Origin of the sequence: Zongyangia acetica (assembly GCF_038739695.1) — a bacterium.
In the GTDB taxonomy this organism is placed as follows: Bacteria; Bacillota; Clostridia; order Oscillospirales; family Ruminococcaceae; genus Zongyangia; species Zongyangia gallinarum.
Genome location: NZ_JBBEWN010000010.1, coordinates 1 through 115,343, shown reverse-complemented (window position 1 = coordinate 115,343; position 115,343 = coordinate 1). Strand labels below are relative to the sequence as shown.

102 protein-coding genes, 3 tRNA genes and 1 pseudogene (1 of these 106 running past the window's edge) are annotated in these 115,343 nt (G+C 52.4%); 43 read left to right on the top strand and 63 right to left on the bottom strand.

All coding sequences use genetic code 11. The features are described from left to right. The 7 genes and pseudogenes from WGC32_RS10520 to WGC32_RS10490 form a co-directional block, all read left to right on the top strand. Positions 1–4,139: the 3' portion of a CehA/McbA family metallohydrolase gene (locus WGC32_RS10520; protein WP_342681826.1), read on the top strand. It extends 1,243 nt beyond the left edge of the window; 4,139 of the gene's 5,382 nt are visible here — the last part of the coding sequence; the start codon falls outside the window, past its left edge; the stop codon is at positions 4,137–4,139. 320 nt (positions 4,140–4,459) lie between these two features. Beyond that, a complete protein-coding gene (locus WGC32_RS10515; RefSeq protein WP_342681825.1) occupies positions 4,460–5,185 on the top strand; it encodes a sigma-70 family RNA polymerase sigma factor in 726 nt (241 codons plus the stop codon). Continuing rightward, a complete protein-coding gene (locus WGC32_RS10510) occupies positions 5,182–6,057 on the top strand; it encodes an anti-sigma-I factor RsgI family protein (RefSeq protein ID WP_342681823.1) in 876 nt (291 codons plus the stop codon). The genes WGC32_RS10515 and WGC32_RS10510 overlap by 4 nt, the downstream gene beginning before the upstream one ends. Positions 6,058–6,163: 106 nt before the next feature. Continuing rightward, on the top strand, positions 6,164–7,336 hold the full coding sequence (locus WGC32_RS10505; protein ID WP_342681822.1) for a PepSY domain-containing protein: 1,173 nt from the start codon (positions 6,164–6,166) through the stop codon (positions 7,334–7,336). Further along, positions 7,269–8,024 carry a polyphosphate polymerase domain-containing protein gene (locus WGC32_RS10500; protein ID WP_342681821.1) on the top strand — a complete coding sequence of 252 codons (756 nt, stop codon included), beginning with the start codon at positions 7,269–7,271 and terminating at the stop codon, positions 8,022–8,024. The genes WGC32_RS10505 and WGC32_RS10500 overlap by 68 nt, the downstream gene beginning before the upstream one ends. A 27-nt stretch (positions 8,025–8,051) precedes the next feature. Continuing rightward, complete coding sequence (locus tag WGC32_RS10495) at positions 8,052–8,723, top strand: DUF4956 domain-containing protein (protein ID WP_342681819.1); 672 nt, start codon at positions 8,052–8,054, stop codon at positions 8,721–8,723. After that, positions 8,653–9,981, top strand: a pseudogene (locus WGC32_RS10490) (CotH kinase family protein); the annotation flags it as partial. The gene WGC32_RS10495 and the pseudogene WGC32_RS10490, both read left to right, overlap by 71 nt. Before the next feature lie 264 nt (positions 9,982–10,245). On the opposite strand, the gene WGC32_RS10485 reads toward WGC32_RS10490, so the two are convergent. From WGC32_RS10485 to WGC32_RS10420, 14 genes are all read right to left on the bottom strand, one after another. Beyond that, positions 10,246–10,941: a carboxymuconolactone decarboxylase family protein gene (locus WGC32_RS10485; protein ID WP_342681818.1), complete on the bottom strand. Its 696-nt coding sequence runs from the start codon at positions 10,939–10,941 to the stop codon at positions 10,246–10,248. 16 nt (positions 10,942–10,957) lie between these two features. Further along, a complete protein-coding gene (locus WGC32_RS10480) occupies positions 10,958–12,001 on the bottom strand; it encodes an aldo/keto reductase (protein ID WP_342681816.1) in 1,044 nt (347 codons plus the stop codon). Between the two features lie 54 nt (positions 12,002–12,055). Next, entirely contained in the window at positions 12,056–12,493 is a 438-nt protein-coding gene (locus WGC32_RS10475) for a cupin domain-containing protein (protein WP_342681815.1), read from the bottom strand. A 32-nt stretch (positions 12,494–12,525) separates the two neighbouring features. Continuing rightward, a complete protein-coding gene (locus WGC32_RS10470; protein ID WP_342681813.1) occupies positions 12,526–12,885 on the bottom strand; it encodes a MerR family transcriptional regulator in 360 nt (119 codons plus the stop codon). 137 nt (positions 12,886–13,022) lie between these two features. Further along, positions 13,023–13,913, bottom strand: coding sequence for a LysR substrate-binding domain-containing protein (locus WGC32_RS10465; RefSeq protein ID WP_191482582.1), 891 nt, complete (start codon positions 13,911–13,913; stop codon positions 13,023–13,025). Positions 13,914–14,033: 120 nt separating this feature from the next. After that, complete coding sequence (locus tag WGC32_RS10460) at positions 14,034–14,459, bottom strand: EamA family transporter (RefSeq protein ID WP_191482583.1); 426 nt, start codon at positions 14,457–14,459, stop codon at positions 14,034–14,036. A 118-nt stretch (positions 14,460–14,577) separates the two neighbouring features. After that, positions 14,578–16,407: an EAL domain-containing protein gene (locus tag WGC32_RS10455; protein WP_342681812.1), complete on the bottom strand. Its 1,830-nt coding sequence runs from the start codon at positions 16,405–16,407 to the stop codon at positions 14,578–14,580. Positions 16,408–16,423: 16 nt separating this feature from the next. Beyond that, positions 16,424–16,915, bottom strand: coding sequence for a hypothetical protein (locus WGC32_RS10450; RefSeq protein WP_191482585.1), 492 nt, complete (start codon positions 16,913–16,915; stop codon positions 16,424–16,426). A 14-nt stretch (positions 16,916–16,929) separates the two neighbouring features. Next, positions 16,930–18,333, bottom strand: a complete 1,404-nt coding sequence (locus tag WGC32_RS10445; RefSeq protein ID WP_342681810.1) for a glycosyltransferase family 2 protein — start codon at positions 18,331–18,333, stop codon at positions 16,930–16,932. Then, a complete protein-coding gene (locus WGC32_RS10440; RefSeq protein ID WP_342681808.1) occupies positions 18,330–19,481 on the bottom strand; it encodes a HEAT repeat domain-containing protein in 1,152 nt (383 codons plus the stop codon). The genes WGC32_RS10445 and WGC32_RS10440 overlap by 4 nt, the downstream gene beginning before the upstream one ends. Before the next feature lie 32 nt (positions 19,482–19,513). After that, a complete protein-coding gene (locus WGC32_RS10435; protein WP_342681806.1) occupies positions 19,514–21,781 on the bottom strand; it encodes a hypothetical protein in 2,268 nt (755 codons plus the stop codon). Positions 21,782–21,804: 23 nt separating this feature from the next. After that, positions 21,805–23,283 carry a CotH kinase family protein gene (locus WGC32_RS10430; protein WP_342681804.1) on the bottom strand — a complete coding sequence of 493 codons (1,479 nt, stop codon included), beginning with the start codon at positions 23,281–23,283 and terminating at the stop codon, positions 21,805–21,807. Positions 23,284–23,311: 28 nt separating this feature from the next. Beyond that, a complete protein-coding gene (locus WGC32_RS10425; protein WP_191509528.1) occupies positions 23,312–23,995 on the bottom strand; it encodes a DUF4956 domain-containing protein in 684 nt (227 codons plus the stop codon). Between the two features lie 27 nt (positions 23,996–24,022). Then, positions 24,023–24,718 carry a polyphosphate polymerase domain-containing protein gene (locus WGC32_RS10420; protein WP_342681802.1) on the bottom strand — a complete coding sequence of 232 codons (696 nt, stop codon included), beginning with the start codon at positions 24,716–24,718 and terminating at the stop codon, positions 24,023–24,025. Between the two features lie 499 nt (positions 24,719–25,217). Here WGC32_RS10420 and WGC32_RS10415 point away from each other — a divergent pair, with 499 nt between their 5' ends. Both WGC32_RS10415 and WGC32_RS10410 read left to right on the top strand, forming a co-directional pair. Then, a complete protein-coding gene (locus tag WGC32_RS10415) occupies positions 25,218–26,621 on the top strand; it encodes a uracil-xanthine permease family protein (RefSeq protein WP_342681800.1) in 1,404 nt (467 codons plus the stop codon). A 143-nt stretch (positions 26,622–26,764) separates the two neighbouring features. After that, positions 26,765–26,926: a GNAT family N-acetyltransferase gene (locus WGC32_RS10410; RefSeq protein WP_342681799.1), complete on the top strand. Its 162-nt coding sequence runs from the start codon at positions 26,765–26,767 to the stop codon at positions 26,924–26,926. Between the two features lie 95 nt (positions 26,927–27,021). On the opposite strand, the gene WGC32_RS10405 is transcribed toward WGC32_RS10410, so the two are convergent. Beyond that, positions 27,022–29,703, bottom strand: coding sequence for an ATP-binding cassette domain-containing protein (locus tag WGC32_RS10405; RefSeq protein WP_342681797.1), 2,682 nt, complete (start codon positions 29,701–29,703; stop codon positions 27,022–27,024). Between the two features lie 399 nt (positions 29,704–30,102). Here WGC32_RS10405 and WGC32_RS10400 point away from each other — a divergent pair, with 399 nt between their 5' ends. From WGC32_RS10400 to WGC32_RS10380, 5 genes are read left to right on the top strand one after another with little or no spacing between them, the layout of a single operon-like run. Continuing rightward, positions 30,103–30,399 (top strand): anti-sigma factor antagonist, encoded by a 297-nt coding sequence (locus WGC32_RS10400; RefSeq protein ID WP_191482596.1) that lies wholly within the window; start codon positions 30,103–30,105, stop codon positions 30,397–30,399. A gap of 19 nt (positions 30,400–30,418) precedes the next feature. After that, positions 30,419–32,173, top strand: coding sequence for an MATE family efflux transporter (locus WGC32_RS10395; RefSeq protein WP_342681795.1), 1,755 nt, complete (start codon positions 30,419–30,421; stop codon positions 32,171–32,173). A gap of 17 nt (positions 32,174–32,190) precedes the next feature. After that, complete coding sequence (locus tag WGC32_RS10390) at positions 32,191–33,861, top strand: GH3 auxin-responsive promoter family protein (RefSeq protein ID WP_342681793.1); 1,671 nt, start codon at positions 32,191–32,193, stop codon at positions 33,859–33,861. Then, a complete protein-coding gene (locus tag WGC32_RS10385; protein ID WP_342681792.1) occupies positions 33,858–35,492 on the top strand; it encodes a SpoIIE family protein phosphatase in 1,635 nt (544 codons plus the stop codon). The genes WGC32_RS10390 and WGC32_RS10385 overlap by 4 nt, the downstream gene beginning before the upstream one ends. Continuing rightward, a complete protein-coding gene (locus tag WGC32_RS10380) occupies positions 35,485–35,892 on the top strand; it encodes an ATP-binding protein (RefSeq protein ID WP_342681790.1) in 408 nt (135 codons plus the stop codon). The genes WGC32_RS10385 and WGC32_RS10380 overlap by 8 nt, the downstream gene beginning before the upstream one ends. Positions 35,893–36,125: 233 nt before the next feature. Here the strand turns inward: WGC32_RS10380 and WGC32_RS10375 are convergent, their stop codons facing one another. The 15 genes from WGC32_RS10375 to WGC32_RS10305 form a co-directional block, all read right to left on the bottom strand. After that, positions 36,126–36,794 carry a response regulator gene (locus tag WGC32_RS10375; protein ID WP_191509537.1) on the bottom strand — a complete coding sequence of 223 codons (669 nt, stop codon included), beginning with the start codon at positions 36,792–36,794 and terminating at the stop codon, positions 36,126–36,128. Then, positions 36,791–38,743: a sensor histidine kinase gene (locus WGC32_RS10370; protein ID WP_342681788.1), complete on the bottom strand. Its 1,953-nt coding sequence runs from the start codon at positions 38,741–38,743 to the stop codon at positions 36,791–36,793. Before WGC32_RS10370 ends, WGC32_RS10375 begins: the two co-directional genes overlap by 4 nt. A gap of 147 nt (positions 38,744–38,890) precedes the next feature. Further along, positions 38,891–39,094 (bottom strand): hypothetical protein, encoded by a 204-nt coding sequence (locus WGC32_RS10365; protein WP_342681786.1) that lies wholly within the window; start codon positions 39,092–39,094, stop codon positions 38,891–38,893. A 389-nt stretch (positions 39,095–39,483) separates the two neighbouring features. Beyond that, a complete protein-coding gene (locus WGC32_RS10360; RefSeq protein ID WP_342681784.1) occupies positions 39,484–41,547 on the bottom strand; it encodes a hypothetical protein in 2,064 nt (687 codons plus the stop codon). After that, positions 41,534–42,016, bottom strand: a complete 483-nt coding sequence (locus WGC32_RS10355) for a hypothetical protein (RefSeq protein WP_342681782.1) — start codon at positions 42,014–42,016, stop codon at positions 41,534–41,536. Before WGC32_RS10355 ends, WGC32_RS10360 begins: the two co-directional genes overlap by 14 nt. Before the next feature lie 3 nt (positions 42,017–42,019). Then, positions 42,020–42,976, bottom strand: a complete 957-nt coding sequence (locus WGC32_RS10350) for a hypothetical protein (RefSeq protein ID WP_342681781.1) — start codon at positions 42,974–42,976, stop codon at positions 42,020–42,022. Positions 42,977–43,378: 402 nt separating this feature from the next. Then, the gene (locus WGC32_RS10345) at positions 43,379–45,022 is read right to left on the bottom strand and encodes a recombinase family protein (protein ID WP_342681779.1); all 1,644 of its coding nucleotides are present in this window, start codon (positions 45,020–45,022) and stop codon (positions 43,379–43,381) included. A gap of 22 nt (positions 45,023–45,044) precedes the next feature. After that, a complete protein-coding gene (locus WGC32_RS10340; RefSeq protein WP_342681777.1) occupies positions 45,045–45,890 on the bottom strand; it encodes a recombinase family protein in 846 nt (281 codons plus the stop codon). A gap of 11 nt (positions 45,891–45,901) precedes the next feature. Next, positions 45,902–47,446 (bottom strand): recombinase family protein, encoded by a 1,545-nt coding sequence (locus WGC32_RS10335; RefSeq protein ID WP_342681776.1) that lies wholly within the window; start codon positions 47,444–47,446, stop codon positions 45,902–45,904. A 104-nt stretch (positions 47,447–47,550) separates the two neighbouring features. After that, positions 47,551–47,730, bottom strand: coding sequence for an SHOCT domain-containing protein (locus WGC32_RS10330; protein ID WP_342681774.1), 180 nt, complete (start codon positions 47,728–47,730; stop codon positions 47,551–47,553). Positions 47,731–47,743: 13 nt separating this feature from the next. Then, positions 47,744–48,181 carry a recombinase family protein gene (locus WGC32_RS10325; protein ID WP_342681772.1) on the bottom strand — a complete coding sequence of 146 codons (438 nt, stop codon included), beginning with the start codon at positions 48,179–48,181 and terminating at the stop codon, positions 47,744–47,746. 15 nt (positions 48,182–48,196) lie between these two features. After that, positions 48,197–50,149: an ATP-dependent DNA helicase gene (locus WGC32_RS10320; RefSeq protein WP_342681769.1), complete on the bottom strand. Its 1,953-nt coding sequence runs from the start codon at positions 50,147–50,149 to the stop codon at positions 48,197–48,199. A 535-nt stretch (positions 50,150–50,684) separates the two neighbouring features. Then, the gene (locus tag WGC32_RS10315; protein WP_342681767.1) at positions 50,685–51,116 is read right to left on the bottom strand and encodes a sigma-70 family RNA polymerase sigma factor; all 432 of its coding nucleotides are present in this window, start codon (positions 51,114–51,116) and stop codon (positions 50,685–50,687) included. Positions 51,117–51,565: 449 nt separating this feature from the next. Beyond that, a complete protein-coding gene (locus WGC32_RS10310; protein WP_342681765.1) occupies positions 51,566–52,000 on the bottom strand; it encodes a winged helix-turn-helix domain-containing protein in 435 nt (144 codons plus the stop codon). Next, positions 51,988–52,416 carry an SLOG family protein gene (locus WGC32_RS10305; protein WP_342681865.1) on the bottom strand — a complete coding sequence of 143 codons (429 nt, stop codon included), beginning with the start codon at positions 52,414–52,416 and terminating at the stop codon, positions 51,988–51,990. The genes WGC32_RS10310 and WGC32_RS10305 overlap by 13 nt, the downstream gene beginning before the upstream one ends. Positions 52,417–52,622: 206 nt before the next feature. On the opposite strand from WGC32_RS10305, the gene WGC32_RS10300 reads away from it, so the two are divergent. Next, a complete protein-coding gene (locus WGC32_RS10300; RefSeq protein WP_342681763.1) occupies positions 52,623–52,982 on the top strand; it encodes a helix-turn-helix domain-containing protein in 360 nt (119 codons plus the stop codon). A gap of 112 nt (positions 52,983–53,094) precedes the next feature. Further along, positions 53,095–54,555, top strand: a complete 1,461-nt coding sequence (locus WGC32_RS10295) for an IS1182 family transposase (protein ID WP_342681761.1) — start codon at positions 53,095–53,097, stop codon at positions 54,553–54,555. 141 nt (positions 54,556–54,696) lie between these two features. On the opposite strand, the gene melA is transcribed toward WGC32_RS10295, so the two are convergent. After that, positions 54,697–56,019, bottom strand: a complete 1,323-nt coding sequence (gene melA, locus WGC32_RS10290) for an alpha-glucosidase/alpha-galactosidase (protein ID WP_283118934.1) — start codon at positions 56,017–56,019, stop codon at positions 54,697–54,699. A gap of 171 nt (positions 56,020–56,190) precedes the next feature. On the opposite strand from melA, the gene WGC32_RS10285 reads away from it, so the two are divergent. The 6 genes from WGC32_RS10285 (at position 56,191) to WGC32_RS10260 (ending at position 63,058) form a co-directional block, all read left to right on the top strand. Next, positions 56,191–57,027 carry an AraC family transcriptional regulator gene (locus WGC32_RS10285; protein ID WP_283118933.1) on the top strand — a complete coding sequence of 279 codons (837 nt, stop codon included), beginning with the start codon at positions 56,191–56,193 and terminating at the stop codon, positions 57,025–57,027. A 2-nt stretch (positions 57,028–57,029) separates the two neighbouring features. Further along, positions 57,030–57,950 (top strand): aminoglycoside O-phosphotransferase APH(2'')-Ig, encoded by a 921-nt coding sequence (gene aph(2'')-Ig, locus WGC32_RS10280; protein WP_342681756.1) that lies wholly within the window; start codon positions 57,030–57,032, stop codon positions 57,948–57,950. A gap of 112 nt (positions 57,951–58,062) precedes the next feature. After that, positions 58,063–59,523, top strand: a complete 1,461-nt coding sequence (locus WGC32_RS10275) for an IS1182 family transposase (protein ID WP_342681754.1) — start codon at positions 58,063–58,065, stop codon at positions 59,521–59,523. 156 nt (positions 59,524–59,679) lie between these two features. After that, complete coding sequence (locus WGC32_RS10270) at positions 59,680–60,345, top strand: response regulator transcription factor (RefSeq protein WP_342681752.1); 666 nt, start codon at positions 59,680–59,682, stop codon at positions 60,343–60,345. Further along, positions 60,342–61,460, top strand: a complete 1,119-nt coding sequence (locus tag WGC32_RS10265; protein ID WP_342681750.1) for a HAMP domain-containing sensor histidine kinase — start codon at positions 60,342–60,344, stop codon at positions 61,458–61,460. The genes WGC32_RS10270 and WGC32_RS10265 overlap by 4 nt, the downstream gene beginning before the upstream one ends. Positions 61,461–61,696: 236 nt before the next feature. Beyond that, a complete protein-coding gene (locus WGC32_RS10260; protein WP_342681748.1) occupies positions 61,697–63,058 on the top strand; it encodes an ABC transporter permease in 1,362 nt (453 codons plus the stop codon). Positions 63,059–63,087: 29 nt separating this feature from the next. On the opposite strand, the gene WGC32_RS10255 is transcribed toward WGC32_RS10260, so the two are convergent. The 21 genes from WGC32_RS10255 to WGC32_RS10155 all read right to left on the bottom strand — a co-directional run bounded on the left by WGC32_RS10255 (position 63,088) and on the right by WGC32_RS10155 (position 80,894). Continuing rightward, entirely contained in the window at positions 63,088–63,249 is a 162-nt protein-coding gene (locus tag WGC32_RS10255) for a DUF4314 domain-containing protein (protein WP_342681747.1), read from the bottom strand. 4 nt (positions 63,250–63,253) lie between these two features. Beyond that, a complete protein-coding gene (locus WGC32_RS10250) occupies positions 63,254–64,579 on the bottom strand; it encodes a relaxase/mobilization nuclease domain-containing protein (RefSeq protein ID WP_342681746.1) in 1,326 nt (441 codons plus the stop codon). A 102-nt stretch (positions 64,580–64,681) separates the two neighbouring features. Further along, complete coding sequence (locus WGC32_RS10245) at positions 64,682–64,990, bottom strand: plasmid mobilization protein (protein ID WP_342681745.1); 309 nt, start codon at positions 64,988–64,990, stop codon at positions 64,682–64,684. Positions 64,991–65,002: 12 nt separating this feature from the next. Next, the gene (locus WGC32_RS10240) at positions 65,003–65,812 is read right to left on the bottom strand and encodes a DUF6329 domain-containing protein (RefSeq protein WP_342681744.1); all 810 of its coding nucleotides are present in this window, start codon (positions 65,810–65,812) and stop codon (positions 65,003–65,005) included. Positions 65,813–65,935: 123 nt separating this feature from the next. Continuing rightward, a complete protein-coding gene (locus tag WGC32_RS10235) occupies positions 65,936–66,274 on the bottom strand; it encodes a DUF7768 domain-containing protein (RefSeq protein WP_055141789.1) in 339 nt (112 codons plus the stop codon). Positions 66,275–66,393: 119 nt separating this feature from the next. Continuing rightward, the gene (locus WGC32_RS10230; RefSeq protein ID WP_462933636.1) at positions 66,394–67,149 is read right to left on the bottom strand and encodes a DNA-methyltransferase; all 756 of its coding nucleotides are present in this window, start codon (positions 67,147–67,149) and stop codon (positions 66,394–66,396) included. A 68-nt stretch (positions 67,150–67,217) separates the two neighbouring features. Then, the gene (locus WGC32_RS10225) at positions 67,218–67,463 is read right to left on the bottom strand and encodes a hypothetical protein (protein WP_462933635.1); all 246 of its coding nucleotides are present in this window, start codon (positions 67,461–67,463) and stop codon (positions 67,218–67,220) included. A 16-nt stretch (positions 67,464–67,479) separates the two neighbouring features. Beyond that, positions 67,480–68,445 (bottom strand): DUF3991 domain-containing protein, encoded by a 966-nt coding sequence (locus WGC32_RS10220; protein ID WP_342681741.1) that lies wholly within the window; start codon positions 68,443–68,445, stop codon positions 67,480–67,482. Positions 68,446–68,464: 19 nt separating this feature from the next. Further along, positions 68,465–69,628 carry a methionine adenosyltransferase gene (gene metK, locus WGC32_RS10215; RefSeq protein ID WP_342681739.1) on the bottom strand — a complete coding sequence of 388 codons (1,164 nt, stop codon included), beginning with the start codon at positions 69,626–69,628 and terminating at the stop codon, positions 68,465–68,467. Between the two features lie 11 nt (positions 69,629–69,639). Next, positions 69,640–70,038: a DUF3846 domain-containing protein gene (locus tag WGC32_RS10210; protein ID WP_342681738.1), complete on the bottom strand. Its 399-nt coding sequence runs from the start codon at positions 70,036–70,038 to the stop codon at positions 69,640–69,642. A gap of 9 nt (positions 70,039–70,047) precedes the next feature. Continuing rightward, a complete protein-coding gene (locus WGC32_RS10205) occupies positions 70,048–70,293 on the bottom strand; it encodes a hypothetical protein (protein WP_342681736.1) in 246 nt (81 codons plus the stop codon). Between the two features lie 172 nt (positions 70,294–70,465). Continuing rightward, on the bottom strand, positions 70,466–71,218 hold the full coding sequence (locus WGC32_RS10200; RefSeq protein WP_342681734.1) for a class B sortase: 753 nt from the start codon (positions 71,216–71,218) through the stop codon (positions 70,466–70,468). Continuing rightward, complete coding sequence (locus WGC32_RS10195; RefSeq protein ID WP_342681732.1) at positions 71,215–75,432, bottom strand: SpaA isopeptide-forming pilin-related protein; 4,218 nt, start codon at positions 75,430–75,432, stop codon at positions 71,215–71,217. The genes WGC32_RS10200 and WGC32_RS10195 overlap by 4 nt, the downstream gene beginning before the upstream one ends. 78 nt (positions 75,433–75,510) lie before the next feature. Beyond that, positions 75,511–76,032 carry a gamma-glutamylcyclotransferase family protein gene (locus WGC32_RS10190; RefSeq protein ID WP_070100432.1) on the bottom strand — a complete coding sequence of 174 codons (522 nt, stop codon included), beginning with the start codon at positions 76,030–76,032 and terminating at the stop codon, positions 75,511–75,513. Positions 76,033–76,035: 3 nt separating this feature from the next. Next, positions 76,036–76,998 carry an amidoligase family protein gene (locus tag WGC32_RS10185; RefSeq protein ID WP_342681727.1) on the bottom strand — a complete coding sequence of 321 codons (963 nt, stop codon included), beginning with the start codon at positions 76,996–76,998 and terminating at the stop codon, positions 76,036–76,038. Further along, a complete protein-coding gene (gene dcm / locus WGC32_RS10180; protein WP_342681863.1) occupies positions 76,985–78,127 on the bottom strand; it encodes a DNA (cytosine-5-)-methyltransferase in 1,143 nt (380 codons plus the stop codon). The genes WGC32_RS10185 and dcm overlap by 14 nt, the downstream gene beginning before the upstream one ends. Positions 78,128–78,265: 138 nt before the next feature. After that, complete coding sequence (locus tag WGC32_RS10175; protein WP_342681726.1) at positions 78,266–78,910, bottom strand: hypothetical protein; 645 nt, start codon at positions 78,908–78,910, stop codon at positions 78,266–78,268. Between the two features lie 144 nt (positions 78,911–79,054). Continuing rightward, positions 79,055–79,312 carry a plasmid segregation centromere-binding protein ParR gene (locus WGC32_RS10170; RefSeq protein WP_342681725.1) on the bottom strand — a complete coding sequence of 86 codons (258 nt, stop codon included), beginning with the start codon at positions 79,310–79,312 and terminating at the stop codon, positions 79,055–79,057. A gap of 14 nt (positions 79,313–79,326) precedes the next feature. After that, positions 79,327–80,247, bottom strand: coding sequence for a ParM/StbA family protein (locus tag WGC32_RS10165; RefSeq protein WP_462933634.1), 921 nt, complete (start codon positions 80,245–80,247; stop codon positions 79,327–79,329). Between the two features lie 474 nt (positions 80,248–80,721). After that, positions 80,722–80,807 (bottom strand) — tRNA-Tyr (locus tag WGC32_RS10160). Positions 80,808–80,818: 11 nt separating this feature from the next. Continuing rightward, positions 80,819–80,894: transfer RNA gene (locus WGC32_RS10155), tRNA-Thr, on the bottom strand. A gap of 208 nt (positions 80,895–81,102) precedes the next feature. Here WGC32_RS10155 and WGC32_RS10150 point away from each other — a divergent pair. The 5 genes from WGC32_RS10150 to WGC32_RS10130 all read left to right on the top strand — a co-directional run bounded on the left by WGC32_RS10150 (position 81,103) and on the right by WGC32_RS10130 (position 84,007). Next, the gene (locus tag WGC32_RS10150) at positions 81,103–81,642 is read left to right on the top strand and encodes a QueT transporter family protein (RefSeq protein ID WP_342681722.1); all 540 of its coding nucleotides are present in this window, start codon (positions 81,103–81,105) and stop codon (positions 81,640–81,642) included. Positions 81,643–81,814: 172 nt separating this feature from the next. Further along, entirely contained in the window at positions 81,815–82,393 is a 579-nt protein-coding gene (locus tag WGC32_RS10145; RefSeq protein ID WP_191509541.1) for a hypothetical protein, read from the top strand. 211 nt (positions 82,394–82,604) lie between these two features. Then, positions 82,605–82,853, top strand: a complete 249-nt coding sequence (locus tag WGC32_RS10140; protein WP_191482606.1) for a hypothetical protein — start codon at positions 82,605–82,607, stop codon at positions 82,851–82,853. Between the two features lie 3 nt (positions 82,854–82,856). Next, positions 82,857–83,246, top strand: coding sequence for a hypothetical protein (locus WGC32_RS10135; RefSeq protein WP_191509542.1), 390 nt, complete (start codon positions 82,857–82,859; stop codon positions 83,244–83,246). Continuing rightward, positions 83,243–84,007, top strand: coding sequence for a hypothetical protein (locus WGC32_RS10130; RefSeq protein WP_342681719.1), 765 nt, complete (start codon positions 83,243–83,245; stop codon positions 84,005–84,007). The genes WGC32_RS10135 and WGC32_RS10130 overlap by 4 nt, the downstream gene beginning before the upstream one ends. Positions 84,008–84,060: 53 nt before the next feature. Here WGC32_RS10130 and WGC32_RS10125 read toward each other — a convergent pair whose 3' ends face one another. From WGC32_RS10125 to WGC32_RS10115, 3 genes are all read right to left on the bottom strand, one after another. After that, entirely contained in the window at positions 84,061–84,258 is a 198-nt protein-coding gene (locus tag WGC32_RS10125; protein WP_191482609.1) for a DUF6440 family protein, read from the bottom strand. A gap of 14 nt (positions 84,259–84,272) precedes the next feature. Continuing rightward, on the bottom strand, positions 84,273–86,234 hold the full coding sequence (locus WGC32_RS10120) for a glycoside hydrolase family 13 protein (RefSeq protein ID WP_342681716.1): 1,962 nt from the start codon (positions 86,232–86,234) through the stop codon (positions 84,273–84,275). A gap of 112 nt (positions 86,235–86,346) precedes the next feature. Continuing rightward, entirely contained in the window at positions 86,347–88,743 is a 2,397-nt protein-coding gene (locus WGC32_RS10115; RefSeq protein WP_342681715.1) for a glycogen/starch/alpha-glucan phosphorylase, read from the bottom strand. A gap of 449 nt (positions 88,744–89,192) precedes the next feature. Here WGC32_RS10115 and WGC32_RS10110 point away from each other — a divergent pair, with 449 nt between their 5' ends. The 13 genes from WGC32_RS10110 (at position 89,193) to aspS (ending at position 105,208) form a co-directional block, all read left to right on the top strand. Continuing rightward, positions 89,193–89,567: a cell division protein ZapA gene (locus tag WGC32_RS10110; RefSeq protein WP_191482612.1), complete on the top strand. Its 375-nt coding sequence runs from the start codon at positions 89,193–89,195 to the stop codon at positions 89,565–89,567. Position 89,568: 1 nt separating this feature from the next. After that, on the top strand, positions 89,569–91,644 hold the full coding sequence (locus tag WGC32_RS10105) for a U32 family peptidase (protein ID WP_342681713.1): 2,076 nt from the start codon (positions 89,569–89,571) through the stop codon (positions 91,642–91,644). 16 nt (positions 91,645–91,660) lie between these two features. After that, positions 91,661–92,098: a dUTP diphosphatase gene (gene dut / locus WGC32_RS10100; RefSeq protein WP_191482614.1), complete on the top strand. Its 438-nt coding sequence runs from the start codon at positions 91,661–91,663 to the stop codon at positions 92,096–92,098. A gap of 18 nt (positions 92,099–92,116) precedes the next feature. Then, positions 92,117–92,386 carry a DUF4321 domain-containing protein gene (locus tag WGC32_RS10095; protein WP_191482615.1) on the top strand — a complete coding sequence of 90 codons (270 nt, stop codon included), beginning with the start codon at positions 92,117–92,119 and terminating at the stop codon, positions 92,384–92,386. Between the two features lie 395 nt (positions 92,387–92,781). Continuing rightward, positions 92,782–93,342 (top strand): Maf family protein, encoded by a 561-nt coding sequence (locus tag WGC32_RS10090; protein WP_342681712.1) that lies wholly within the window; start codon positions 92,782–92,784, stop codon positions 93,340–93,342. A gap of 387 nt (positions 93,343–93,729) precedes the next feature. Beyond that, positions 93,730–94,749: a rod shape-determining protein MreB gene (locus WGC32_RS10085; protein WP_191482617.1), complete on the top strand. Its 1,020-nt coding sequence runs from the start codon at positions 93,730–93,732 to the stop codon at positions 94,747–94,749. Between the two features lie 129 nt (positions 94,750–94,878). Beyond that, positions 94,879–95,850: a rod shape-determining protein MreC gene (gene mreC, locus WGC32_RS10080; RefSeq protein WP_342681710.1), complete on the top strand. Its 972-nt coding sequence runs from the start codon at positions 94,879–94,881 to the stop codon at positions 95,848–95,850. A 520-nt stretch (positions 95,851–96,370) separates the two neighbouring features. Next, entirely contained in the window at positions 96,371–96,898 is a 528-nt protein-coding gene (gene mreD, locus WGC32_RS10075) for a rod shape-determining protein MreD (RefSeq protein WP_342681709.1), read from the top strand. A gap of 57 nt (positions 96,899–96,955) precedes the next feature. Beyond that, positions 96,956–99,037: a penicillin-binding transpeptidase domain-containing protein gene (locus tag WGC32_RS10070; protein WP_342681707.1), complete on the top strand. Its 2,082-nt coding sequence runs from the start codon at positions 96,956–96,958 to the stop codon at positions 99,035–99,037. A gap of 189 nt (positions 99,038–99,226) precedes the next feature. Beyond that, entirely contained in the window at positions 99,227–99,961 is a 735-nt protein-coding gene (locus tag WGC32_RS10065; RefSeq protein WP_342681705.1) for a nucleotide-binding protein, read from the top strand. A gap of 72 nt (positions 99,962–100,033) precedes the next feature. Beyond that, complete coding sequence (locus WGC32_RS10060; RefSeq protein ID WP_191482622.1) at positions 100,034–100,444, top strand: methylglyoxal synthase; 411 nt, start codon at positions 100,034–100,036, stop codon at positions 100,442–100,444. A 1,610-nt stretch (positions 100,445–102,054) separates the two neighbouring features. Continuing rightward, positions 102,055–103,389, top strand: a complete 1,335-nt coding sequence (hisS, locus tag WGC32_RS10055) for a histidine--tRNA ligase (RefSeq protein WP_342681702.1) — start codon at positions 102,055–102,057, stop codon at positions 103,387–103,389. A 25-nt stretch (positions 103,390–103,414) separates the two neighbouring features. Continuing rightward, a complete protein-coding gene (gene aspS, locus WGC32_RS10050; protein WP_342681700.1) occupies positions 103,415–105,208 on the top strand; it encodes an aspartate--tRNA ligase in 1,794 nt (597 codons plus the stop codon). A gap of 52 nt (positions 105,209–105,260) precedes the next feature. Here aspS and WGC32_RS10045 read toward each other — a convergent pair whose 3' ends face one another. Further along, positions 105,261–105,887, bottom strand: coding sequence for a cytidylate kinase family protein (locus WGC32_RS10045; protein WP_191482625.1), 627 nt, complete (start codon positions 105,885–105,887; stop codon positions 105,261–105,263). A 341-nt stretch (positions 105,888–106,228) separates the two neighbouring features. On the opposite strand from WGC32_RS10045, the gene WGC32_RS10040 reads away from it, so the two are divergent. Both WGC32_RS10040 and WGC32_RS10035 read left to right on the top strand, forming a co-directional pair. Further along, entirely contained in the window at positions 106,229–106,354 is a 126-nt protein-coding gene (locus WGC32_RS10040; protein WP_342681699.1) for a hypothetical protein, read from the top strand. Positions 106,355–106,591: 237 nt separating this feature from the next. Continuing rightward, positions 106,592–106,885 (top strand): hypothetical protein, encoded by a 294-nt coding sequence (locus tag WGC32_RS10035; protein ID WP_342681698.1) that lies wholly within the window; start codon positions 106,592–106,594, stop codon positions 106,883–106,885. 336 nt (positions 106,886–107,221) lie between these two features. Here WGC32_RS10035 and WGC32_RS10030 read toward each other — a convergent pair whose 3' ends face one another. The 4 genes from WGC32_RS10030 to WGC32_RS10015 form a co-directional block, all read right to left on the bottom strand. Further along, entirely contained in the window at positions 107,222–107,842 is a 621-nt protein-coding gene (locus WGC32_RS10030) for a hypothetical protein (RefSeq protein WP_191510320.1), read from the bottom strand. Further along, positions 107,830–108,342 (bottom strand): flavodoxin family protein, encoded by a 513-nt coding sequence (locus WGC32_RS10025; protein ID WP_342681695.1) that lies wholly within the window; start codon positions 108,340–108,342, stop codon positions 107,830–107,832. Before WGC32_RS10025 ends, WGC32_RS10030 begins: the two co-directional genes overlap by 13 nt. Before the next feature lie 82 nt (positions 108,343–108,424). Further along, positions 108,425–110,299: a carbohydrate-binding domain-containing protein gene (locus WGC32_RS10020; protein ID WP_342681693.1), complete on the bottom strand. Its 1,875-nt coding sequence runs from the start codon at positions 110,297–110,299 to the stop codon at positions 108,425–108,427. Between the two features lie 13 nt (positions 110,300–110,312). Then, positions 110,313–111,008 carry a DUF4956 domain-containing protein gene (locus tag WGC32_RS10015; protein WP_342681692.1) on the bottom strand — a complete coding sequence of 232 codons (696 nt, stop codon included), beginning with the start codon at positions 111,006–111,008 and terminating at the stop codon, positions 110,313–110,315. A gap of 56 nt (positions 111,009–111,064) precedes the next feature. Between WGC32_RS10015 and WGC32_RS10010 the strand changes: the two genes are divergently transcribed. Further along, the gene (locus tag WGC32_RS10010) at positions 111,065–112,255 is read left to right on the top strand and encodes a sensor histidine kinase (protein WP_342681690.1); all 1,191 of its coding nucleotides are present in this window, start codon (positions 111,065–111,067) and stop codon (positions 112,253–112,255) included. 73 nt (positions 112,256–112,328) lie between these two features. Here the strand turns inward: WGC32_RS10010 and WGC32_RS10005 are convergent, their stop codons facing one another. The 3 genes from WGC32_RS10005 to WGC32_RS09995 all read right to left on the bottom strand — a co-directional run bounded on the left by WGC32_RS10005 (position 112,329) and on the right by WGC32_RS09995 (position 114,872). Next, a complete protein-coding gene (locus tag WGC32_RS10005) occupies positions 112,329–112,952 on the bottom strand; it encodes a DUF47 domain-containing protein (RefSeq protein WP_342681688.1) in 624 nt (207 codons plus the stop codon). Between the two features lie 50 nt (positions 112,953–113,002). Next, positions 113,003–114,055: an inorganic phosphate transporter gene (locus WGC32_RS10000; protein WP_191482635.1), complete on the bottom strand. Its 1,053-nt coding sequence runs from the start codon at positions 114,053–114,055 to the stop codon at positions 113,003–113,005. A gap of 740 nt (positions 114,056–114,795) precedes the next feature. Then, positions 114,796–114,872, bottom strand: a tRNA-Arg gene (locus WGC32_RS09995). Positions 114,873–115,343 lie beyond the last annotated feature (471 nt).

Sequence of the window (115,343 nt, the reverse complement as noted above, 5' to 3'; positions counted from 1 at the left end):
CCGGCGAAATAACCGATCCCGAGGATCCCCAGTCCCCCATTGCCGACGGGGACAAGGTGGTTATCTATGCCCCAGCCTATAACAAAGCCCTTTCCTCCCAGAAAACCGGCTTCTATAACGTAGGGGTGGATATCGAGGTTTCTGGCGATACCGTCACCGGCTTTGGAGATACCGAGGTGTGGACGGTGGTCAAAAACGGCGACGGCACCTATAGCTTCCAGCAGAACGGCCAGAACATCGGCTTGGCGGAAAGCTACTCCAGCATGGATTTAGGGGCTGTCAACGACGACTGGGAGGTCACGGCCCTTCCCAACGGCACCTATAACATCCGCAACACGGTGCGGAGCAACTATATGAAATGGTATGCGGATTACAACAACTGGAGCAGTTATAATTCCAGCAGCGCCGCTACCGACGACCAGTTCCAGCTTCAGTTTTACAAGGTCACCGGCGAAATAACCGATCCCGACGCCCCGGAGGTGGAGGGCTTGCAGGTAGAGGCTTCCCCCAAGAGCGGCGCCAGTGTGGAGGCGGGCCAGAAGATCACCCTCTCCGCCGCCGACGGGGCACAGATCTACTTTACCATGAAAACCGACGGCACCGAGCCGGAAGATCCGGATGTGACAAAACCGGAGCTGCAATACACCGACCCCATTGAAATTGAAAACACCCCGGCCAAGGACCAGCCTGTCATCATCAAGGCGGTGGCCTATATCCCCGCTGTGGATGAGACCCCGGCCCAGACCGGCGAAGTCATCACCTTTACCTATAAAGCCCCCATGGAACTGGGAGATTATCAGCTTTATTTCGGCCAGCTTCACGCCCATACCAACCTGTCCGACGGCACCGGTACGGTGGAGCAGGCTTATGACCATGCTTCCAAGGTGGAAAACCTGGATTTCCTAGCCCTTACCGACCACTCCAACTCCTTTGACAACGACGGAGGGGTTCACCTGGGGGATACAAATGCCGAAAGCCTCAGCTCTGAATGGGCGGAAGGCCGCCAGGGCGCCCGGGACATCACCGCCCGGGAGAGCGGCACCTTTGTAGGCCTCTATGGCTTCGAGATGACCTGGTCCGGCGGCGCTCCGGGACACATCAATACCTTTAATTCCGAGGGCTTTGAAAGCCGCAACTACGCCCCTTATAAGAAAGGGGATAACTATGAGGTGTTGCAGGCCTATTACGACACCCTCAACGAGAACCCGGAGACCATCTCCCAGTTTAACCATCCTGGAGATACCTTCGGCGACTTTATGGACTTCTCCCTCTATGACCCGGTGGTGGATAACCAGATCACCCTCATCGAGGTCGGCAACGGCGAGGGGGCCATCGGAAGCTCCGGTTACTTCCCCTCCTACGGCTATTACACCCGGGCTTTGGATAAGGGCTGGCATGTGGCCCCCACCAACAACCAGGATAACCACAAGGGCAACTGGGGAGACTCCAACACCGCCCGCAGCGTTGTACTGGCCACCGACCTGAGCGAGGAGGCCATCTATGACGCCATGAAGAATTACCGGGTCTACGCCACCGAGGATAACGACCTGTCCATCCTCTACTCCCTCAACGGCAACGCCATGGGCTCCATCCTGGATGACCAGGATGAGGTGGATATCCAGGTTTCCATCACCGACCCCACCGATACCGCTGGCACCACCAAGGTGGAGGTCATTGTCAACGGCGGCCAGACCCTGGCGGAGCAGACCTTTGAAGGCGGCTCGGCGGAGCTTTCTTTTGACAACCTCCCCGCCACCTACGGCTACTATTACCTGCGGATTACCCAGGCGGATAAGAATATCGCCGTCACCGCTCCGGTCTGGGTGGGCGAGAGCATGAATGCAGGCGTCTCCAAAACCGCCAGCGACGTAGCTCTGCCCATCAAAGGGGATGAGATCAACATCTCCAGCCAGATCTACAACAATCTCAGCGAGGATATGACCGTCACCTCCCTGACCTATACCATGGAGGGCCAGGAGGAGCCTTTCCACACCGCCGACGTCAGCCAAATCGGCGACGCAGGGGTGGTAGGGGCTCGGACTTCCGACACCTATGCCTTCCCCTATACGGTGACGCAGGCCGGCGGCTTTAACATCAATGTCCAGATGAAGGCCACCATCGGCGGGGAGGAATTTACCTTCACCGACGTGCTCAAGCTCAGTGTTTCCGATCCGGCCATTGCCACCAAGGTGCTCATCGACGGCACCCACTATAACGATTATGTCAACGGCTACTACGCGGGGAACATGACCAACTTCATCAACATGGGCACGGCGGATAACATCCAGGTGCGCATCGCCCAGCCGGGCGAGACCATCACCGCCCAAACCCTGGCCGACGTTTCCCTCCTTGTCATCTCCGCGCCGCTGAAATATACCAGCGACTACACAGGTGAGGCCACGATCAGCACCTTTGAGGACGAGTTTATCAATGTGGTGCGGGATTACGTCCAGGGCGGAGGCACCGTCATTGTCTGCGGCCTGGCGGACTATCAGGACGCCAACAGCGGAGTGCCCTATACCACCTACGAGCAGGTCAACAAGCTCCTGGCCGCCATTGGCACCACCATGCGGGTCAACGACGACGAGCTCATCGACCAGGAGGAAAACGGGGGACAGCCCTACCGCCTCTATTTCGACGACTTTAACACCGAAAGCAGCGATCCTATCGTTCAGCAGGTCCTCTCCGGCGTGGTGGAATCCGGCTTGGCCTACAGCTCCTACTCCGGTTGCTCCATTGCGGTGGGCAGCGGCGAGCCCATTGTTTTCGGACATGAGGGCACCTATTCCATCAACAGCAAAAATCCCGCCCAGGGACACAGCAAGCCTGTGCTGAGCTACTCCGATCCCTACGACCCGGAAAGCGCCGTGGTGCAGAAGGGCGACGTTGTCGCCATGGCCACCGAAGGGGTGGGGGAAGGCCGGGTATTCCTCTCCGGCACCGTCTTCTGCTCCAACTTTGAGGTGGCGGCTGAAGATCAGGTCAGCTACTCCAACGGCATTATCGCCCAGAACATCCTGTCCATGGTGCAGAAGCAGCCTGAAATCAGCACCATCCAGGAGGCCAGGGCCGGCGCCGACGGGGAGGTATTTACCGTCGTCGGCACCGTGGCCAACGGCACCGCAGAAAGCGGCAACGCCTTCTTTAACACCATCTACATCCAGGATGATGAGGGCAACGGCATCAATGTCTTCCCCATCGACGACAACACCATCCGCCGGGGCGACCAGGTGATGGTCACCGGCTCCATCAGCGAATATATCGGGGACAAGCAGCTTTCCGCCATCAATGTGACGGTGCTGGAAGGCAGCAAAAACGTGGTCATTACCGATGTTACCACCAAAGAGGCCAACGACTATGACGCTAACTTCGGCATGCTGGTCCGGGTGGAAGGCACCGTGCAGAGCGTGAAGCTGGCCGGCGGCATTGTAGAAAGCATTGCGCTGGTAGATGAAAGCGGCGAAAGCTGCCGGGTCTTTGTGGATGGCTATATCGATTACTCCAATGACGCCTCCCAGCCCCTGGAGGACTTTGTCAAGGAGGGAGCTACCATCTCCGCCGTTGGCTTTGTCTCCCACGACGCCGAAGGCAACCGCCTCCGGGTCCGTGACCGCTCCGAGATCCAGCCGGCGGAAGCGGCTCTGCAGGTAACCGTCACCACCACCCACGGCACCGCATCCTACACCCAGGCGCCGGTGGCAGGGGAGGACTTCACCGCCACCCTGATCCCGGATGAAGGCTACAAGCTGCCCCAGCAGGTGCAGGTTCTGGTGGAGGGCGCAGAGCTCCCATCCGAAGGCTATGCCTATAACCCGGCCACAGGAGCCCTTACCGTTTACGGCGCTTATGTCACCGGCGACATAGAGCTGATCGCCGACTTTGTCCAGGATACCCAGGGCGGCCAGGAAGGCGGCGGCAGCCAGGACGGCAAGCCCTCCATTCCCGGCCACACCCAAGACGGGAATATCACCTTCCCCGACGGGACGACAGAGAACAACGGCTCCACCGGCGGCAAGGAAAGCCCCCAGACAGGAGACAGCCAGAATATCCTTCTGGTGGCCCTTCTTCTGGCGGCAAGCGGTGCTGCCCTTGTGGCCCTGACAGTATCCCAGCGCAGGAAAGCGGGACAGAACCGATAGCTTTCCCAAGGGGATATCCCGTGAAATAAAAAGACCGGGGACAGGATAGCCTGCCGCCGGAAAAAATAAAGACAGGAGGCACGAAACCGTGCCTCCTGTTTTTATATGGGGTGGTTAGGGCAAACAAGGTATCATAGAAACAGGAAAATATTTACCTAAAATTTACCTAAACCTGAAACAATAATGGTTTCTTATTACTTTTATTACATGTATAATACGCCATCAAAGTGATGTAAGTAGAAAATTTTTTAGTTTTTTTATTGATTGGCCCCGGTTTGAGAAAACAGGGACCGTATTCTATATAAGGGGGGATCTGCTGTATGAATAGTGAGCACACAATCATCCAACAGGTCGACGAGGCAAGAGGGGATGTACAGGCGGCGGACCGGCTCATCAGCAGCTACCTGCCCTTTATCAAGGCGGAAACAGCCAAGTTTTTAAAGCGGCCGCCGATAGAGGGGCAGGACGATGAACTGAGCATCGCTATGATGGCCTTCCACGAGGCCATCGGAAGCTATTCACGGACTCGCGGGGCTTTTCTCAAATACGCGGGAATGCTGATCCGAAGCCGTCTCATCGATTACAGCCGGAGGAACCGGCGGCATGACGGCGTCATCTCCCTGGATACGCCTCAGGGGGAGGACGATGTCACCATAGGGGAGACAATGGCGGATCAACGGGATCATCATGAGGAAATGATGCAGCGCAACGCCACCCGGGAGGAAATTTTTCACCTCAGCAGCCAGATGGCGGAGTTTGGAGTTAGCTTGACCGACGTGGCGGCCAACTGCCCCAAACAGCAGCGGACGCTCGAGGCCTGCCGGAAGGCCCTGCAATACGCCCGGGAGAACCCGGAATTATTGGAGGATCTTCTGGGAACGCGGCGGTTGCCCATCAGCCGGCTGTCGGAGGGCAGCGGTGTAGAAAGAAAAACCCTGGAGCGGCACCGCAAATATATGATTGCCCTGCTGCTGATCTATACCAATGGGTATGAAATCATCCGAGGGCACTTAAAGCAGGTGATGAAAGGAGTGGCAGTGAGATGAGTTATCTGGTAATGGAATGCCACCCTGGATATGCCGTTCTTCTGGATGAAGAGGGCCGCTTTTTCAAAGCAGCCAATCTCCAGTATGAAGTAGGCCAAAGGGTATATGACCCGGTGCTGATGCGGGAAGAGCCGCAAAAACAAAGCCATACCATCCGATGGATTGGTGGCGCTGTGGCGGCAATTGCAGCATGCCTGCTGTTGGTTTTCGGTATTGGCTACTATCAGAATTATTTACAGCCCTACTCCTCCATCTATTTGACCATCAACCCGGAGGTGCAGATGGATCTGAACCGGCAGGGAACGGTTGTAGATCTGACCGGGACCAATGAAGACGGAGAAAAGCTGTTGGAAGGCTATGACGGCAAGGGCAAAGATAAGGTCACTGTAGCCGATGAACTCATTGACCGGGCCATTGCTATGGGATTTTTGTCAGAAGGAGGTCAAATCTCCTTCTCCATTGACTCCCCCGATGAGGCCATGTTCCAGGAGTACGGCATGCAGCTGCGCACCCAGGTGGAGGAATATCTGGACGGACGGATGACGGTGATGATCGAAATCGTCAACTACCAAAACGGCCAGGGGGAGGAAGCGCCGGAGGAAGTATCAACCACCACGCCGCTGGTCACGACAACCCCGCCGGCTACAACCACCACACCGCCCCAAACAACCCCAGCCACCACCCCGGCGGCTCCGCCCCCTGCGACCTCCCCAAACACCGGCTACGGCAATACGGATTATGGGCCGGGCAGCGACGGTGATTCCGGATACAGCCCGGGAAGCGACAACGGGTCAGATGACAGCGGCTATGACGATGATGACAACGATGATGGTGGAGATTCCAACTATGATGATGAAGAGGATGACGACTAATTTTTTAAAAATCTTTCTGTACGACCCCGGTTTTTTGGTAGGCCTTCCGTAGTCTATCAGTGTAAGGTGAAAACCACACGATAATAACTGAGAGGAGCAATCAATTATGAAGTTGAGAAGAAAAGTTTTAGCAGCGGTCTCTTCCCTGGCTGTCCTGGCGGCAGTCCTTCTGGCCGGATGCGCCACCCAACCAGCGGAGGGCAATGCCCTGAAGGAAACAGGAATCCTGACCTTAAGCGTCAACCCGGAAATCCAGATTGAGTACAACAAAGAAGGCAGGGTTACCGCCCTGTCCGGACAGAATGAGGATGGCAAAGGCATTGTGGCCTCCTATCAAGACTATATCGGAAAAGATTGCAGTGAAGTTCTTCAGGATTTGATTGTTGAAATCAATGAGGCTGGCTATTTTGTAGAGGATGTTGACGGCAACCAAAAGAACATTGTCCTGCAGCTGGAACCTGGTTCTGTGCTTCCAAGCAGCGACTTTTTGGCCAATATGAGCGCCAGCACCCAGGATGCGGTGAAGGGACTGCGCCTTTCCTCTGGCATTGTGACCATTGACGACGACGATTACGACCCAGCTTATGCCAAAGATGGAGGAGAATCTCCCTATATTACCCTGGAAAAGGCAAAAGAAATCGCGTTGACCCAGGCCAATGTCAGCGCAGCCGATGCTGTGTTTGAAGATAAGGAGTTTGACCACGACGACGGTACGCCGGTGTTTGAACTGGAATTCGTGGCAAACGGCGTCGAATATGAGTATGATGTCCACGCCGTAACCGGGAAAATCCTCCGGGCGGAACACAAGACCGGCAGCATTCCCGCCAATGGTACGGCGGGCTACAACGACACCGACTACGGCCCCGGAAGCGACGGCGTCACCGATTACACTGACACCGACTACGGCCCCGGAAGCGACGGCGTCACCGATTACACTGACACCGACTATGGCCCCGGAAGCGACGGCGTCACCGATTATAACGATACCGACTACGGCCCCGGAAGCGATGGCGTCACCGATTATAACGATACCGACTACGGCCCCGGAAACGACGGCGTCACCGATTACAACGACACCGACTACGGCTCCGGAAGCGACGGCGTCACCGATTACAATGACACCGACTACGGCTCCGGAAGCGACGGCGTTACCAATTACGGGAATAGCAACTATGACGACGGGGGCACCACCAATTATGGCAACTCCGGTTATGGGAACAGCAACTATGACGATGGCGGCAGCAATTACGACGATGGGGATTCCGGCTATGACGATTGACCCATCCAAAGGGCGCGGCCTGCGTCATGAGCTGAAGCACCAGATCAACCTGCGGGAAGATCTGGTGCTTTCCCAAAGGCTGCGCAAGCTCTTTCCCCATGACCAGCATGGGGGAGCGGACGGCAGTTACCGGGTCACCAGCCTCTATTTTGACACCCCTTATGACACCGCCCTGCGGGAAAAACTGGACGGGGTCAACCGGAGAGAAAAATTCCGTCTGCGGTATTATGGAAGGGATACTTCTTTTATCCGGCTGGAAAAGAAGACCAAGGAACAAGGACTGTGCGGCAAACACAGCGCCCGCATGACACCGGAGCAGGTGGCGCGGCTGCTGGCGGGGGAGGACAGGTTCCTTTTAGATGCCGGCGACCCGCTGTTCGCGGAGTTTTATAGCAAGCTGCGGGGAGAGGGCCTGGGCCCCAAGACCGTGGTCTGTTATGACAGAGAGGCGTTTTTCTATGGCCCCGGCAATGTGCGGATTACCCTGGACCGAAATATCCGCTCTGGACTGGGGAATACCGATTTTCTCAATCCGGACCGGTTCCATTTGAAGGTGCTGGAGGAGATTACGGTACTGGAGGTCAAATATGACGCCTTTTTGCCGGATCTTGTCCGCATGGCGGTACAGGTGCCCGGCAGGCAGGCGGCATCCTGCTCCAAATATGCCCTGTGCCGGCGGTTTGACTAAAGAGAAAAGTGGAGGGAGATCGGCATTATGACCTTTCAGGATATTTTTAAGTCCAGCTTTCTTGAGAATATAACCGGTGTTTCCATGCTGGATATGGGCATCGCGCTCGTTCTGGCCTTTTTGTTAGGACTGTTTATCTTTTTTATTTACAAAATGAGCTACAGCGGCGTCATGTATTCTATGAGCTTTGGAGTGACCTTGGTGGCCCTATCCCTCATTACCGTTCTTCTTATGATGGCGGTGGTCAGCAACGTGGTGCTTTCCCTGGGCATGGTGGGCGCCCTGTCCATTGTCCGGTTTCGCACCGCCATCAAAGAGCCCATGGACATTGCTTTTTTGTTCTGGTCCATTGCGGTTGGGATTGTACTGGCGGCTGGTCTGATCCCTCTGGCGGTATTCGGCAGCCTTTTTGTAGGGATCGTGCTGGTTGTTTTTGCCCGCAAAAAGACGGTGGATGCCCCCTATATTTTGGTGCTCCACTGTGAGAATGGCCAGGTCGAGGCCCAGACCAGGGATTTTCTGAAATCCCAGGTGGCGCGGCTGAACCTAAAGAGTAAAAGCATGGAAAACGGTATGGTGGAATTAAACTACGAAGTCCGGTTAAAGGACGACAACAGCGCCTTTGTCAATGAACTGGAAGCAATGGCCGGCGTTTCCAGGGTGGTGCTGGTCTCTTATAACGGCGACTACATGGGATAAGGCAATGATCAAACACAAGCGCATCGACCTGATCTGTATAGCCGCTGCCATTGCGGCCGCTCTTCTGACCCTGGCGCTGATGTGGGGCGGGGATCAAATTCCTCAAGAGAGCGCCCCTCTAGCATATGTGACCCGGCTTTTTGATGACAGCAGGGTTCATACCGTTGATATACAGATTGACGATTGGGACAGCTTTGTCCAGAATGCGGCCAAGGAGGAGTATGTTTCCTGTACCGTCCAAATTGATGGGGAGGTATTCCAACAGGTAGGCCTGCGGGCCAAAGGGAACAACTCCCTGCGGCTGACAGAGGAATATGGGCTCAGCCGCTACAGCCTGAAGCTGGAGTTTGACCAGTTTTTGGACGGCGGAAATTACTACGGCCTGGATAAATTTTCTCTGGATGCTTCCTTTCAGGACAACAGCTATCTAAAGACCTATATGGCTTATGACATGATGGCCTTTATGGAGGTGCCTACTCCCCTTTGCAGCTATGCCTGGGTCAAGGTCAACGGGGAGGACTGGGGGCTGTTTTTGGCGGTGGAGGAACCGGAGGAGGCGTTTGCCCGGCGGAATTTTGGCAACGATCATGGCCAGCTTTACAAACCGGATTACCGCTCCTTAGAGGAAGAAAATGCCGACGTGGCGCTGCGGTATATTGACGGCAATCCCAGCAGTTATCCAGGCATCTTTGAAAACGCCAAATTCCAGCTTACCCAAAAAGATCAAAGGCGGCTGATTGAGGCGCTGGAAATTTTAGCTACCGGCGAAAATTTAGAAAGTGCTGTCAATGTGGACGGCGCCTTGCGGTATTTTACGGTACAGGTCTTTGTCATGAACTGGGACAGCTATCTGGGATATACGGGACACAACTATTTTTTATATGAGGAAGAGGGGATTCTCACCATTCTGCCTTGGGATTATAACCTGGCTTTTGGCACCTATGCCCTGGGCATGACCAACCCTATTGAAGATCCCAACATCCTTATCAACTATCCCATCAATACCCCTGCGGAGGGAAGCGTGATGCTCAACCGGCCCCTCTATCACAACCTGATGCTGCGAGACGAATACTTTGCCCAGTATCACGAATACTTTGATGAGTTTTTATCTGAGTATATGGAAAGTGGGCGGTTCGCGGCTACCCTTCGGCGGACAGCGGCGATGATTGCCCCCTATGTTGCGAAGGATCCCACAAAGTTTTGCTCCTATGAGGATCATCAGCGTGCTGTGGACACCCTGGAACAGGTCTGCCTGCTCCGGGCGCAGAGCATCCGGGGCCAGCTGGAGGGGGAGATACCGCCTACCCTCCAAGGCCAACGGGAACAACCGGATGCCGGTGTGGACGCCTCATCCGTCCAGCTGGCCGACTTAGGGGATTTTGAGGATCTGGAATCGGCGGGAGAAAGACAGCAGGCGGCGATGGAACAGATAAAACAAAAAGCGCTTAGGATTTTTCCTAAGCGCTTTTTGCCGATCAAGGGAATCCTTCCCCAAAAAGGCCAAGGGCGCAAATTTCGAAAACTATCTGCCCATCTCCTCAGCGGCCTTGTTGATGCAGGAAATGGCGTTGAGGCTCCGGGGATAGCCGATATAGGGCAGGCATTGGGAGACCACCCGGATCAGGAATGCCTTGTCGTTGCCAAGGTTCATATTGCCCTTGGCGTGGCTTGTCAGCTGGGGTTCGCAGCCTCCCTGAGCCGCCAGGAAGCAGAAGGTAATCATCTCCCGCTGCTTGAGGTCCAGCCCGGTGCGGGTGTAGTAGTCCCCAAAGCAGTTGGCCGCCAGCCAGCGGTTGATGTGGCCCTGTTTCCAGGCGTCCTTCATAGAATCCCCGAAAATCTCCACCTGGGTTTGGGCGCCCCTTTCCAGACGGTTTTCCATGGTGGTGGTAGCCTGTCCCTCTAGGGGAAGCTTGACGCCCCGGCCGGCCAGGATGGCGTTGGTGGCATCCAGGAAGGGACGAACCCGGCCGATGCCGAGATAATCCACCGCCTGGTAGACGATCTCCTTGGCCATGACGGGGGTGACCCCGGCATCCAGGGCCTGGGGCAGCTCCAGCCGGAACTGATCAATGCCCTGGCAGCCCAGCAGGGTAGCCAGGATGGCCATATGACGGGTAGGCTCTTCCAGCTGCTGGCCGGGCTCGCCCACCACCTCATCCGTGGCAAAGTGTTCCATCCGCTCCATAAATTCCGGATCGGTTTCGTAGATGTTCATCTGTATCTCCTTCTTTCTACTTTTCAATCTGTTGGTTGCCGGTGCTCCACACATGCTGCTCCCCCTCTGCCGCCGGGGTGTTTTGGGCCATGACGCCTACCAGGTTGTGGGGGACATAGGGCTCCTCCAGATAGGCGATTTCCTCCGGCGTCAGCAGAAGATCCGCCGCCTTTGCCGCCCCTTCGATATGGTGCAGCTTGGTGGCGCCCACTACGGGAGCCGTCACCTTGGTGAGCAGCCATGCCAGGGAGATTTCGGTCATGGATACGCCCCGTTTTTCTGCCAGCTCTGCCACCCGGCTGATGATGACCGCGTCCTGCCCGGCGGTGGCGTCATATTTAAACTTGGCGTAGCTGTCCTCTTCCAGACGCTTGGATGTCTCTCCCGGATGCTTGGAAAGGCGGCCGCCGGCCAGGGGACTGTAGGGGGTCATGGCAATGTTGTCCTCCCCGCAAAGCTTCGCCATCTCCCGCTCCTCCTCCCGGAAGATCAGGTTATAATGGCCCTGGATGGAAACAAACTTGGAAAAGCCCTCCTGCTCCGCCAGGGCGTTTGCCTTGGCCAGCTGATAGGCCAGACAGTTGGAGATGCCGATATACCGGACTTTTCCCGCCGTTACAGCCTGGTGCAGCCCCTCCATAATGTCATAGAGGGGGGTGGCGTAATCCCACATGTGGTAGATATACAGATCCACATAATCAAGGCCCAGGCTTTTCAGGCTGGTATCGATCATCCGCTGGATATGCTGCTGGCCGGAAATCCCCGCTTGGATCTCCTCCGGGGTCCGGGGCAGGAACTTGGTGGCCACCACCACATCCTCCCGGCGGGCAAAGTCCCGGAGGGCCCGGCCTAGATACTGTTCACTGGTGCCGCTTTGGTAGGCAATGGCGGTGTCAAAGAAGTTGACGCCAAGCTCCAGCCCCCGCTTGATGATTTGCCGGGAGTGTTCTTCATCGATGGTCCAGCTGTGCTGGCCATTCTTGGCGTCGCCAAAGCCCATGCATCCCATGCAGATGCGGGAGACGGTCAAATCGGAATTGCCCAGTTTGGTGTATTGCATATGATTCCCTCCTGATGGAAAAAGATTGCCTTTCCTCATTTGAGGGGCAAGCCTTTATTTCAGACTCGGATAAGCCTGGTCATCCACCGCTTCCAGCCATTCATTGCTGGTCTCGTCGCCGGGGACTTCTACGGCAATGTGGGAAAACCAGCTGTCCGCCTTGGCCCCGTGCCAATGCTTGACCTCAGGCGGGATGACGATGACCGTTCCCGGCTCCAGGCTGACGGCTTCCTTGCCCTCCTCCTGGTACCAGCCGCTGCCTGCGGTGCAGATGAGGATCTGGCCACCGCCGGTTTTGGCGTGATGGATGTGCCAGTTGTTCCGGCAGCCCGGCTCAAAGGTGACGTTGGCCAGGGATACGGCGCTTTCTCCCGGTTTTGTCAGGGGATGCAGATAGGAATTGCCGATAAAATACTGGGAGAATGCGGTATTGGGCTGGCCCATACCGAAGACGTTTTGGGCGTCGAATTGGTTTTTGTCTTGGATTTTCATCAAGGTACCTCCTCATCATGATAGGTTTTATTTTATGCTTTTTCTTGCTGTTTTTTCCGGATATGGTAGCGCAGGTAATCCAGCCGCTGCAGCTGTGTCTCCCGCAGGTGGATTTCATCCAGGGTGCAGCTGCGCTTTTGGTTGAGCATCTTCAGCCGCTGTTCCTCTGTATCCTCCTGCTCCAGCAAAAGCTTCATGTAGGTCTCGATCTCGCCAATGTCAAAGCCCATGTCGTGGAGGGACATAATCAGGCTCAGACGCTCCAAATCCGTGTCGTCGTACTGCCAGGCCCCCATCACCTTTTTCACCGCACCGCAAAGCCCCCACCGCTCGTATTCCTTGAGGATTTCCAGGGGGATCTGATAGCGTTCGCTTGCCTCGTTGATGGTCATGGAATAACCCCTTCCAGATCGTGCATTTTGCTGGCAGAAGCGGCGGATGCCTTATTGCCAGTTCTTTTTATGCAAAAAAATAGATGTCCCGTTGGGACACCTATATTGTAGACCTTGGATGAAAACATGTCTAATGCTTATATTGGATTCTCTTTCATGCCTGAAATGTATTTTTGTGCGTGTTCAATAAAGGCAGAAGCCGCCGGAGAAAAGACCTGGGCGTTTTTCCACACCAGCACCGTGCTGGTGCGAATGGAAGGGGAGAGGGGGACAAAACAAAGCCCCTCATAGGAGCAATCGAGAATCAGGGTGAGGACGTAACCCACCTGGTTGCGGGCCAGGATGGCCTCATTATAGAGCAGGTTTCCGCTGGCCACAATATGCAGCTTCTCCGCCAGAGGGCCAAACCAGTGAAACAGCTCATTTTGCAGGATCTCCCGCTGGGGCAGGATCAGGGGCTGGCCGGCCAGGTCCTGGGGCGTAATCCCCGGCTTTTCCGCCAGAGGGGAATCGGCCCGCATCAGCACACCCCAGGTTTCCTGAACCGGTGTGCGGATAAACCCATATTTTGCAATGTCCACCGGTTCCGGCAGCAGGCCCAGATCCAGAATCCCCCGCTCGATCCGCTCCTTAATATTGTCGGCATTGCCGCTGTATAGTTCAAAGGTTACCAAAGGGTTTTCCCGCTGGAAGGTGGAGATCAGTTCCGCTAGGAACTGGGAGCTCTGCAGCTCCCCGCTGCCCACCGAGATATTGCCCGCCAGCTGTTCCTTCTCATGGCACAGCTCTTCCTTGGCCTTTTCCGCGAGGGAGACAATCTCCTCTGCCCGCCGGCGCAGCAGCATCCCCTCCTCGGTCAGGACAATATGGTGCTTGCTCCGGTAAAAGAGTTTGACGCCCAGTTCCTCTTCCAGCTGGATCAGCTGCCGGGAGAGGGTGGGCTGCGTCAGGTGGAGGAGGTGAGCCGCCCTGGTGATATTCTCCTCCCGGGCCACCATGAGGAAATATTTCAGTACCCGAATCTCCATAAGCCGTCCCCCTTTTTTTAAAATCATAGCACAGAGAAGGGGGAGAAGCAACACAGAGAAAGACAGGCCCTGGGCAGAAATTTTCATAGGGGCGATCCTATGAATCCACAGGCGCCTGCATTATTGGGTGATGAGAAACAGGCCTACAGCGCAGACTCCCATGCCGATGACCTGTTTGAGGGAGATGCTCTCCTGATAGAGGAAAAAGCCCACCAAGACTAGGATGCAGGCAAGGGAAATATTGGCCACAAGGGAGGCGGTGTTTACCTTCCATCCAGCCCGGTAGACGTGGATATAGCCAAACTCCAGGGCAACCACACTGATGCCCAGGAGGACCGCTGTCCAGTTGAGCTTGGATAGCTCTGCCGGCAGCTTTTGATGGCCGCCCTGGAACAGGTACAGCCCAAAGGCGCACGCCGCGGCAACACAGTAGGTGACGGCCAGGGAAAGAAAGGCGTTGGCCTGGGACGGGGTAGATTTTGTGGTGATATTGTAAAATACATTGGCCACAACCACCAGGGCAATAGGCCAGATATAACCGAGCATTATGATCCTCCTCCAAGCAAAAAAGCAGCCAGACCAAAGCCTGACTGCCGGTAGGTGCTCACCCGTTTATTCTTTTATGATGATACCATTGCGGGCACCGGATGTCAAATTTCGTCTTTTATGCTTGTTGTCGCAGATCTAGAATCCTTGCCATTGCATTTGACGCCGGCATGGGGACAAAAAATCGAAATCCTTGGAGTACATCACAGTTGAGACTTTGCAAAATTTCGATCTGCTTGTCATCCTCAACCCCTTCCGCCAGGATGGTCAGTTCCATGCTGTGGCCTGTCTGGACCAGGGCGTTGAGGATGATCTTACCCTGGGCCGTCCACATGTTGTCGATGAGATGCTTATCTAGCTTCAGACCATCCATGGGATATTCCTGTAGGTCGTGGAAGGAGGAAAAACCAATTCCGAAGTCGTCAAAGATGACCCGGACGCCAAGATCCCGAACGGCCATAATATTCCGGAGCATCTGTTCGCTTTCTTTGGGATCAATCCACTCGCTCTCGGTTACCTCCAGAATGAGCAGTTTTCGAGGAAAGGTATGGTTTTGTAGGATCTGTGTGAAGCGCTGGGTAAAATCATAACTGGCCAGTGTCCGGCGGGAAAAGTTGCAGGAAATAAAGAAATCATGGATTTCTTGTTGCTCTAAACCTTCTAGGAACACGCAGACTTTTTCCATGCCATAGAAATCCAGGTTCTCAATCCGGCCTTCCTTCTCCAGCAGAGGAACATAATGGTCCGGCATTAAGAGACCCCGCACAGGGTGATTCCAGCGGGAAAGGGCCTCACCCCCCACCACCCGATAGGAGTGGGCGTCCACAAAAAATTGGAGATAAAGCTGAATTTCCTTCCGTTCCAATCCACCTTCAAAATCTGCCAATAGCTGCCATCGTTCCTGACAGTTTTTGCATTCTTTGGTATCACAAAATCTGCAATCCGTTTCCTCCCTGCGAGCCTTTAGGGCGCACTGCCTGGTATGAAACAGGGCGTGGCCTAAGTCCCGGTACTCTACCTTGAGAGGACAGATGCCCGCCACTGCGTCGCCGGGGGATAACTTTCGCCCGTCGCAGGAAAAGCTGCGAATCTCCTGGAGCACGGCGCGTACCCACCGTTCTACCCTTTCCTGGTTCTGGGACATTTTAACGGCGATCAGTTCTCCGTCGGAGCCTTTGGCCAGGATATCGGAGGAAATGCCCGCCTCTTTGAGTGCCTGTGCCCCATGAAGCCAGAATGCCTTGGCCTGCTCCTGCCCCATAAAATATCCCACATGATCCAGGTCTAGGTGAAAACAGACCAAATAATAGAGAGGGCGGTTCTGATCTTGGATGAGTCGCGGGTACGTATGATCCAGATATTCGTAGGTTCGCAGCCCCGTTTCCGGATCGTTTAGAAGAATTTCTTTGGCCTTTTTTCTCTCCCGTTTCAGACAGACCAGGGCCGACAGAAGCCCCAGAACCAGCAGCAGGAAGATTATCCCGATACCGACCATTGCAGCTGTGGGAATCCCCTGCTGCGGGGCGCCTTCTCCAGCTACCTCCAACAGAGAGCCGCTCCACTCTGCCTGGGAGCGCTGGGCCGCATATTCCCGCAGGTCAGCTTGAAAAGAAGAAGGGGCTACATCGGTAAAGGAGAGAAAATACACCGTCTCCTCCCCTTCAGTGACGGCGGGGAAGAGAAGAAGGGGTTCTTCCTCCATATGGGCATATTGGTTATCCCCCGCACAGCCAGAGACCAGGTCGACCTGTTGTTTCTCCGCTAGATCCTTCCGTTGATCCTTCTCGCCTGGCTGGTAATAGCGCAGATCGTACCCATATTCGCTGGCAAACTGCCGGAGAAATGAGGGAATTGCCCCCTCATAGGTCTGGCTTTCCGGGTCATAATACTCCAAAGGATAGAGATCTGGATTTCCTGCCACATAGATGATTGCTTCGCCGGTTTGCAAGATCTACCTTCCTCTCTCACCGAAATAGGGCCAGATTGCCAGTAGGAGCTGCCTCGCTCAGACTGGCGGCCTGCTGTTCGAGTTGATGGGTCTGAGCGTTAAGCTCCTCCAAGGTTGCGCAGATAGACTCCCGCAGTTTTTTGATGTTTGCCCGGTAGCCATCCAACAGTGACAGATCCTGCTCCAAAGCTTGGCGGAGGGTTTGACGAGCGGCTTCCTCCTGAACCTGGGTTTCCGCCTTTAACGCTTCCGCGCTGGCTCTAGCGTCCAAAATAGCGGTGGAAATTTGATCATACTGTCCGCGTATCCTGCTGACTTCTTCCCGCAAGCGGCTATTTTCTTCCTCCAGCTCCCGGATGCGGGTTTGGGCCTGCTGATCCATCCGCTCCATCTGGGCATCCTTTTCCAGCAGCTTCTGGGAAAACGCCTCTTCCTGGGTGGCAATATATAAGAATACATGATCCTTTTTGTACCCCCAAAGGCCCTGCTTCATTTCTTCCAGCTTCATAAATTGACCTCCGTTTATTTGAATTTGATTTCCTGGCGTTGGATCTGACCCCAGGTAGCCTTCTTTTTCCGATAACCGATGAGAGCAATCATCCGTACCCAGGCCAGAATAAACCGCAGGCAGGATACCTCGATGACACACAGCCCCACCGCCTTGAGAAGGTCGGTGGGATACAGGCGCAGGTCGATGGTGTGGATCCTGGCCCAGAAGGCCGTGAGAGAGAAGATGGCGGAATAGGCCACATAGATGCCGAAAAAGAGGAGCATAAAGGGCACATTTATCAAATCCACAGCAAAGGCCAGCAGGGTGGTCAGTAGGCCAAAGACCTCAATATAGGGGGAAAAGAGTTCATACAACAAGAAATAGAGGTAAGAGATAAAGCTGACCGCCCCATATTTGGGGTTGGCCATAATGTTGCGATGTTTCATCATGCTCTGGAACAACCCAATATGCCAACGGCGCCGCTGTCTGCACAGGTCTCCCAGCCTTTCCGGCACCTGGGTCCAGCAGATGGCGTCGGTAGCATAGCGAATGCGGTAGCGGCGTCCACTCTCCCGACAGAAGACATGCAGCTTGACCACCAGCTCCATATCTTCCCCCATGCTAGTGTTGTCGTAGCCGCCGGCGGCGATGACTACGCTTTTGAGAAATAGGCCGAAGGCGCCGGAGATGATGATATTGCCATTAAATTTATCGAAGAGGATGCGGGAGGCCAAAAAGGAGCGGTCATACTCCAGGACCTGCATACAGGCCAGCAGCTTTCGGGGCATCCGGTAGCGCACCACCCGGCCGCTCTCAATTTCGGCGCCGTTGCAGGGACGCACCGCGCCGCCTACGGCTACCACATCGGGATCCTCCAGGACCGGCCGCACAATCTTTTCCAGGGAATCATGCTGGAGGACAGAATCTGCGTCTATACAAAGAAAATATGGATAATTGGAGACATTGATGCCCATATTTAGGGCGTCGGACTTCCCGCCGTTTTTCTTCCGCACCAGGGTAATAGGCACCTTCCAGGCCCTGGTCTCATAGATTTTTTCCTCTGGCTGACAGGGAATCCTGCGCTGGATGGGACGATCAACACTCCACATGTGAAAGGCGTCCTTCATCACCTGGGCGGTTTCATCGGTGGATCCATCGTCTACCACAATAATCTCATAGAGTTTATAGTCCAGCGCCAACAATGAGCGGACGGTGGCTTCAATGGTCACCGCCTCGTTGTGGGCGGGCACAATGACTGAAACGGGGACATAGTAGTCGTTGGATAGCTCGTTTTTCAGGAGATTGCGCCGTTTAGCGGCATATAGGTCGGAGGAACCCACCGTGACCGACAGAAAAAGGAAGCTGGCATATCCCAGCATGTAGAGGATGAAAAAGCCCTCTACGCAAAGGAGAAATATCTGTATAAAATCCCTCATAAAGTAGCAGCCACCTTTTCTTGTTGCTCGTTTCCTTCCGCTTCCCATTCCAACGGAGTTTTCTCCAGTCGCCTGGTTTCCAGGCGGTATACCAGCATCTCCCGGGCATACCGGTCCTCTCCCGCTATGACCTGCAGTAGCTGCTCATAGTCTAGGCCATGAGCCTCCAGACTGGCGGAAGCGTTGTAACGCACATACCAGTTAGGGCTGTTCATGGCATGCAGCAGCCCGTCCACAACTTCCTGGCCGGGATACCTTGCCAGAGAGGAAGCGCTGATGGCGGCAAACTCCCAACGCAGAGGATCCTGATCGCCAATCATTGCCAGCAGTGTTTCTTTCGCCCCAGGGTCAGGATACCGCCCAAAGTAGCGGATGGCCGCGAAACGCAGTTCCTTATTCTGCTGGGGATCCTGAAGAATTTGTAGCAGCTGCGGTCCATAGTTCCCACTTTGAAAGCGGATGTAATCGAGAATAGAGCGCTGGATATGGAGGGTAAACTGGTCGAATCTAACCCAGAGCCGGCCAATTAGATCGTCACAATTTCCTGTGTAGGTGAGAAGTGCCTCGGTGATCACCTTTTCGTGGAGAGGGGATTCCGTACCCTTCCCCAGTTCCAACAGGGCGGACACTAGGGATTCCGGGCTTCCGAAGGCGCAGAGGGCCTTGAGGACGTTGATCCGGCAGTATAGGCTGTTTTTTTGCAGATAGGATAGGATAACCTGCTGAATCTGATCCATCTGCCGGTGACGCTGATTCCAGTGCCGGGAAAGGAAATAGCAATAATAGGCCGCCTGGGTTTCCTCTCGTTTCAAGTAGACGGTGGACAGGTATAAAAATACGGGCTGAAACTGTATTGTATACTCCAAAAACGTCGTGTTGTCCTTGTCATAGTCCTCCCAAAGCCGGTCGAATGCCAGCAGCCAATGGACCCGGGAGAGACGTCGGCGCATCCAGATCAGATGTCGCTCCTGAACAGGCTGGTTCTGCCGGATATAATTAAGCTGGGCGTCCACCCGTTTGGCAAGCGCCGCCACCTGTTTTTCCAGCCGGTGGTTTCCGGTGCGAAGATGGAGGGTGTAAACAAGGTTAAATACCAGCATGCTGAGACACACTAAACCGTACCCATATAATAAATATTCAATGTTCACACCATTTACCTCCTTTCCAGGCCAGGGAAAGATCAGCCGTCCCGACGGGCCCAATACTCCTGTAAGATATAATAGGATTCTTTCAGTCGCTCATGGCTGGTAACCGTTTTCCCCCAGCCCTCCAAGGAGAAAGCGTTCATAGGAATACGGTACTCCCTGTCCTCACCGGTGGCCAATCCTACATACATTTGGTCAATCTGGAGGTTTTCAATTCCATAGCACTCATAGTAGTCGTCGTGGATCATCATCTCCGATGGGTTGGAGAAATTGAGCAGCTGCCAGGGGATGCGGATTTCCACCCCGTCACCGGTGAACATGTAGTCGGCCAGGGAGTCGAAGTCCTCCGATTCCGGATTGGCATTGCCATAGCGGAGCTTGCCCGTCTCGTAGACCTCGCCCACCCGCTGGGCAACATTCTGCTTGGGAAGGAGATCGGTCAGCTTCAGGGCCAGGTCGATGGCAACGAAGCGGGGGCTGTCCTTCTCCGGCGGGCTGATATAGGGGTCGGCGATGTAGTAGGCCTCCCAATAGACTGCCTTTAGGACCTCATACCGCTCCTGCACCATAATCCGGCTGTTGTCGGCGCCGTCAATGCTGATGATGAAATCGCAGGCCTGCTCAAAGGTCAGGCCATAGTTTTGGCAATAGGTGCTGCCGGTTTTGGGGGTGATGTCAAGGGGAATGTACAGGGTATCCTCCTGAGGATCAAAGCCCTCTTGACGAGCGTAGAAATAGAGAAACTTTTCGTCATATTTCACAGACAGGCTGCCATCCTCCGACGCAAGGACCACATCCTCCTCCCCCCATTCCGAGGGGTCGCCGTCCACATAGCAGACGCTTTCCTCCTCGCCTGGGTCGAAGGTCAGCAGGCCGAAAAACTGCTCGTTGGTCTGATAGTCACTCCAATAGGGGGTGTTGTCCAGATCTACGGCGTGCATGGTGTTCCAGGTGCGTTTAAACCATTCATCCTGCCAGGAGAATAGGCAGCTTCCCGCGCTGCCGGCGTCCATAATATCCTCATAGCATTCGATCAGGTACTGCCCCTGTTCCTGTTCGGTGATATGGCCCTGGCTCCGGCCGGTATTTTCATCAGTTTGTGCCCGTCCTCTACCGGTAGTAATGCCGTATTCAGAGATGACCACCGGTATGTTGTGGAAATGATTGAGGGCCTTGAGATAGGCGGAATAGGTGTTGAGCCGTCCCCGGGAGTCATAGTAATCCTCCTCGGTGAGATAGTCCTGGATCCGAGGCGCGTCAAGCAGGGAGAGGCGGTACGCAAGGGTTCTGGCCATGTTGGTGCCAAAGAGGTCGTCCAGCTCCTCCGGGGAATAGGAGGCCGCCTCCCGTTCGGTCTGGAGATAATCGGGGAAATAGGCATAAACATGGTAGGAGGCAAAATAGCCCGAAAGAAAATTGTCGGTGGGCTGGATGTGTTCCACATTGATGGCCGCCACCTTATGACGATAGTTGGAGGTGATGAGGGAATAGCGGAAGGGGTCGGTGGTGGGCCAGTTGGAGAAGGCCACCAAACGCTGTTGTTTATAGCGGGAGCTTTCATATGCGATGAGCCTATCTCCCAACTGGGCCAACATGGCTTCAAAAGGGGTAGCCTCATCGGTAGTGACCATATATTTTCCAGAGTAACTGCACCTGTCCGGGTTATTTTGGTTGGTGTAGGTGACAAGGCTTGACTCCCACTCCACCCCCAGAATATAGCCCAGCACCCAGGAGGATACGTCATGCCGGTAGAAGCCGGAGCCGTCCCCATCCCGGCCCAGAAGGAATTTGTTCCCATGGAGGATATCCACAATGGTCTGGCAGTCCTCGATGAGTTCGGGCAGCAGCCCGTCGTCATAGGCGTCCTTATGGGAGTTATGGGAATAATCATCCACCCAAACGCCATGAAGCAGCCACAGGGGTTCCTCCCCCTGTTCCTCCCGCTGGGTGTTGTATTCGTAAAAGGCGTTGTAAAAATCGTCGTGAAGGATGGTGTACACCCGGATGGTGTTGGCCCCCAGGTCCTGGATCATCCCAAACCACCGCAGATAGGTTTCCTTGTCGATGGCGAAATCGGTGGCCCACTCCCCGGGAATGCCCACCCCTAAATCCACGCCGCGGATCTCAAAGGGGACAGCCTCCCCATCCCGGACCATATAGATGGACTCCTCGTCGGTGGTCATAAAGGTGCTCACCGGGGCATTGGGGTTGAGGTCAATATAAAAGCCCAGATTGTAGTATGCGTACCAGCCCATAAAAATGACCAGGATCAGCGCGCAGACGCAGATGATAAACTTTTTCAATGGGCTTTGCCTCCTCTGGGTTTTCAGTGATTATAGGCCTTGTTGCGGGAGGGGTGGCAGTACTGCCGCAGGGTGTGGATGTTGTCATCCAGCCAGTCGCCCCGGTCGCAAAGCCAGTCCTTTAGCTGTTCCACCGCTTCCTCATGGCTATACAGATTGCGGGAGGTGGGGATCAAAGGCTCCCATTGGGTCATGACCTCATGCCATCTCTCATTGTTGCGCTCTATTGCCGGACCGAGATAAGCCAAGGTTTCGTCGATATAGTTCATAAGATATTCTTCACTGAAGACGGTGTCCCGAAGCTCTTCGTACCGCTCCAGCAAACGGTCTACAAACCGCTGGGATTTGCACAGCATGGTGTACCAGTGCTTTCCGTACATAATGAGGGTGTCAGGGTCGAATTCGGTTTCCTGATAATTGTCGCAGGCGTTGTTGAAATCCCACACCGCCAGCTTGTATTTCCCACTCATATCCTTGTAGATATAGGTGGAGTATTTTCCAGCGTCCGAATTCATGGAAAATTCGTTGATAAGGAAATAGTCGATAAAGTTTTCTTCGTCGATCCAGTTCCAATAGCCATATTTCCCAGTGTCATAGTCATAGGAGTATAGGGCCTTTTCAAAAGCGGCGTAGTCCAGCTCAATCCCTTCCCGGATCTCTTCGGTCAGGGCGGAACGTTTGGGATATCGGATAGAGATATCAGTTTCGATGGTTGTCATTCGTTCAAGATAGGAATAGACATCCCGGATACTGCCCAGATCTGGGTCGGTGGTGCGGTCGGACCGCAGCAGGTAACCGGTGACTGAGGTGCCGTATGCCTGATCGCTGAGATCCAGCCGGCAGTCGTTGCCGTTGGTGATTGTCTCCACCATCAGATAGAGCCCTTCATATTCCCCGTTGAGGATCAGCTCGCAGTAGCGGACATTGGGAGCCCACGCCATGATCTCACCGGAAATGTTGTACCATATGTAGTTGCGGATCAGGGACTTGTCCAGAGAGGGGCCGTAAAGTGCCCAATCGCTGTGAGCGTCCATGCCCATAACCGCGACTGGGTTATCCAGCCCCTCTTCGTCCACGAAATTGAGCCGGTAGGAGCGTTTTTCAAAGGTGCGGGAGGAGTGGCCCCGCAGCCGGATTTCGGAAATGGTAGATACTGTCGCCGGGTCGGAAGGGTGGTTGTTCCGGTCCTGATTGTCGATGATGGATACTTCCGCATCCACCACATCCCGGCCGTCATCGGCTAGGCTGGTATATACCTCACCGAAACTATCATGAAGGTCGGTAATTTCACCAGGGATTTGCTGGCCGCTAGTGTCGATAATGACCAAGGGCAGGTGGGTGCATAACTCGCTGCCGCTACAATCGCAGCCCGCATCCGGCTGCCGGGCGCTTAGATGCTGATGAACTCGGGCGGGACCGGTCTCCTGATCAAAGGCGGCAGCCGCCAATGCGCTTAGGATCATGATGATGGCCATAGACAGCCCTAATACCCGATATTTCATGCCCTACGCCCCCTTTTTAGCTGACAGATCAGCCGCTGATTTCATCGTTTTGCATGACAATATTGAAATACTCGATGCCGCCGATCTCATACACCGCATCAGTAATGCTCTTGCCTCCTGCCTTTTCCGCCTTGGCAAGATACTTGCCGCTGAGCTCATAGATAAATTCCACATTCTCATCCGTCGTGTTTTTCGCGCGGAGGATGGCCTTGCGGTTAAAGTATTGGAAGATCAGCGCTTCGACGGTGGGTTCGTTGACCCGGGCGGCCCGCAAAATCAGCAACACCCGGTTGTCGTTTCGGATGCGCCCGAAGAACAGCAGCACCAAAAATACAAAGGCGCTCCCCACCGAGGCCACTAGATAATCCCCAGAGCCGCAGCAGATTCCCACCACAATGGCCCAGAAGATGTAGACGGTGTCCCGGGAGTCCTTGATTGCGGTGCGGAAACGGACAATGGACAGGGCGCCTACCATGCCAAGAGAAAGAGCGATATTGTTGCCGATGACGATCATTACGGTGGTGGTCACCACAGTCAGGGTGACAAGGGATACATTGAATTTGACGCTGTAGATACTCCCGCTGTGGGATAGACGATAAGATAGGAAGATAAACCCTCCAATTACCACCGCAAAGGCAAGACGCAGGACAATGGCTCCAATGGAGAGTTCGCCACCGCTAGTTTCCAATAGTTGTAATAGATATTCTCTCATGGTTGATGTTTCTCCTTCTTGTGAAATTTATCCGTGGTTGCCAAGGGAAACGCTTCGGGCTAGGCAGTATTTACTGACGGACAGTTCTGAACGTTCCACCTGATCTAGCAGGTCCTTGATATAGCTGAGCAGGAAGCCGTTATACTTGACCTCTAGTACCAAATTGAATGGATCCATCACCGGATACATGGGAAGTTTAGGGTCGAACAGCTCAAAGCGGGACTCGGTAGCGACAATCCGGCTGTCAAATGTAATGCGGATGCGGTTTTCCTTGGCCACATAGGCCTGCCGGCGGTATTCCACCACCGTTTTTGGCCGGTAACACCGGCAGTGCATCAATCCGTAGCATTCCGCCGCAAAGGGATCTTTGTATTTCTGCAGGGGACGGTAGTCCCCCTGGCACAGCTGCCGGGCATCCTCTCGGGTAAGACGAAGGGAACGCTTGCGCTGATAGGGGCCCTCCTTTTGTTTCATCTCCAGCATGGCGAAATCCGCCTGAGGGCTGTAGCTGCGCAGCCGGATTTTTCTACGCAGTTCCAGGCCGTCCACCTTGTCGTTAAAATCCTGGTCATCCGGGGTGTCGAAATACAGGGAGCGGATAAGATAGCCCTGGGCGCCGTTGTGGGCGTCGCCGTGCATGACGGCGCCTAGCCGCCCCTGCAGCAAAAGGCTGTCCACCATATGGATAGCAAACTTCTTTTCCTGTCGTAAAACTTCGTTCATCCCGGGCCTCCTGTCCTTTGCCTCCCGCCTGATTCTCAAGATAGAATAATTGGTCCTCAGCGGGAATGTAAGGGATGTTGTAGCGTCAAATATAGAGATAAAAAATGTTTTTACAAGATAATCATACACGATTTTTACACTATTTTAACATAAAGAAAAGGTCAGCACAATACTGGCAGGGAAACGGGAAACTGCATATTTTGGCCAAATTTTCCCTTTGTCCGTAGTGTGTTCACTGGGGGGATTATCGGCCATAAAGGGAAATTACCCACGGTTTTTATGGCTGTGTAATGCGGAAAGGGGAAAAAGCCTGATGAAAAATGGCGCAAGGAACAGATAGTTAGAAATCAGAAAGAAGCAAAGAAGTGTTGAAAGTCTAGGCCAAATATACTATACTAGAACATAACTGAGATTATTTTGAGAACGGCACTTACGACATCATTGCTCTGGTTTGAGATGAAGGGCCGCTCAGCAGCAAACAGGAAAGGATGCGTTGCATATGAAACAACACCAGGACGCTGTGGGATACCTGCCGGAAGAGCGGCCAAGCTTTGGAAAGCTGCTGTTGTACGCCATACAGCAGGTCATTGTCATGTTCCCGGCTACCGTTACGGTTGCCCTTGTCACCGGTTTCCAGGTATCCACCACCATTTTCGCCAGCGGCCTTGCCACCCTCTGCTTTATCCTGATTACCGGCAGGAAGATCCCGCTGTATTATGGCTCCAGCTTCGCCTACCTGACCGCCATCGCCAGCATGTGCGCGGCCGAAGGCTTTGTGAAGGTAGACGGTATTCTGCCTACAGAAGCGATCCAGTATGCCCAGTTCGGCATCATCTTCTCCGGCCTTATCTCCATTGCGGCCGGCCTGTTGGTCCGCTTCTTCGGCAAGAAGGTGGTGGAGACCATCCTGCCTGCCTCCATCACCGGACCGGTTGCCATGATCATCGGCCTCACCCTGGCGGGGAACGCCTTAAGCGACGCCATTCCCAATGTCACGGAGGTGACCAGCGAGAGCGTCATGTGGATTATTGTCGCCCTGGTCACACTGGTCTCCACCATCCTCTATTCCAAATATCTCAAGGGATTCCTTGGGCAGCTTCCCCTGCTGCTTGGTGTGCTGACCGGCTGCGCGGTGGCCGGCATAGCTTACGCCGCCGACTGGGCCAACCTGTTCCGCTCTGTGCCGGCAGCGGCTCTGGAAGCCTCTATTTGGCGCTTGGGCGACGGGTCTATCTTCGCTGTCCCCGCGTTTTCCTTCCCCAAGGTGTCCTGGAGTGCTGTAGCGGCGATTATGCCCATCGCCATTGCCACCATTCCCGAATCCACGGCCCATATGTATCAGCTGGATATCTATGTCAATGACGTTGCCCGGAAAAAAGGCAAAAAGATGAAGTACAGCCTCATCGATATGCTGGACCGCAACCTGATTGGCGACGGTATCTGCGATATGATCTCCGGCGTTGTGGGCGGCCCCGCCGGTACCAACTATGGTGAAAATATCAGCACCATGGCCATTACGAAGGTCTTTTCCGTCCCTGTCCTCGTTGCCGCGTCGATTATCGCCATGATCGTCAGCTTCTTTACGCCGCTGATCCAGGTGATCTATGGCATCCCTCTGGCTGTCATCGGCGGGTTGGAAATTTATCTGTTCGGCGCCATCGCGGCCCAGGGTATTGCCATTATGATTGAGAAGAAGGTGGACATGTTCTCCTCCAAGAACATTGCCGTCATCGCTTCCATCATGATTATCGGCATCGGCGGGAACTACGCCTTCGGCGGCAACATCCCGTTCTTCGGCCTGCAGGTTCCCTGTATTGCAGGCGCAGCCATTTTCGGCATCCTTCTCAACCTCCTGCTCAGCATCGGTGAGAAGAAAAAAGCAAAGGCACAGGAAGAAGAGTAAAACCGGCTTATCCTTTATAGCACGAAAAATAGACGTTGCAGTACTGCAACGTCTATTTTTATCATATTTGATGGATGGCAGGCGGGGAAGATGAAAGTTAGGGAAATAGGAAATGGGCAATTAGGCGAGTCCCTGGGGCTGGCTTGGGAGGCCTTTTTGCAGTTTGTGGCGCCGGCTCCCCCTATGCCGTGCCCATCTACCGCCAATTGGGCTTTGTGGAAACGGGTGGGGAGCAGATCGCCGATGGCATGAGATTTACCCCCATGAAATTTGAGAGATCGCTGCCGGCAGATGGCAGAGCCTAGGCAAATGCCGTCAGCTGGCTCTCCCTATAAAAATGAGGGAGCGAAAGAAAGGCGCAGCGCCTATCCAACTTTCCTAGCAATTGGACGATTAATGATTATAGGGACACAGTCAGGTCATTCTCATGGTTCTCGTACCGGTATTCTGTCTCAGAGAAGTAGCCTTTCAGCAGCTTCATGGAGAGCGCATCCCCCTCCTCCAGGGGGTTGAAGGGCGCGCCGCCCCAGACAAAGCGCATCTGAGCCTTGCCAGTCTCCTCGGAATATTCGGCAGTGACGTGCAGTTCATAGTCGCCGGCGCTGTTGGGAATCACGTTGGTGGCGCAAATTTCCTCAAACGCCCGGCGCATATTATCCAGTTGGCGGCGGGGCATGAGCTGTTTTTCACCGAACTGCTGGAGTTGCTCGGTAACGGCGATGAAGTCGTAGTCTGGGCTGGTGATGGTAATCGAGAGGACCTTCAGCCGCTTGACAAAAGCCCGTGTACGATCACGCTGCGGATGTTCGAAAATTTCCTCAGGAGACCCGTCCTCATAGATCACACCCTGGTCCATGTAGAATACCCGGGAGGACACATCCCGCGCAAACTTCATCTCGTGGGTGACGATCATCATGGTGAGCCCCTGGGCTGCCAGCTGACGGATGACCGTGAGGACTTCCCCTACCATTGTGGGGTCTAGAGCGCTAGTTGGCTCATCAAAAAGGACGATCTCCGGCTCCATGGCCAGGGTCCTGGCGATAGCCGCCCTCTGCTTCTGGCCGCCGGAAAGTTCGCCGGGATAGCTGAGGGCCTTCTCTGCCATACCAACAGCCTTTAGAAGCTCTATGGCTTTTTCATAGGCTTCCTGCCGGGGAACCTTCCGAATCAGGGTGGGCGCCAGCATGATGTTCTCAATAATGGTCAGGTGCTCAAAAAGGTTGAACTGCTGGAAGACCATCCCCATGCGGCGGCGGAGGACATTGAGGTCCGCCTTTTTGTCACAGATATTTTCTCCATGGACAAAGATGGCTCCCTCGGTTGGAGTCTCCAGCCGGTTGACACAGCGGAGAAGGGTGGATTTGCCGGTACCGGAGGGGCCAATGATGGTGATGACCTCTCCCTGATGGATAGAGGTGTTCACGTCGGTAAGGGGGGTGACGTTGGGGAATGCTTTTTTGAGGTGCTCGATGCGGATAAGCTCGCCCCCCTCAAATTTCTTGGACGGTGCTGCTGGAACGGCCGGGTGCTCGTTAACGATCACGCCTTTGGGCAGCCGTCGGGGACGATGGCGGGGATCGATGTTCAGCTCAATTTTGCCAATGGCCTCCGCCACGGCAGAGGAGATGGCAAAGTAGATGATAGCGATGGCGATGAGAGGGAAGAACGCCTCAAAGGTGCGGCTGCGGATCAGATCTCCTGCCCGGGCCAGGTCCTGGATAGAAATGTAGCCAACGATGGAGGTCATCTTGATCATGGCCACCACTTCACTTTTGTAAATTGGAAGTACATGACGGACAGCCTGGGGAAGAATTACATGGAGGAAGCTGGTGATCTTACTGAAGCCTAGAGCCGATGCCGCCTCCCATTGTCCATTATCCACCGCGTTGATGCCGGTATTTAGGGTGCCGGCTACAGCCACAGCGAAGATGACTGAGAATGAGATCACCGCCACAGCCACAGGGTCAATGTCGGAGGAGGCAAAGATGACAAAGTTCACGATGAGAAGAACCACTAGGTTGGGTATGCCTTCCATGATCCGGCAGAACCCTCTGGCCGTAGCAGACACCGCCTTGTGCCGACTGCGCAGCAGGAGACACAGGCCAAAACCAAGACCCGTTCCAAAAATCCCTGAAAGGAGAGAGATCTCCAAGGTCACCAGTAGGCCGCTGAGAATCATCTGCCAACGGTTTTCCCGGATAAAGGTCTTTTCAAAGTTGGATATGATTCCGTTTATGAATCCCTCCGGGGCCGGTTGCTCCGCGTTGGCAATGACCATGACAGTTCGGACCTCTTTGTAGGGGTCGGAGAAATTCATGGCCTCCCGCCGTTCTTCTGTGGCAAAGAGGTTGGACATGATGTAGTCCACCTTGCCTGAGGTACAGGCAGGCATGATGCCGTACCAGTCATATACTTCGATGACTAACTCCGCGTTGCACCAGTTGGCAAAACGGTACATAAGCTCTAGGTCAAAGCCCACCAGCTCGTTATCCTGATAGAAGGAGTAGGGATCTGCGGCGCCGGTAGTGCCCACCTTGATGGTAAACTCTGGATTTTCTGGCACAGGAATATCCGGCATAGTATAGTCGTGCTCCGTCTCCCACCGACGATTCATATCGTCTAGGGTACCGTCTGCCTTGATTTCGGCGATAAAACCGTTGATAAGTTCCGCCGCGTTGGGCAGGTCAGTCACAGGGCTGATGCCCACCACCACATCACCGCCTTCTCCCACTACGCCGTCAGGATGAAGGGTTACATCGTTACGCTGGGACTTAACGCTGCTTTCGTAGGCCGTCAAGTTCATAGCGTAGGCATCAGCCTTGCCAGAGGTGACGTTTAGAAGGCCGTCGGTCGCGCTATTTACATATATGATCTGGGCGTCTGGATAGGCGCTGCGGGCATCGCTTTCGGTGGTGGTGCCCACCTCGACGGCAATTACGGCATCCGGTGAGTTCAAGTTGATGGCCCCACTGCTGTCTGTGCTTGAATCGCCATCCGAACTGCCGTAGACGGTCGTTGTCAGACACACTACGCACATCAGCCAGGCGAGCACTCTTTTTCTCCAGGTCCTGTCAGCTCTCACATTGATCACTCCTCTCCAGGTATCCACCCCAAAGGGTAACTTCCATGCCGTCCTGATGCTAGGGCAGGATCCGTCATCAGGGGCGTGTTCGACCGGGATCAGTAACTCCCTCGGCACATCCCCAAAACAAACCACATTATATATAATAGAAATATACCATACTAGCTGTAGCCGATAGCCTACTTTACAATTTTGTAAGGTTCGCGCTCTTTTTTGTGTTATAATGATAAGATAGAAAGGGTATTTTTAATTTTTTCAGCGGAAGGAGAGACCTACGTGAGATGGTTCTCGGGAAGCTTGGGAGAGTCATGTCTAGGATCATTCCGCTGCCCCCTAAACCCACATTGAAACCCTCCTCCCGCACCAGCGGGAAGAACGAAACATATGGGAGGAATCGTCATGACTATCACAAAAAACGCGACAGACAGTACCCTGCGTATCGCCTTGGAGGGACGTTTAGATACTAATACGGCCCCCCAGCTGGAGGCGGAACTTAAAGCTTCACTCCCCGGCGTTACGGAGCTTGAGCTGGATTTTTCCGGTTTGGAGTACATCTCCTCCGCAGGCTTGCGGGTGCTGCTGTCAGCACAGAAGACCATGAATAAACAGGGGAAGATGACCATCCACCATGTCAATGAGACCATCATGGAGGTCTTTGAGATCACCGGATTTGTGGATATTCTGACCATCGTTTGATACGGAGAAGGAGATCTACATGGCTGGTACAGCGACACAGAACCAGAGCGGTAATTTAAAACAGGACGAGGTATTTCTGCGTAGATCCTTTCATCGGAGCCTTCTTCCCTGTGTTCTGTCCATACTCAGTGAAAATATCAACATCCTGACGGACGGGATTCTGGTAGGGCAACGGATCGGCACGGATGGCCTGTCTGCGATCAGTCTGTGTGTCCCTGTGTATCTGGTATTGTGTGTGGTGGGCTCTTTTTTGGTCTCCGGTACTGCTATCCAGGCGTCTAAGGCCATTGGACGCCGGCAGCAAGAGAAGAGCCAGAGGCTCTACCACACGGCGATTTGGTCCTGCCTAGCCGCATCTTGCCTGACGACGGCGATAGGGCTTGCCCTCAGCGGCCCGATTTCTGCCCTGTTGTGCCCGGACCCGGCCATCCGTCCCTTAGTGCGGGAGTATAACTTCATCACTTTAATTGGAGCGCTGCCAAAGATTCTGATCTATATTCCTTTCTGGTTCCTGCGCATAGATGGGCGTACAAAGCTGGTGGCCAGGATGATGCTGGTCATGGGGGGCGGGAATATAGCCCTGGATCTTCTCTTTCTCTACCCTATGGATATGGGAATCGGGGGAGCGGCCTTGGCCAGCGTTATCGCGACAGCTGTGGCATGTGCTTTGGGCTTTTTCTGGTTATGTGATCAGAACAGCAGTTTCCATCTGGGATCCTCCTGGGTCACCACCCGGAAGGAATGGAAGGAAATCGCGGCAACGGGCAGCCCTTCCGCCCTGAACAATCTCCTACAGACCCTGCGGATGTTGACGGTGAACGCCCTGCTGTTGTGGGCGGGAGGCAGCGAATTGGTAGCGGCTTTTACCGCCGTCAACTGTATTAGTGCCTTTTCCTTGTCGGTAGTGGATGGAGTACCTCAGGCCGCTTCTGCCATGCTGGGTATATATAGCGGTGAGCGGGATAACGACAGCGCCGCCCTGCTGATTCGGAGGGAGCTGTATACCGGCTTTTTCTGCTGCGGAGTTTTTGCTGTCGCGGTGACCCTTGCCGCCGATGCCATCGCCTCTGCCTACGGCCTGCCCGATGGCTCCCTGCGCTTTGCCATGGTGTGCCTCTCCGTTGGTATGTTCCCGGCCTTAGGATGTAGTGTACTCTCCGGGTACTACAACATCACCGGTCATGTCCGCTGGGCGAATGCCCTCATCCTCTGCCGCGTTTTTTTGGCTGCCGCTATAAGCCTGTATATCGCCCTGACCCTTGGCATGAGCCCTTGGTGGTTCCTGGCCCTCAGCGAGGCTGCTACCTTGGCGTTGTGGTATTTCGCCGTTTCCCTCTACCATAGGCGGCACCCGGAGTGGACTCGGTACCTGCTGATGGATCGGTCCTTGGAGGAGAGCGGACAGGTGATCAACTTCTCTGTGGTCGGAGACACAGAGCATATCTGTGAGGCCAGCGGAAAGATCGCCGACTTTTGCCGGGAAAATCGGATGGATTCTCGGCAGGTCATGCGCTTTAGCCTAGCCATCGAGGAGGTTATGGCCATGATTGTCCAGAAGAATCCGGATACCGCTGTCCGCTTTGATGTGCGAGCCTTTTCCGTGGGGGAGGCCATGGGCATCCGCATCCGTTATGACGGACGGGCCTATGACCCCTTCGACCATCGTGAATTCCATGGCGAAGAAGACTTGGGCATCCAGCTCATCACCGGTATGATGAAACAGGTGGTGTATCAACGGACCTTCGGGGTGAACACAGTACAGCTTTTGCTCTAAGCGACAGGAGAACTACTATGAAGATGGACTACATTTCGCCGGGAGCGGCGGCTATGGCCAAGCTGCGGCAGGCCGCAGCCGGTGCCCAGAAAATCCAGCAGGAGCAGCTGCGGACCATATTGCGGCAAAATGCCGCCGCAAAATACGGCACGCGTTATGGTTTCTCCCGCATCCATTCCTTGGCAGAATTTCAGGAACAAGTCCCGCTCTCCTGTCACCAAGACTATGAGCCTTACATCCAAGCTCTTCTCTCCGGCGGTACCTGTCAGCTGACAATGGAAGAGCCGGTTTACTTCGCCATTACCTCTGGAAGCACCGGCACCCCCAAATACGTGCCTGTGACGGAGACGGATATGGGCATCCACTATGAGTATATCCACTGGGGCGTCTACGGCATGGTGGAGGAGTACTTTCCTCAACTGCCGCCAGAGGCGTTATTTGGGAAGATATTCCAGGTGGGTGAGTTCGCTAAGACCTATCTTCCAGGGGGGCAGATGTGTGGTGTCCGCTCCGCTTCTTTATATCAGTGGTTAGATCGCGCGGGAGGTTTTGATGCTTCCGATTACTGCGTGCCCAAGGAAGTCCTTTTCCCGGAGCGGGTGGAGGATCTGACCTATGTGAAAGTTCGCTTTGCTCTAGCGGAGAGAAAACTTACCGCCATCCACAGCGTCTTCCTTCACCGGGCGGTGAGCGTTCTGGATTACATTCGGGAGCACTGGAACCTACTGTTACGGGATATGGCGACGGGGACGATAGACGACAGCATCCCTCTGGACGCCCATTGGCGGCGGAAACTTCGTGGCTGGCTGCCTCCAGACCCTCGACGAGCGGAGGAATTAAGCCCGCTTCGGCCGGATCTCCAGCCGGAAGACATGGTACGACGGATTTGGCCCGATATCCGGTATATTCTAGGCATTGGAGGGGAGAACTTTCCTGTTTATACCCGCGCGATGGAACTCTATGCTAAATCTGTACCCATTCACCACTTTATCTATGGCGCTTCAGAGGGCTTTCTCAGCATAGCGGCGGGAGTAAATGTACCAGACGCCTACATCCTGCTGCCAGAGGCGGGATTCTTCGAGTTTCTGCCTGTCTCTGGAGAGATGGGTTTGCCCAAGACCATAGGGCAGGTGGAGGTGGGGGAGCGCTACGAACTTGTCTTTACCAACCACTCTGGCCTTTATCGTTACCGGATGCGGGATGTGTTGGAAGTGGTAGGCTTTTGGGGGCAGGCTCCGGTTGTCCGCTTCTGTTATCGGATGAACCAGGCTTTAAATGTAGCGGACGAGAAGCTGAACACCGAGCAACTGAGAGATGCCATGTGGCGCTTCCAAGAACGTACGGGCCTTTCTGTCACCGCCTTCTGTGCTCAGGAGGATTACTCTCTTCGGCCGGGTAGATACCTCGTTTATTTGGAGAGCCCCTATTTGGAAAACGCCGGGCCGTTGCTGGATCAGTGCCTGCGAGAGATAAGCCTGGGCTATCAAGGTTGCCGCGTTATGGGAGATATCGGACCGGTCCGTGTTCGCTTTCTGCCCCCCGGCAGTTTTCAGCGCTATGAGGCAGCCATGGCTCGCCGTGGCCGGACGATGGCTCAGTACAAACCTGTGCAAATTTTGCGGGGAGAGGAAAGCCTATGTTTTTTTGCCGCTGAGGCGGATAAATTCGAGGAAATGAGGGAAAGATGAACGAGAAGATCTCAGGACTCTCCATAAAACTCATTATTAGCGTGCTGCTTCTGAGCGTGTTGCTGTGCACTGCCATCAGCTATATGGGCTACAAGCAATTTACCATGGTGCTGGAGGACGAGTACAATCGTTCCGCCTATGAAACTGCGGAGACTGCCAAGACATATCTCGATCCAGACCGATTGGAGTATTATCTGGAGACTGGGGAGATTGACGAGGCCTATCTGGAAATTCAAGCCGAACTGGACGCTCTGGTGCTCTCTACCAACAGCTATCTCATCTATGTGACCCAGCTCTCCAACGACTACACCACCAGCACCTATATCTTTGACGCCGTACACCCAGATACTGGATTTACCCGCTATGAGCTGGGCTACACTGCCCAGGATATGGACCCAGCCTACCAGGAAGAGGTAGAACAGATCATGACTACGGGGGAACGCAGCGCGGTCTATTTCTACTCCTACACCGAAGCCTCTGGCGCCCACACCACTGCGGGGATTCCGATAAAGGATTCCAGTGGGAAGGTCATAGCCTTTCTGGGAGTGGAAAAGGCGATGACGGCCTTAGACAACGCCCGGAGGACCTATGTATGGAACGTTATGGGGATTACAGTACTGTCGGTGGCCCTGTTCCTTCTGGCGTATATCGGTTTTCTCCGCAAGGAGGTGGTCTCACCTATCCTTACCATTGCTGGAGAGGCCCAGCGCTTCGCTGAGGACAACGTGGCTCGGCTGGACCTGTTAGCGCAGATCCGCAAAAAGGACGAGATCGGCGCCTTGGCACGGGTTATCGGAAAGATGGAAACGGATATTGTACAATACGTGGAAAACCTCACCGCCGTCACCGCGGAAAAGGAACGTATTGGAGCGGAACTGAATGTGGCCACCCAGATCCAAGCGGATATGCTGCCTCGGATCTTCCCCCCCTTCCCGGAGCGCGATGAGTTCGATATTTATGCGACCATGACCCCGGCAAGAGAGGTGGGCGGCGATTTCTATGACTTTTTCCTGGTGGATCAGGACCACTTAGCGGTGGTAATAGCCGACGTATCGGGAAAGGGTGTGCCTGCGGCCCTGTTTATGGTCATTGCCAAGACCCTCATTAAGAACCACGCCCAGGCCGGTATGGATCCCAGCTGTGTCTTTGAGACGGTGAACAACCAGTTGTGCGAGAACAACGAGTCGGGAATGTTTGTCACAGCCTTCCTAGGCGTCCTAGAGATTTCCACCGGCCGCTTTACCTACGTCAACGCCGGACACAATCCGCCTCTGGTCGCCCTGGAGGCACAACCCTACCACTGGCTGCCCAGTAAGCGCGGCTTCGTTCTGGCAGGGATGGAGGATGTTCACTATCAGCAGCAGGAGATCATTTTCCATCCAGGGGATTGCATCTTCCTCTACACCGACGGCGTCACAGAGGCGCTAAACCCAAACAACGTCCTGTACTCCGAGGAGCGTCTTAAGGACTTTTTCAAAGGGGCGGATCTGGTAGGCAAATCCTTGGAGGAGCAACTAAAGCTCTTGCATGGCGATATTGCCGCTTTTGCCGCCGGAGCAGAGCAGGCAGACGATATCACCATGTTGTTGCTCCGGATCAATAAGATCACCGGGAGGGATGAGAATGGCTGAGATCACTGTGACCGCGACCTTGGACAATTTGAATACTGTTCTCGCTTTTGTGGACAAGCAGCTGGAACAGGCCGGTTGTCCTCTGAAGCTAATGACGCAGGTGGATTTGGCGGTGGAGGAGATCTTTGTCAACATCGCCCGCTATGCCTACCACCCATATGTGGGGGAGGCCCGTGTTCGTTGTGAGGCCGGCGGTGATCCCTTCCAGATTATTGTGGGATTCGCTGACCGGGGCCGCCCCTATAATCCTCTGGACCGGCAGGATCCTGACGTGACGCTGGATGCACAGCGGCGGCAGATTGGCGGCTTAGGCATCTTCATGGCAAAAAAGCTGATGGATGATATCCAATATGAATATCGGGATGGAAAGAACATCTTAACTCTGCGGAAAAAAGGATAATTACCATCATCCTTTATCTTCTTATGAAAAATTTATAAAGAGGGGGAGCTTTCTCCAAAGAAAGCTCCCCCTCTTTTCTATCCTGTTTTTCTAACAAATAGGCAGAGATAGCACTGCTTTTCCGCCAGCTTTTATGAAAGCATCCAAGGGTAAAGGAACCCCTCATATTATCGTAAATGACAGAAATTTCAGGCGACCAACTTTAACAAATCGCAAAGCTTGCCGCCTGGGCGTCATATCAGCTCCAATGTATAGCCGTCTCCTCGCTTGGAGGAGATCTCGATGCGGGAGTTGTGGCTGTTGAGTTTCCGACGCAGCCGGGAAATCAGCGTCCAAAGAGCCCGTTTGTCATCCTCTTGGTCGGTGTTCCACACCTCCATCAAAACCTTCTGTTTGGAGACGGTTTTTCCCGCGTTGCGGACAAGTAGAAGCAATACGGCAAATTCCTTCTGTGTCAGTTGTAGGTCAACGCCACCCAGGTAACCGCAGTCGGAGAAAATATCCAGCTTTAGGCTACCATAACTGACATAGCGGCTTCTAGCCTGCTCCTGCCGCAACCTTGCTTCAATCCGTGCAGCCAGCACTTCTAAGTCGTAGGGCTTGGCCAGATAGTCGTCTCCTCCCGCCCGTAAGCCCTCTACCACGTCACGGCTCTCTCCCAGGGCGCTGAGAAACAAAATGGGGATGTTGTGCTGTTCTTTTAGTTCCCGGCATAGTTCTACGCCATCGCCGTCAGGCAACATAATGTCCAGCACCACCAGATCCACTGGATGCCAACGCAAAGCCTGGCGGCATTCCCGGGCGGTGGCCGCTTGAAGAATCTCATAGCCGTACATGGTCAGGGCCTCGGCATTGATCTTCATAATGTGTGGGTTGTCCTCCACCAGAAGAATTGTACTCATGGCTCTGCCTCCCTTTTTAACACTGTAAACGCAAAGACTGTACCCTCAGGGCCGGTACGTTCCACCTTCAGGTTCCCGCCGTGAGCCTCTACGGCCTCCCGGCAGATGGCCAGCCCCAGGCCGCTCCCGCCATCGCCGCTGTAGCCCTTCTCAAAAATATGGGGGAGAATCTTATCATCTATCCCGCTGCCGGAATCCTCCACCCGAAACACTACATACTCCCGGCATTCCTGATCTGACGCACTAATGGTAATGACACCGTTTTGGGTGTGACGGTTGGCGTTGACCACCAAGTTGATGAAGACCTGCAACAGCATTTCCCAACTGCCATAGACTGCCACGGAGTTTTCATTATGCGTGTCCACACGATTGCTGTTTTTCAGACACATAGGGGTACAGATGGCCCGGGTGCTTTCCAAGAGTGGTCCTACCTCGACCGTAGCAAATTGGGCTTCGGTAGTTCTGCCATAGGTGTATTCCATGAGGTTGTTCACCATATCGGCCAGCCGTAAAGCCTCATTGCGGATGACCTTTAGGTTTTCTGGCGTTTCATTACTAATATGACCGGTGGACATTTGCAGGCCGGTCAGTTGGGCATAACCGGAAATGACGGTCAGCGGTGTTTTTAGTTCGTGGGCCACCTGGTGCAAAAAATCCAGATGCATGGCGTTCATCCGCTCCAGAAGTTCGCTGCGGCTACGGCTTTCCGCCAGTGCTTCCTCCTGCGCCTTGGAACGCAGGCTGATTGACATCGCAATAAGAAGATCAAATATCAGCATCCCACCGGGCATGATTCCGTAATGGCTGACAACGGAACTATGATTGACATAAGTTGCCTCTAGCAGGATGGATAAGATGAGCACAGCCGCGCCGCCTACCGTCAGCGCATCCGTCATCTGGAATGTCCTTTTCTTTAGATAATACCGTACGACGCCCCAGATAAGATAGACGAGATAAAGGAGTGCGCAGCCCCAGGCAACGGTACAGACTGTGACCAGCCAGACTGTAGGGAGAATGGCAATGAGAGCCGCGGCAATCCCCATGGCTGCTGTATGCAAAATGACCGGGAGCTTTTTGATGGCGCTAGGATACATACTCCCAAACAGCAGGAGCACCATTCCCGGCAGCAGAGCGGTCACGGCCATGAAAATCCGGTAGGCGAGGTACCAGGAGGTATCAGGCGGCAGAGCGTGGACAACCAGAAAGTTTTGATCCCGGAAGGCCATCATCAGGCAGCAGATGGAGAGCAGCAGAAAACTACATCGCCGCTGCAAAACGGAACACAAAAGAAAATATAAAAATAGAACCAACAGCCCGCCGCTGAGGCTCAGAGAGACGAGATCGTTGTGCGCCTTGAATTCCTCGATGTTTTGAGGCGTTGACAGATAGGTAGGTTGAATAAATCCTCCATCCCGGTGGACGAAGTTAGCGTATTGGTAGATGATTTCAATTTCTCCTGTTTCTCCGGAGTAGAGGGGAATTGTCATATAACCAATCCGTGGCACACTCTCAGCGGCGCTGTCTGCCACAATGCCGAAATTGGCGGCCTCCACGCCGTTGACAATCACCCGGGTGCTATAGTCAATAGAGTAGGAGCAAAGGGTATAGTACTGCTTTGGATGGGCTTTGACGATGAGGCGATGTGTGCCGTATTTTGGCTCGCTGTCCACAGTAGAATTAGCTTCTTGGCTATTGTTCTCCACACCGTTGGCGAAGTCCGCAGAAGTGTACAGGGCATTGGGATAAAAATCCCAGTTGTTGCTTACATTGACCACCTTTTCAGACAAGTCAACCTCGGTGATATCCAGCACGCCATCCACCGGATGAACCTCAGGAATCTGGCTTAACCTTCTCCCAAGGAACAAATGCATCATCAGCGCGACCAGCAGCACGATAATCACCGGGATTAACCATTGCAGATGGTGGCCGCGAACCCTATTTGTCCGCATCCCGACCGCCCCCTTTTTTCATCCGTCACTTTAGGATGATCTTACACAAGCCGAATAAGGGAAATAGTTCTCCATCATTATATCTTTTTGCCCTAGCCATTTCAACCGCGAAGCTCCCACCAAAAAGGGCGGAATAGGTTGGTTTACCTAGAGAAATAACCTAACGCCGTTTTCATCACGGACAATGTGGGCGCGGGCTGCTCTGAGCATGGCTAGGGAGAGATCTTCATCGCCCTGGCCCTCTAGTGAGAAGTCCTGACCTGTGGCAACGTAAACCGATAGGACACCATCCTTCGTACTGTACTCCACGGTTACATCGATAGCGATACGATTCCCTGTAAAGTACGCCACAATTGGTCGCTTGAGCCAAGTATCTGGGGTGGCTTCCCCAATTTTCCGCGTTATCCGCAGGCAGGAATAGAGATTTTCTTACTGTGATCGGTAGTATGAATAAGCAGTCTCAGTTAACAGTTGAGAACCTCTTTCTTTAGTCCGTTGAGAGTCCGTTGAGGATTTGGCTCGCAAAATTTACTTTATCTACCACTAAAAAGCTTTTTTGAAATTAAAAATATAAAAAGGTCCGATATGTTTTCGAATATCGGACCTTGGAAGGGATGGACAATTTAGATGTCCTTTCCAGCGCGAGCGCATTGCTTGAGAAAAAGAAAAGAGTCTGAACGCGAACCGCGTCCAGACTCAGTCTGGAAGGGGTGGTCACTTTAGATGCCCCTTTCAGTTACTTAATCTGACACTTCCCTTGAGCCCATTTTTTCAAATCGTTTAAATGCTTTATCTGCAATCTCCAGCTTATGATATTTATCGGTATCCAACTCATCAATAATATGAATAAGTTCATGACTATTAAGTGTTATGGCCATAATTATCTGGCTTTGGGAACTAACTTCAGATACTGACTGAATAAAGCTGTTCATATCTTCTGAAACTATACTTTGTTGAGCGGGTTCATCAAAAATAATAATTCCGGGATGATTTCCGTCTTTTTCAATCGAAACCTGTAAAAGAGCCAGTGTAAAAGCCCAAATTGTTCTGATTCCATCACTTGCAGATGAATCAAATTTCATATCAAATCCATCAATGGTTGGTAGCAAAGATTCTTCTGAGATTTCTATACCGTCAAAACTTGATAAGCTACTATAGTGGTATCTTCGCAGATTGTCAATAAAGTGAGATTTCAATAGAGCTATTTTGCTCATATCCATTTCAGAAATCCCCTTCTTCGGCAAACGACTTTTCTGCTCTAAATAATCATTCCACTTTTCCGATAAGTCATTTAGATTATCAAGAAAAGAATAAAATGCATCTTGCAAATCTGATAACTGCTCAATTTGTTTCGATATTTCTATCTTTTTTAAAATTATTGCTTCAGATGCTTCGGTATCTGTTGTGGTAAAAAGGTCTGACCGAAGGGTTTGCGCTAAACGGCGTAAAGTTAATAGTCTACTTTCATAGCTATCTTTTTCTTTTTGTAGCGCGTCACGAGTATTCTTACGGCTATTGAGAGAAAATTCCAGCATACTTTTTTGCGCCTTAAGATGCCGTATGTTTTCTTCAATACTCATAAAGCCACTACACGGATTAGCTTCTAAAAGATTATCTTGAATTTGCTGTTTGCAAGTTGGACAAATATTTGCACTTATCTGCCCATTACTAACTTCCGAACCAAATTTTTGTAATCTGGCTGCATCCTCATTATTTCTAATATCAGTACAAATAAGTTGAAGATCAGAAGTCAGCCGATGAATTGTTTCACTAATTCCAGATAATTTCTGCATTAGATGACGTACAATCTCTTCAAATTTGAGAATGGCTGCTTCTGTTTCTGAAAGCTCTGTATTTAAAGCCTCAAAATTATCAGTCACTCGTGGCTTCAATTGACGCAATGAGTCATATTCCGTTTTTAATTGATTGTTTTTTTCATCTATAGTAGTTTTCTCAACTGTTAGAATAGCAATACGCGAAAACTGTTTGTCTGAAAGCACACAGGGATGCACGGGGATATTAACAATATCGCAAGATTCGGAATAAGCACGTCGCTGTATTTCTTTGATAAGCTGTTCCCACTTATTTTCAAGGTCTGTTTTTATACCATTTAGTCGATCTCGCTCTTTTTCGTTTTTAAAGGTATCGAGACCAAGTATATATTCAACCACTCGCTTTTTCGACTCTCGAATGCCAAATACGGGCATTCCCGACAGGATATCAGACCAGCCATGTTTTTGTTCAATAAACATAGCTGAAAAAATGATTTGTAAATAAAGTTTTCGTTCACTACCATCAGATGTGCGAACTAAAGGAAGATTTAAATGTAAAAAGTCCTCTAAAAATGCATGAAATCCTCGTTGACTTGTAGCAGCATGCTGAATGTTTACATAAAAATCTTCCGACTGGGTTTTGGGATTACTAATCAAATCATATTCACTAAAATATACAGTAATAAGTCTATTGTCTTTATTTTCTGCTTTAATGCTTCTATAAACTGTTATTTCTTCGGAGCCATTACTGATTTCAAGATAGGCTCCAGATTCTGTAACATTCCATGATTTTCCATTGTCATCAATTGTATTTTTAAAAGCAGATGTTAATACCTTCCCACCAATACCTGCGACACCACCCAGTATCTGCTCAAAACCAAGGCAATAATATATAGCTGCAAGTATAGAACTTTTTCCGCAAGTGTTTTCCTTACTTGCCACAAAATTTAACCCTTTTTTAAAAGATTCATCTATTCCATACATGCCGTTTGCAGTATTAATTTCAACACGTAATCTATTAATCCTCAGCATGTCTATCCCTCCAAATTTCAGTGAGTTCCTTAATCCTTGATTCAGTAAGTCTTTTTGACAAATCTGTAAGTTCTCTAATTTCAGTCACCATTAGATCGCCAGCCAATTTAATTCGCTCTGCGAAATTTTTCCCTTGGTCTGTTAGTTTATAATTCCCGTTTTGCTGTTGTACGACAAAGCCATAAGCCACTGCGTATGTAAGTGCTCTATTTACTGCTGGATCAAACCTAACTACCACTGATTCATTTGTTTTATCAGAAAACTCTAATAGATTGTCCATGTTCTTTCGTGATAACAATGCAAAGGATATCATATGAAGTTTAATTAGCGAGCAAGACGTTCCCCATCCACATATGTACATAATAAGACACAACTGAGAAACCTTATAACTTATTCGATAGTTATAAGGTACCGCATCTGGTTTTGCATCAAAAATTATATCACCTTGTAGAGGAAACTGATTTACCATTAGTTATACACTCCTGAATTCCATAGAACAATCAGCCAACCAACTTGCGACTAAATCTTGTTTTAGTTCTACAACGGAAGCTTGTGTCAGCATTTTGGAAAAATCTTTTTCGAGTTTTTCTTGAAACTCGTTAAGGATATTATTAAATAAACTTTGATTTAATTGCCGGTCAGTATTAATCCGAGTTTTCAATGAAACTTCTCTTTTATAGCTCTGTTCTAATTTGTAGAGATCTTCATATATTTCTGGGAAATGAAGTTGTAAGTTATTCATGATTTCCAGTCCAGCTATATAATAATCAATATAAACATTAATCACATAGTTTAAATCAGGATCATCTTCGTCAACATGCATTACTGCTCCTACTTTACGACGTATATTAGCGACTTTTTGGGAATCACATTTTGACCAATCAGGCTTCTCTTGATGTTGAACAGCTAAATTAAGCTTCATATCAGTAAGGTTTGTACGAATAATTCTGCTAATTTCCGGTGAAAAATCTTCTGCAACTTTAACAAGTATTTTAAAATCATCAGAAATATAGGCAAACAAAGTAGGATTCTTCTTTTTGGCAGTTAACACTTCTTGCTGCTTCGATTGCGCATGACTAAGAATCCTCGGATCTTTATATTCAGGAATATTAAAATGCCATTCAGCAATAGGCGGAACTCCTAATTTTTTAAGGCGCTCTCCATTATTCATTAATTTTTCGATATCTGCAGTTAGCTTGTCCCTTTGATGAGTATAAAGTTCATTATCTGAATATATACGTTCTGGACAATAGCACTGATGAACTATTCCGCTATGAGTAAATCCTTCAATACCAGCATCTCCACCTTGCACTGCAGGGATAGCTGTATAATGCTCTCTTTGATATCTTAGACGATAACATTTTACACAGAGTTCTTCCCATGCGTTTCCAGTCATATATCCTTCAATAAATGTCATAATACTGCTCATTATATCCGTCCTCTTAGCTTGTTTATTCCAATTGAATTTGTGTAGTCAGGCTGGGAAGATAAAGCATGATAGTCTATACAAAATTCAGCAATGTCATTTATATAGCGAATTTTGACAAGGTGAAATGTTAAATAGGTCTTGGTAATGATTACCTCTCGATGGAATAAGAATAATCTATCTCCTACTTGTGGGGGGGGCTGAACTTTCATGCTTTCCCCCCTTTCTTCACAAATCTTTTATTTCAAAGAACAATCTACAACGTACACTTACTCATTTTCATTATAACAGAAACGCTGCAATTTTGAAAGTGATTTTTCTCTCTATATACTAAAGTTACCCACAAAAAAATAGTACCGATGCCCCCCGGATTGAGGACATCGGTGCTATTTTTTTGCAGGCAACCTATTTTTTCAATGGCAGGTTTGCGTCCTGCTCATATCCACCAACAAATCGTATTCTGATTTGGGTAGCGGATAGAACGGTCACCTGTTCAATAATTCTTCGAATAAAGTCATCGTTAAATTCAGTTAGATTCAGGTTTTCCTCGTTGTTGATATAAAGCAGGGCTTGTTGGTACTGATATTCCTGTGCCTGATCTGCCATTTTCTTTTTCTGGATTTCCTGCAGTTGGTTGGTGAGGTCCATTTTCTGTTCGGAAAGCTGCCGCAGCTTGGCGGCATAGAAGTCACTGTCACCGCCTTGAGCAATGATTTTAACTAAGGCAGACATTTCCTGCTGCAGTTTGTCTATTTGCTTTTCCAGCGATTGCGGTGTGATTTGATTCCCGGAAAACAGGATAATGTTTTCTTGAACATCACGCAGATTTTTTAGGATATCTTCTTTGTCCCCGACCACTTTTTGAATACATTGGAGGATTGCCTGATGTAAGGCTTCTTCCGATATGGTTGGTGAATGTTGGCAGTATTTTGTTCCGAATTCCAATCGGCTGATGCAGCGCCAGACTACTTTCTTCTTGCCTTTTTTTACCCAAGTGGTCCGGCGATACATGGAACCGCATTCCCCGCAAACCAGCCTTTCGGAAAGTGCATACTTGCTGCAGTATTTGCCCAGCGCACTCTTGGTTTTCTTTTGGGAAACCTTCTTTTTGCTGTTTCTTCTGGTCAGTTCAAGCTGGACATTTAGGAAATCTTCACGGGGGATGATAGCTGGGTGGTTGTCAGTGATGTAATATTGGGTGAGCTCTCCGTTGTTTTTCTTCTTTTTCTTAGTAAGAAAATCTACTGTATAGCTTTTTTGTAACAACACATCTCCCATGTATTTCTCATTCCGCAAGATATGTTCAATACTGGATAATCCCCATTCTGTATTCCCCCGTGGCGTCAGTATGTTTCGCCGTTCCAAGGCTTCCTTGATCTGGCGCAGGCTGCGGCCCAGCAGGAACAGGTTAAAAATCATTTTGATATGTTCTGCTTCTTCCGGCACAATCTCCGGCTCTCCGTCCTCTCCTTTTTTATAGCCCAGCATATTCTTATAGGGAAAGGCGAATTTTCCTTGGCTGTACCCTTTTCGTTTGCCCCATTTGACATTGTTGCTCAGAGATTCGCTTTCGCCTTGGGCGAAGGCACTGGTCCATGTGAAGAATATTTCGCTTGTTACACGGGAGGTGTCCAGCCCTTCTTTTTCAAACCGGATGATAATGCCCCGATCCTTGAGCATTCGTATGTACGAAATGCATTGGAGGGTATTTCGGGAAAATCTGGATAGCGACTTTGCCAGTATCATGTCGATTTTCCCTTTTTTGCACTGCTTTATCATTTCCATAAAACCGGGGCGGTTCTCATCTCTGGTTCCGCTGATGCCATCGTCTGAGAAAACGCCAGCATATTCCCACTCAGGATTTGAACGAATCAAATCGTCATAATAGGTGATTTGGTTTTCGATACTGGTCTGCTGTTCTTCCTGCTCTGTACTGACTCGGCAGTAAGCCGCTACCCTTAGCCTGTGATTGCGGGTTCTGGCCTGCAGCACTGGGGAGGGTTTAATCTCCCTGATGATTTTCTGCCTGATGGGGGCTTGTGGCTCCATATAAATGCTCCTTTCCGGTAGGCTATATCACTTTTCCGTTTCGCAGTTGAAGGTGAACGGAAGTATTTGGCTGAATAAGGATTTTCTCTGCTATGCTGCTAAACAGGTCGTAGTCGAAGTCGGAAATCAGGGGTTGATCGGCCAGCCGTTCCTGTATAAGCTGAGTCATCTGCTCCGAAGCACCGCTTTCGCTGACTTCGTATTTCGCTTTGGCACAATCCATGATAAGCTGGAGCAGTTGATCCGCATTAGCGCAGGGATTGGTCATCTGTCGGTCAATTTCATTATTCAGCCGGAGGACTTCGATGGATAAGCATTCACAATGTCTTTCTTCCGGTTTCAGCTTTTCCCGGTTTTCAATTGCCCGGTTTAATAGGGCAGTCACGCTTTGCAGCAATAGTTCGTCTGGTATGTAGTCTGTGCTGATTCCGCATTTTGGGCATTCCCACAGGATGTATCCTGTCCGCATATTGACTCGCTTGAGGATTTGCCCACAGTTTCCACAGCAGATTTTCTGGCGGATTTTTTTCATTTCCGCAGGTAGGCTGCCGCCATATTGCTTTGCCTTGGCTGCTCTGAGGAAAGCTGCTTCTTCCCACTGTTCCTTTGAAACCAGCGGCGGGAATCCTTCATCGCCTGCGTACTTGGAATTGTCCAAAATCCGGCAAATCATGGTTTTATTCCATTGCCCGGCTCCTTCCCGATAAGGAATGCCCGACAAGGAGGCATATTTGGCGAGTGTTGAAAGGGCAGCCCTTTCAATATATTTTGAAAAGATAGCCTGCACCAAAGGTCCCTCGTCAGGATGCGGGATGATTTCCCCCTTTTCCATTTGATATCCGAAGGGCAGGTATCTTTTCTTTTTCATTAGTACAACTCCTATCTTCTTTCAGCCAATTCCATTCCGTTGATTAACCGGAAACAGATGATATCTGAGAAAATCCTTACTTTAATAACCATATTGCGAAAGGCTACGGGTTCAAACTCTAAGATACTTTCCTGTTCTTCGAAAATCTTCAGAAGCAAGCGACTTGCATCGAGTATCTCGTGATAGTCATTTAAATCACGATATCTCTGAAGTTCTTTTCGCAAATTTTCCAACTTGGCATTATTGGCATTGGTTTCGCTCAAAAAAAAAGCAGAATCTATGCACTCTTTGGCTCTTAAAGTAGCCAACGCATGATTCTGCTCCAACAGATTTGCTATTTCCTTGTTCAACTGCATTGCCCCCGGATGGGACATAAAATTTTTATCACGCAAGTTTTCAACTTGTAAAATGAATGGTGTTAAAATCTCTGAGCAATTTCTCCCCAGCTTGTTATATAAGGTGATAAATGCTGCTTCCACTTCAGATTCCTGCACATTTTCCATGGTACATAATCTCTTATCACGAAAATGCCGGTAACAAGCCCACACCACAGTTCCAGCCTTGGTCACCCGTCTGCAGAATGTACTTCCGCATTCGCTGCACTCCAGCATTTTAGAAAAGGTATAAGACTGCATTTCCTTTTTTCGACCATGAAGCTGGTTTTTCTTTTTTAGAAGTTCTTGTGTCATTCTGAACACATCAGAGCTGACGATAGCTTCATGGGTGTTTTCAGCATAAAACTGACTTTTCTCCCCACGGTTCTTCACCTTCTTAAATGGGAAGGCATCTGTGGTGAAGCGTTTCTGGAATAATTCATCCCCCATGTAACGCTCGTTGGTTAAAATATAAGAAACTCCAGTGGCGCTCCACACAGGGTTTCCTTTCAACTTTGGTACTTTTGCCACCGCAAGTTCATTGGTGATCTCTTGAATACTTTTGCCTGAGAGAAAATCTCCGAATATCTTTCGGACAATTTTGGCTTCTTCGTCACAAATTAGGAAACCGCCATTTTCATCTAAACGATAGCCATAGGGTGCTTGGGATAAACGATAGGTTCCGTTTTTCATCCGCATGGCTGCGCCCCGACGCATATTCTTTGCGATAGAAGTAGACTCTTCCTGTGAGAAGGCGCTGTACATGGAAAAGTACATTTCGCTGGTCATTTGACCTGTATCAATGCCTTCTTTTTCAAAGGCAACGGCAACACCCAATAATTTGAGTTCTCGTACAGCTTGAATGCAGTCAGTACTGTTTCTGCCAAATCTGGAAATAGATTTAACCAGTATACGGTCAATCCGTCCAGCCCGGCAATCACACATAAGCCTTTGGAATTCATCACGTTTATCAGCTCTGGTGCCGGTTATACCCTCGTCAGCATAAATGTCGATAAATTCCCAATCTTCGTGTGCTTGTATCAGTTTGGTGAAATATTCCACCTGTGCTGAAAAGGAATTCAGCTGGTCATCGGAGTCGCTACTCACACGTGCATAAGCGCAAACCCGAATTTTTTGCTCTTGCGGTCTTATTGTGGGTTCGATGATTTGCACCTGTGGCATTCTCCGCACCATCCTTTCTTCGCATTCTTGGGCGACATCTATTATGACCACCCTGTAGCAACAACATTATCACAATGTCTGGTAGAAAGCTATCACGACAACTACTAAATATCGTATCTCAAAACCCGGTACCTTTCGGCAATAGCAACAGTGGCTTTGTTGTAATTTTCTGAGGTTATAACGCCATCGGCCAGCATCTTTTTCAGGGCCGAAAGTGCCATATAATACTTGATTTCATTAATCACGGCGAGGGCGGGTGTATTAGGATTGTATGTAACTTGCATATATCTGTCCCCCTTACCACGGAAGCGGAAGATCCTTTTGGATCGCTCTTTGGAAAAAGCGATTTTCCAGCCCTTTGAGGTAGAGTTCATACCGCAGGTCGCTCTCGGTGGTGATCAGTACCGTATGGTGATCCTGCAGAAACTCTAATATTTGAATCAGGATGGCGGGGTCGTGGCTCAGGCGGGTTAAATCCCGAACAAGCACAGCACGGACAAAACCGCCCTGCACTGCCTGCATCATCTGTTTTAAGCCCATGCGGGCCATGCTCCTGCCAGTGCCCATATCCTGAGAAGTCCCCACAACAGTATATCCCCGATGATTGGCTTCACTTAAAAGATTTCGCATTTGCTGGATCAGGACAAACATCCTTTTGTCGCTGCTCCGGCTGTATAGCCACATAGGGCGTTCCATATAGGGGTAAGCCATGACTGGCGGTGTTTCTTTATTCATCTATAACAATCTCCTTTACGGCATAAAATAATCCGGGCTTTTCTTTGCCCGGATGAATGCTTCCACATCTTCAATTTTTCTGGTGATACGAAGTGGAGGCAGGGTTTCCAGCACAGCCCGGTGATATCGCTTTTCGGGAGCTGCCCGGTGATCCAGAATGCTGACCACGCAGGTGTCGGTTTCGGTGCGGATCGCCCGCCCGAATCCCTGCCTGAGTTTCACCTGCATATCCGGGATAATGACAGCCCGGATATAGTCCTGCAAGGTGGGATACTGCTCCCGTTCCGCTTCACTCAATGGATCGGGAACAGGAAAGGGCAGCCGCACAATAATAAGCGATGATACCATATCGCCGGGAAAGTCCACACCTTCCCAACAGGAGCCCGCTGCGAACAGCACCGCATTCTGCGCCTGCTTGAACTGATGGATGACTTCCTGCGAATGCCGCCATACTTCCATAAGCGGAAAGGACAGTCGATCTTTCACCTGATTGTACACAGCGCCCATGAGGGAATAGGAAGTAAAAAGCACCAGAGTGTGCCCGTGCGTGGCTTCCACTAAGCGGCAGATCTGTTCTGCCAGACACTTAGCTTCCTTTTCGCTTCCCATTTGCGTCCTTGGCAAGCCGTCTGGAATGTAGAGAAGGCAGTTTTCCCTGTAATTGAAGGGAGAAACCGCAATAAAATCATCCAGCCGCTTGTTTGCGGACAGCCCCATGAGCTGGCGGGTCCTGTCAAAACTGCCCCCAGCCATGAGAGTACCGGAGGTCAGGATGGCGGGAATGCCCTTCAGCCATAGCGCCCGGCGCAGCTGTTCCGGCATTTCCCGGCTGGCAGCGCAGAGGCTGGGGCTTCCGTCCCGGCTGTATTGAATATAAAGGATGTATCGTTTATCACAGGTATAAAAAAGGTTTAGGGCTTGCTCTGTTGTTCCCAGCCGGTAGGTGATCCACCGGGGAAGGTGCGGGGCAAGCTGTTTTTGTGTCTGCCGAAGAAGGGAAAGGCAATCCCGAAGCGCCGCTTCCCGGTCCGCTGTCAAAACGAAGGCGGTGCGCTGGGCTTCCTCCAGCAGTTCTCCACGGTACATGGCTCCCATAAGGGCAGTAAACTTTTCTTTCAGTCGCTGGGCAGCCAAAATATATTTTTCTTTTTCCAGCAAGGTGCAAAGTTCGCTGAAATCTTCTGCCGATAAACTCTGCCCGTACATCTGGCGGGCTGCGTCCGGCAGCTTATGGGCTTCATCGATCACCAAAGCCCGGTAATCATTGAGAAGAGGCCGCATTTCTTGCAAGCGGTGAGCGGCGTCTGCCAACAGATAGTTGTGATTGCAAATCTGGACGAAAATCTCCGCACTTCGGGCTTCTTTCAAATATTGATGATAACGGCAGGAGCTTCTCAAAAGGCATTCCTTCGGACAAACCTTTGGAACGCAGACCTGCCGCCGGTCAAATCCGCTGAGGCCGGTCACGGCGTCCAAATCGTAATAGGTACGCAAAGAGAAAAGGGCTTTGCGCTGTCCGGCATTCTTTTGCTTCTCCTGGACGGCTGCCAGCCGCTGGGACAGCCGGGCGTCGCAGACAAAGCGTTCCTTTCCCTTGCGGATCATCGCACGGATGGGTTTCTGAATAATATGGTTTTCCAGAAAAATCCGGGACAAAAATGGGATATATTCCCCGATGACAGCGTCCTGCAGGGCTACGCTGGAGGTGGAGACCACTACCGGTTGGAAACCGGCAGGACCGGAATGGTCATACTGTTTGAGTAAAATGCAGGCGGTCAGGTAAGCGTAGGTTTTTCCGATCCCGACTCCTGCGTCGCACAGGGCGATTCTATTTTGCAGCAGGGTATCCAGCATGGCGTGGCAGAGGGAGATTTGTTCTTCCCGCACTGCCAGCCCGTTTTGAGGAAGAAGGATTCGGAAGATCCTTTCGATTTCCCCATGGGCCTGCTTTTTCAAGTCCTGATTCATTTGGCACATTCTCCTTAGAGCAAGTGCGTTGGCGGCAAACTAATGCGGCGCAGTTTGAAGCCTGCGCCACACGGATTCGCCGTCAACGGCAATCTGAATAAAATAAAGGTTTGATTTTGACGTGCCGTATTTGCTGCTCGCCCCCCGGCAACCTTGGGAACCATACGGGCAGGCTTGCAGTTGACAAGCCGTTCGCTGGCTCCCCAAGGGTCTTGCTGATTACAACCCAAGGTCGGCCAGCCCATCTGACGTGTGGGCAAACGATAATGCGTATCATAATACCCCGCCCAAGGTCGTGGCGAAAAGGGGAACTGCTCCCTCTTTCCGGTCAAAATGGATCGCTCAAAGCCAACAACACAAGCCGCCGTCCCTCAAAAGGGAGGCAGCTTATGTGCGGCTCGTCGTGGCGCTTTTTCCGGCGTCGCTCGCTCAGGCGGGAACGTACCCGCATGGCTGGTATTCACTTTTCAAGCTGCAAGGCGAACGTTTCTTTTTCCCCGTTCGCCCTATAGCCCATGAAAAAGTGCCGAGAGCTTCATGCTTCAAAAAATTTTTTTAATTTTTTTCTGAGACGTACCATTCTCAGGTTGACTGCCTTTTGCGTGAGTCCGGTCCTATCGGCAATTTCGTATCCGTTAAAACCAGACATTTTCAAAAAAGCAATCTGTATGGTGAGCTTGTCCTCTTTGGAAAGGATACGCAGCAGTTCCATATCTTCGATGCTGTCCAGCAGGGATTCGGTATCCTCGACCGGCAGCTCCAAATCCTGCGCCGACACCCAATCCACATAGGGCGACCATTCTACCTGCCGCTGCAGATACTGGCGTTCCTTATTGAACTGCGCCCAATCGTATGTATGAAGGCGTTGGATGGTTTCCTCATCCACGCCGAGTTCTCTGAGTTTCTTTTCTTCTGCTTCTTTCCAGCGGAGCCATTCTCTCTCCGCTTTGGCTTTGTTGTAAGCCATGGCTGTTTCCTCCGATCAATCTGAAATTTTTTGAAAATTCAGATTGTCGGGGGCGGCGGTCTGCCGCTATGCGTTCTTAGCCATGACCTCCTTCTGTAAACAAAAAGAAAGCGCACCCGCCAAAAGGCGAATGCGCATAATGGGACTGTATCAAATTTGGTAAAATAAGGAAGATTATGGCGGAACCATGTCGAATGAAAAAGGGCTGCAACTTCGGGAGAAGCTACAGCCCTTTCTCTGTACTGCGGTAACCATCGACAACACATCGCCGCTATCCCCTCTGTTTGGGGAAAGCGGATAAGCGCCTATGGATTCCATATTTCCCCAGCTTGATTCAGATGGGGACATTATAAAAAATAAAACCTACGATTTAGCTTTTTTCTTCCTTCTAATTACATATTTGCGGTCTATTTACCCACAAAATTTAATCGTTACTTTGTGCATTTTATCTATTTAGCTAAAATTTCAAATCGGTACCCCGGTCCTCGCTGCGTGCTTTCCTCTATGATCCGGCAGCTGGCGCCTGATGCTTCCAGCCGAAGTTTTTTCTTTAGGCTTTCTACCTGCACGATGACTTCTTTGATCCCATGTTTCATGTCCGGGTGGGGCCATATCACGTTGTGAAAAAAATCGCATGGCAGTGCTTCATTGGGATGGGAAGCAAACAAGCCAAGGATTTCAAATTCCCTTGGTTCCAACTCAACCGGACTCCCGCCGATTGTTACTTCCTTTTTGGGCTGATCGATCCGCAGCAGTTCGAATTCATAGACCTTTCCCGGACCCCGGAAAGGCTGATATTCCTGTCCACCGGCTTCATTCTTGATTCCTTCTACTAAGCGATTGGATTCATGATCGCTGCATTTGATAATTGTTACTTTAGACATACTGCTGCTCCTTCCGCAATGTTGATGATGGGAACGGATTTCTTCTGTGCGTATCGATAGGTTTGGTATGCGCCGCCATAATCGTGGTCGATGTATGCGAGTATAAGGTCCGCATGATCTACCATCCAGCGGTTCCGCTTGGTGATGGCGGCTTTGTAATAAGTATATTCTACTTCTTCCGGCAAGAGGATTTCATCATAAAAAGTTTGGTAATAGGATTTTTCGGTATTGAACTGGTTGGAAAGATGCGCAGCTACCAGACAAAGGCGGATATCCTTCTCCGGGTGCTGTTCCTTCAGTTTTCGGACAGCTTCGGCACACATCTCGTCAAACCGGCCCATTCCTCCGTTCAGGAACACTGCCCGGCTTTCGGTTTCTATGAGCTTTTCCAGTGCTTTTTTGACCTTTTCACCGATATTCGGCTCAAAAATCTGCCGGTGTCCGGCAAAACGCAGGTTACCATTCTATTTTACTCCCATTTTCCTTCTCAAAACAAAAAAGTTTCCGTGTATAAACTTCGTGAATCGCTAAATACTTTTATTATACTCTTAGCGCTATGCGAAGGTCAATAGGGTAAAATATATCTATACGCGAAATTACAAAATAGAGCGAGGTGATTGGAATGTTTGACTTTGGGAACCATTTGCGGATGCTGCGGGAACGGTACGGCATTTCTCAAGAAGAACTTGGTCGTCGTGTAGGCCGAGCCGGGTCGGTTATCAGCAACTATGAGAACAATCTCAAACTTCCTTCACTGGATGTCCTCATTACCATGTCGGAGATTTATAATGTTTCGCTGGACTACTTGGTTGGTTTTAATAAGGAGGATCAGGTCCTTCTTACGAATATGACAGAGGAACAGCGTGATTTGGTTCATCGGCTTATCAAAGAACTGAAACAAAGCACGAGGCCGGTAGGCGGTGGCTTATCTGCAGAGCAGCAGGTCATTCTCAATTTGATTATGAAGGAATTTTCTAAATAACGAATGCGGGCTGGAAACAGCCCGCTTCAGCCTGTCGAAAAAGGTCACCTTTTGGTGGCTTTTTTCTCGTATTGAGAGAGAAAATGCGGTATAATGGTGTAGGGTGATAAAAATGCTGGTAAAGAACGCAGAAAATCGAGAGCAGCTGGAATTTGTAAGTTTGGAGAACATGGTCCCGCAGGATCACTTGCTGCGGAAAATCGACGACGCCATCGACTTCAAGAAAATCTACGAATTTGTGGAGGATCTGTATTGCGAGGACAACGGCCGGCCCAGCGTTGACCCGGTGGTGCTGTTCAAGATCGTGCTGATCCAGCATATCTATGGAATTTCTTCCCTACGCCGAACCCTGGAGGAAGTGAGCATGAATCTGGCATACCGGTGGTTCATCGGGTATCCGCTGAATGAAGCGGTACCGCATTTCTCCACGGTGAGCTACAACTTCAAGCACCGATTCAACCACGCCACGGTGGAATATGTGTTCCGCTGGGTGTTGAAAGCAGCGGCAGAGGAAGGGTATCTGGACACAGAAGCGATTTTTGTGGACGGAACCCACATTAAGGCAAGTGCCAATCTGAAAAAGCAGGCCAAAAAGGCGGTCCCCAAGCAGGCAAAGCGGTACGCAAAAGAGCTGTTCGATGAAGTGAACAAGGACCGGGAGGAACACGGGAAAAAGCCCTTTTCCGATGACAGCGACAAAAAGCCGCCGGAGGAGAAGGAAACGGTGGTGTCCACCACCGACCCGGAAAGCGGTGTATTCCACAAGGGGGAGCACAAAAAGTGCTTTGCCTACGAAGCGCACACAGCATGTGACAAGCACAATTTTGTTGTTGGTGTTCACGTCACTCCCGGCAATATCCACGACAGTGTAGCCTTTGATCCTCTGTACGATGAAGTATGCCAGTATTACCCCGAGCACAAAACCGTGGTGGCGGACAGCGCCTACAAAACACCCTGGATCTGCAAGCGTATTTTTGAGAGCGGCCGCGTCCTTTCCACCTGCTATACCCGCCCCAAGACCAAAGAAAACGGCCACCCCTGGTGGGCCTATGTGTATGACGAATACTTTGACGATGTGATCTGTCCGGAATACCGTGCGCTGCATTATTCCACCACAAACCGGGAGGGCTACCGGGAATACAAAAGCCGAGGCTATCTTTGCAAGAGCTGTCCCACCAGAGGGATGTGCACCGAGAACGCCAAGTGCGAGAAAACAGTCTTGCGCCATGTCTGGCAGGACTATGTGGAGATGGCAGAGCACGTGCGGCATATGGCGGTGTACAAAGAACTGTACCGGCTGCGAAAAGAGAAGATTGAGCGTGTGTTTGCCGATGCGAAGGAAAAACACGGGATGCGTTACACGCAGTACAGAGGCTTGGCCCAGGTGACAAACTGGGTGAAGCTTAAATTTGCTGCCATGAATCTGAAAAAACTGGCCATTTGGAAATGGAATGGCCGCCATCCGGCGCCGGATGGCGGAAAACGAACAGGATGGGGGAAAAGTGTAGCTGCTGTTTTGATGCTTTTTCCGTTTCCGCTTTCGTTTCCAAGCAAAAAAACTGCTCTGGCTTAATTGCCGGAGCAGGTTTTTCTACAGGCTGAGGCTCCTGTTTCAGACAGGAGCCTTTTGGTTTGCATGGACCGGCGCGTGCCGCGGACCGGTGGGGAGACGGGACACACGGAACGCTGTCCGGTCAGGGGCTGGAACACAGGGTTATTTGTACATCGCCATGTACGGGCCGTGGGCCTCGATCAGCTCGTCGCACATTTTCACGATGTCGTCGATCGAGAGCTCGGCGGCCGTGTGCGGGTCGAGCATCGCGGCGCGGTAAATGTCCTCGCGTTTGCGTGTGCGCGCGGCCTCGATCGTCATGAGCTGCACGTTGATGTTTGTCATGTTCATCGCGGCGAGCTGCACCGGCAGACGGCCGACGTGGCAGGGATTGACGCCCATCCGGTCGATCAGGCACGGCACCTCGACGCACGCGTCGGCGGGCAGGTTGTCGATCAGGCCCGTGTTCAGCACATTGCCGCCGATCTTGTACGGCACGCCGGTGAGGATGGCCTCCATGATGTACGAGGCGTATTCCTCGGAGCGCGAATGGCTGACCTGGCCGTCCTGCAGAATCGAGGCCTTTTCTTCCTTCCAGCCCTTGATCTGGTTGACGCAGCGGCGCGGGTACTCGTCGAGCGGGATGTTGTACGCATCGATCAGCTCCGGGTATCTGGATTTGATGAACAGCGGGTTGTATTCGGCGTTGTGCTCGCTCGACTCTGTGCAGTAATAGCCGAGGCGGCGGATATACTCGTAGCGCACCATATCCTTGTGCTTTTCCGCGGCGTTTTTCTCCGCGGCACGGCGGCGGATCTCGGGATACAGGTCGTTGCCGTCCTTGTCCGTGATCTGCAGGAGCCACGCCATGTGGTTGATGCCGGCGATGAGCTCGCGGCGGCCCTCGAGTTTATCCTCCATGCCGAGACCCTTCAGCAGGTCGCGCGAGCAGGTCTGCACGCTGTGGCAGAGGCCGACGGTCTTTACATTCGTGTAGCGCTGCATATAGCCGGAGAGCATCGCCATCGGGTTCGTGTAGTTGAGGAACCACGCGTCGGGGCAGACCGCCTCGATGTCGCGGGCGAAGTCCTCGAGCACCGGTATCGTGCGCAGAGCGCGCATGACGCCGCCGATGCCGAGCGTGTCGGCGATCGTCTGGCGCAGGCCGTACTTCTTCGGGATCTCGAAGTCGATGACGGTGCAGGGCTCGTAGAAGCCGACCTGGATCGCGTTGACGACAAAGTCTGCGCCGCGCAGCGCCTCCCTGCGGTTTTCAACGCCGCAGTAGGTCTTGAGCGTGGCCCGGTCCTGGTTTGTGTTGTGGTTGATGGCGCTGAGGATGATGTAGGACTCCTCAAGGCGTTCCGCGTCGATGTCGTAAAGTGCGATTTCGCTTTCGCAGAGCGCGGGCGTGCACATGCAGTCGCCGAGCACATTGCGCGCAAAGACCGTGCTGCCGGCGCCCATAAAGGTGATTTTTGGCATAGCGATTCCATCCTTTCCCCAAAAAGATCGTGATTCGTAAAATCTTTTTGTGGCTTTATTATAGTGGGGGAACGCGCGCGTTCTCAATAGCTTTTGTTTCGGAAAATTGTTGTTTTGTTGTATTTTTGCCGGAAGTATGGTATACTGTAGAAAACGCAGGAGGGGAAGAACATGAACGCCATCAAGCACCGTGCTGAAAACCTGAACAACGGTGGCTCCGTGACCGTCTATTACTGCGGCTATGAGAAATGCGAAAGCGGGCACTTCTGGGGGCCGGCTGTGCGCAACCAGTATCTGCTGCACTATGTGATTTCCGGCTGCGGCACGTATGTGGTCGGCGGGGAAACGTATACGCTGCACGCGGGCTCCTGTTTTCTGATCCGCCCCGGGGAGCGCACGCTGTACACCGCGGACCGCAAAGACCCGTGGGAATACATGTGGGTGGCGTTCGACGGCTTCGACGTGCTCGAGATCCTGCGGCGCACCGGCCTTGTGAACCGGTACGTCGTCGCGGTCGAAAACGGCGAGGAATTCGCGCGCTATCTGCGTGAGATGATCGAGGAGTTCAGCGGCGGCAGCCTGTTCAAGGTGATGAGCTGCTTTTACGGCGCGATGTCCGTGCTGGAGAAATCGGCGCACGGCGGCGCCTATACGCGCGAGCACGAGTACGTGAACAAGGCGATCGGCTACATCAAGAGCAATTACGGCTACCCGATTCAGGTCAGCGACCTCGCCCGGTATATCGGCATCGACCGCACGTACCTTTACCGCATCTTCTTCGCCTCGGAGAGCATGTCGCCGAAGCAGTACCTGATGCAGGTGCGCATCAACGCCGCCAAAAAGATGCTCCTGAGCGGCGCGTATACCGTGGGGGAAACCGCGCTGTCCTGCGGCTTTTCGGACGCCTCCTCCTTCTGCAGCCGCTTCAAGCGCTGCACCGGCATGACGCCGAAGGCGTTTATTTTGAATAATCGGAATTCGTCCCAAAGTAGCGTGGAAGGGGAATGACAGTGCGTGAATTTAATAATTCGCAAATTCCAATAACGGATATTGAGAAGGCCATGGAACGGATCGGAAGTCCGGTGAGAGAACTCCGCCGCTTGGATGCGGGGGATGACAGCGAAGTACTGCTTTGCAATGGGCTGTTTGTCATCAAAATCCCCAAACGGCCATTTGTGCGCGTAACACAGCAAAGAGAATTTGCGGTATATTCCTTCCTCAAACAGTATGATTTACCTGCTTTGATTCCGGAAGTGATTTTTCAATGCAACGAATTTAATGTTATGTCGTTTATCCCCGGAGAAAACTTTGGCTTTCAAGAATATGCTTTGCTTTCAGAAAAGGAAAAAGAAGCGCTTGCTTCAGATATGGCGATATTTTTGCGGAGATTGCATGGTATATCGGTGCCGCTTTCAGAGAAACCGTTCTGTCAAATCTTCGAAGATAAACGCAAAAGATATTTGGAAGACCAAGAACAGCTGCTTGAAGTGCTCGAAAACCGAAAACTCTTGAATGCACCACTCCAGAAAAATATCCAGACGATATACGAGCATATCGGTCAGAATCAGGAACTGTTTGACTATGCGGCCTGTTTAGTTCACAATGATTTTAGCTCTTCCAATATGGTGTTCAGACATAATCGTCTGTATGGCGTGATCGATTTTGGAGATGTAATTGTCGGCGATCCGGACAATGATTTTTTATGCCTTCTGGATTGCAGCATGGATGACTTTGGGAAAGATTTCGGGCGAAAGGTTTTAAGACATTATGGCCATCGGAATCCACAATTAGCAGAAAGAAAAGCAGAAATCAATGATGCTTACTGGCCGATACAACAAGTCCTGCTTGGTGTTCAGAGAGAAGATCGGTCGCTTTTCTGTAAGGGGTACCGTGAACTTCTGACCGTAGATCCAGATGCCTTCATTTTATAAAAAACACAGCAAGGATCCTTGCTGTGTCAGCCTGTCGAAAAAGGTCACCTTTTGGTGGCCTTTTTCTCGTATTGAGAGAGAAAATGCGGTATAATGGTGTAGGGTGATAAAAATGCTGGTAAAGAACGCAGAAAATCGAGAGCAGCTGGAATTTGTAAGTTTGGAGAACATGGTCCCGCAGGATCACTTGCTGCGCAAGATTGACACAGCCATCGACTTCAAGAAAATCTACGAATTTGTGGAGGATCTGTATTGCGAGGACAACGGCCGGCCCAGCGTTGACCCGGTGGTGCTGTTCAAGATCGTGCTGATCCAGCATATCTATGGAATTTCTTCCCTACGCCGAACCCTGGAGGAAGTGAGCATGAATCTGGCATACCGGTGGTTCATCGGGTATCCGCTGAATGAAGCGGTACCGCATTTCTCCACGGTGAGCTACAACTTCAAGCACCGATTCAACCACGCCACGGTGGAATATGTGTTCCGCTGGGTGTTGAAAGCCGCGGCAGAGGAAGGATATCTGGACACAGAAGCGATTTTTGTGGACGGAACCCACATTAAGGCAAGTGCCAATCTGAAAAAGCAGGCCAAAAAGGCGGTCCCCAAGCAGGCAAAGCGGTACGCAAAAGAGCTGTTCGATGAAGTGAACAAGGACCGGGAGGAACACGGCAAGAAACCTTTCTCGGATGACAGCGACAAAAAGCCGCCGGAGGAGAAGGAAACGGTGGTGTCCACCACCGACCCGGAAAGCGGTGTATTCCACAAGGGGGAGCACAAAAAGTGCTTTGCCTACGAAGCGCACACAGCATGTGACAAGCACAATTTTGTTGTTGGTGTTCACGTCACTCCCGGCAATATCCACGACAGTGCAGCCTTTGATCCTCTGTACGATGAAGTATGCCAGTATTACCCCGAGCACAAAACCGTGGTGGCGGACAGCGCCTACAAAACACCCTGGATCTGCAAGCGTATTTTTGAGAGCGGCCGCGTCCTTTCCACCTGCTATACCCGCCCCAAGACCAAAGAAAACGGCCACCCCTGGTGGGCCTATGTGTATGACGAATACTTTGACGATGTGATCTGTCCGGAATACCGTGCGCTGCATTATTCCACCACAAACCGGGAGGGCTACCGGGAATACAAAAGCCGAGGCTATCTTTGCAAGAGCTGTCCCACCAGAGGGATGTGCACCGAGAACGCCAAGTGCGAGAAAACAGTCTTGCGCCATGTCTGGCAGGACTATGTGGAGATGGCAGAGCATGTCCGGCATATGGCGGTGTACAAAGAACTGTACCGGCTGCGAAAAGAGAAGATTGAGCGTGTGTTTGCCGATGCGAAGGAAAAACACGGGATGCGTTACACGCAGTACAGAGGCTTGGCCCAGGTGACAAACTGGGTGAAGCTTAAATTTGCTGCCATGAATCTGAAAAAGCTGGCCATTTGGAAATGGAATGGCCGCCATCCGGCGCCGGATGGCGGAAAACAAATAGGATGGGGGAAAAGTGTAGCTGCTGTTTTGATGCTTTTTCCGTTTCCGCTTTCGTTTCCAAGCAAAAAAACTGCTCTGGCTTAATTGCCGGAGCAGGTTTTTCTACAGGCTGATGCGGGCTGGAAACAGCCCGCTTTTTTGTAGTTCATTTGAATGAGTCCTCGAATTATTCAAATAAAAAGAAAGATTTCATACTGGTTCCACAATCATCTGTTATAATAGTTTATAGAGGTGAAGATAATGGCAAATCTATTGGTTGTAGAAGATGATATTGTGACCAACGAAGCAATCTGTGAATATATGAAATCCGCCGGACATACAACACTCTCTGCTTTTGACGGAGAGCAGGGGCTTTTGATGGCAAAAGACCCTTCTGTTGATTTGGTAGTATTGGATATTATGCTGCCGAAAATGGACGGCATGACCGTTTTGAAAGAACTGAGAAAAAGCAGAACGGTTCCCACGCTTATGCTTACTGCTATCGAGGATGAACACACACAGGTTACCAGTTTTGATGCAGAAGCCGACGATTATATCACGAAGCCGTTTTCTATGGTTTTGTTGGGAAAACGGATCACAGCCCTGCTCCGTCGCAGCGGAAAAAGCCCTGAACTGTCACAGATACAGTTTGGAGATATTACTGTGAATTTCAGCGGCTATACAGCATGGAACCAAGAAGGACAAATTGACCTTACGCCAAAGGAAATTGAACTTTTGAAACTATTGGTGGAACACAAAGGGCTTGTATTGACAAGATCACAAATACTGGATGAGTTATGGGGGTACGATACCCCTGTGATAGACCGCACAGTGGACACCTATATTAAAAATTTGCGAAAGAAGCTAAACCTTGATCGGATTGTTACCGTCAAGGGTGTTGGCTATAAATACGAGGAAACGATATGAAAAGGCTGAAACTATTCCCCAAAATCTTTATATATACTTTTTTCGTTATGCTGGTGGTAATGCTGGCGGCACATTTCTTCCTGTATATGTTTGCGCCGCTGATTCAGATCGATACAAGTGGTTTTGTAGAAAACGGTGTGATAATGGGAACCAGCTTTAACGCAGAAATGATGATTCAATATGCGATTTTCAAGGCGCTGCCGATTTCCCTGACTTGCTCGGTTCTTATTTCGCTGATTTGTTCCCTGCTGTTCTCACGGGCGATGACGAAACCGATCCAGCAGATTTCTGCCGCCACGGAACGGATGGAGCAGCTGGACAAGGCGGCGCGGTGTCCCGTGGATTCTACCGATGAAATTGGTGTATTGGCCGACAACGTCAATTCCCTGTATGCCAGCCTGCTTTCTACCATTGAAAATCTGGAGGAAGAGAAGAAAAAAGCAAGTGAAGCGGAACAATCTAAAATCGATTTTCTACGGTCGGCTTCCCATGAACTGAAAACTCCGGTTACTGCCATTCATGCAATTTTGGAAAATATGTTGTTGGGGATCGGTAAATATAAGGATCGGGATACCTATCTGCTTCAGTGCAAGGACATTGCGGAGCAGCTTTCCTCTATGATTCAAGAAGTACTGGAAACCTCCCGGCTGGATTTTTCCAAAAACACACAGTCGGAAGATTTTGATTTGTCCGACAACCTATCTACGCTGTGCGAGCCTTATGCACTGATTGCAAAAGCGAAGCAGATTCATTTTTCTGTGGATATCCGTGAGGATTGTCCGCTTTGTTTGCCGAAAAATCATCTGGACAAGATCCTTTCGAATCTGCTTTCTAACGCAGTTTCCTATACAAAGCCCGGAGGCAGGGTTTCCGTTATTCTTGATGCAGATCGGGTTTTGATTGAAAATGAGTGTGCGCCGATTCCAAAGGAGGCGCTTTCCCGGTTGTTTGAACCCTTCTACCGTCCTGACTTTGCCCGTGATCGAAAAGACGGCGGGAACGGTTTAGGCTTATATATCGTAGATACCCTTTCAAAATCCATGGGGCTTTCTTATGTTTTTGAACCGATGAATTCCCCGCAGGGAATGCGGTTTACCTTGTTTTTACGGAAGTAAAACAGCAGATAGAAATCATTCCATGCCGAAGAGAGCGACTGTTTTATACACAGTCGCTCTTTTTTCGGTTGGTACGCTATGTGCAATTCCGTTAAAGATGAGGGGCAGCAAATCATAGATAAAAAAGTGAAAAATATCCGATGATATATTTTTTCTCCGTTTCATACTGGTTCCACATTGGCGTGCTATTCTATCGGTGTTGCAACAGATCATGACTATGAAACGGAGGTTTTTCTATGAATTTTATTAGCCGAGCATGGCTGTATATGATTCGAAAAAAAGGAAAGAGTATTCTGCTCTTTTTTGTTCTGCTCATCATGGCTACCTTTGTGCTGACTGCTTTGGCACTGGGGAACGCTTCAGACGCTGCCCAGCAGAATCTGCGCAAAAGCCTTGGCGGAAGCTTTAACATCCACTTTGATTACTCGGACAACAATCCATATCTAAAGGTGGAGGAGACCGAGTCCGGTATTATTGCCTATTGCACACAGCAAATTGAACCGGAACTGGTAGAAAAGATCCGTGCAATCGACGGCGTAAAATCCTGCAGCGCACAGGTGGGCAGCGTTGTCGATTGCCCGGAACTGGAATTATTTGAAGGCACGTTGCCGGTGGACGAAGAACTCAAAAATTCCACCAATATTGTCGGCGTTTGGAAGGGTGAGGAGTATTCCCGCTTTACATCCGGCGAGATTGTCCTTACTCAGGGCCGGTACATTACGCCGCAGGACGAAAGAAAAATTATCATCAGTGAAGATTTGGCCAAACAGAATGGCCTGAAAATTGGCGATACCATCCGGACCAGCAAGAATCTTGAACTGGAAATTGTGGGTTTGTTTACTCCACGTGAGCTGGAAGACCCCAACGACCGTGTGATGACTTTTGATAAAATACAGAATCTGATTATTTCCGATCTTGCTTCTGTCGTTGCCTATGAAAATAGCCCCAGCGTGCAGGGCTTTAATGAATTGAATGTATCGGTGGAAGACCCGCAGGACATGGAAAGCATCATCGCAAAAGTAAAGGAAATGAAGGATGTGGATTGGAAGGGGTTTGAGATTACCCTGAACAACGAAAGCTTTGAGAATGCCGCTTCTTCTTTGCAGCAGCTTTCCAGTCTGATGTCCACCATACTGATTGTAGTTCTGGTAGTCAGCGTTGCTGTTCTGTCGCTGATCCTGACCATGTGGGCCAGAACCCGTATCCACGAAACCGGTGTGCTGCTTTCGGTAGGAATCCGCAAGCTGTCTATTCTGGGGCAGTATATTGCCGAAGTGCTGATGATTGCCATCCTCGCTTTTTCGCTCTCATATTTCTCATCCAGCGCGATTGCCGGGCAGATGGGTAATATGTTGCAGGCAGAACAGTCTGTATCCGAAGTGCAGGAGGATGACGGTTTGAGCGGCAACCGTGGAGAAGCCCAAAACAGCAACCCCGATACGGTTGTTGAATCGCCTGAATTACAGGTTTCGATACAACTGGAGGAGCTTGGACTGCTGTTTGTTATCGGGATCGGTATTGTTACAGTATCCGCCGGGATTGCTTCCATTTCGGTTATGCGATTAAAGCCCCGTGAGATTCTGTCCAAGATGAGCTGAGAAAGGCGGTGTTTCTATGAAAAAGATCATCACGATTTGTGCGCTTTTACTGACCTTAGGTAGGCAACGGTGCCCTTGGTACCCGGCGGCGGAGACTGCGGATCTTCCATGTGATTTAAGGTAATACGGGTACCCACAGGGTATTGCTGGCGAATATATGCTACCTGTTCTTTTGTAGGGATTCGGTTCAAGTAATCATCTCCTTTTTTGATTTTCCCGATTCCGGGATTGCTTTTTCTGTTCTTCTTTTGCCTGCTGGTCCTTGTGCTGCTGTTCTTCCTGCTGTGCTGCCTGCAGGTGCTGTTCCATCTCAATAGAATGAATTTCGATATTCCGGCACAGCTTGGCGGTATGGCGCAGCTTTTTCAGCTGCTCTGTGAGGACGTCAATCTGCGGGGAATTTGGCTGATAGCGGTAGAGCTTCTGGCGCTCTTTTAGAAGCACAGCGATTTCATCCTCCGCTTTTTGCCGGATGGCATGAAGCTGCCCCCGGTCCTCAATGTGGTTTTTGAAAATGAATTCCGCCTGCTCGATCCGCTGATCCAGCTTGCGGATATCTTCCCGCACAGCGTAGCTGGGGTAGGGCGGTTTCTTGCGAAGCACTCCCACCTTATATAAATAGGAATAATAGAGGGCCCGCAGGCCGGAAAGCTTGGGGGAAGGTTTTTCCCCAAGAAGGAGAAGGAAGCGGCTGGCCGGAGGTGTTTGTTTCCCAGCCCGGTATGGAGGCTTAGGATAGAGGATGCGGTTCTGGATGGCTTCCGGGGTGTACTGCTTGCCCAAGGTTTTAAACCGGACGGTGCGCCCGGTGCCCGGAAGGATCAGCGTAGGGTACTTCCTGTCAAACCGGAAGGCATAGCCCCGTTTCTCCAATGCCCGCAGGAACTGCTTCCATGTGAGGGAAGCGGCGATGGCAGCATCGACGTCCTGCCGGATGGGTGTTTCCCAAGTAGCAGTTCCATTCTGCTCGGCCAGCCACTGGGCGTAAGGGCGGGCTACCCGTTCCGACTTCTCGGTGTCGATGACCGAGAGGTGGTATTTCCGGCACAGTTCATCCGAAATTTTCCGCACCCCAGTGACATAGGTTCTTTCATTGCTCCGGTATTTCCTGCCGTTTTTCGTAGACACGGAATTCCAGACAATATGGTTATGGATGCATTTGGTATTGAGATGGGTGCTGACCACCGCCTGAAACTCCCCGCCGAGCAGCCGGTCCGCAAATTCCAGCCCGATTTGATGGGCCAGTTCCGGGGAAACCTCTCCAGCGGAAAAGCTTTGCACCAGATGGAAGCCCTGCACCCCTTTTTCCTTATGCCACATTTTTTTGATCTTGCACATATCCTCGAAGGCAGTATCGCAGGTGCAGCCGAGGGCGGACTGAAACAGATCCTGCTCGGTTTTCTCTTGGTTGAGGGCTTTTCCAATTTCTCCTTCCAGCGATTTCTCATTTTCCCTGCGGGAACACTTTTTCTCATCGAGGGTATAGTCGATGGCATTGTCCAGGCGATGGACGGGGATCACACTGGTATATGCGATGGTGGCTTTCTCCTTTCCTGGGCGCAGACAGCTTAGAATGATTCACATCTTGGTTATATGTGCGAATTGCATCCAACCGCAGGTTGGTTACCAATTGTTTTTGACCTCCTCCCATACTTGGCGAGCCAGTTTCGTCATTTCCTCGATATCCTGCTGGCTGGCTTCTCCGTAGGTATTGGCGACCTTGGCAAGCTGGTTGGCGTTGTTGCACAGCCCCGCCACCTTGTGAAGCAGGTCTGCATGGTGGTCACAGGGCTTTGTCCGCAGTTCGGCCCCCATGATGAGAGTGCGGAGGAATTCCTCACGGGGCAGACCGCTCAGTTTCACCTGCGTTTCCAGATGCGCCAGTTCCTTTTTGTTTAAATGAAGGGGGATGATGTGGTTTCGTTTTCTCATAGGGACTCCTTTTTAACGCTCCGGCTCTTTCCGTTTCCGGTTTTTCTTCTGTTCCGGCGCTCTGGCTGGGTATTCGTAATGGACAGGGACGTCCCGCAGGCGCAGCTTTCCGCAATCCGGGGCAAAGGCCGCATATCGAGCGTAGGAATACCCTTCCGCATCTACAAGGACACCGTCTTTACTGGTTTCACCCTTGACCAGCACGCAGTGCCAGCAGAAGCTACCCGGATCAAACCACATCTTGTCGCTGTAGTCGAACAGGAAAATCTGATCGTCCTTGAGGCCGTTTTCCTGAAACTGCCGGAACTGCTCATCGCATAGAACGACCACCTGTTCCACCTGAAAACTGGTTTCCCGTTCCGGCACAGGCCGCAGTGGGTTCTGCCCATTGAGGTCGCTGATATGGCTGGGCCTGTGGTAAAAAACAGCGTGCTCCTGATAGGCTTTTGGTTCTTCCAGCACAAGGTGTTCCACCGGCACATCCTGCAGATTTACCTTGCGGCAGTCCTTTCCATAGCCAAGGTACAGGCTGTTTCGCCCCTGTGCAATCAGCATATATTCCTGTTCTCCTTTAGTCCTCACCATCAGACAGCGGAACAGCCCGCCCGGATCGGCGCTCATCAGTTCCCGGTTATCCTTGAGGAAAGGATATTCCGGGGAGACGTCCTCTGAGAGCTTCTCAAAATCCTCTTTGCCCAAGACGATGACCTTTGTCACTTCAAAAACGCCGGGGAGATAATTTACCTCGTTCCGGCGCAGGCTGTCCAGTGTTTTGGCGTTTGCCGCAAATGCAGCATATTGTTTCTGGTTCAGTTTTCTCACCTCTTTCTATATTCGATGGGCGGCTGGATGCCGGGGGTTTGGGGTTCTCCCCAAGATGCGTTTGGATATCCAAACGCTATGCTTGCAAAACCAGTCACCGGCTGGGAAAATACCACGCTGGAATCAGAGCCCGTCATGTTCATCTGATTCCTTGATTTTTGCCAGACCTTCCAGCGTCGTACAGATAATATTTCGCTTTTCGGCTGTACCGATTTCAGCGGACATGGAATTGCTGATCTCATTGCCGCATACCACCAGCATTCGGCATCGGCACAGCTTCTGACGGGAAATGTTTTGAAATTCCCGTTTTTCATCGGCATTTTCCATCTGCAGGTACTGGCTGTCCGAAAGTTTCGGGCAGATCGGGACATATCCCAGTTCATAAATCTTGCGGCAGTAGCGTTTTAACAGGCGGGGCGCGGCATCGGGTGCGGCGCACACATAGGCAAATGCTTTTTCCATAGTGATTTCCTTTCTTTTCACATATATCTGCTTGATAAACGGAGGGCTGGCTATCCAGTTGGATAGCCAGCCTGCGGGTGAGGATTATTGTTGGCTATCCACGTGGATAGCCATGGAGATTATTCGGAGGTTTCTTCTTCCGAATGGGCTTCCAATGCAAAGCGCACACGGTCGGAACCCAGCTTATAATAGGCGTCGGTGACTTCAATCCCTACGGCTTCATATCCTTCCAGCCGGGAAGCGAGGACAGTAGTTCCGGCTCCGCAGAAAGGATCAAGAATACGCCCGCCCGGTACGCAGATTTTTACAAGGTCACGCATGAGCTGCAAAGGCTTTTCCGTCACATGAATTCTGTTTTGAGGATTGGCGTAACGGAACACACCGGGCAAACACCCAACCGGTCTATTCACCGGCATAGGTCCGTTGGAACCCCATACGATGTATTCACTTTGCTGGCGGAAACGTCCTTTCTGGGGGCGGCTGGTCATCTTATCCCATACTGCACAGCCACGCCAGATCCAGCCAGCCCACTGCAGTGCGTCGGTGATAGAAGGGTACTGCCGCCAGTCAATGAACAGACAAATTGGCGCTCCCGGTTTGCAGGCTTTTCTGGCGTCAGAAAGCCATTCAGCCATCCATCTGGTCCAGCTTCGCTGATCCTTTTGATCTCCGTCAAAATCAGGCAGGGCGTTTTCTTTGTCCATGCTGCTGTACTTTTGATTGGTGGTGCGGTTTTTCTCGGCTGGCTTCCACCCGCCCGAAGCGTAGGGCGGATCGGTAATAATGGCGTCAAACACCTGCGGCTTGAATGCCCGGATTACCTGCAGGGTATCCCCATGCAGAATCGTCCAGCCATCCCCGCCGCTGTGTTCCATGGGCAGAATGGTTTCGTCAACAATTTGAGTCAGTTCTTTCGTTTCGTTCAGAGGCATCTTCCTTTCTGTTATCGCTCCGGATCGGAGCGTTTTTTCTGTTTGGACGGTGTTTTTTCCGACAATTCCGTTTCCACATATTCGCTGATAATGTTCAGCGCTTTGTAATAATCCCCGGACTGGTAGACACGGTCACACATCTCCTTTGCCTGATCCGGCTGTCCGTTTTCTTTCAGCAGCCGGGAAGCCCTGCCGAGGATGGAAAAGATGTTTCCGTCCTGTCCTATCAGTTCCATTTTGGGACGTTGTTTCTCCATAAGATCACCTTTCCTTTTAACGGGAACAGGCTGCCCTTTGCCGGGTAGCCTGCTTTTCGTATCTTTCTTTTGTCAGGTCGGCATAATCGCAGCCTTCTTTTTCCGGAAGATTCCTCACCATACGGTACTTGCTCTGATAGGCTTTCTCAATATGATTGGCTGCCCACCTTCCTGCAAAATCGTTGTTGGTACAGATTTCGATTTCTTCAATCTCTGGGTGACGGGCGAGAAAAGCGTCCAGCGCAATGGGGTTTTTCATATCCCGGCTTGTCTGTGTTCCTTCTTCAGGCGCATAAATCCCGCCAAGGGACAGCCGCCATTTGTCCGTTGTCCCTTCCAACGTTAAGTGTGCGAGTGGCTCTATTGCGGCTTCATATATGGCGAGTTTTTTGGTTTCCCTTTTCGGCGGGAGACAAAAGCAAAACCGCTTATCGCTGCCGGACACCTCTGCCTTGAATGGGTTTCCCCGTGTATAGGTACCACGCAGAAAAGCATACCGGGCAGTACCGGTTTCGTCCTTCCCAACAAACACAGCGTTGTGGTAGTCGGCGCTTTCGTAGAGGATTCCTGCCCGGATGCAGGCTTCGATGACCTTGCGGTCGATACCTCGCTTCAAAAGATAGGCAAACACCCTGCGGTTATTTTCCGCTGCCGGCGGCAAAAGGAATTCCTTCGGCTGTTCCGGCTGGGAAACAGGCGGAACATAGCTGGGGTTTTCCTCGCATAAGGTCTGCACCGCTTCTACAAATTTCAGTCCCTCAACCTTAATAAGATAGTCAAGGGCGCTTTTGCCGCCGACATCCCGGCTTTTCCAATGCCAAAGGCTTGTGGTTTCGTTGATTTTAAAGCTGTCATGTTCTTTCAGCTGGAACTCACCCCGGCTTTCGGCTTTCACCAGTTGTCCGGGACGGTAACGCCGCAAAAACTCAATGGCGCTCATCTGTTTGGCAGCGGTGATTTGTTCTTCGGTGACTCCGGGCATGGGAATTCTCCTTTCTTACTTAAATGACAGCCGCCCGCAGGATTTTCGCCTGATCGGTGCGTTCCCACGGGAACTCCGGCCTGCCGAAATGTCCATAGGCGGCGGTCCCAGTATATCTCGGTGATAACAGATCCAGTTTTGCGATAATCTCGGCAGGCGTTAACCCAAACACCAGTTTTACCGCATCTGCCAGACAGTCATCGGCGCAGATCGTTCCGGTTTTAAAGGTATCTACTTCCACCATCACCGGTTGGGCTGCCCCAATAGCATAAGCCAGTGTAACCTGACACCGTTCGCACAAACCCGCCGCCACAAGGTTCTTAGCTATATATCGGGCCATGTATGCGCCGGAGCGATCCACTTTGGTGGCGTCCTTACCGGAAAAAGCACCGCCGCCGTGAGGCGCGAACACTCCGAAGCTGTCCACCATGAGTTTTCGTCCAGTGAGACCGGTATCTGCTTCCGGGCCGCCCAGCACAAACCTTCCGGCTGGATTGATTAAAATTTTTGTATCCTCATCCGGAGGCAGGACCTGCAAAGCAGGAGCGATCACTTTATCCGTCAGTTCGAAGCAGAGTTCATCGGCAGGGATTTCAGCACTGTGCTGGGCAGACATCACAACGGTATCCAGCCGGAATGGTTTTCCATCCTCGTCATATTCCACGGTGACTTGTGCTTTCCCGTCCGGCCTTAGTCCTTGAATTGCCCCGGATTTTCGGGCGATGGTGAGAGCACTGGTCAGACGGTGTGCCAGCACAACCGGCAGAGGAAGCATTTGCGGGGTTTCCGAACAGGCATATCCCACCATGACTCCCTGATCGCCAGCGCCGAGCTGCAGAGAGGGACTGCTCCCATCCACATTTCTTCGTTGCTCTAACGAACAGTCCACACCTGCGGCGATGTCCGGGCTTTGCTTATGGATGAGGCACTGGATGGCAAAACAGACCGGATCGTAGCCTACTTTCCTGAGAACCGAACGGACAATCGACGGGATAGAAGGTTCATACAGGCTGGTGATCTCCCCGGCGACAATGATCTGCCCTCTGGTAGCCATCACTTCGCAGGCCACACGGGAGAGGGCGTCGTGGGAAAGGCATTCGTCCAGCACACTGTCGGCAATGAGGTCGCACAGCTTATCAGGATGCCCTTCCGTAACAGATTCGGCAGTATAAAATTGATTCATGGCATTCTCCTTTATCGTTCATGATTCGGGGGCTTTCTGGTTTTGGGTTTTGGGCTTACCACCGGGTTTATTCGGATACACAAAAGCCCTTCCGGTGTTTGGATGAATTTCTCAGGGCTTAAAAACATCTGCTGATACTTTTGCATTTGTTTTTCAGTCAGGCTGGAGAAGTTTTCCCCCTGAATACCACAGACAAAAAAAGCTCCCGCAATTATGTCATAGTTCTCAAGCACACGGTTTAGCGGCAGCCCCATGATCTTTCCTTCGTCATTGCAGACAACAGCAACCGGTTCTTCCCACGGATAAAGTGCCTGAATGGGGCCGCCTACCATTTGCTGCATTTCATGAAGGTCGTTTTTCATCTCAACAGGCCGGGCTGGTTTGCCCGGTTCTACAAACAATACTCGCATTCTGGCAGATCACCTCACTTGCAGGGAAAAGGGCTTCAGATTTTTCCCGATTGCTTCATAGTTTTCAAAATGCACCTCGCAGCCCAACAGATAGGACACCGCTTCTTCCCATTCCTTTAAAGGGTATCTTTCCTTGTCCGGCAGGCGGTACAGATCGCCAAGCGCCGCCCATTTGAGTTCCGGCAGCAGACGCAGGTTGGAGATAAAGGTGCGGTGCTGTTCGGCTACCACATCCAAAAGTCCAAGTTTTTTCAATCAATCCCTCCAGTATAATAAAAATAGGGACGGAGCGCTCTGCAGCGCCCCGTCCGATTGGTTCTTACGCTATTTTTTCCTGCGGTTACGAATATGCAGGAACACAAGACCGCCTAAAATGACAGCGCATAAACAGATCAAAATAATTGCTTTTGGTTCCATTGATTGATTCTCACCTCACTTCTGCGGCGATGACCACCGTGCGGGCGTTTTCCCATTCATAGGAACAGGTGACGAGCGTCAGCAGGCGGCAGTCCTCGCCGGGGATGGTTTGGGATTCGTATAATGACTGTGCGAAGAGCTCTTTCTGAAAAAACAGAAAATCCGCATGATCCGCAAATTCAGTGCGGTTAAACGGGAGCTTTGTGATATCGGTTTTCAGCACAGCCGCAATTTGGTATTCCCGCAGTCCATCGCTGGTCTGCAGCAGGATTTTGGAGTGTTCTTTGCGGAAGGCTTCATCAGCCATCTTTTGAAGAACAGCGAACATGGTCCCGTCATTCATGTTGTGCCCGTAGACCACGGTATTTTGGCTCTCTGCGGAACAATCCCATTGAAAAAAGAGGCTTCCGGCAGTGCGCCATTCTCCCTTGTAGGTACGCCGCAGATAGTATTCGGGATCATCGGCGCTGCTTTGCAAAACCGGGTAATCCACACAGGTGCCGGGAATAGAAATCCAGCCTTTGATGTCCGGGTATTCAGCCTGCAAAGCGGGAAGGTCCACAAGGGATTCCGGTTCCGGCTGTTCTTTCCCAGCCGGTAAAACCCCGGAGCTTTCGGCTCCGGGGAGAGGCTGTGCGTATTCTTTTTTCAGGGCTTGTGTTTCTCCATTGGTCAGCCCCGGCTGTAAAACCAAAAACCAGAGAAGTCCCAATAAGCTCAGGCACAAAAGGCCGATGCAAAATCCTTTTAGAAAGATTTTCATTCTTCTGTGCCTTGATCCTCATCGGCCTGATCAGCAGATTTGCGCTTTTTACCTGTATAGCGCAGGAAAAGCAGAGCGCCGCCGGACAAAACTGCCAAGCCTGCCAGAGTGCCAAGGATGGCAGGCATCCACGGGTTATCACCGGTCTGCGGAACAGAGGGAACCTCCGGCACCAGTTTGTTATGCATCTTTATGGTCGTTGTTTCGCCTGCTTTGATTTCTACGGTCTGATCGTCAGGCAGAATATACTTTTCGGAATCTTCGCCAGCTACTTCAGATACGGTGTATTCTCCCACACGGAGAGTGAGGTTGATCTCACCGTTTTCATCCGTTTTGAATTCCTGCTCATAAGCATTGCCCATGAAGTCAGTACCGCTGATTTTGAAGGTGCGCCCTTCGATCTTATCATCATCGGCGGTCTTTACTACCCTCAGGGAACCAGTCTGCGCTTTGTTCAGGAAGCCTACGCCAGCTTCGGTTTCGATGCGGACAATCGCTTCATTCTCCGTAATGGAGAAAGGATAATATCCGTCATCCTTTTCGAAAAATTCTGGTGCTTCCTTCTCATGCAGGAAGTAATTTCCATACACAAGATCCTTCATCTGGTAAAGACCCGGTTCGGTTTCCGTCATTTCACCTGCCAGCTTGTCGATATCCGCATTGAATTCCCCGTTATTGTCCACATCGGCATAAACTTCAAAAACAGCCTCGGACAGCTTGTGGTCCGGATAATCGGCGTCCACCTTTATGGTTTCGGCGGTACCTTTGATGATCTGGTTTTCAATGGTGATTTCGATGGTCTGTCCGTCCTCAGTAATTTCTACCGGGAAGATTTCTTCCGTCAATACGAAGGCTTTGGGAGGTGCGATTTCACGCACGAGGAAGTTTCCAGCAGGCACCTTGTCAAACTCAAAGTACCCGATTTCATTGCTCTCGGTGACCATGAGGGCGGTTTCTTCGGTAAACTCCGTTTCGTCAAAACGGAACAGGCCGATAACAGCGCCGCCTAATTCAAAACCATCCTGATCGACCTTCCAGCCGGATACCTTGCCGCGCTTTAAGGTATTTTCAATGGCTTCTCCATCGTTCGCTTCAATTTCCACTTTCGCCACATCCTGTCCGGCATACTCAAACACCACAGGGTATTTTTTGTCGCTCAAAATGTAGTGATCGTCGGTTCCGATTTCCTGCACATACAGGGAAGCCCCGCAGGGGATGTCGGTTGTAAATACGGCATTTCCATTCTCGTCAATGCCGATGGTTTCCATCAGCCCGTCTGCCGGGATGGAGGTACCATCGGAGGCGGTCAGTTGTTCCGCAGCGAACAGTCCGAAAGTAATGTTTTTCCATTCCTCATTCATGCCGAGGGAGAAGGTTTCGTCCTGTTCCAGCAGCTTCTTGAGGGAAATCTCCACTTTCTGGCGTTCATTGACGAAGCCAACGCTTACAGAGGTGATCTCTACTTCCTGACCGGCATAGGACAAAACCACTTCCTTGGGTTCAGGATCGATTACCATGCCATCCGGCGCAGTGATTTCCTTCACCTGATAGCGGCTGAGATACAAAGGTTCCGAGGTGGCGGTCCCGTCACTTCCGGTAGTCAAAGCAGCCGCCAGTTCGCCTGCTTTCAGGTGGACGGTTCCGTCCGGGGTAATAACATCTTCCAGTGCTGTGATCTCATAAACAGCGCCCGGCTGGCCCTGCACCTCATACTGAGGCTGGTACATCCCGCCGGATTCTGCAACATGGCTGAATACTTCGCCCTCTTTGGAGACTGTAATCGTTCCCTTTTGCGGGATATTGTATTTCTCCACTGTAACCACGTCCTGTGAACCGTCCACCATAAAGGGAACCGGCTCTTTGTCAAGAACATATCCCCATGGACTCTGCTGTTCATGCAACTCGTAATTTCCAAACGGAAGCGGTTCCGGCAGCATGAGGGTTCCTGTGGCGTCCGTCACGAAAGTGTCGATATCGATGGGGCTGGGGTAGTTGATATGCTGTACCACCCACTCGCCGGTATCGGTGTTACGGATTTTGACTGCTGTTCCCGCCAGAGGAATGATTTTGCCGGATTCGGCGTCTTTCTTTTCAAAGCGGATGAGCGAGGTAAAGGTGGGGTTATTGAGAATGAAATAATAGGTTTTACCGTGCTCGGAAATGAACACGGAGAAGTCCGGGACAAATTTCTGTCCTTCTGCGCCTTTGGTCTGATGCGCCACATACAAGCCATACGGAAGATCCTTTGAACGGGCAAATCCATAGGAATCGGTGGTCAACAGGTCACGCTCGGTTTCTTTTGCGTTCTCATAGCTGCCAGCACTGGCCAGATAAATCTGGAACTGCGCTCCTTCTTCCGGCTGCTCGATCTGCACCTCATCATTGGATACTGTTTTCAAAAGGGAAGCGGAAGGATCGGATTTAAGCCCGGCAGCCAACGGGATAACTTCCGGCTCAGAATCAACATTTTCTACAGGTTCAGATTGGCTTTCCGGAACAGAACTGCTCTCCGCAGGCTGTTTTTCTGAAGGTGCTGTGGATTCTTTGCTTTCCGGAGTGGATGAGGAATCCATTGTTTCTTCCATTGAACTGTTCTCTGTGAGTTCAGTATCCGGTGTTTCGGGAACCGGTGTATTTTCTGCGGCGTTGCTTTCCTCATTGGGTGTTTCTACCTGCGGGACAGCTTCTTCCTGATCCGGATTGGCTGGTTTATCCGTATGCTTGGTGATAGCAATGCTGCCGAGGATAACATCCTCTGTAGCGGTCATGGGGATGCTGTTGTTTTCCAAGGTGAAATTTCCCGGTTCTGCGCCTACCGGATAGATAGTTTCGTCCAGCAGGTATCCTTCGCTGGGGGTAATCTCACGAATTGTATAATCCGATCCGCAGGGGTATTCCTTGGTGGTGAATTTGCCCCCGTTTGCTGTGGTATAGGTATCCAGCAGGTTTTCCCCTTTGAACATACCGTATAAAGCGCCATCCAAACTGGAATCGCCTTGTGCTTCCCCGGTTCTGGAATCCACTTTTTCCAATTCAACCGTAAATTTCTTCAGAATATTGGAAAAACTCACGCTGGAAGTCTGGCCGGGATAGATGGTTACCTGCTTGGATTCAGGCTGGACATATTTGTCCGGGGCACGTTCCGTTACGGTGTATGTTCCAGCTTGGAGATTGTCTACCCGGATGGTTCCGTCCGGTCCGGTCACCACGTCTTTTTCGATTCCATTCCCGGAAATATGAAAAGGAATACCGGAAACCTCGCCATCTTCGGAGGTTTTCACAAGCTGCAGGGTACCCGCCTTGATCTCAAGGGAAAAATAGCATTTTACGGGTTCAGCAGAGCCTTTGACGTCAAAAGTGACTACATTCTGGTATTCATCACGCAGCCAGTATTTGGTGCCGCCTGTTACAACACCGGGGATAGAGGAAGGCAGTTCCTTTTCTGCGGTGATTGTACCGAATTCCTTTTTATCCGTAGAAACATGAAGTTTGTTCCCACTGATGGAAAAATCCACTCCCGGATAACTGACGGAGAAATCTTTGAGAACATTGTTTTCATCCACCAGTGTGGTTTCATTTTTTCCAGTGTCCTCATTGTATTTGAGGTCATGGGTATATGCGCCGACCGCACTGGGATTGTCGGTGGCAAAGGATGGAATGGTGTGATAAGTTACCACGTTTTCCCTCAGCTTCTGAAAGATCGTCTTTGCCGCAGGGCTGTTGGCAGTAATTTCATTCACGATCTGGTTTTCATATCCGGTGCCAAGCTGCCCGTGGGCAATCAGCCAAATGAGGATTTGGGTGGCAATGTATTCATCCATGGCGCTCCCGCCGTACTTAGTGCCGGTTTCCACGTTATATCCCAAGGTCAGAGCAGTGTTGATCATTGCTTTCTGTTCCGTGGTAAGGGCGGCATAATCATCCGACTGGTCATAGCCAATCCCGGTATGGGTTGCCACGCCAAGCTGGATGCAATAGGCGGTGCGGAAAGCTGTTAAATCGTTAATTCGCAGTTCAGTAAACTTATCTGTGCTGTATCCACCAAATGGCGCCGGAAGACTGGAGCTAAGAGAGTATCCTCTGCCGTTATAGTCGATCATGGAGATATATCCATCATACTCGTATTCAGCAGCAAAAGCGTTGCTTGGTACAATACCAAAGCAAAGAAGCACCGCCATCATCATGGACAGAAATCTTTTTAGATGTTTTTTCATGAAGTTCTCCTTTCGGATAAAATAAAAAATGCCCCCGCAAGCTGAAAGAAAACTCTCAACCTACGGGGGCAAGTCAATTTATCGTTCTTCTTTGTGTTTGGGATGGCGCTGTTTTTTGTGGGGGACTACCTTCTGAGGCAGTTCCTGCTGTGTACAGCGGACCGCTTCGATTACAGTTTGGGTATCGATCCCATTTTGTCTGCACCCATTCAGAATACCTTCCAAATAGGAAACAGAGGGCATGGCGGGTTTGTCTTTATACGGGCTGTTCATGGTATAGGCCATGATTTCCCGTCTGACTCCGTCCTGATTTGTCACTGTAACAGGCTCTTTCCCATATAAAAAGGGAAATCCTTCGTAATGATCCAGATGCTGTTCGTCCCGTTCGGAAATACGCCAAAGGACGCCGTCCACATAGCTTCCTTCTTCCGGCAGAATGGTGGCAACGCCATTCCCGCCGCCATTGGTGCGGAACGCAAGGCGGTATCCCTCTAACCGGACGGATTCCACAACTTCTGCATCCGGACAGCGGAACGCCATCTGATTCAGGTTCATATTAGAACCATACGCAAAATAAAGTTTTTCTTTGGTTTTGATCATCTCCTATCGTTCATGGTTTTGGCGGTTCTGCAGGCTGGGGTATTGAGCTTTATCGTAGCGCCATGCCCGGTCGCCGGGAAGGTTTGAAAGCAGATGTTCCCGCACATTTTTGTATTCCGGTCCAATCAGGCCAAGGCGCAGCAGAAAGGTTCGGAAGGTAAAGGCGGGGTTTTCGCTGATCTCGGTTTTCCGCATAACTGTCCGGCTCTGGTTAATAGCCTGTGCGGAGATTGCCAGTGCCAGTGTAATATTTGCCCTGACTTTGCCTGCATGGAGGGTGCTTTCAAAACAGCGCCATTCCAAGGTTCCACGGTAAAACACAGAATGAAGGTTTAAGGCATAGTATCTTGTCCAGTTGTAATGCTCGTAGCTTCCGTCAGAACCTTCATACCATTCCCGCCTTAACCGATCCATGGTAGTATTGCTTGGAAGTTTGCGGATTTTCTCCAGCATGGGTTCCCGCACCTTCTGGCACCAGCGTTCCACCCGGCTCTCATTCACATTTAAGGCTTTGAATAGGATATCCTCTTTGGAATACATAATGGAAAGGGCATTTTTCAGGCTCTGCGGTGTATGCTTGGAAGCGTCCACATGGACGTGCATACCGCAGCTTCCATTGACAACAGCCCCCGCATGACGCAGGGTACGGACAACTTCCTGCAGTTTTCCCATTTCGCTGTACTCCAGTTTTGGGGAATTCATCTCCACCTTGTAGTCACCATCACCGATTGGAACCTGCTGCCGCCCGGTTCGATGAGAACCATGGATACTGGAGTCGTAAACAAACCGCCATGTTTTTCCCTCGTTATCGGTCACTTCCCACGGATCATAGGTACGGGAAGAACGGGAATGGACAGCGTTGCTTTCAAACAGGGAAGCCACGGCTTCTGCTGCCTGCTGGCGGGTGAGTCCCGTCATCTCAATTTCACAGCCGAAATATTGGTCTTTCAGATCAATCGATGGCATTCACCTCCCGATGGGCAGAAGCCAACCGTTTGCCGATGGCTTCCACCACTGTAACGGTAACGCCGTTTCCGGCCTGTTTGTAGAGCTGTGCGTCCGATTGAAGAGGAAGCACTCGGTCGATCTGTTCGTCCCGCCATCCCTGCAGCCGCAGGCATTCTTTTGGAGTCAGCCTGCGGATTCGGCCGCCGAAAAAAACACCGTGGCGGTCTTGGGCGGTGAGGGTGAACATGGGTTCTTCCGCAGATTTGATTCGCCGCCCGTTCTGACGGACAGTTTCCCTTTCCGGGGTAAGGACCGCACGGGCTTCCAAGGTTCCTTGGTCGCTGGTTGTGGTGAGGGTATGGGCGGTTTTTCTGCCAACTCTGCCGCGGCGGGTATTCAGTCCGGCAAACGCCAAACTGATGCTGTCGCCGGGATACGCCATTTTATAGCCTTTTTTCGTGTTTTCCTTGATCGGAAGCCCAACTTCATACAGTCCGGTTTTCCCGCCAAATCCACCCGTTTGTGCAGCAAGGGTACAGCTTATTCCTTTTGTGGAATAGATTCTTTCTCCCTGAGCTCCGGGCAGGATTTGTACAAGAGATGTTCCTGCTGTTTCGGTGAAAGGAAATATTTTTCCTCTGCATCGTTCATCAAGATATCCGATAAGATACACCCTTTTTCTGGATTGGGGGACTCCAAAATCTTTGCTGTTGAGCACCTGCCATTCCAAACCATACCCCAGTCTGTCCAGCGTATGGAGGATGGTCGCAAATGTCCTGCCCCCGTCATGATTAAGCAGTCCGGGAACATTTTCAAGCAGCAGATACGCAGGTCTTTTTGCCGCAGTCAGCCGGGCAATTTCAAAGAACAAGGTACCTCTTGGATCGGAAAATCCCCCACGGTTTCCAGCAATCGAAAAAGACTGACAGGGAAAACCTCCGCACAGGAGTTCGAAGTCGGGGATGTCGCTTGGATCGGCTTTTCGGATATCTTCACAGAACCACTCTCCTTTGGTATCGAACAAGGCTTCATAGCTTTGATTGGCCTTTTTGTCGATTTCGCAGTGTCCTACACAAGTAAATCCTCCGGCACGGGTGAGCCCTTCTCGGAACCCGCCAATACCGGAGAACAGGTCAATATATCGTATGGTTTTCTATATCACGCCCCTTATCTTGTATGATACTAAAAGCTAACACACAATCAATGGACATCGCCCCTTTCCCATGGTGAAATGAAATATATATGAAAACAGCCCGCAGTTTCCTGCGGGCTGCTGCCGGCTGTCTTATGCGTAGGTTTCATCTTCATTTTCATTGGTTTCGCCGGATTCTATGGTATCGTCATCCGGCTCGGTTTCTTCTTCCTCATCCCGATTCCAGCTTTCCGGTGTAGTATCCTCATCATCCTCGCCCTCATCGGTTTCGGTGTTTTCCGCAGGTTCCCAGCTGCTCCCGGTTGTTTCTTCATCAGCACTGAGTCCCTCGGTTTCGCCATTTTCTTCGTCCCAGTCCTCTGATTCCTCGTCATCGGGTACTTCCTCGTCCTCATCGCTTTCTGCGGTTTCTGCGGCTTCCCAGCCGCTTTCAGCCTGTTCTTCATGTTCGGCTGCTCTGGCGGCTTCGAATTCTTCTTCCGCTTCTTCCAGCGCCTGTTCGATCAGCCCAATCACGAATTCCTTTTGGGTGAGGCGGCGATGATAGGCTTTCTCGTAGTTTTCAAGGTATTCCTTTACCCTCTGGAACAATTCCTCGCTCACCTGAAATGCTAATGTTCTTCCTTTTTCCATAATTCTGTTAGCCCCTTTCTCATAATGCTCCCGGATGATCATTTCGATGAATTTGCTCATCGTGCTTTCCGTTTCCCTGATTTCCTCGCTGATTTGGTTATGCAGATCCAGCGGGATTTTGCAGGTTACGCCCTTTGTTTCCACGCCTATCGCTCCTTTTTTCTTTCTTTCCCTTTCGGGCAACACAAGCATACTGCAACCCGCCGGATAAAGCTATTACCAAGACCAACAACCTTTCAGTCAAAGCAGGCTCGACAAACGTCACAACCAATAAAGGCTATGTGGAGGTTATTCTTCTCCCAACAGGGAACCAAGGAAGCCCATCATCTCCTGCGGAATGGCTTCTTCCTGCTGCGGTATGGGCTGGGAAGGCACAGCTTTGAGCTCTTCCCGCAGCACCCGGCGCAGGATCGTTTCCAGTTCTTCTCGCTGGGCATTTTCCAGAATCACCTGTACCAGAAAGGCGTTTTTCTGGCCTTCCGGCACAGTCTGCAGGATTTCCCATGCTCTGCGATGTTCTTCATTCTGGAGGTTGGGGCGGAACATAAATAGGGGCCTGCTCATGCCTTGCCCACACCGCCCGAAAACTGCCCCAAAATGCGTTCAAAACCTTCAGCGTTTACCTTGTCGTCTATCAGGGCAAAAACCCGACACAGGCTGTCCTGTTCGCTCACGTTGCCCTTGACTACCGATGCGCCGCCGCCCAGCATCACCACTGGAATGGCTTTCAGGTCAAACCCCGATTCCATGGCGGCCGAAAGAAGGCGCTCTGTGTAAAGCCGCCCTTGTTTCCGGATAATGTTTCGGGCGTCCTCATCCATGCTGCAGGGCTTTCCTGCAAGAACACGTTCTACCTGAGCATCGGTCACAGACAGCCCGGTATCCCGGCGGACCTGTTCTTTCGTTTCATCAATGCAGCGGATCATACCGAGTTCCAGACTTCGGCAGGTAGCCGCATTGGGAACACCATTATCCAGCCGCATCAGATCAACAGTCCAGCCGCCGATGTCCATGAGAAGAACAGAAGGCTCATTCTGGATGAGTTCCGGATGCAGAGCAATGGCGGAGTAGCCTTGTGGGAACAGTTTCACATCCTCGATGGTGATTTTGTAGGCGATTCCTTCAAACTTGAAGCACACCGGCTGGGAAGAACGCAGAAGGTATTCCCGGAAGGGCTTTTTCTCACGGCCAAATCCGGCCAGAGGCAGCCCGGCGGCAATGCACACCGAACACTCTGTTTTTCCACCTCGCTGTTTGATTTCCTTGGCGATGGCTGCAAGGGTAAGCAGGTAGTAATTGTCGTTTTCCATTTTGTTGCGCAGGATCGGCTGTCTGCCGGTCCCGCAGACATAAAACTTCCCGCCGAATTCCAGTGTGTTTTGCAAGGTGTAAGGTTCATGGGAATACTCTGCAATACCGGCTGGGAAAGAAAAATGCCGGGTTTTGATTGCATAATAGCCATGGTCGATGCCAATGTTCATGGTTTTACTCATCCTTTCTTGTTGGTTGTTGAAAACTTGAGGTTCTTGCTGAGTTAGAGCTTAGAGTTATCTTGTTCTTTCCCAGCTGGTAAAGTATTAGGGGGGAGAGTGTGAGAGGGGGGAAAGCGGAAAACCGCCCCGGCCATTCAGCCGGAGCGGTTCTAAAAAAGGGCGCACTACCCCCTTGTATTTTGAGGGCTTGAAATTGACCCATTTGGGGCTTTCGTTAATCTATCTATATAACTGTCGGAAACTTTTACACTTCCGACAACGGGAAAAAAGAGTGGTAAACGCAAAAAAGCGGAGTTCCCAGCCTGAAAAATCAGGTGAAAACTCCGCTTAGCTTTGCAGATATCTCTAAAAACGGGGATGACAGTAATGGGACACCAATCCTTTTTTAAAACGGAAAAAAGCCCGCAAACCAGCATGAATACTAAGAAAAATGTGCCTGACAGTAAAATCAGGCACATAATCTGGTGGGAGAGAGTGGATTCGAACCACTGAAGTCAATCGACGACAGATTTACAGTCTGTTCCCTTTGGCCACTCGGGAACTCTCCCATATTGAATTTTGGAGCTGGTGGACGGATTCGAACCCCCGACCTGCTGATTACAAATCAGCTGCTCTACCAGCTGAGCTACACCAGCTCATGAATCATAAGTGCGAATATTAGTTTAACATAAAGCTGATGGGGTGTCAACAGTTTTTTTCAGATTTTTGGAGGAAGTTCATTGCCAAACTTTTTCTTGCACTTTGCCGAAAAATAGGGTATGATAACCCTTGCGCGAAATTTTTCTACGCGCGGTCAGTCGCAACCTCCTGACCTTAAAGAAAACTACGAAAGGACAAATGAATATGGAAAGAAAAAAGATCCGTGCTGTAGTGGAAGGAGCGGTCATCGCCGCCCTTTACACCACCCTGTGCGTTGCTCTGGCCCCCATCAGTTTCGGCCAGATGCAGATCCGCGTGGCGGAGGCGTTGACCCTCCTGCCCCTGTTTACCCCCAATGGCATTTGGGGTGTTACGGTGGGATGCATCCTCTCGAACACCTTCGGCCTGTTTCTGGGGACCAACATCCTAGGCCCGTGGGATATCCTCTTTGGCAGCCTGGCAACCCTGATTGCCGCCTGCCTCACCCGCATGTTGAAAAAGCCCACAATCAAGGGCTTCCCCATCTTGGCGCCCCTGCCGCCGGTGGTGCTCAACGCCATTGTGGTGGGGTTGGAACTTACCTTTGTCACCGTCAACTATTTTGACATCAGGGTGTTCCTCATCCAGGCTGTCTATGTGGCCGTGGGAGAAATTGTGGCCTGCTATGGCCTGGGATGGCTGCTGTTCTGGGCAATGGAGCGCAGAGGACTCAAGTCAAAGATCTTTCTCAACCAATATAGCTAAAAAACAGCGGAGGAACCTTCCTCCGCTGTTTTTGTATGAAGAAAGGAAGGTTTTATTCCGGGCTTTTCCCAAAAGGGGAGGAAAAGGCAGAATTTTATGGTATAATACATCCAAAGGAGATTTTTCCGGGTGTCTTGGCGCCCAGATGACAATAGACAAGGATGTGAATGATATGCAGCAAGCGATTTCCAAGGTCAAGGTACTGCCGCCCATGGATTCCATGCCGGTGATGAAGGTGCTCCGCTACCCCCTGGAACGGGCGGATTTCAAGCCCTTTGCCCAGGCGCGGATGTGTTATCTGGACGGGCAGGGCATTTTTCTCATGATGTGGTCCTTTGAGGTACAGCCCATCTGCCGGGGGGATGACAACGACAGCTTTCTGATCTTTAAGGCCCAGGTGGCAGGGGAGCAGGAAATCTGTATCAAGGTCAACCGGCAAGGCGTTTATCGCTTTACCGTCAACGGCTGGGAGCACAGCACGGACGAGATCCCCTGCAAAATGTTTACCGGAGAGGATTTGCAGGGAATTTACTGGGGATGCGAGCTTTTTATCACCAATTCCCTCTTAAAATCCATTTATGGTGTCACAAACCTGGAAACAGGGCATATGATAAAGGGAAATATCTTTAAAACCTGCGACGATCCCACCTTCCGCCATCACGGCTGCCTATTCTGCAGTGAGGAGCAGGCGGAACGCTTTGATCCTGCAAAGCTCGACAACCTGGGAGTTTTCGAGATCGTTGACTATTAAATCAAAGGCCGGCAGCCCGGCAGGACGGATAAAAAAACGGAATGTGAAGCTTCACGTTCCGTTTTTTATCTGCCCATTTTGCCAGGATTCCCTTCAAAGTGGGGGTTGTCCTCCAGGGCCGGCCCAGATTTTGGGATACATCGGAGAAGAAACGCATATATCATAGAGTACAGCCATGCCAAGGCGTGGAAAACCTGAAAGGGGTGATTGGATGGACCAGAACCAGTTCAGTGAGAAAAAGGTAGAACAGCTGCTCTCCATGGCTTCGAAAAAGCTGGGGGTCTCCCCGGACCAGCTCAAAAGCCAGCTGCAGCAGGGCAATGTGCAAAACGCGGTGCAGGGCGGTAAGGTGGATATGAACCGGTTCCAGAAGATTGTCAAGGACCCAGGCAAGATCCAGCAGATGCTGGATACACCGGCGGCAAAGCAACTGCTCAAACAGTTATCGGAGGAAAAATAAGCCATGGATGACTTGATTGCAAACATCACCGAAATGCTAAACTCCGAGGAGGGGATGAAAAACCTCAAGGAGATGGCAGGTGCCCTAGGGCTGGACCTGGGGACAGACGGCGGAGAAGGCGAAACCGCCGATTCCCCCCAGCAACACAACCCTTCGGCTTCCGACGGTCTGGGCGGGCTGGGGGATATCGACATGAATATGATCCTGGGGCTGCAGAAGGTGTTATCCGCCCAGAATGGAGATGACAAAAACGCCGCCCTCCTCAGGGCGCTCAAGCCCCACCTCTCCGAAAAACGGGCAGGCCGGGTGGATCATGCAATCAAGATCATGAAGCTCATTGATCTGCTGCCCGTTTTACGGGAGAGCGGCGTGTTGGGAGGGCTGCTGGGATGACCCCTGTCAGAGACAATTTTACCCCTGCGCAGATGGAGCGGATGCAGCAGGATGCCATCCGGCAGATGCGCCAGATGCACAACCGCGCCCAGTCCTCCAGCGGGCAACAGGGAAACGCACCATCCCGCTCCAACGGAGAAGGACCCCAGAGCCAGGAACAGACCCGGACTTCCGGCTCTCCTCCCACCAGGGAAGGAAATTTCAATACAAATAGAAATAACCATCAAAATAATACAAATAGGAATAGCACAAATCGGAATAATAGGCAAAATAATTACAATAGATATACAAATGGCGTCCGGTTTTCTCCCTTTCCAGGCGCCATGCCGGCGGGAGGGGGACAGCGGATGCGCCGCCCCCAAAACCCCGCCAGCCATCCAGGCAGCTGCCGGGAGGAAGCTGCCTCCCGGGATCCAAGGCCTCGGGCAGGTGGGGAAGAACGCACTCCCCACAGTGCCGGCTCCGGAGGCTCCAGAGGCGGCGCCCATCCGGGGAACCGCCGTCCACCGCCGGGGCCTGCCTTTGACCTGGGAAAACTGCTGGGCTCCCTGGGCTTGGGGGGCCAGCCGGGCCAGAATCGGGGCCGGCCGCCGGAGGGGCAGCCATCGGGCACAGGAGGGCTGTTGGATCAGCTTTTGGGCCCGGAGGGCATCAACCTCTTTGAAAAGGACAGCTTAATGCTGCTGGGACTGATCTACTTCCTCCACCGGGAGGGAGCGGATCTCAAGCTCCTGTTGGCGCTGGGATATATCCTCCTGTAAAAAAGCAAGAAGGAAGGGGCGCAATTTTGCGCCCCTTCCTTCTTCTGTCTCGGTTAGTTTTCCTCACCGGAAATGGGGGAAATGATGGGCTTTCCGTCCCGGCCCAGCAGCGGAGTGATACCGCTGCCGCCGTTGGAGAGAATCTGCATCAGGTAGTTGACGCCGGTTTCCCTGTCCACCAGGATGCGGATTTCCTCCCCAAAGCTGTTCTGCCGGTAGGTGATGAGAAAACGATGATCCCTTCTTCCCATGGGATACGCCTCCCTTATGAATGGCCCCGGCGGGAAAAGCCGCCGAAGGCTCCGGATTTATGGTTTTTCCCCTGTTTGTGGGACCATCCTTTGGCCGCTCCGCCGCGGATGAGGGCGGGGGAAAGGGGAGGCACCACACAGACCCCTTCCTGGATCTCGCCGCCCAGCAGCACCTGCGCATGTGCAAAGCGGGGGGGCAGCGGAATCCGCATGGGGTTGTCGCTGGGGTTGACGATAACGAGCAGAGCCTCCTCCTCGGTCTGACGGAGGAAGGAGAAGACAAAATTGTCGGCGATATAGGGCACATAATCCCCCAGAATGATCTCCTTACACTGCTCCCGAATGCCGGTCAGGGTGCGGACAAACTCCAGCATGGCGGCCGGCTCCTCATTTTCCACCAGGCAGTTCCAGGCAAAGCAGCCCCGGTTGAAGGGATCCTTGTAGCCCTGCATGGCGATTTCATCCCCGTAGTAGATGCAGGGGATGCCGGGCAGGAACATGATGAGGGTAAAGGCCAGCCGGAGCAGGGCAATGCCCCGCTGGTACTGTTCGTGGTTGAGATAGTGGGTAGCCTGCCAGTTCCGGTCGTTCTGGCGCACCGGATCCCCGGCCAGGACGGTGATAGCCCGGGCGGTGTCATGGGTGGAGAGGGGGTTCATCAGCACGTCGATAACCGGCCGTGGGTAATTTTGCAGCAGGGTCAGGATGGTGTTGGAAAAGCCATATCCATCCTTATGGCGCAGATAGCTGAGGATGGATTCCATCAAGGGATAATCCATGACGCTGTCCAGCTGGCCCCCTAGAAGATAGCGCCGGCGCACCCCGTAGCTAATCTTGTTGGAGGCGTCCTCCCACACCTCGCCCAGGAGGAACTTCTCAGGATCATAGCCCTTGAGGGTGTCGTGGATGAGATCCAGGAAGCTGTCGGGCAGCTCATCGGCCACATCCAGCCGGAAGCCCTTGATGCCGCAGTCCAGCCAATGGCGGAGGACGCCTTCCTTGCCGCAGATAAACTCCCGGTAGGAGGGGTTTTCCTCATCTACTTCTGGCAGGGTGTCAAAGCCCCACCAGCTTTTGTAGCTTTTGGGGAACTGGATAAAGTGGAACCAGCTGCTGTAAGGGCTCTCCTGGCTTTGATAGGCCCCCAGGGTGGGATAGCGTCCCTCCCTGTTAAAGTAGAGGCTGTCGCTGCCCACATGGGAAAAGACCCCGTCTAAGATGATGGAGATACCGTATTTTTTGGCCTCGGCGCACAGCTGGCGCAGATCCTCCTCGGTGCCCAGGAGGGGATCGATTTTCATATAATCCGCCGTGTTGTAGCGGTGGTTGGAGTGGGCCTCAAAGATGGGGTTGAGGTAGAGCAGGGTCACCCCCAAAGACTGGAGATAGGGCAGTTTTTCCTGGATGCCCTTGAGGTCCCCGCCGAAGTAGTCGTTGTTGCGGACAATGCCTTGGCTGTCAGGCAGGTACTGAGGCTGTCCGCCCCAGTCATAGCGGAGCACCCGGTCCTCAGGGACATTTTCCTTGGGAGCGCCGCTAAAATAGAACCGGTCGGGGAAGATCTGGTACATGATAGCGCCCCTCAGGTCCTTCGGGGTGCGGAAATCCTTGTCGTAGACGGTCAGCTGCCACAGGTCCCCGCCGGCCAGGTTGAACTTGGCGGTAAAATCCCCCTTGCGCCGGATGGGGATCACCTGGTCCCCGGTCACCGCCTCAAAGCAGTAGAAGAGAAGGGCGGGGGTCTCCTGGACAAAGGAGCAGGAAAAGACGTTGTAATCCATCTTCACCCGTTCCAGGGCCATGGGGACATAGTGGGGCTCGTCGTAGTGGTCGGCTTTATAGATGACAAGGCGGGGGGCTAATAGGGTGGCGCACTTGGCCAGGTGCAGGTGAAACACCACCTCTTCCTCGGCTTTGACAGCGCCGAAGGGCGCTTTATATTCTAAGAGTGTGCTGTCAAACAGACATGCTTCCATGGAGAAAAGACCTCCTTACAAAATCCCAGAGAACAGGGGAGAACAGGGGAAAACAGGGTAAAGGGATGCCCGCCCCAGAGGGCAAGCATCCCGTACAGTTGCGATGGAAGGGCTATTTCAGGTGCCAAATGTCCCGGGCGTAATCGTCTACCGCCCGGTCGGCGGAGAACATGCCGGCGTTGGCCACGTTGATGAGGCTCATCCGCTGCCAGCCTAAGGTGTCGCTGTAAAGCTGCTCCGCCTTCTGGTGGGCCTGTTTGTAGGACTCAAAGTCAGCCAGGACCATATAGGGGTCGCTGGTGGCCAGGGAGGTGGCGATTTCGTTAAAGACATTGCCATCAATGCCATGGTAGAGGACATCCACCAGGCCTTTGATCTCTGGGTTCTTGTTATAAATTTCCCGGGGATTGTAGTGGGGCTTGAGCTGGGCCACCTCCTGGGTGGACATGCCAAAGCGGATGAAGTTTTCATCCCCCACACTGTCATAGATTTCCACATTGGCCCCGTCATAGGTGCCCAGGGTGATGGCGCCGCCCAGCATCAGCTTCATGTTGCCGGTGCCGGAAGCCTCGGTGCCGGCCAGGGAGATCTGCTCGCTGATCTCAGAGGCGGGGGCCAGGATTTCGGAGAGGGTCACATTGTAATCTTCCAGATAGACGACCTTGATCCGGCCCCGGACATCCGGGTCGTTGTCAATGTGTTTGGCCAGGGCACAGATGAAGCGGATAATCTGTTTGGCCATATAGTAGCCCGGCGCCGCCTTGGCCCCGAAGATAAAGGTGCGGGGGGTGAAGGGGGTGCTGGGGTTTGCTTTCAGCTTCTGGTAGAGGGAGAGGATATGCAGGGCGTTGAGGTGCTGCCGCTTATATTCATGCAGCCGCTTGACCTGCACGTCAAAGATGGAATCGGGGTCGATGACAACTCCGGTGTGCTCCTTGATATAGTCGGAGAAATAAGCCTTGTTTTCCCGTTTGATCCGGGCAAACTCCTGGAGCACCGTCTTGTCGTCGGCAAAGGCCTCCAGCTTTTTCAGCTCGGACATATGCTTGATAAAGCCGTCGCCAATGAGGTCGGTAACCAGCTGGGTCAGCCCGGGGTTGGACTGATACATCCACCGGCGGGCGGCGATACCGTTGGTAACATTCTTAAACTTCTTGGGCTCGATCTCATAGAACTCGTGGAAGAGGGAGTCTTTGAGGATGTCGGAGTGAAGTTTGGATACACCGTTGACGCTGTGGCAGGCCCAGACCGCCAGATTGGCCATGCGGACCTCGTGGTTAAAGATGATGGAAAGGCGGTTGATCTGATCCACATCCTTGTGCCAGCGCTCAAACAGTTCCCGGGTGAAGCGGTTGTTGATCTCCACCACGATCTGATAGATCCGGGGCAGGAGGAGCTTGAAGAGATCCTCGTTCCAACGCTCCAGGGCCTCGTTCATGACGGTGTGGTTGGTATAGGCAAAGGTCTGGGTGACAATGGTCCAGGCCTTATCCCAGCTGTAGCCGCAGTCGTCCAGCAAAATCCGCATCAACTCGGGGATGGCCAGCACCGGATGGGTGTCGTTGATGTGGATGGCTACCTTCTCGCTGAGGTTTTCCAGGGTGCCGTAGGTCATCAGGTGGGAGTGGACAATGTCGCCGATGGAAGCCGCCACCAGGAAATACTGCTGGCGCAGCCGCAGGTTCTTGCCCTCCAGGTGGTTGTCGTTGGGGTAAAGGACCTTGCTGATGGCCTCGGCATAGGAGTTTTGCCCCAAAGCCTGGACATAATCGCCTTTGTTGAACATTTCCATATCGATGCCGGGGGAGACGGCCTTCCACAGACGGAGGCGGCTGACGCCCTTGGTCCGGTAGCCGGAGACATACATGTCATAGGGCACCGCCTTGACGGAGGTGTAGTTGACATGGTCGATATGGTGATAGTTGTTGTCCCAGAATTCGTGAATCTGGCCGCCGAAATGGATGTCCACCGCCCGGTCCAGCCGTTCGGAAAGCCAGATGTCGCCGCCGGGGAGCCAGTTATCAGGCAGCTCGGTCTGCCAACCGTCGATGATCCGCTGTTTGAAGATGCCGTATTCATAGAGGATGGAGTAGCCGGTGCCCAGATATTCCTGGGTGGCCATGCCGTCCAGGTAGCAGGCGGCCAGGCGGCCCAGGCCGCCGTTGCCAAGGCCCGCGTCAGGCTCGCATTCGTATAGGTTTTCCAGCTTTACATTAAAGGAGGCCAGGGCCTCTTTGAACTCGTCTACCAGTTCCAGGTTGTAGATGTTGTTTTTCAGGGAGCGGCCCATGAGGAACTCCATGCAGAGATAATAGACCCGCTTTTCCCCGTGGCTTGTCTTTTCACTGGCGAATTGCTTGCGCTTCTCAATGAGCACGTCCTGGAGGATCATGGCGCAGGCCTTGTAAAAGATCCGGTCCGACGCGGTGGCCGGCGTTTCGCCGAATTGACGGTCGAGGATGGTTACCAACTTGTTTTTTATCTCATCACTGGTGAAAAGCTTACTCAAAATAAAACCTCCAGTTCCGCTGCCGCTGGCGGTACCCGCTGGGCGCGCTGCCCTGCGGTGATGCGCCGGCCCTCCCGGCAAGATTCGGGGGCCGGTTAACTCCATGCCTGTTCGTTGTCTCTTGGCACAAGTTCCTAGAAAATCAGAGTTATTACTAAGTATAATACGAATTTCAGAATGAATCAACCATTCCAAGTAAAATTGTATTAATTTTCAGGAATATTATTCTCTGTTTTGTGTAAAATTGTCAAGAAATTGGTCGATTGCGGCAAGAAATTGCATAGTCTGGTGAAGAGAAAGCAATTTTCTCCACAGCTGGGAGAAAAATGGCTTTCATCGGGCTAAAAAATATACTATAATGAAAGCAAACCCCCTATGCTATGGGGGTAAAGAAATTGGAAAACGCCCGCGGTCCTGCGGGAATGACATACCATGGAGGCCCTGAGAAAATGGAAAATACAAACAGAGTGAAAATCCATGTCTGTGGCAGTGATTACATCATCGCCACCCCGGAAAAGGAAGAATACGTCAAGGAGCTGGCCTATCAGATCGACAACCAAGCCCAGGCTATGATGGAAAGCAATCCCAATATGTCCATCCTGACAGCCCTGATCCTCTGCTCCCTGTCCTACCTGGATGATTGCAACAAAGCCAACGCCAACGCCGACAATATGCGCCGGCAGCTGAAAGATTATCTGGAGGATGCGGCCAAGGCCCGCATCGAGGTGGACGAAACCAAACGGGAGCTGGAACGGCTCCAAAAGGAAGTGGCGTCCTATAAGCGCCAGCTGAAGGCTGCGGGCAGGATGTCCCCGGAGGTATAAATTGGCAAAACCAGAGATTTTGGCCCCGGCCGGGGGGATGGATTCCCTGCTGGCGGCCCTGTATACCGGCGCGGACGCGGTCTATCTGGGAGCGGGAGACTTCAACGCCCGGAGAAATGCCCATAATTTTGACGAGGAGGCCCTGTGTGAGGCTGTGCGGCAGGCACACCTATACGGGGCTAAAATTTACATGACCATCAACACCGCCGTATTTGATGATGAGCTGCCCGGCCTGCTTTCCACCATTGCCCTGGCCTGCCGGGCCGGGGTGGATCAGATCATCGCCGCCGACCTGGGGGTGTATGTTCTGCTGCGCCGGTGCGCGCCAGGCCTTCGGATCAGCGGCTCGACCCAGATGAGCATCCACAACAAAAGCGGGGTAAGGATGCTGCGGCGGCTGGGCTACGACCGGGTGGTCCTGGCCCGGGAGCTTTCCCAGAAGGAGATTGCCGCCATCACCCGGGAGTCCCAGATCGAGGTGGAGGCTTTTGTCCACGGAGCGCTTTGCATGTGCCTGTCGGGGCAGTGCTACCTGTCCTCAATGATTGGCGGCCGCAGTGGCAACCGGGGGCTCTGCGCCCAGCCCTGCCGCCTGCCCATGAAGGCGCCGGACGGCGCTGAATACGCCCTTTCCCTCAAGGACATGTCCTTGGTGGGGCAGGCGGAGAAATTGGGGGAGCTGGGGGTCAAAAGCCTGAAAATCGAGGGGCGGATGAAGCGGCCGGAATATGTGGCGGCTTCGGTCAGTGCCCTGCGGCAGATCCTGGATGAAGGGAAGGCGGACGGCACTGCCCTGCAAAATTTGCAGGCGGTCTTTTCCCGCAGCGGCTTTACCAGCGGCTACTTTGACGGCAAGCTGGGCCGGGAGATGTTCGGCACCCGGCAGAAGGAGGACGTCCTCTCCGCCGCCGGGGTGCTGGGGGAGCTGGCCCGGCTCTATGAGCATCCCACCCAGCGGGTGCCGGTGGAGATGGCGCTCACCGTCCGGCAGGGGGAACCGGTGTCCCTGACCGTCACCGATCCCCAAGGCAGGAGGCGGACAGCCGCAGGGGAGCCTCCCCAGCTGGCCCAGCGCCGTCCCACCGACGAGGCCATGGCCCGCCGGGCCTTGGAAAAGACCGGGGGCACCGCCTTTTATCTCGAGCAACTTACGCTGGATACCGACGGGATCAGCATGGTGCCGGTGTCCCAGTTAAACGCCCTGCGCCGGGAAGCGCTGGACGCATTGACCCAAGACCGCCGGCAGGTGGAGCCTACTCCCTTTGCGCCGGTGCCGGTCAAGGTGGAAACATCCTACCGCCGCCGGGGAGCGCCCCGCTTGCGGGCCCGGTTCGACCGGTTTGACCAGGTGCCGCTCCAGAGGCTGGACCCTTTCGAGGCGGTGATCCTTCCCGCCGGGGAGCTGCTCTCCCACTGGGAGGAGCTGACAGGCCAGCTGCCGCCGGACAGGCTCTGGGCCCAGCTGCCCCGGGCCATTTTTGACCGGGAAGAGGCAGTAAAGGAACAGCTGGAAAGGCTCAGGGCCCTGGGATGCCGCCGGGCTGTCTGCGGCAATCTGGGCGGGGTTATCCTGGCCCAGGAGGCGGGGCTGGAAGTTTCGGGGGACTTTGGCCTTAACCTGGTCAACACCCCGGCTTTAGAGGAGTGCGAGAAACTGGGCCTTGCCGACGTGACCCTCTCCTTTGAAATGAGTCTGGACCGTGTCCGGCGGCTGGGCGGAAAGATCCGCCGGGGGTTGTTGGCTTACGGCTACCTGCCTCTGATGCTCACCCGCAACTGTGTGGTGAAAAACGCCATGGGCTGTCAAAAATGCAGCCGTGGCTTTCATACCCTCACCGACCGGACAGGCCGGCATTTTCCAGCCGCCTGTGAGGAGGGACGGGAGGCCATGGAGCTTTATAATGCGGTGCCCCTCTCCATGGCGGACCGGCAGGAGGAGATGGAGGCCGTGGATTTCTTGACCCTCTATTTTACCCGGGAGAGCCGGGAGGAAGCGGATAAGATTGTGGAAGGATTCCTGGAGGGGCGGCCGGTAGAAGGCGCTACCCGGGGCCTTTATTATAGAAAAGTACAGTAAAAAGGAGTGGAGACGCATGCAGTCACTGCGGATTAAAAAATTGGAGGAAGGGGCAAAGATCCCCTTTCGAGCAACCCTTCACAGCGCGGGAATCGATCTTTACGCCCTGCTGAAGGAACCGGTGGAGATTGGCTCCCATGAGATCTGCCAAATCCACACCGGCATCGCCTGCGAAATCCCCATTGGATTTGCCGGTTTTATCTTTGCCAGAAGCTCCCTGGGCATCAAGCATGGGGTGACTCCCGCCAACTGCGTAGGCGTCATTGACAGCGATTACCGGGGGGAGATTATCGTGGGCCTCATCAACCAACTGGATACCCCCTTTATTGTCCAGCCTGGGGATAGAATCGCCCAGCTGATCATTATGCCGGTGATGACTCCGGATATCGAAGAGGTGGAGGAGCTGACTCCCACCCGCCGGGGAACCGGTGGATTTGGCTCCACCGGCAAATAGGGGAAGAGGCGAATCAAGATGAAATGGAAGAAAAATCTGCTGCTCCTTCTGTTTGTGGTGGGCGGCATCGTCATCGGTTCCCTGGTGGCCAGCGCCTGTCAGAATGTATCCTTTCTCTCCTGGCTGGGCTTTTCCCAATCCTTTGGCATCTCCCCCAGCGCGCCCTTTGTCATGGATCTCCATGTGTTTTCCCTGGCCTTTGGGCTGACCATCAACATCACCGTGGCCCATGTGATCTGCCTGGTGCTGTCCATCTTCGCCTATAAGGCAGCAATCCGGCGGCTCTAAGCGGACAGTGCCCGCTCCCAAGTCGCGCTTATGTGTCAATCGCAACATAGTTGCGGGCAACGCGGCAGTGTCGCAAATAAAACTCAATGCGCGTCCTCCCGCCCCGGGAGGGGCCACCTGCCGATGGAGGTCGTCGCGCTGTGGCTCCCATTAAAACAAAAACGCGTGCTATGCGGCAGTGTTGCAAATTGAGTCCGTGCGCGTCCTCCCGCCCGCTAGGGCCGCTACCTGCCGGTGGAGGTCGTCGCGCTGTGGCTCTCATTAAAACAAAAACGCGTGCTACGCGGCGGTGTTGCAAATTGAGTCCGTGCGCGTGAGGCAATAGCATAATCGAAATCAAGAGCGCGTCATCCTCTGCAGGTGGCAGACGCTAGGCGCAAAAAGGAGGAAACACAATGCAGCTGGTTTTGGCCTCCCAATCCCCCAGAAGGAAGGAACTTCTGGGGCTTTTGGGGCGGGATTTTATCACCCTGCCGGTGGATGCGGATGAGACCATCCCACCGGGGACGCCGCCGGCGGAAGCGGTGGAGATGCTGGCCCAGCGCAAGGCCCGGATGGCCGCGTCCCAAAGGCCGGAGGATCTGATTGTGGCCGCGGACACGGTGGTTGCCATTGACGGGATGATCCTGGGCAAGCCTCACTCTGCCCAAGAGGCGGCCGCCATGCTGAAACGCCTCTCCGGCCGGCTCCACAGCGTCTACACCGGGGTGTGCGTCCGCTATGGGGAGAAGGAGCGTTCCTTTGTCGCCCATACCCAGGTGGAGTTTTACCCCATGGAGGAAGGGGAGATCCGGTGGTATCTGGAAACGGGCGAGCCCTTTGACAAAGCAGGAGCTTACGGGATCCAGGGCTACGGCGCGGTCTTTGTCAAGGGGATCATCGGGGACTATTACAATGTGATGGGGCTGCCCATTGCCCGGCTGCGGCGGGAGCTTAGGAGCCTGGAGCAGGAATAAATATGTCCAAACCATGGCAAAGTTATGGATAGAAAAGAAAGATGTCCGGCCAGCTTGGAGAAAAAAGTGAAATTTTTCGAAAAAAGCCGGTCATCCTGGCTGGAAAATGTTCGGAAAGGAAAAACAGTGTTGTCACATCCGACAAAATCTGTTTTTTGGGCATTTTTAGGGGATTGTTAAGAAAAATTTTATTGTGGTTTCTAGAATTTAAGGGTATAATATTTGAGATATCATCTGTCATACTGGCCGCTGCGGCATCATTTCGGAAAAAACTGAGAATGACGGCTTGCAGGGGCTTTTATAGGGAACACTTATCATTGAGGAATATTTGTGGGAAGGTCCGGGCATTGGGGGCGCATTCCCGAAACTGAAAGGGGCAACTTGAGCATGTTTTCTTTTTCCAAAGACATCGGTGTGGATCTGGGTACCGCCAATACGTTGATTTTTATGCGGGGCAAGGGCATCATCATGCGGGAACCGTCGGTTGTGGCGGTGGATACCCGCAATGACACAGTGAGATATGTAGGCAACGAGGCCAAAGAGGTCATCGGTAGAACCCCTGGCTCCATTGTAGCGGTTCGGCCGCTGAAGGATGGCGTTATCGCCGACTTTGATATTACCGCCAGCATGCTGCAGATTTTTATTAAAAAAGTATGCAACAATTCCGCTCTGGCCCGTCCCAGAGTCATCATCTGCATCCCCTCCGGCGTTACAGAAGTAGAGCGCCGGGCGGTGAAAGAGGCCACCTTGAAAGCGGGGGCCAAACAGGTTGCCATCATCGAGGAGCCTATGGCTGCGGCCATCGGCGCCGGCCTGCCTGTGGCAGAGGCCACCGGCAACATGGTGGTGGATATCGGCGGCGGCACCAGCGAGGTAGCGGTTATCTCCCTGGGCGGCATTGTAGCGGCCCGTTCTGTCCGGGTGGGCGGCGATGAATTTGACCTTTCCATCATCAACTACGTGAAAAAGACATATAATCTTCTCATCGGTGAGAGAACCGCTGAGGATATCAAGATCAACATCGGCTCCGCCCACGAGTATGAAGGGGAAGCGCCTATGGAGATCAAGGGCCGCAACCTGGTTGACGGCCTGCCCAAGAACATTATGATCACCCCGGCAGAGATCCGGGATGCCCTGGCAGATCCTCTGGCGTCGGTGCTGGATGCTATCCGCACCACCCTGGAGAAGACTCCGCCGGAGCTTTCCGCGGACATTATCGACCACGGTATCACCCTGACCGGCGGCGGCGCCCTCCTCAAGGGGCTGGATATTCTGGTCTCCAAGGAGACCGGTATGCCGGTGCATATTGCTGAGGATCCTCTGGACTGCGTAGCCAAGGGAACCGGCGTTGTGCTGGAGGGACTGGATAAATATAAAGAAGTGCTGGCAGACGACAGCAAGTATTAATCCTTCCAGATAGAAATATGATCTTGCGGATGCAGTCCCCACGGCCTTTTGGGTGTCTGTGGGGGCTGCTTGAATTCTTCCAGAGCATGTCAGCATTTGTCACACATTACAGGAAAGGAAGGTGACAGGGTGCAGGACTTTATCAAAAGCTGGCGATTTAAGGTGTTAATCGCCCTGGTCATCGTCCTGGTCGCCTTTATGATCCGGGGCGCCACCTCTGAGGAGGGGCTGGCCGGATTTACCTCCCAACTGATGAGTACCATCACCGCTCCGCTGCAAAAGATCTCCTCTTCCATTGCTCATGGTGCCACGGAGTTTTTCTCCCAGTTTGTCAACGCCTCCTCCATTAAGGAGGAAAATGAGGAGCTCCAGGCGCAGATTAACGAGCTCAACCAGAAGTTGGTGGATTATGAGAAGATCAAGGCGGAAAACGAGCAGTACAAGCAGTTTTTAGAGATCAAAGAACTCAACCCTGACTATCAATTTGAGACGGCTACCGTCATCGGCCGGGATCCCAATGAACGGTTTGGCTCCTTTACCATTGACAAGGGAAGCCTCCACGGCGTGTCCTTTGAGGATCCGGTCATTACCTCGGCAGGGCTGGTAGGACGGGTCTATGAGGTGGGCCTGACCTCTTCCAAGGTCATGACCATCCTGGACGTTTCCACCAATGTGGGCGCCTACGACTCCCAGACCCAGGATACCGGCATTGTCACTGGATATGCCGGACTTGCGGACCAGGGCCTTTGCCGGATGATCTATATCGACCGGGAAAGCAGTGTGGCAGTGGGAGACCTGATTACCACCTCCGGCTCCGGCGGCACCTATCCCCAGGGACTTGTCATCGGAACGGTGACCGATATCCGGCCGGATGACCATTCTGTTTCCCTGGTGGCCACCATCCAGCCGGCGGAGGACATTCTGAATGTGAAGGATGTGGTGGTGATCACCTCCTTCCTGGGACAGAAGTCCAGCTTGTCCGATGAGGAGCAGGCGGAAGGCTCCAGCGATGCTGAAGCCGCGTCCGGGACTACGGCGCCGGAAACCACCGCTTCCTCAGAGACAACCACGCCACCGGAGACTACGACACCGGCGGCCTAAGTATAGAGAAGAATAGAAAGAATGAGAAGGCTTTTGGATGGGAGATCTGAAAGCCTTGTCTTGTCCCACCTGCCGGTGGAGGATATCGCGCTGATGTTTCCATCGAGGCTGGGCCGCGGGCATGGCGGACAATGTTACAAAGGAAACTGCGGGCGCAGCTTGCTCTCCGCAGGAGCGGCGAGCCGCCGCAGCCAAAACGCGCTGTGGTGTCAATCGCAACGTAATTGCGGGCGACGCGGCAGTGTCGCGAATAAAAACCGGGGCGCGTCATGCTGCCCGCTAGGGCCCGCCTCCCGGTGGGGATATCGCGCTGATGTTTCCATCGAGGCTGGGCCGCGGGTATCGCGACAGTGTCACCAACAAAACCATGGGCGTGATCTGCTCTCCGCAGGAGCGCGTGTGTCGCGGACGGCGAATCGCCGCAGCCAAAACGCGCTGTGGTGTCAATCGCAACGTAATTGCGGGCATGGCGGACAGTGTTACAAAGGAAACCGTGGGCGTGAGAAAAGGAGGGAGAAAAATGCAGCAGAGGAAAAAACTTTACCATATCTTAAAATGGAGTTCCTATGTTTTACTTATTATAATTGCATATGTGCTACAGACCACCACCTCCCTTTTTGTCATTTTCGGGGTGAAGCCCTTATTGCTGGTCCCCTTGGCTGTGTGCATCGCCATGTTTGAAGGGGAATTTGCAGGCGCTATTTTTGGGGCGGTGGCCGGCCTTTTCTGTGACCTGGGATCAGGGCAGCTGTTCGGCTCCAACGGATTGGTGCTCATGCTCTGCTGCTTTGCCGCCGGGCTGCTGGTCCATGTGCTCATGCGCCCAACCCTCCTCACCTGCATGATTCTCTCAGGGGGGACGTTGCTGCTCCGGGGCATGTTTGACTTTTTCTTCAATCTGGCCCTATGGGATTACGACGGGATTTCCCGGGTGCTGCTGACCAACATTTTCCCGGTGATCCTGTATTCCTTGGCGGTCACCCCGCTGTTTTATCTCCTCATTAAAAAATTGAGCGCCCGGTTTGAAGGGCTTTTGACACTGGAATAAGTAGGAAGCAGGATGCCCCTGCCCTGTGGCAGCTGACAGCGAAATGGAGGTTTTGCCATGAAAATTTCAAAGGTTGGGCTGCGGACCGCAATTTTGGCGGGACTGGTCCTTGTCGTATTTGCCCTTTTCGGCGTGCGGCTGATGCAGATGCAGATTGTCCAAGGGGAGGAGTATCTGGCCTTGGCCGAGGCCGGGGATGTGAAAACCCAGACCATTGTGGCGGCTCGGGGCGAAATTGTGGACCGCAATGGGGAGCCTCTCGCTGAAAACCGGGTGGGCTATGACATCATCCTGGACAAGGTGTATATGACCAAGGATATGGAAAACCAGGTCATCCTCCGGCTGGTGGAGATCCTCCGGGAAAACAACGAGGAGTGGATTGATAACCTGCCCATCACCATGGAGGAGCCTTTTGAATTTATTGAGGGCCGGGAGGATGATGTAGCCGAGCTCAAGGAAAACCTGGGGCTGCAAAACTGGGCCACCCTAGAGAATGTCATGGACGCCATGGAGGAAGAATATGACATTGAGGGCCTGACGCCGGAGGAAACACGGATCATTGCCGGGGTCCGGTATGAGATGGTGGAAAAGGGGTATTCTATCGAGAACCCCTATACCTTTGCCAGCGACGTATCGATGGAGACGGTCTCCAAGGTGAAGGAAAACAACCTGGATCTGCCCGGCGCTGATATCTACGAAACCCCCATCCGGGAGTATGTCAACGGTACGGTGGCGCCCCACATTGTGGGACAGATCGGCCCCATCTACGCGGAGGAATACGCCGAACTCAAGGAGCAGGGCTACCTGCTCAACGACACGGTGGGCAAAAGCGGGATTGAACAATACTTTGAAAGCTATCTGCGGGGAGAAAACGGAACCCGCGATATCACCCTGACCAACCAGGGCATTGTCACCAATGTGGAGGTGACCAAAGCGCCTGAGGCAGGCAATACGGTGGTGCTCACCATTGACAGCGACCTGCAGCGGGTGGCATATCAGGCCCTGGAGGAGGAGATCAAATATCTCAATGAGACGGCTCCCTCCGGGGAGGGCAAGGAGGCCGACGCCGGCGTGGTGGTGGCGGTGGACACCAAAACCGGAGAGATCCTGGCGGCGGTGAACTACCCCTCCTACGATCTGGCCACCTATCAGGAAAACTACGATACCTTAGCCAACGATCCTCTTAACCCTCTGTTTAACCGGGCGTTCCAGGGCACCTATACGCCCGGCTCCATCTTCAAGCCCTGCGTGGCCACGGCGGCGCTGTCCGAAGGGATCATTACCGCGGATTCCACCGTCAACTGTGGGGGTACCTATATGTACTACGCCCCTAGCTATACACCTGGTTGTCTGAGCGTTCACGGGGATATTAATGTGCTGCGGGCCCTCATGCGTTCCTGCAACATCTTTTTCTATGATGTGGGCCGCCGCACCGGCATTGAAACCATTGCGGAATATGCCCGGGCCATGGGCCTGGGAGTGCCCACCGGTGTTGAGATCGGCGAGGCACAGGGCGTTGTGGCCAGCCCGGAATACCGGGAGTCTATGGGTGGGGAATGGTACCCCGGCGACGTAATCCAGGCCTCCATTGGCCAGTCGGATAACAAGTTCTCCCCCATCCAGCTGGCGAACTATGTCTGCACCATCGCCAACCGGGGGGAGAGAAAGAACCTGCGGGTGGTCAAGGAAATTAGGAGCTATAACCAAGATGAGGTCATTGAGACCTTTGAAAGCGAAGTGGTAGAGACTGTTTCCACCCCGGAGGTGTTTGAGACTGTCATTGAGGGTATGATTATGGCGGCAGGCCCAGAGGGGACTTCTGTCCACACCTTCGACGATTATCCCTATACTGTGGCAGCCAAGACCGGTACCCCGGAAACCAAGCAGTTCCCCAACTCCACCTATAGCTGCTTTGCCCCGGCGGAGGACCCACAAATCGCCATCGTGGTGGTCATCGAAAAAGGATGGCACGGTTATACCGGCGCCCCTGTGGCCAAAAAGGTACTTGACCAGTATTTCTTTGGCTCCAGTGAAACGGCGGAAACGGAGGAAAGCTCCGATTCCTCCAGCGCCAGCCAGGCGGAGTCTTCCTCAGCGGCGTCTTCTTCCCAGCCCACGGGGGAAACTTCCGGACAGTAAAGAAAAATATAGGATAAAATATCCAAAAATTCCCCTGAAGGGTTGAAAATTGGAAATGATTGGCGTTGTGTCAAAAAATGTTCGAAAAATTTAGACAAAATTACATGAACAAAAGGGGACAACTACCCTAGATTTTATTTGATTTTTACAGTACAGGTATGATATGATGATAAAGGAGGACGTGGCTCTTTGGCTGAGATCATTCTGGTGACGTCGGGAAAAGGAGGCGTAGGTAAATCCACAGTATCGCTTTTGACCGGTGCGGCATTAGCGAAAAGAGGCAAGAAGGTGCTTCTCATTGAAATGGACGCAGGCTTGGGCGGGCTGGACATCATGTTCGGCGTGGAGGACAAGTCGGTTTTTGACCTAGCCGACGTATTGGAAGGGCGCTGCGAGCCTATCAAGGCGATTTTGGAGTGCCCATATCAACGGGGGCTTTCTCTTCTGGGTGCGCCGCGGGATCCGTCCTGTGAGCTGAAGAAAAAGCCGTTGACCATTCTGTGTAAGGGACTGACCCATTATTACGACATCATCTTGATCGACGCTCCAGCTGGACTTAGCTGTGGCTTTACAGTGGGCGCTGACATCTGCAGCTGCGGGCTGGTGGTTGTAACGCCCGATCCTGTGGCAGTACGGGATGGAAGGGCTATGTCGGATCTCCTGGATAGGGAGAACCTTGTCAGCCAAAGGTTGATTATCAACCGGGTGGGAGCAAAATTCTTGAAGCAAAAGCTGTTTTCTGATTTAGACGAGGTTATTGATTTGGTGGGAGTTCAGTTGCTCGGCGTGATCCCGGAGGATCCGGAGCTGGCGGTTCGCACCGCCAAAGGGCAGCCCATTGCGGAAGAAAGCCGCTCCCAAAGAATTTTTAACGCCATTGCAGGACGGCTGATGGGAGAAGATGTGCCGCTGATTGTCCGTTAGGGACGAGTAAGAAACATGAGACAGCATAACAACACAGTTTTGAAAATACCAACTTAAGGGGAGGGAATCAGTTTGAATATAGCAATCATCGCACACGACACAAAAAAGGAACTTATGGTACAATTCTGCATCGCTTATTGCGGCGTTCTGAGCCGGCACAGCATCTGCGCAACCGGCACGACGGGAAAACTGGTTTCTGAGGCAACAGGGCTTCAGGTCTTCCGTTTTCTCAGCGGATCCCAGGGTGGAGATCAGCAGATTTCCGCACGGATTGCCTGTAATGAGATTGACCTCCTGTTATTCTTCCGGGATCCTTTAACCCCCAAGGCCCATGAGCCCAAAGAAGCAGATATGCTCCGCCTTTGTGATGTGCATAACATCCCCGTGGCAACCAATATTGCTACGGCGGAGGCGTTGATCCACAGCCTGGAGCGGGGCGATTTAGACTGGAGAAATATTGTCAATCCCAGCGGCGTGAAATAGCGCTGCTGATTCCCGCCGCTTACATCGCAAAGCGGCCTTGATATAACCAACAAATAAATGCGCCAAAGCGGGAAAAGTAGCCGTTTGCGGGCAGCAGAAGAGAGAACCGGCCATGGGCTGAGAGCCGGTTCGGGCCATGACGCATCCTGGTGAACAGACACCCGCTCAGCAGGCCGCCTGAACTTCCGGTCATACCGGAAAGCGTAGGGCGGCACGTATCCCGCGTTAAGGGAAATGAGCGGGGCAAAACTGTGTTTTGCCCAAGCAGGGTGGCAACACGTGGAAAAACTCCTCGTCCCTGACCGATGTCGTTGACATTTGGCGGGAGGAGGAGTATTTTTTTATAGACAGCTCCTTGCGGAGAGCAAGCTGCGCCCCGATTTTCTTCGCGACACTGCCGCGATACACGCGCTCCTGCGGCGAGCAGATCGCGCCTATGGTTTTGTTGGTGACACTGTCGCGATGCCCGCGCTTTTGCCTCGAACGATGCCACAGCGTGATATCCTCCACCGGTAGGTGGGCCCTAGCGGGCAGCAGGACGCGTCCCGGTTTTTATTCGCGCCACTGCCGCGGCACACGCGCTCCCGCGGAGAGCAGATCGCGCCTATGGTTTTGTTGGTGACACTGTCGTGATGCCCGAGCTTTTGCCTCGAACGATGCCACAACGCGATGCCCCCCACCGGTAGGTGGGCCCCTGCCAGGGCGTGGAAGTCGCGCTCTGAGTTTTGTTCGCAACACTGCCGCGTCGCCCGCAACTACGTTGCGATTGACACCACAGCGCGTTTTGGCTGCGGCGGCTCGCCGCTCCTGCGGAGAGCAGACCGCGCCTATGGTTTTGTTGATGACACTGTCGCGATGCCCCCGTTTTTGTCTCGAACGATGCCATAACGCGGTGCCACCGCCGGTAGGCGGGCTCCTGCCAGGGCGTGGAAGTCGCGCTCTGAGTTTTGTTCGCAACACTGCCGCGTCGCCCGCAACTACGTTGCGATTGACACCACAGCGCGTTTTGGCTGCGGAGGCTCGCCGCTCCTGCGGAGAGCAGACCGCGCCCATGGTTTTGTTGGTGACACTGTCGTGATGCCCGAGCTTTTGCCTCGAACGATGCCACAACGCGATGCCCCCACCGGCAGGCAGGCCCTAGCGGGCAGCATGACGCGCCCCGATTTTCTTCGCGACACTGCCGCGACACATGCGCTCCTGCGGCGAGCAGATCGCGCCTATGGTTTTGTTGGTGACACTGTCGCAATGCCCGCGCTTTTGCCTCGAACGATGCCACAACGCGATGCCCCCACCGGTAGGTGGGCCCTAGCGGGCAGCAGGACGCGTCCCGGTTTTTATTCGAAACACTCCACGGTACATGCGCTCTTGCGGAGAGCAGATCGCGCCTATGGTTTTGTTGGTGACACTGTCGCGATGCCCGCAACTACGTTGCGATTGACACCACAGCGCGTTTTGGCTGCGGAGGCTCGCCCCTCCTGCGGAGAGCAGACCGCGCCCATGGTTTTGTTGGTGACACTGCCGCGTCGCCCGCGCTTTTGTCTCGAATGATGCCACAACGCGATGCCCCCCACCGGTAGGTGGTGGGGATAAAAGAATAGGAGAGATGACAATTGGCACTTTTGACAAACGCCCCCCGGGGCACCCAGGATGTACTCCCCAGCCAGAGCGGCCGGTGGAAGTATCTGGAGAAGACGGCCATGGAGACAGCGGCCCTCTTCGGATTCAAGGAAATCCGCACCCCGGTATTTGAGCACACCGAGCTCTTTACCCGGTCGGTAGGGGATACCACCGACGTGGTGCAAAAGGAAATGTATACCTTCCAGGACAAGGGCAACCGCTCCATTACCCTGCGGCCAGAGGGCACGGCAGGTGTGGTCCGGGCGGCCATCCAGAACGGCCTTCTGGGAGACGCCCTGCCGGTGATGGCAAGCTATGTAGTCTCCTGCTTCCGCTATGAGAAGCCCCAGGCTGGCAGGCTGCGGGAATTTCACCAATTTGGGGTGGAAATGCTGGGGGCAGCGGCTCCCTCCGCAGACGCCCAGGTCATCGCTCTGGCAAACGAGATCTTTAAGGTGCTGGGGGTAGAAGGCCTGCGCCTGGAGCTCAACTCCATCGGATGCCCCCAGTGCCGGGCAACCTATCATCAAAAGCTGGTGGAATATTTTAACGGATATAAAGACAAGCTCTGTGAAACCTGTCTGGGCCGATTGGAGAAAAATCCCATGCGGATTCTCGACTGCAAGAGCCCGGAGTGCAAGGAAATCGCCAAGAACGCGCCGAAAATCATCGACTTCCTCTGTGACGACTGCCGGGACCACTTTGAGGGGGTCAAGACCCGGCTTACCGCCATGGGCATTGATTTTGTGGTCAATCCCACCATTGTCCGGGGCCTGGATTATTATACCCGCACGGTATTCGAGTTTGTCTCGGAGAACATCGGCGCCCAGGGAACCGTCTGCGGCGGCGGCCGGTATGACGGCCTTATCGGCATGCTGGGAGGGAAGGAAACCCCGGCTCTGGGCTTTGCTATGGGATTGGAGCGGCTATTATTGCTGATGGATAAAACCGGATGTTCCTTCCCCGAGGAGCCCAAATGCGACATCTATATCGCCTCTATGGGAGAGGCGGCTTCGGTGAAAGCCTGCGAGCTGGCCATGCGTCTGCGGGAGGAGGGCTTCTTTGCCCAGTGCGACTCCATGAACCGCAGCCTTAAGGCCCAGATGAAATATGCCGACAAGATCGGCGCCCGCTACACCCTGGTTATCGGGGATAACGAGCTGGAAACCGGGGTGGCAAAGCTTAAAAACATGGCTACCTCCCAGCAGATTGACGTCAGCTTCGGGGAGGATGGCCTTCTCACCGCCATCTATGAAGCGGATAAGGATGAGACCATCCAGCAGATCGCCGAGAGCTTTGGGGACCTGCCATTGCAAAATCTACTGTAACTGACAGATAAAGGAGATAGTGGACATGAACGATACCATGGAGGGCCTGAAAAGGACCCATTACTGCACCCAGGTTTCCGAAGCTGACATCGGAAAAGAAGTGGTGGTGTGCGGCTTTACCCAGAAGACAAGAGACCTGGGCAATCTGATTTTCATCGACCTGCGGGATCGGACTGGCATCATCCAGCTGGCTTTTGACGATGCCACCGACCGGGCTATCATGGCCAAGGCGGCCAAGGTGCGGGCGGAATTCGTCCTCATGGCCAAGGGCACGGTGCGCAAGAGGGAGTCGGTGAATACCGAGATCAAGACCGGAACCATTGAGGTCTTTGTCACCGACCTGCGCATCCTCAATGAGGCCAAAACCCCGCCCTTTGAGATCACCGATGAGACCAACGTCAAGGAGGAGCTCCGTCTGCGCTACCGTTATCTGGATCTGCGGCGGGCTCAGATGCAGCAGGCCATGATGATGCGCCACCGCATTGTCAAGATTGCCCGGGATTACTATGACGAAAACGGCTTTTTAGAAATTGAAACCCCCATGCTCATCAAATCCACCCCGGAAGGGGCGCGGGACTATCTGGTGCCCTCCCGGGTTCATCCGGGCAAATTCTACGCCCTGCCCCAGTCTCCCCAGCAGTATAAGCAGCTGCTCATGCTCTCCGGCTTTGACCGGTATATGCAGATCGCCCGCTGCTTTAGGGACGAGGACCTGCGGGCGGACCGGCAGCCGGAGTTCACCCAGATTGACCTGGAGATGTCCTTTGTGGACCAGGATGACGTCATGGCGGTCAATGAGGGCTTTATGAAACGGGTCTTCAAAGAGGCACTGGGGATCGAGATTGAGACCCCCTTCCGCCGCATTCCCTATGAGGAGGCTATGGAGCGGTATGGTTCCGACAAGCCGGACACCCGCTTTGGATTGGAGCTTATTGACCTGGGGGATGTACTGGAAAACTGCGAGTTCAAGGTCTTTGCCGGCGCCCTTGCCGGAGGCGGCGCGGTCAAAGCTATTTTAGTGCCGGACGGGGCAGAGCGCCTTTCCCGGAAAGAGATCGATAAGCTGACGGAATTTGTCAAGACCTACCGGGCCAAGGGCCTGGCCTACACCCGGCTGACGCCCGAAAAAGAAACCTCCAGCTTTGAGAAGTTCCTCAGCGAGGAGGAGAAGAACGCCCTGCGCCAGCGGGTTGGCGCCAAAACCGGGGATGTGATCCTCATTGTGGCGGACGCAAACAAACAGGTGGTCTATGACAGCCTGGGCGCCCTGCGGTGTGAGCTGGCAAAACGCCTCTCCCTCATCGACGAGAGCAAGTTTGACCTGCTCTGGGTCACCGACTTCCCGCAGTTTGAGTATTCCGAAGAGGAAGACCGTTATGTGGCCAAGCATCATCCCTTTACCTGTCCCCGGCTTTCCGATGTGGATAAGCTGAAAACTGACCCGGCGGCGGTCCATGCCTTGGCCTATGACATGGTCCTCAACGGCTGTGAGGTGGGCGGAGGCTCCATCCGAATCAACGACCCGGAGCTGCAGGAGAAGATGTTCGAGGCCCTGGGCTTTACCCCCGAGTCGGCCCACGAGCGGTTCGGCTATCTCATCGACGCCTTCCAGTACGGCGCACCGCCCCATGGCGGCATGGCCTTTGGCCTGGATCGTCTGGTGATGCTCATGCTGGGCAAGGACTCCATCCGGGATGTAATCGCCTTCCCCAAGGTGCAAAACGCCAGCGAGCTGATGACCATGTGTCCGGCCGAGGTGGACGAAAAGGACATCCAGGAACTGCATATCGCCATTGTGGAAAAGGAAACAGAAGAATAAAAAAGAAAGAGCAGCCGCATGCAGCGGCTGCTCTTTTCAAAGGGGGATAAAATTATTCGCCATTCCTAATTTTCACATATTCGGCGATGTATTTGACTGCGTTTTCAATGCCGATATCGTCTGTGTTCAGGCACAGATGGTAATTATTCACGTCGCCCCATTTGAGCCCGGTGTAGAAGTTATAATAGGCGGCCCGTTTTTTGTCCGTCTTGCGAAGGATGTCTTCGGCCTGGGCGGGAACCAGCTCATACTCCCTGGTAGCCCTGCGCAGACGGTTTTGCCAGCTGGAGGTGAGAAAGATGTTGATGCAGCTGGGATCATCCTGGAGGACATAGTCAGCGCACCGCCCTACAATGACGCAGGAGCCCTCCGCCGCAATAGAACGGATGGTATCCGACTGTACGATAAAGAGCTTATCCGCCAGGGGGAGACCGTCGTAGCCAGTGGGGTTATAGGAGGTGGCGGTGGTGCCGAACATCGACAGGGCGTATAGAAGGCTGCTGGTAGCTTTCTGGTCCGCCTTTTCAAAAAGCTCAGGGGCATAGCCGCTTTTTTTAGCGGACAGGGTGATGACTTCTTTGTCATAGAAAGGAATGTCCAGCGTTTGGGCAAGCTTCCGGCCGATTTCCCGGCCGCCGCTGCCATGCTGACGGCTGATAGTAATAATCGTCTTTTTCATTCAAACACACCCTCTCTCGTCTCCATGTTAGTTGTACAGTCTGTATAAAAGTTTTTAACATTGGATTTCTATCCATGTATATTATGTGCCTCATTCAGGTTGGTGTCAATTGCCATTTTATACAATAATTCTGTAAATTTTTGCTCAGGAAGATGACAATACAAAAGAGGGATGTTTTAGGGGCCATCTCTTTTTCGCGGGCCTTTGCCATTGTCGGGAAAGGATAAAAAAGCGGTGCATCCCTGCACAAAAATGCGCTTTTTTTCTATGATGGTATCAAAAGGGCAAAGGAAACATTACCATAAGCCTTTTCCCGGGAAAAGGCGGAGCGGAGGGAATGGATGATGGCAATTTTGTGGATCGGTTCGGCAGTTATTTTATCTTTGACCTTTTGGGGCGGTTTTTTGCTCTGCGCCATGCTCACCGCAGGGGCGGCGGAGGACAGCGAGGAGGACCAGAGGCTCTGACAGTGGATATTTTGGGATGTTGTCACCATTTTACAATGACAAAGGGGCGCCGATCAGGTATACTGTAAAGAAAAGAGGGCCCGGCGGTCCAGCCGGGGGAGAGGAGACAAAAGAATGTCAAAGGAGAAAAAATGGCAGATCCTCCGCTGGGTGGCGGTGGCCGCAGCGGCGATTTTGTTGGGAGTTGGGATTTGGATGAGCATGGGCAGCGGGTTCTGTCCGGTATAGGAGGAGAAAATGCAGCTGATATTGTCCACTTTGTTATTTTTCTGCGGCTTGGGAATTAGTGTGGCGGTGATACTGGTGAGTTTAATCCATGTAGCGGGGGGAAGACGGCGCCTTGTTTCTGGAGCATATATTCTCATGGGTTGCGGCTACGGGGGCATTTGCGTCTATAACCTGATCCGCCAGGGCAGCGGTGTCGCCTGTGCCATGACCCCGATCTCCCAGCTTGCCATTTTTGGCGGGCTGCTCCTTCTCCATCTCTTTTTTCTCATTGACGGAATCAGAACCTTGCCCAAAGGAAAATGATAGCGGCCAGAGAAATAAAAGAATCCCCGCCGAAATACCACTTGGCGGGGATTTTTGATGCAGAAAAAACCAGGAGCCAATATTTTGGCTCCTGGTAAAATTTTATCTTTTCTTGAGATGGGGGAAGAATTGACCCATTGTAGTACGTTTAAGGATCTATTTATAAATGTCCATGTGGAGAACACAGATTCGCCGCCGGCTATTCTGTCAAGTACATGCTATCCCTCCATAGGGAATAGCGAAGCTTTGACAATATCTTTCTTTCCTTTCTACCAGATTCTTTCACGGAAGATTTGCTTTCAATATACATCTGATCCGCGACAGTAGTCTGGAAGATTATTCCAAAGTTGTGTTGGACTCGATTTCCATAGTGGACATTTGATTGAGATCGATACCATTTTTCTCTCCCCGCCGAAGCCAGTAGGAGGTGGAGGCGCTGAGAAACATTTTTTTTGAGATAGGCATGGTTACCTTGAGCACCTCTGACTTTCCCAGATGGATTCCCCTTGCCAGCCGTCTAATCTTCCGCTTGACAAAAAAGGAAAAGGGGGTGGAGAGAATTGCCTCTCCGGAACCAATACAAAGGGCCATGCCAAAGGGAAAGCCCTGCTCCTTACAGAACAGCCGGACTATATCCAATGCCACCAGGTTTTGTTCCGGCTCGAGGAAGCCGCAGTTAATCAGGACATGGATGGCGGGCCTTTTCTGAAAGGGGTAGTTTTCCATCTCCTTCATCAGCTCCATCAGGGTGACAGGAAGGCTGTCGACATAGAGGGGAAAAACCAGGAGCAGATGATCGTGATTTTCTATTTCCCGGCATGCTTCCTGGTGTTTGCGGGTAGTAACGCTGTATTCATCCACATCCTCCCCCCAAAAGTGGGCAAATATCTCTCCGTACCGTTTGGAATTGGAACGTGGCGCCCGGGGACTTCCATTGACTATCATCATCGTTCCCATTTGTCCACCTCCTTTCGGATCGTTTCCTCCAGTTGCTCCTGAGGAACAAAAAGGATACGCCAGCTTTTAAACAGCATATTGTTGGCGTTTCGTGCCACCAGATGACGGAAGATATCCCGTTCTTCTTTGGAAGTTTTTCCATAGATAATGATAACTGCATCTTTCTGAGCCACCTGCCGCTGGACATGATGGGTCTCCCCGTGATAGAGTCGGATAAATGCTTGCTGGATGGGTATGGCTCGTTCCAGCATGGTTTTCATCGGAATATCATAAGAACCGTAGCGGATCCGGCTGACATAGATAATCCGGCGGCTTTGGGCAATAAGGGGATAGATGGCCGTGGCGTCATCTCGGATGACACATCTGCCCGGGGTTTTGGTCCAGCATCCAAAGCAGCCAATGCAGTTTGCGATGGAAAGGCCGGATAAATCTACATAGCGGTTTTCAGGCCGTTCCGGCAAATTTTTTGCTAAGGCTAGATCGCTGAGAAGCAGGTTCATGGAATCAACTCCCTTCTTCCCTCTTATTTTACCCAAAGATCAATAAAATTTCCAGAGGGACAGGGAGGCAAAATACAATTGGTTAGGGAGTGCCGGTGGAAGCGGCGCCGCCTCCACCAGGGCCGCCGCCCATCCCATCAGGCGGAGCGCCCATACCGCCCATGCCACCCATGCCGCCCATGCCACCCATGCCGCCCATGCCGCCCATGCCGCCGGAGCCATAGACCAGGGAGTCCATGGTAATCTGGGTTTCGGTGCCGCCCACTGACAGGGTGTAGGTTTCCCCTTCCAGAATCTCCGGGCAGCTGAGGATGACAGAGTCAAAAGCTTTGTCGGCGGTCCAGGAAATAAGCTCCTGGCCGTTTTGATCGGTGAGGGTGATGGTGCTGCCCGCCTGCTGGGAGCTGACGGTGACCATCATCACCCCTTGGGTGGAGGTGGAGCTGAAGTTCTGGGCCATCTGGGAAGCGCCGGCCGCCACAAAGATGCCGCCGGTGATTTCAGCGTCAGAGGCATAGTCCAAAGCGCCGTTGCCGCCGTTGTCCGGTCCGGACAGATAGGTTTCGCCGCCGGAAACGGTAAGGCTGCCGTTGGAGTCGATGCCGTCGCCGGAAGCATCGATGCGGAGAGTGCCTCCCGCAATGTGGATATAGGCGTTTTCGTCGGTGGCAAAGGCATCGGCGCCGTGGTGCCCGCCCTCGCCGAAGGAAGCAAAACCGCTTTCATCGTTGCCGCCGGCGGCGTTAAGGCCGTCGTCGCTGGAGGTCAGGTCGATATCTCCTCCGGTGATGTCGATGCTCTGGCCCTCAATGCCTTCATAGCTTTCGGTAATGAGGAGAGTGCCTGCCGAAATGGTCACATTGGCGTCGGCATGGACGCCGTCGTCTCCGGTGGAGATTTCGAAGTCTCCGCCCGAGACGGTGACATTGGCATTGGAGTGGAGGCTATCGTCGGCGGAATCAATGGAGAAGGTGCCGCCGCTGATGAGAAGATCTCCGGTGGCCTTGATCCCCTTCATGCTGACAGTGTCCTCGGTGGAGGCCGCCGCGCCGAAGAAGTCGTTGCTCTGGGAGGTGGCGTTTGCGCTGCCTCCGCCGGTGAGCAGGGTGTAGCTGCCGCCCTCAGTCTGTAGATAATTCCCTGCGCTGAGGCCATCTCCCTGGGCATTGATGTCAAAGGTGCCGTCGGCGATATAAAGAAAGCCCAGGGTGGTGTCATCGGCATTTTCCGCCTGGACGCCGTCCTTGCCGGAGGTGATGGTGAAGGCGCCGCCTGCGATGCGGACGCTGTCCTTGCCGGACAGCCCATGGCTTGCAGAAGTAATGTCATAGGTGCCGCTGGTGATGACCAGGTCATCCTTGGAAACCACCCCGTGGCCGGCAGCGGCGTTGATGACAAGGGTGCCGGCGCCGTTGAGGGTCAGATCCCCTTTGGAAAAGATGACGCCGTCAATGTTATTGTCGTCGATGGCCACATATTCCCCGCCGTTAGAGAGGGTGTTTTCCGAATCTTGGGTGGTGGTGACAAAGACCTTGTCAGCCTCCCGGATATACAGTGCCGCTGAGGTGTCGTTGTGGATGGTGACGCCATCCAGCACCAGATGCAGTTTGTCGGTATCCTGGGCCTCTATGATGACCATGCCGTCATCCAGGGTGCCGGTGAGAATGTAGGTGCCCTCATCGGTGATGGTGACGGTGCTGCCCGAAATGCTGACGGCGTCAGAATCACATTGGGCGCTGTCGCCGTCCAGCTGGATCAGGTCGCTCTGCTCCTCATCATAGCCGATTTCAAAGTCCCGGTCGGTAAACATCTCGGTGTTATATTCTTCACTCTGGGAAACGGTGGAGGCCGAAGCGCCGGAGGAGGTAGAAGAGGAAGAAGAGCTTTCTTCCGCACCGCATCCGGCCAACATGACCATGAGAGCCAGTCCCAAAGCCCAAAGCTTATATAGTTTCATCAGTGTTCTCCTTTTACAGTTCGTAAACCGTGGTTTCCTGCTTGGACATGGTAATTTCCAGATTGCCGTTGCGGCAGCGGAGCTGGTCAATGAGCTCCCGCTCCGAATTGGCCCGACGCAGGGTAAGGTTGTAGGTCAGCCGGTAAAGGCTGCCCATGTTGGTGGTTTTCACCTGCACAAGCTCCCAGGAGGAGGTATAGGTCTTCAGCAGATCCTCAAATACGCCGGTATAGTCCAGGTCCTCGGGGATGGTGATGTGCAGGGTCTTGTAAAGTGTGTCTTTTTTTCGGGAGCCGAAGTCAAGGTGGCTGTAGAGCAGGGTGATCAGGCCCAGGATAACCGCGAAGAGGAGGGCGTAGCCCAAATATCCCATACCGGTGATGAGACCAGCAGCCATGGCCAGAAAGAGGATGCCGATTTCCTTGGCGGTTCCGGGGACGGAGCGGAAACGCACCAGGCTGAAAGCACCGGCTACAGCTACACCGGCCCCTACGTTGCCGTTGACCATCATAATGATCACGCAGACCACCGCCGGCAGCAGCGCCAGGGTGACCACGAAGCTTTTGGTATAGCGGGTCTTGTACATATAGGTGAAGGCTAGGAAAAGGCCAATGACCAGGGCGCACCCCACACAGAGCAAAAATTGGGAAACGGGGATGACGGTGGTCATTTCGGTGTCAAAGATCCCACGGAACAGGGAATCAAGCATGCAAAATACCTCCTTGGTAGTTGGGCTGAATGGTTTTCTCATAGGCGGTGCTGTATTTGGAGAAGGATGTTTTATACACCCTGGCCCTCCTGCAGGAAAATGGAGGCAGATTCCCCCAGAAAGGGGATGGCCCACCGCCGGGCAGCCGGGAGCATATGGATATATCCCCGGAGCTTCCCTATGAGTCCCGGTACTTTTCGGTGCTTCTCTCGGCGTCCGGGGGGATCATCACAGTAGACACGGGAAAAATCGCCGCGGTGGATACCGAAAGCGCCATCGCTTTTGCAAAAAGCGTTTGGGAAGATGGGAAGGAGCGGGGCTTCCTCAGGAATTACCGTTTTATCCAGTATCAAGATGGGGAAGAGATCCGGGTAATTTTCCTGGACTGCGGCCGCAATCTTTCCACCTTCCGGTCCTTTCTGCTGGCAAGTCTGGGAATCTGCGCCCTGGGACTGTTGGCGGTGCTGGGATTGATCCTCCTTTTCTCCCGGTGGATGGTCCGCCCTGTTTCGGAAAGTTATGAGAAACAGAAGCGGTTTATCACCGACGCGGGCCACGAGATTAAAACCCCCATTACCATCATTGGCGCTGACGCCCAGGTGCTGGAGATGGAGCTGGGGGAGAATGAGTGGCTTCGGGATATCCAGCTGCAGACAAAACGGCTCTCAGCCCTGACCAATGAACTCATCCAGCTATCCAGAATGGAGGAGCACCACCGGCTGCAGATGATCGAATTCCCCTTTTCCGACCTGGTCACCGAGACGGCCCAGTCCCTCCAGGCCCTGGCTGTGACCCAGGACAAGGAGTTTACGGCCCAGATTCAGCCCATGATCTCCCTTTACGGTGATGAGAGTGCCCTGCGGCAGCTGGTGACCATCCTGCTGGACAATGCCCTTAAATATGCGCCAGCCCAGGGAAAAATCCACCTTTCCCTACAGAAACAGGGGAAATCTGTCCGGCTGGCGGTGGAAAACACGGTGGAAGCTCTTCCCGCCCAGAACCTGGAGCACCTGTTTGACCGGTTCTACCGGGGGGATCAGTCCCGAAGTTCCCAGACGGGAGGATACGGCTTGGGATTATCCATAGCCAAGGCCATTGTGGATGCCCACAAGGGGAAAATCCGGGCCTGGGGACAGGAGGGGCCGGTCCTCGTCATGGAAGCTGTCTTCCCGCCCCGGAAGGAGAAAGGCCGGCGGGAGGAAGAAAAACGGCCGGGATCTTCCCTAGAGGAGAGAAACTCCCAATAGCGTCCAGCTCATATAAAAAGAAAAGGCCCTGTCCGAGTAAATCGGACAGGGCCTTTTAAATTTTTAATCGATATCAGGTGTTTTTCATAATAACACTCTCTACCGCATCGGCTACATGCTCACAGGCGTCAGCGCATTTTTCCAGGTAGATGTAGATCTCCCGCCAGCTGATCACCTCCAGGGGGTCGGTGCAGCTGGTGTGCAGCAGCCGCATGCTGTCGATAAAGAGCCGGTCGGCCTGTTCTTCCATGGTATTGATATGGATAATGTATTCCCGGATTTTCTTGGAACGGCGGAAATCCGAAAACTCATCCAGCAGCCGCTGCAGCTCCTCGCAGCAGCCGATAAGCACCGCGCCCAGCTCGATGGCGTCAGGCCGGATGGACTGGATGTTGTTGCAGTACAGCCGCAGCATGACATCCTCGATTTTATCGGTGATCTCATCAATGCTTTGGCTCAGCAGGATAATGTCCTCCCGCTCGATGGGGGTAATGAATGCCCGGGCCAACACATTGGAAAGCTCGTGCTTTTTTTCATCGGCGGCATGCTCTACCTGATGCAGCTCGTCCAACATGCTGTGCAGGCGCTCAGGATCGAAGTCTTTTAATACATCTTCCAGATAGTGGGCCGCCTGGCAGGCATAACCGACGCAGGCACTGAAATTTTCATAGTAAAAGCTGTCTTGTTTTTTCGACATAATTTTGCTCCTTTATCTGTACAGTCCTAGGACTGTTATGGAAAAGCTGCTCAGAACAGCATCATAAACAATTTGGCCATGACGAAACTGATGAGACCACAGCCAGGGAAGGTGAACACCCAGGTCAGCACCATGTCTTTGACTACGCCGAAGTTGATGGCGGAGAGCCGCTTAACAGCGCCCACACCCATGATAGCGCTGGTCTTTGTGTGGGTGGTGGATACAGGGATACCAAACAGGCTGGAGAATAACAAACACAGCGCCGCGGATAAATCAGCAGCAAAACCTTGATACTTTTCCAGCTTGACCATATCCATGCCTACTGCTTTGATGATCTTTTCGCCGCCGACACTGGTGCCGATACCCATAACCGCACTGCACAAAAGCATCAGCCAGACAGGAATCAGCACGCCGCTGACGCTGTTCATCCCGTTGCTAAAGGCTACTCCCAAAAACAACACACCGATAAATTTTTGGCCGTCCTGCGCGCCATGCATAAAGCTCATGGCGGCAGCACCAAATACCTCGGCTCCGGTGAAAAATTTATTGGTGCGTCTACGGTCCATTTTACGGCAAATGATCGTAAGGGCTTTGCAGACCACCCAGCCGATGCCAAAGCCCAAGGCTAAGCTGGCCACCAGGCCATACAACACCTTGACCCATTCCTCCATATTGATGCCGCCAACGCCGTTTTGGATAGCGATGGCAGCACCGGATAAACCGGCAATCAAGCTGTGGCTTTCGCTGGTGGGAATGCCAAACATAGAGGCTACAACGCTGTATACCACGATGGAAAATAACGCCGCACACAGAGCGATCAGTGCCTCCCGGGTGTCACCGCCGAAATCCACCATGTTACTAATGGTAGAGGCCACAGAACTGTTGATGTGGGTCATGACCAATACACCTAGGAAATTAAAGACGGCGCTGAGCATAATGGCGACCCGGGGCCGCATGCAGCGTGTGGTAATGCAAGTGGCGATAGCGTTGGGAGCGTCAGTCCATCCATTGACAAAGATGACGCCCATCGTCAGCACCACAGTGACCAGCAGCACAGGACTTGAAGCCATGGCGCTGATAAAATAGGAGAATGATACATCCATAATTGTTACCTGCCTTGTAGTTACCAAGCGCGACTATAAAGTCCCGGCCAGGCGATGGGAGGATTGTTTTTCGACAACTTACTCCGTTTAATGTTAAGGGTAACATCAAAATGAGACAACGTCAATAGAAAATATAATTCTTGTATAAACAATGTAAATTGAACTATAATTTTTGTAAATTTATGCACCCGAGTCGTTCAAATCAGCAGTAACGTTGTAGCGGTTTCTTTAAAGGTTAAAAAAGGAAGGCATAGATAGGAGGATGCGCCATATTTTATTTAATTTTAAGGCGTATATTATATAATGAAAGAAATAGGGCGTAAAAAATCAAAGCCCGGATCAGCATCGGCAGGAATATCCACTGGGACATCCCTCTGGAATAAAAGTGGAGACAGTTTTTATTTAAAGCCGTCGGAGATTATGTGTCGTTCACGACGGCTTGGGCTTACGGTACAAAAAAGATCCCCACCATAAACGCGAGCGGATAGACAAAATAAAAAACTGAGCCCGGAACGCGAATTGCGTCCAGGCTCAGCCTGGTGGGCTTACGGTACAAAAAGATCCCCACCATAAACGCGAGCGGATAGACAAAATAAAAAAACTGAGCCCGGAACGCGAATTGCGTCCAGGCTCAGCCTGGTGGGCTTACGGTACAAAAAAGATCCCCACCATAAACGCGACCGGATAGACAAAATAAAAAACTGAGCCCGGAACGCGAATTGCGTCCAGGCTCAGCCTGGTGGTGCGCCCGACAGGAGTCGAACCTGCGGCCTTTAGAGTCGGAGTCTAACGCTCTATCCAGCTGAGCTACGAGCGCGTCTCAAATTGAGAACGATAAAAAGTATACCACAAATTAGAAAAAAAGAAAAGATGCTTCTTTAAAATTCTTCTTTTTTATAGGAAAATATTCAAATAGTATAATAAAGAGGAGGGGTTAAAAGGAGATTAAAAACTATTTGTATAGAAATCGTATAAAAATCGGGAAATGTAAAAAAATGTCCGAAAAACAGTTGACAGTGGGAGAGGTATATGGTAGAATAAACAAGCTGTCTCGGAGAGAGGGCCGGGAGGCCGGAAAAGGACCGGGATAGCGAAAAAAGATTTGGGAAATATATTGACACTGCATGGGAAATGTGGTACAATATAAGTCCTGACTGAGGGAAACCTCGGCGGCGGACCTTGAAAATTGAACAACATTTGAACCAAGAACAAAGACCCTTGGAAACGAATTTGAGTAGAGTAATTCTACGGACGTGAACATTAGCAAGCTAGTGTAGCGTTAAAGAAG

Excerpts from the sequence above, each read along its gene's own strand:
- WGC32_RS10460 (WP_191482583.1), bottom strand. The coding sequence starts at position 14,459 with ATGCTCGGTTATATCTGGCCTATTGCCCTGGTGGTTGTGGCCAATGTA.
- WGC32_RS10385 (WP_342681792.1), top strand. The coding sequence starts at position 33,858 with ATGAACGAGAAGATCTCAGGACTCTCCATAAAACTCATTATTAGCGTG.
- WGC32_RS10500 (WP_342681821.1), top strand. The coding sequence starts at position 7,269 with ATGGGAACAGCAACTATGACGATGGCGGCAGCAATTACGACGATGGGG.
- WGC32_RS10390 (WP_342681793.1), top strand. The coding sequence starts at position 32,191 with ATGAAGATGGACTACATTTCGCCGGGAGCGGCGGCTATGGCCAAGCTG.
- WGC32_RS10230 (WP_462933636.1), bottom strand. The coding sequence starts at position 67,149 with ATGGAACACAGCGGCGGGGATGGCTGGACGATTCTGCATGGGGATACC.
- WGC32_RS10125 (WP_191482609.1), bottom strand. The coding sequence starts at position 84,258 with ATGGGAAGAAGGGATCATCGTTTTCTCATCACCTACCGGCAGAACAGC.
- WGC32_RS10295 (WP_342681761.1), top strand. The coding sequence starts at position 53,095 with ATGCTGGTAAAGAACGCAGAAAATCGAGAGCAGCTGGAATTTGTAAGT.
- WGC32_RS10370 (WP_342681788.1), bottom strand. The coding sequence starts at position 38,743 with ATGCGGACAAATAGGGTTCGCGGCCACCATCTGCAATGGTTAATCCCG.
- WGC32_RS10470 (WP_342681813.1), bottom strand. The coding sequence starts at position 12,885 with ATGACCATCAACGAGGCAAGCGAACGCTATCAGATCCCCCTGGAAATC.
- WGC32_RS10360 (WP_342681784.1), bottom strand. The coding sequence starts at position 41,547 with ATGCTGAGGATTAATAGATTACGTGTTGAAATTAATACTGCAAACGGC.
- WGC32_RS10400 (WP_191482596.1), top strand. The coding sequence starts at position 30,103 with ATGACTATCACAAAAAACGCGACAGACAGTACCCTGCGTATCGCCTTG.
- WGC32_RS10090 (WP_342681712.1), top strand. The coding sequence starts at position 92,782 with ATGCAGCTGGTTTTGGCCTCCCAATCCCCCAGAAGGAAGGAACTTCTG.
- WGC32_RS10095 (WP_191482615.1), top strand. The coding sequence starts at position 92,117 with ATGAAATGGAAGAAAAATCTGCTGCTCCTTCTGTTTGTGGTGGGCGGC.
- WGC32_RS10150 (WP_342681722.1), top strand. The coding sequence starts at position 81,103 with ATGGAAAGAAAAAAGATCCGTGCTGTAGTGGAAGGAGCGGTCATCGCC.
- WGC32_RS10195 (WP_342681732.1), bottom strand. The coding sequence starts at position 75,432 with ATGAAAAAACATCTAAAAAGATTTCTGTCCATGATGATGGCGGTGCTT.
- WGC32_RS10035 (WP_342681698.1), top strand. The coding sequence starts at position 106,592 with ATGCAGCTGATATTGTCCACTTTGTTATTTTTCTGCGGCTTGGGAATT.
- WGC32_RS10110 (WP_191482612.1), top strand. The coding sequence starts at position 89,193 with ATGGAAAATACAAACAGAGTGAAAATCCATGTCTGTGGCAGTGATTAC.
- melA (WP_283118934.1), bottom strand. The coding sequence starts at position 56,019 with ATGCCAAAAATCACCTTTATGGGCGCCGGCAGCACGGTCTTTGCGCGC.
- WGC32_RS10335 (WP_342681776.1), bottom strand. The coding sequence starts at position 47,446 with ATGCCACAGGTGCAAATCATCGAACCCACAATAAGACCGCAAGAGCAA.
- WGC32_RS10430 (WP_342681804.1), bottom strand. The coding sequence starts at position 23,283 with ATGAAATATCGGGTATTAGGGCTGTCTATGGCCATCATCATGATCCTA.
- WGC32_RS10200 (WP_342681734.1), bottom strand. The coding sequence starts at position 71,218 with ATGAAAATCTTTCTAAAAGGATTTTGCATCGGCCTTTTGTGCCTGAGC.
- WGC32_RS10220 (WP_342681741.1), bottom strand. The coding sequence starts at position 68,445 with ATGCCCGGAGTCACCGAAGAACAAATCACCGCTGCCAAACAGATGAGC.
- WGC32_RS10485 (WP_342681818.1), bottom strand. The coding sequence starts at position 10,941 with ATGAACATCTACGAAACCGATCCGGAATTTATGGAGCGGATGGAACAC.
- WGC32_RS10415 (WP_342681800.1), top strand. The coding sequence starts at position 25,218 with ATGAAACAACACCAGGACGCTGTGGGATACCTGCCGGAAGAGCGGCCA.
- WGC32_RS10380 (WP_342681790.1), top strand. The coding sequence starts at position 35,485 with ATGGCTGAGATCACTGTGACCGCGACCTTGGACAATTTGAATACTGTT.
- WGC32_RS10315 (WP_342681767.1), bottom strand. The coding sequence starts at position 51,116 with ATGGCTTACAACAAAGCCAAAGCGGAGAGAGAATGGCTCCGCTGGAAA.
- WGC32_RS10375 (WP_191509537.1), bottom strand. The coding sequence starts at position 36,794 with ATGAGTACAATTCTTCTGGTGGAGGACAACCCACACATTATGAAGATC.
- WGC32_RS10210 (WP_342681738.1), bottom strand. The coding sequence starts at position 70,038 with ATGCGAGTATTGTTTGTAGAACCGGGCAAACCAGCCCGGCCTGTTGAG.
- WGC32_RS10020 (WP_342681693.1), bottom strand. The coding sequence starts at position 110,299 with ATGAAACTATATAAGCTTTGGGCTTTGGGACTGGCTCTCATGGTCATG.
- WGC32_RS10445 (WP_342681810.1), bottom strand. The coding sequence starts at position 18,333 with ATGAGGGATTTTATACAGATATTTCTCCTTTGCGTAGAGGGCTTTTTC.
- WGC32_RS10170 (WP_342681725.1), bottom strand. The coding sequence starts at position 79,312 with ATGTTCCGCCCCAACCTCCAGAATGAAGAACATCGCAGAGCATGGGAA.
- WGC32_RS10465 (WP_191482582.1), bottom strand. The coding sequence starts at position 13,913 with ATGGAGATTCGGGTACTGAAATATTTCCTCATGGTGGCCCGGGAGGAG.
- WGC32_RS10300 (WP_342681763.1), top strand. The coding sequence starts at position 52,623 with ATGTTTGACTTTGGGAACCATTTGCGGATGCTGCGGGAACGGTACGGC.
- WGC32_RS10480 (WP_342681816.1), bottom strand. The coding sequence starts at position 12,001 with ATGCAATACACCAAACTGGGCAATTCCGATTTGACCGTCTCCCGCATC.
- WGC32_RS10015 (WP_342681692.1), bottom strand. The coding sequence starts at position 111,008 with ATGCTTGATTCCCTGTTCCGTGGGATCTTTGACACCGAAATGACCACC.
- WGC32_RS10190 (WP_070100432.1), bottom strand. The coding sequence starts at position 76,032 with ATGATCAAAACCAAAGAAAAACTTTATTTTGCGTATGGTTCTAATATG.
- WGC32_RS10310 (WP_342681765.1), bottom strand. The coding sequence starts at position 52,000 with ATGTCTAAAGTAACAATTATCAAATGCAGCGATCATGAATCCAATCGC.
- metK (WP_342681739.1), bottom strand. The coding sequence starts at position 69,628 with ATGAATCAATTTTATACTGCCGAATCTGTTACGGAAGGGCATCCTGAT.
- WGC32_RS10495 (WP_342681819.1), top strand. The coding sequence starts at position 8,052 with ATGACCTTTCAGGATATTTTTAAGTCCAGCTTTCTTGAGAATATAACC.
- WGC32_RS10145 (WP_191509541.1), top strand. The coding sequence starts at position 81,815 with ATGCAGCAAGCGATTTCCAAGGTCAAGGTACTGCCGCCCATGGATTCC.
- WGC32_RS10270 (WP_342681752.1), top strand. The coding sequence starts at position 59,680 with ATGGCAAATCTATTGGTTGTAGAAGATGATATTGTGACCAACGAAGCA.
- WGC32_RS10350 (WP_342681781.1), bottom strand. The coding sequence starts at position 42,976 with ATGAGCAGTATTATGACATTTATTGAAGGATATATGACTGGAAACGCA.
- WGC32_RS10395 (WP_342681795.1), top strand. The coding sequence starts at position 30,419 with ATGGCTGGTACAGCGACACAGAACCAGAGCGGTAATTTAAAACAGGAC.
- WGC32_RS10475 (WP_342681815.1), bottom strand. The coding sequence starts at position 12,493 with ATGAAAATCCAAGACAAAAACCAATTCGACGCCCAAAACGTCTTCGGT.
- WGC32_RS10040 (WP_342681699.1), top strand. The coding sequence starts at position 106,229 with ATGATGGCAATTTTGTGGATCGGTTCGGCAGTTATTTTATCTTTGACC.
- WGC32_RS10185 (WP_342681727.1), bottom strand. The coding sequence starts at position 76,998 with ATGCCATCGATTGATCTGAAAGACCAATATTTCGGCTGTGAAATTGAG.
- WGC32_RS10085 (WP_191482617.1), top strand. The coding sequence starts at position 93,730 with ATGTTTTCTTTTTCCAAAGACATCGGTGTGGATCTGGGTACCGCCAAT.
- WGC32_RS10285 (WP_283118933.1), top strand. The coding sequence starts at position 56,191 with ATGAACGCCATCAAGCACCGTGCTGAAAACCTGAACAACGGTGGCTCC.
- WGC32_RS10325 (WP_342681772.1), bottom strand. The coding sequence starts at position 48,181 with ATGAATAAAGAAACACCGCCAGTCATGGCTTACCCCTATATGGAACGC.
- WGC32_RS10005 (WP_342681688.1), bottom strand. The coding sequence starts at position 112,952 with ATGTCGAAAAAACAAGACAGCTTTTACTATGAAAATTTCAGTGCCTGC.
- WGC32_RS10505 (WP_342681822.1), top strand. The coding sequence starts at position 6,164 with ATGAAGTTGAGAAGAAAAGTTTTAGCAGCGGTCTCTTCCCTGGCTGTC.
- WGC32_RS10320 (WP_342681769.1), bottom strand. The coding sequence starts at position 50,149 with ATGAATCAGGACTTGAAAAAGCAGGCCCATGGGGAAATCGAAAGGATC.
- WGC32_RS10355 (WP_342681782.1), bottom strand. The coding sequence starts at position 42,016 with ATGGTAAATCAGTTTCCTCTACAAGGTGATATAATTTTTGATGCAAAA.
- WGC32_RS10025 (WP_342681695.1), bottom strand. The coding sequence starts at position 108,342 with ATGAACCTGCTTCTCAGCGATCTAGCCTTAGCAAAAAATTTGCCGGAA.
- WGC32_RS10120 (WP_342681716.1), bottom strand. The coding sequence starts at position 86,234 with ATGGAAGCATGTCTGTTTGACAGCACACTCTTAGAATATAAAGCGCCC.
- WGC32_RS10425 (WP_191509528.1), bottom strand. The coding sequence starts at position 23,995 with ATGAGAGAATATCTATTACAACTATTGGAAACTAGCGGTGGCGAACTC.
- mreD (WP_342681709.1), top strand. The coding sequence starts at position 96,371 with ATGCAGCAGAGGAAAAAACTTTACCATATCTTAAAATGGAGTTCCTAT.
- WGC32_RS10450 (WP_191482585.1), bottom strand. The coding sequence starts at position 16,915 with ATGAAGCTGGAAGAAATGAAGCAGGGCCTTTGGGGGTACAAAAAGGAT.
- WGC32_RS10265 (WP_342681750.1), top strand. The coding sequence starts at position 60,342 with ATGAAAAGGCTGAAACTATTCCCCAAAATCTTTATATATACTTTTTTC.
- WGC32_RS10260 (WP_342681748.1), top strand. The coding sequence starts at position 61,697 with ATGAATTTTATTAGCCGAGCATGGCTGTATATGATTCGAAAAAAAGGA.
- WGC32_RS10130 (WP_342681719.1), top strand. The coding sequence starts at position 83,243 with ATGACCCCTGTCAGAGACAATTTTACCCCTGCGCAGATGGAGCGGATG.
- WGC32_RS10135 (WP_191509542.1), top strand. The coding sequence starts at position 82,857 with ATGGATGACTTGATTGCAAACATCACCGAAATGCTAAACTCCGAGGAG.
- WGC32_RS10515 (WP_342681825.1), top strand. The coding sequence starts at position 4,460 with ATGAATAGTGAGCACACAATCATCCAACAGGTCGACGAGGCAAGAGGG.
- WGC32_RS10225 (WP_462933635.1), bottom strand. The coding sequence starts at position 67,463 with ATGGAGAAACAACGTCCCAAAATGGAACTGATAGGACAGGACGGAAAC.
- WGC32_RS10070 (WP_342681707.1), top strand. The coding sequence starts at position 96,956 with ATGAAAATTTCAAAGGTTGGGCTGCGGACCGCAATTTTGGCGGGACTG.
- WGC32_RS10165 (WP_462933634.1), bottom strand. The coding sequence starts at position 80,247 with ATGAACATTGGCATCGACCATGGCTATTATGCAATCAAAACCCGGCAT.
- WGC32_RS10275 (WP_342681754.1), top strand. The coding sequence starts at position 58,063 with ATGCTGGTAAAGAACGCAGAAAATCGAGAGCAGCTGGAATTTGTAAGT.
- WGC32_RS10510 (WP_342681823.1), top strand. The coding sequence starts at position 5,182 with ATGAGTTATCTGGTAATGGAATGCCACCCTGGATATGCCGTTCTTCTG.
- WGC32_RS10330 (WP_342681774.1), bottom strand. The coding sequence starts at position 47,730 with ATGCAAGTTACATACAATCCTAATACACCCGCCCTCGCCGTGATTAAT.
- WGC32_RS10340 (WP_342681777.1), bottom strand. The coding sequence starts at position 45,890 with ATGAAAAAGAAAAGATACCTGCCCTTCGGATATCAAATGGAAAAGGGG.
- aspS (WP_342681700.1), top strand. The coding sequence starts at position 103,415 with ATGAACGATACCATGGAGGGCCTGAAAAGGACCCATTACTGCACCCAG.
- WGC32_RS10045 (WP_191482625.1), bottom strand. The coding sequence starts at position 105,887 with ATGAAAAAGACGATTATTACTATCAGCCGTCAGCATGGCAGCGGCGGC.
- WGC32_RS10030 (WP_191510320.1), bottom strand. The coding sequence starts at position 107,842 with ATGGGAACGATGATGATAGTCAATGGAAGTCCCCGGGCGCCACGTTCC.
- WGC32_RS10235 (WP_055141789.1), bottom strand. The coding sequence starts at position 66,274 with ATGGAAAAAGCATTTGCCTATGTGTGCGCCGCACCCGATGCCGCGCCC.
- WGC32_RS10000 (WP_191482635.1), bottom strand. The coding sequence starts at position 114,055 with ATGGATGTATCATTCTCCTATTTTATCAGCGCCATGGCTTCAAGTCCT.
- dut (WP_191482614.1), top strand. The coding sequence starts at position 91,661 with ATGCAGTCACTGCGGATTAAAAAATTGGAGGAAGGGGCAAAGATCCCC.
- WGC32_RS10345 (WP_342681779.1), bottom strand. The coding sequence starts at position 45,022 with ATGGAGCCACAAGCCCCCATCAGGCAGAAAATCATCAGGGAGATTAAA.
- WGC32_RS10420 (WP_342681802.1), bottom strand. The coding sequence starts at position 24,718 with ATGAACGAAGTTTTACGACAGGAAAAGAAGTTTGCTATCCATATGGTG.
- WGC32_RS10245 (WP_342681745.1), bottom strand. The coding sequence starts at position 64,990 with ATGAGAAAACGAAACCACATCATCCCCCTTCATTTAAACAAAAAGGAA.
- WGC32_RS10140 (WP_191482606.1), top strand. The coding sequence starts at position 82,605 with ATGGACCAGAACCAGTTCAGTGAGAAAAAGGTAGAACAGCTGCTCTCC.